At 64.5% G+C, this 110877-nt stretch carries 112 protein-coding genes, 2 pseudogenes and 1 riboswitch; of the genes and pseudogenes, 49 read left to right on the top strand and 65 right to left on the bottom strand.

Features of this window, described 5'->3' with window-relative positions; translation table 11 throughout:
• Positions 1 to 100: 100 nt before the first annotated feature.
• Positions 101 to 1435, bottom strand: coding sequence for a sigma-54 interaction domain-containing protein (locus C7411_RS30920; protein WP_220025060.1), 1335 nt, complete (start codon positions 1433 to 1435; stop codon positions 101 to 103).
• Positions 1436 to 1741: 306 nt separating this feature from the next.
• Between C7411_RS30920 and C7411_RS30915 the strand changes: the two genes are divergently transcribed.
• Genes C7411_RS30915 through C7411_RS30905 form a run of 3 tightly spaced genes read left to right on the top strand, consistent with a single transcriptional unit; the run spans position 1742 to position 5153 of the window.
• Positions 1742 to 2623, top strand: coding sequence for an MBL fold metallo-hydrolase (locus C7411_RS30915; protein ID WP_110387766.1), 882 nt, complete (start codon positions 1742 to 1744; stop codon positions 2621 to 2623).
• Between the two features lie 37 nt (positions 2624 to 2660).
• On the top strand, positions 2661 to 4316 hold the full coding sequence (locus C7411_RS30910; RefSeq protein WP_110387765.1) for a bifunctional protein tyrosine phosphatase family protein/NAD(P)/FAD-dependent oxidoreductase: 1656 nt from the start codon (positions 2661 to 2663) through the stop codon (positions 4314 to 4316).
• Positions 4317 to 4349: 33 nt separating this feature from the next.
• A complete protein-coding gene (locus tag C7411_RS30905) occupies positions 4350 to 5153 on the top strand; it encodes a sulfite exporter TauE/SafE family protein (protein ID WP_110387764.1) in 804 nt (267 codons plus the stop codon).
• 71 nt (positions 5154 to 5224) lie between these two features.
• On the opposite strand, the gene C7411_RS30900 is transcribed toward C7411_RS30905, so the two are convergent.
• From C7411_RS30900 to C7411_RS30860, 9 genes are all read right to left on the bottom strand, one after another.
• Positions 5225 to 5656 carry a YeeE/YedE family protein gene (locus C7411_RS30900; RefSeq protein WP_110387763.1) on the bottom strand — a complete coding sequence of 144 codons (432 nt, stop codon included), beginning with the start codon at positions 5654 to 5656 and terminating at the stop codon, positions 5225 to 5227.
• A 1-nt stretch (position 5657) separates the two neighbouring features.
• Positions 5658 to 6092 carry a YeeE/YedE family protein gene (locus C7411_RS30895; protein ID WP_110387762.1) on the bottom strand — a complete coding sequence of 145 codons (435 nt, stop codon included), beginning with the start codon at positions 6090 to 6092 and terminating at the stop codon, positions 5658 to 5660.
• On the bottom strand, positions 6086 to 6424 hold the full coding sequence (locus C7411_RS30890; RefSeq protein ID WP_110387761.1) for an ArsR/SmtB family transcription factor: 339 nt from the start codon (positions 6422 to 6424) through the stop codon (positions 6086 to 6088). Before C7411_RS30890 ends, C7411_RS30895 begins: the two co-directional genes overlap by 7 nt.
• Before the next feature lie 314 nt (positions 6425 to 6738).
• Positions 6739 to 7689, bottom strand: a complete 951-nt coding sequence (locus tag C7411_RS30885; RefSeq protein ID WP_110387760.1) for a universal stress protein — start codon at positions 7687 to 7689, stop codon at positions 6739 to 6741.
• 150 nt (positions 7690 to 7839) lie between these two features.
• Complete coding sequence (locus C7411_RS30880) at positions 7840 to 8718, bottom strand: hypothetical protein (protein WP_110387784.1); 879 nt, start codon at positions 8716 to 8718, stop codon at positions 7840 to 7842.
• A gap of 98 nt (positions 8719 to 8816) precedes the next feature.
• The gene (locus C7411_RS30875; RefSeq protein ID WP_110387783.1) at positions 8817 to 9554 is read right to left on the bottom strand and encodes a BON domain-containing protein; all 738 of its coding nucleotides are present in this window, start codon (positions 9552 to 9554) and stop codon (positions 8817 to 8819) included.
• A 147-nt stretch (positions 9555 to 9701) separates the two neighbouring features.
• A complete protein-coding gene (gene glnA, locus C7411_RS30870) occupies positions 9702 to 11201 on the bottom strand; it encodes a type I glutamate--ammonia ligase (protein WP_110387759.1) in 1500 nt (499 codons plus the stop codon).
• Positions 11202 to 11220: 19 nt separating this feature from the next.
• Positions 11221 to 11424, bottom strand: a complete 204-nt coding sequence (locus C7411_RS30865) for a hypothetical protein (RefSeq protein ID WP_110387758.1) — start codon at positions 11422 to 11424, stop codon at positions 11221 to 11223.
• A gap of 62 nt (positions 11425 to 11486) precedes the next feature.
• Entirely contained in the window at positions 11487 to 12461 is a 975-nt protein-coding gene (locus C7411_RS30860; RefSeq protein ID WP_110387757.1) for a cysteine synthase A, read from the bottom strand.
• A gap of 296 nt (positions 12462 to 12757) precedes the next feature.
• On the opposite strand from C7411_RS30860, the gene C7411_RS30855 reads away from it, so the two are divergent.
• The gene (locus tag C7411_RS30855; protein ID WP_110387756.1) at positions 12758 to 13705 is read left to right on the top strand and encodes a pseudouridine-5'-phosphate glycosidase; all 948 of its coding nucleotides are present in this window, start codon (positions 12758 to 12760) and stop codon (positions 13703 to 13705) included.
• A 121-nt stretch (positions 13706 to 13826) separates the two neighbouring features.
• Here C7411_RS30855 and C7411_RS37680 read toward each other — a convergent pair whose 3' ends face one another.
• The 13 genes from C7411_RS37680 to C7411_RS30790 all read right to left on the bottom strand — a co-directional run bounded on the left by C7411_RS37680 (position 13827) and on the right by C7411_RS30790 (position 29220).
• Positions 13827 to 14258 (bottom strand): helix-turn-helix transcriptional regulator, encoded by a 432-nt coding sequence (locus C7411_RS37680; protein WP_258365449.1) that lies wholly within the window; start codon positions 14256 to 14258, stop codon positions 13827 to 13829.
• Positions 14259 to 14273: 15 nt separating this feature from the next.
• Positions 14274 to 16070 (bottom strand): allophanate hydrolase, encoded by a 1797-nt coding sequence (atzF, locus tag C7411_RS30845; RefSeq protein WP_110387755.1) that lies wholly within the window; start codon positions 16068 to 16070, stop codon positions 14274 to 14276.
• 18 nt (positions 16071 to 16088) lie between these two features.
• Positions 16089 to 19688, bottom strand: a complete 3600-nt coding sequence (gene uca / locus C7411_RS30840) for an urea carboxylase (RefSeq protein ID WP_110387754.1) — start codon at positions 19686 to 19688, stop codon at positions 16089 to 16091.
• A 171-nt stretch (positions 19689 to 19859) separates the two neighbouring features.
• Positions 19860 to 20501, bottom strand: a complete 642-nt coding sequence (locus C7411_RS30835) for an urea amidolyase associated protein UAAP2 (RefSeq protein ID WP_110387753.1) — start codon at positions 20499 to 20501, stop codon at positions 19860 to 19862.
• A 14-nt stretch (positions 20502 to 20515) separates the two neighbouring features.
• Positions 20516 to 21220 carry an urea amidolyase associated protein UAAP1 gene (locus C7411_RS30830; RefSeq protein WP_110387752.1) on the bottom strand — a complete coding sequence of 235 codons (705 nt, stop codon included), beginning with the start codon at positions 21218 to 21220 and terminating at the stop codon, positions 20516 to 20518.
• A 13-nt stretch (positions 21221 to 21233) separates the two neighbouring features.
• Positions 21234 to 22022, bottom strand: a complete 789-nt coding sequence (locus tag C7411_RS30825; protein WP_110387751.1) for an ABC transporter ATP-binding protein — start codon at positions 22020 to 22022, stop codon at positions 21234 to 21236.
• Positions 22019 to 22834: an ABC transporter permease gene (locus C7411_RS30820; RefSeq protein WP_110387750.1), complete on the bottom strand. Its 816-nt coding sequence runs from the start codon at positions 22832 to 22834 to the stop codon at positions 22019 to 22021. Before C7411_RS30820 ends, C7411_RS30825 begins: the two co-directional genes overlap by 4 nt.
• A 33-nt stretch (positions 22835 to 22867) precedes the next feature.
• On the bottom strand, positions 22868 to 23938 hold the full coding sequence (locus C7411_RS30815) for a putative urea ABC transporter substrate-binding protein (protein ID WP_110387749.1): 1071 nt from the start codon (positions 23936 to 23938) through the stop codon (positions 22868 to 22870).
• 58 nt (positions 23939 to 23996) lie between these two features.
• Positions 23997 to 24096: riboswitch (guanidine-I (ykkC/yxkD leader) on the bottom strand.
• 406 nt (positions 24097 to 24502) lie between these two features.
• A complete protein-coding gene (locus C7411_RS30810; protein WP_165822924.1) occupies positions 24503 to 25615 on the bottom strand; it encodes a lactonase family protein in 1113 nt (370 codons plus the stop codon).
• 143 nt (positions 25616 to 25758) lie between these two features.
• Positions 25759 to 26451 carry a DUF1223 domain-containing protein gene (locus tag C7411_RS30805; protein ID WP_110387747.1) on the bottom strand — a complete coding sequence of 231 codons (693 nt, stop codon included), beginning with the start codon at positions 26449 to 26451 and terminating at the stop codon, positions 25759 to 25761.
• A 245-nt stretch (positions 26452 to 26696) separates the two neighbouring features.
• A complete protein-coding gene (locus C7411_RS30800; RefSeq protein WP_110387746.1) occupies positions 26697 to 27557 on the bottom strand; it encodes a substrate-binding periplasmic protein in 861 nt (286 codons plus the stop codon).
• Positions 27558 to 27640: 83 nt separating this feature from the next.
• Positions 27641 to 28342 carry an amino acid ABC transporter permease gene (locus C7411_RS30795; RefSeq protein ID WP_110387745.1) on the bottom strand — a complete coding sequence of 234 codons (702 nt, stop codon included), beginning with the start codon at positions 28340 to 28342 and terminating at the stop codon, positions 27641 to 27643.
• Positions 28343 to 28413: 71 nt separating this feature from the next.
• The gene (locus tag C7411_RS30790) at positions 28414 to 29220 is read right to left on the bottom strand and encodes an IclR family transcriptional regulator (protein WP_110387744.1); all 807 of its coding nucleotides are present in this window, start codon (positions 29218 to 29220) and stop codon (positions 28414 to 28416) included.
• Positions 29221 to 29492: 272 nt separating this feature from the next.
• Here C7411_RS30790 and C7411_RS30785 point away from each other — a divergent pair, with 272 nt between their 5' ends.
• Positions 29493 to 29741, top strand: a complete 249-nt coding sequence (locus tag C7411_RS30785; protein WP_133253727.1) for a hypothetical protein — start codon at positions 29493 to 29495, stop codon at positions 29739 to 29741.
• A gap of 38 nt (positions 29742 to 29779) precedes the next feature.
• Here C7411_RS30785 and C7411_RS30780 read toward each other — a convergent pair whose 3' ends face one another.
• On the bottom strand, positions 29780 to 30139 hold the full coding sequence (locus tag C7411_RS30780) for a DUF3564 family protein (RefSeq protein WP_110387742.1): 360 nt from the start codon (positions 30137 to 30139) through the stop codon (positions 29780 to 29782).
• Between the two features lie 271 nt (positions 30140 to 30410).
• Here C7411_RS30780 and C7411_RS30775 point away from each other — a divergent pair, with 271 nt between their 5' ends.
• The gene (locus C7411_RS30775; RefSeq protein ID WP_110387741.1) at positions 30411 to 32333 is read left to right on the top strand and encodes a putative bifunctional diguanylate cyclase/phosphodiesterase; all 1923 of its coding nucleotides are present in this window, start codon (positions 30411 to 30413) and stop codon (positions 32331 to 32333) included.
• Positions 32330 to 32619: pseudogene (locus C7411_RS30770) on the top strand (response regulator); the annotation flags it as partial. The gene C7411_RS30775 and the pseudogene C7411_RS30770, both read left to right, overlap by 4 nt.
• Positions 32620 to 32751: 132 nt before the next feature.
• Here the strand turns inward: C7411_RS30770 and C7411_RS30765 are convergent.
• A complete protein-coding gene (locus C7411_RS30765; RefSeq protein WP_110387740.1) occupies positions 32752 to 33996 on the bottom strand; it encodes an NAD(P)/FAD-dependent oxidoreductase in 1245 nt (414 codons plus the stop codon).
• 31 nt (positions 33997 to 34027) lie between these two features.
• A complete protein-coding gene (locus C7411_RS30760; RefSeq protein ID WP_110387739.1) occupies positions 34028 to 34825 on the bottom strand; it encodes an ABC transporter substrate-binding protein in 798 nt (265 codons plus the stop codon).
• A gap of 159 nt (positions 34826 to 34984) precedes the next feature.
• Between C7411_RS30760 and C7411_RS30755 the strand changes: the two genes are divergently transcribed.
• From C7411_RS30755 to C7411_RS30740, 4 genes are all read left to right on the top strand, one after another.
• Positions 34985 to 35962, top strand: a complete 978-nt coding sequence (locus C7411_RS30755; protein WP_373682700.1) for an ornithine cyclodeaminase family protein — start codon at positions 34985 to 34987, stop codon at positions 35960 to 35962.
• A gap of 129 nt (positions 35963 to 36091) precedes the next feature.
• The gene (locus C7411_RS30750; protein WP_243413409.1) at positions 36092 to 36703 is read left to right on the top strand and encodes a helix-turn-helix transcriptional regulator; all 612 of its coding nucleotides are present in this window, start codon (positions 36092 to 36094) and stop codon (positions 36701 to 36703) included.
• 373 nt (positions 36704 to 37076) lie between these two features.
• Positions 37077 to 37292, top strand: a complete 216-nt coding sequence (locus tag C7411_RS38480; RefSeq protein WP_110387737.1) for a hypothetical protein — start codon at positions 37077 to 37079, stop codon at positions 37290 to 37292.
• A 184-nt stretch (positions 37293 to 37476) separates the two neighbouring features.
• On the top strand, positions 37477 to 38784 hold the full coding sequence (locus C7411_RS30740; RefSeq protein ID WP_110387736.1) for a chloride channel protein: 1308 nt from the start codon (positions 37477 to 37479) through the stop codon (positions 38782 to 38784).
• 33 nt (positions 38785 to 38817) lie between these two features.
• On the opposite strand, the gene C7411_RS30735 is transcribed toward C7411_RS30740, so the two are convergent.
• Together C7411_RS30735 and C7411_RS30730 are read right to left on the bottom strand one after the other, a co-directional pair.
• Entirely contained in the window at positions 38818 to 39459 is a 642-nt protein-coding gene (locus C7411_RS30735; protein ID WP_110387735.1) for a DUF1109 domain-containing protein, read from the bottom strand.
• Entirely contained in the window at positions 39456 to 40001 is a 546-nt protein-coding gene (locus tag C7411_RS30730; RefSeq protein WP_042263265.1) for a sigma-70 family RNA polymerase sigma factor, read from the bottom strand. Before C7411_RS30730 ends, C7411_RS30735 begins: the two co-directional genes overlap by 4 nt.
• A 415-nt stretch (positions 40002 to 40416) precedes the next feature.
• On the opposite strand from C7411_RS30730, the gene C7411_RS30725 reads away from it, so the two are divergent.
• The 8 genes from C7411_RS30725 to C7411_RS30690 all read left to right on the top strand — a co-directional run bounded on the left by C7411_RS30725 (position 40417) and on the right by C7411_RS30690 (position 47074).
• Complete coding sequence (locus C7411_RS30725) at positions 40417 to 41055, top strand: cytochrome b/b6 domain-containing protein (protein ID WP_110387734.1); 639 nt, start codon at positions 40417 to 40419, stop codon at positions 41053 to 41055.
• 56 nt (positions 41056 to 41111) lie between these two features.
• Positions 41112 to 41888 (top strand): molybdopterin-dependent oxidoreductase, encoded by a 777-nt coding sequence (locus C7411_RS30720; protein WP_110387733.1) that lies wholly within the window; start codon positions 41112 to 41114, stop codon positions 41886 to 41888.
• A 103-nt stretch (positions 41889 to 41991) separates the two neighbouring features.
• Positions 41992 to 42258, top strand: coding sequence for a pentapeptide MXKDX repeat protein (locus tag C7411_RS30715; RefSeq protein ID WP_110387732.1), 267 nt, complete (start codon positions 41992 to 41994; stop codon positions 42256 to 42258).
• A 116-nt stretch (positions 42259 to 42374) separates the two neighbouring features.
• Positions 42375 to 42812: a hypothetical protein gene (locus tag C7411_RS30710; RefSeq protein ID WP_110387781.1), complete on the top strand. Its 438-nt coding sequence runs from the start codon at positions 42375 to 42377 to the stop codon at positions 42810 to 42812.
• A 73-nt stretch (positions 42813 to 42885) separates the two neighbouring features.
• Positions 42886 to 43266: a hypothetical protein gene (locus C7411_RS30705; protein WP_165822922.1), complete on the top strand. Its 381-nt coding sequence runs from the start codon at positions 42886 to 42888 to the stop codon at positions 43264 to 43266.
• A gap of 94 nt (positions 43267 to 43360) precedes the next feature.
• Positions 43361 to 44899 (top strand): MltF family protein, encoded by a 1539-nt coding sequence (locus C7411_RS30700; protein ID WP_110387731.1) that lies wholly within the window; start codon positions 43361 to 43363, stop codon positions 44897 to 44899.
• 110 nt (positions 44900 to 45009) lie between these two features.
• Complete coding sequence (locus C7411_RS30695) at positions 45010 to 45537, top strand: DUF6496 domain-containing protein (RefSeq protein WP_110387730.1); 528 nt, start codon at positions 45010 to 45012, stop codon at positions 45535 to 45537.
• Positions 45538 to 45601: 64 nt separating this feature from the next.
• Positions 45602 to 47074 (top strand): 3-deoxy-D-arabino-heptulosonate 7-phosphate synthase, encoded by a 1473-nt coding sequence (locus C7411_RS30690; RefSeq protein ID WP_110387779.1) that lies wholly within the window; start codon positions 45602 to 45604, stop codon positions 47072 to 47074.
• 36 nt (positions 47075 to 47110) lie between these two features.
• Here the strand turns inward: C7411_RS30690 and C7411_RS30685 are convergent, their stop codons facing one another.
• Together C7411_RS30685 and C7411_RS30680 are read right to left on the bottom strand one after the other, a co-directional pair.
• Positions 47111 to 48019 (bottom strand): lysozyme inhibitor LprI family protein, encoded by a 909-nt coding sequence (locus C7411_RS30685; RefSeq protein WP_110387729.1) that lies wholly within the window; start codon positions 48017 to 48019, stop codon positions 47111 to 47113.
• A 41-nt stretch (positions 48020 to 48060) separates the two neighbouring features.
• On the bottom strand, positions 48061 to 48573 hold the full coding sequence (locus C7411_RS30680; protein WP_110387728.1) for a hypothetical protein: 513 nt from the start codon (positions 48571 to 48573) through the stop codon (positions 48061 to 48063).
• A gap of 267 nt (positions 48574 to 48840) precedes the next feature.
• On the opposite strand from C7411_RS30680, the gene C7411_RS30675 reads away from it, so the two are divergent.
• The 3 genes and pseudogenes from C7411_RS30675 (at position 48841) to C7411_RS38475 (ending at position 51228) form a co-directional block, all read left to right on the top strand.
• Positions 48841 to 50439, top strand: a complete 1599-nt coding sequence (locus tag C7411_RS30675; protein WP_110387727.1) for an EAL domain-containing protein — start codon at positions 48841 to 48843, stop codon at positions 50437 to 50439.
• Positions 50440 to 50612: 173 nt separating this feature from the next.
• Positions 50613 to 50987 (top strand): annotated as a pseudogene (locus C7411_RS30670) (DUF2778 domain-containing protein); the annotation flags it as partial.
• Positions 50968 to 51228, top strand: coding sequence for a hypothetical protein (locus tag C7411_RS38475; protein ID WP_110387725.1), 261 nt, complete (start codon positions 50968 to 50970; stop codon positions 51226 to 51228). The pseudogene C7411_RS30670 and the gene C7411_RS38475, both read left to right, overlap by 20 nt.
• Here C7411_RS38475 and C7411_RS30660 read toward each other — a convergent pair.
• A complete protein-coding gene (locus tag C7411_RS30660; RefSeq protein WP_110387724.1) occupies positions 51210 to 53717 on the bottom strand; it encodes a penicillin acylase family protein in 2508 nt (835 codons plus the stop codon). The genes C7411_RS38475 and C7411_RS30660 overlap by 19 nt on opposite strands.
• Positions 53718 to 53948: 231 nt before the next feature.
• On the opposite strand from C7411_RS30660, the gene C7411_RS30655 reads away from it, so the two are divergent.
• Complete coding sequence (locus C7411_RS30655; RefSeq protein WP_110387778.1) at positions 53949 to 54152, top strand: DUF3079 domain-containing protein; 204 nt, start codon at positions 53949 to 53951, stop codon at positions 54150 to 54152.
• A gap of 9 nt (positions 54153 to 54161) precedes the next feature.
• Here the strand turns inward: C7411_RS30655 and C7411_RS30650 are convergent, their stop codons facing one another.
• Positions 54162 to 54941 (bottom strand): SDR family NAD(P)-dependent oxidoreductase, encoded by a 780-nt coding sequence (locus C7411_RS30650; protein ID WP_110387723.1) that lies wholly within the window; start codon positions 54939 to 54941, stop codon positions 54162 to 54164.
• A gap of 154 nt (positions 54942 to 55095) precedes the next feature.
• Between C7411_RS30650 and C7411_RS30645 the strand changes: the two genes are divergently transcribed.
• The gene (locus tag C7411_RS30645) at positions 55096 to 55992 is read left to right on the top strand and encodes an AraC family transcriptional regulator (RefSeq protein WP_110387722.1); all 897 of its coding nucleotides are present in this window, start codon (positions 55096 to 55098) and stop codon (positions 55990 to 55992) included.
• Between the two features lie 76 nt (positions 55993 to 56068).
• Here the strand turns inward: C7411_RS30645 and C7411_RS30640 are convergent, their stop codons facing one another.
• The 3 genes from C7411_RS30640 to C7411_RS30635 all read right to left on the bottom strand — a co-directional run bounded on the left by C7411_RS30640 (position 56069) and on the right by C7411_RS30635 (position 58732).
• Positions 56069 to 56848: an ABC transporter substrate-binding protein gene (locus C7411_RS30640; protein ID WP_110387721.1), complete on the bottom strand. Its 780-nt coding sequence runs from the start codon at positions 56846 to 56848 to the stop codon at positions 56069 to 56071.
• 347 nt (positions 56849 to 57195) lie between these two features.
• Positions 57196 to 57444: a hypothetical protein gene (locus C7411_RS37170; RefSeq protein WP_133253726.1), complete on the bottom strand. Its 249-nt coding sequence runs from the start codon at positions 57442 to 57444 to the stop codon at positions 57196 to 57198.
• A gap of 157 nt (positions 57445 to 57601) precedes the next feature.
• A complete protein-coding gene (locus C7411_RS30635; RefSeq protein ID WP_243413406.1) occupies positions 57602 to 58732 on the bottom strand; it encodes a GGDEF domain-containing protein in 1131 nt (376 codons plus the stop codon).
• Positions 58733 to 59124: 392 nt separating this feature from the next.
• On the opposite strand from C7411_RS30635, the gene C7411_RS30630 reads away from it, so the two are divergent.
• On the top strand, positions 59125 to 59589 hold the full coding sequence (locus C7411_RS30630; protein ID WP_243413405.1) for an LEA/WHy family protein: 465 nt from the start codon (positions 59125 to 59127) through the stop codon (positions 59587 to 59589).
• 52 nt (positions 59590 to 59641) lie between these two features.
• Here the strand turns inward: C7411_RS30630 and C7411_RS37675 are convergent, their stop codons facing one another.
• Positions 59642 to 59815, bottom strand: coding sequence for a hypothetical protein (locus C7411_RS37675; RefSeq protein WP_165822921.1), 174 nt, complete (start codon positions 59813 to 59815; stop codon positions 59642 to 59644).
• A gap of 295 nt (positions 59816 to 60110) precedes the next feature.
• Between C7411_RS37675 and C7411_RS30620 the strand changes: the two genes are divergently transcribed.
• Positions 60111 to 60380 carry a CsbD family protein gene (locus tag C7411_RS30620; RefSeq protein WP_110387717.1) on the top strand — a complete coding sequence of 90 codons (270 nt, stop codon included), beginning with the start codon at positions 60111 to 60113 and terminating at the stop codon, positions 60378 to 60380.
• A 258-nt stretch (positions 60381 to 60638) separates the two neighbouring features.
• On the opposite strand, the gene C7411_RS30615 is transcribed toward C7411_RS30620, so the two are convergent.
• Positions 60639 to 61484, bottom strand: a complete 846-nt coding sequence (locus tag C7411_RS30615) for a helix-turn-helix transcriptional regulator (RefSeq protein ID WP_110387716.1) — start codon at positions 61482 to 61484, stop codon at positions 60639 to 60641.
• 80 nt (positions 61485 to 61564) lie between these two features.
• On the opposite strand from C7411_RS30615, the gene C7411_RS30610 reads away from it, so the two are divergent.
• On the top strand, positions 61565 to 62458 hold the full coding sequence (locus C7411_RS30610; RefSeq protein WP_110387715.1) for an SDR family oxidoreductase: 894 nt from the start codon (positions 61565 to 61567) through the stop codon (positions 62456 to 62458).
• Positions 62459 to 62561: 103 nt separating this feature from the next.
• Here the strand turns inward: C7411_RS30610 and C7411_RS30605 are convergent, their stop codons facing one another.
• Positions 62562 to 63770 carry a phytanoyl-CoA dioxygenase family protein gene (locus C7411_RS30605; protein WP_110387714.1) on the bottom strand — a complete coding sequence of 403 codons (1209 nt, stop codon included), beginning with the start codon at positions 63768 to 63770 and terminating at the stop codon, positions 62562 to 62564.
• Positions 63771 to 63879: 109 nt separating this feature from the next.
• The gene (locus C7411_RS30600; protein ID WP_110387713.1) at positions 63880 to 64821 is read right to left on the bottom strand and encodes a LysR family transcriptional regulator; all 942 of its coding nucleotides are present in this window, start codon (positions 64819 to 64821) and stop codon (positions 63880 to 63882) included.
• 185 nt (positions 64822 to 65006) lie between these two features.
• Between C7411_RS30600 and C7411_RS30595 the strand changes: the two genes are divergently transcribed.
• A complete protein-coding gene (locus C7411_RS30595) occupies positions 65007 to 66518 on the top strand; it encodes a CoA-acylating methylmalonate-semialdehyde dehydrogenase (protein WP_110387712.1) in 1512 nt (503 codons plus the stop codon).
• Between the two features lie 22 nt (positions 66519 to 66540).
• Here the strand turns inward: C7411_RS30595 and C7411_RS30590 are convergent, their stop codons facing one another.
• Positions 66541 to 67521, bottom strand: coding sequence for a LysR family transcriptional regulator (locus tag C7411_RS30590; protein ID WP_110387711.1), 981 nt, complete (start codon positions 67519 to 67521; stop codon positions 66541 to 66543).
• Between the two features lie 110 nt (positions 67522 to 67631).
• Between C7411_RS30590 and C7411_RS30585 the strand changes: the two genes are divergently transcribed.
• Together C7411_RS30585 and C7411_RS37165 are read left to right on the top strand one after the other, a co-directional pair.
• On the top strand, positions 67632 to 68648 hold the full coding sequence (locus C7411_RS30585; RefSeq protein WP_110387710.1) for a zinc-dependent alcohol dehydrogenase family protein: 1017 nt from the start codon (positions 67632 to 67634) through the stop codon (positions 68646 to 68648).
• Positions 68649 to 68872: 224 nt separating this feature from the next.
• A complete protein-coding gene (locus tag C7411_RS37165) occupies positions 68873 to 69253 on the top strand; it encodes a hypothetical protein (protein WP_133253725.1) in 381 nt (126 codons plus the stop codon).
• A gap of 6 nt (positions 69254 to 69259) precedes the next feature.
• Here the strand turns inward: C7411_RS37165 and C7411_RS30575 are convergent, their stop codons facing one another.
• Positions 69260 to 70168, bottom strand: a complete 909-nt coding sequence (locus C7411_RS30575) for a LysR family transcriptional regulator (RefSeq protein ID WP_110387777.1) — start codon at positions 70166 to 70168, stop codon at positions 69260 to 69262.
• Positions 70169 to 70322: 154 nt separating this feature from the next.
• Between C7411_RS30575 and C7411_RS30570 the strand changes: the two genes are divergently transcribed.
• From C7411_RS30570 to C7411_RS30560, 3 genes are read left to right on the top strand one after another with little or no spacing between them, the layout of a single operon-like run.
• Positions 70323 to 71741: a M20 family metallopeptidase gene (locus C7411_RS30570; RefSeq protein ID WP_110387708.1), complete on the top strand. Its 1419-nt coding sequence runs from the start codon at positions 70323 to 70325 to the stop codon at positions 71739 to 71741.
• A gap of 10 nt (positions 71742 to 71751) precedes the next feature.
• Positions 71752 to 73059, top strand: a complete 1308-nt coding sequence (locus C7411_RS30565) for an MFS transporter (protein WP_110387707.1) — start codon at positions 71752 to 71754, stop codon at positions 73057 to 73059.
• Positions 73060 to 73099: 40 nt separating this feature from the next.
• Positions 73100 to 74191: a serine hydrolase domain-containing protein gene (locus C7411_RS30560; protein ID WP_110387706.1), complete on the top strand. Its 1092-nt coding sequence runs from the start codon at positions 73100 to 73102 to the stop codon at positions 74189 to 74191.
• Here C7411_RS30560 and C7411_RS30555 read toward each other — a convergent pair.
• The 3 genes from C7411_RS30555 to C7411_RS30545 all read right to left on the bottom strand — a co-directional run bounded on the left by C7411_RS30555 (position 74188) and on the right by C7411_RS30545 (position 79857).
• On the bottom strand, positions 74188 to 77211 hold the full coding sequence (locus C7411_RS30555; RefSeq protein ID WP_110387705.1) for an FAD-binding and (Fe-S)-binding domain-containing protein: 3024 nt from the start codon (positions 77209 to 77211) through the stop codon (positions 74188 to 74190). The genes C7411_RS30560 and C7411_RS30555 overlap by 4 nt on opposite strands.
• A gap of 6 nt (positions 77212 to 77217) precedes the next feature.
• Positions 77218 to 78504, bottom strand: coding sequence for an MFS transporter (locus tag C7411_RS30550; protein ID WP_110387704.1), 1287 nt, complete (start codon positions 78502 to 78504; stop codon positions 77218 to 77220).
• A gap of 135 nt (positions 78505 to 78639) precedes the next feature.
• A complete protein-coding gene (locus C7411_RS30545) occupies positions 78640 to 79857 on the bottom strand; it encodes a pyridoxal-phosphate-dependent aminotransferase family protein (RefSeq protein WP_110387703.1) in 1218 nt (405 codons plus the stop codon).
• A 162-nt stretch (positions 79858 to 80019) separates the two neighbouring features.
• Here C7411_RS30545 and C7411_RS30540 point away from each other — a divergent pair, with 162 nt between their 5' ends.
• On the top strand, positions 80020 to 80736 hold the full coding sequence (locus C7411_RS30540) for a GntR family transcriptional regulator (protein WP_110387702.1): 717 nt from the start codon (positions 80020 to 80022) through the stop codon (positions 80734 to 80736).
• Positions 80737 to 80762: 26 nt separating this feature from the next.
• Here C7411_RS30540 and C7411_RS30535 read toward each other — a convergent pair whose 3' ends face one another.
• A complete protein-coding gene (locus C7411_RS30535; RefSeq protein WP_243413404.1) occupies positions 80763 to 81716 on the bottom strand; it encodes a LysR family transcriptional regulator in 954 nt (317 codons plus the stop codon).
• A 164-nt stretch (positions 81717 to 81880) separates the two neighbouring features.
• Between C7411_RS30535 and C7411_RS30530 the strand changes: the two genes are divergently transcribed.
• The gene (locus tag C7411_RS30530; RefSeq protein ID WP_110387701.1) at positions 81881 to 83071 is read left to right on the top strand and encodes a M20 aminoacylase family protein; all 1191 of its coding nucleotides are present in this window, start codon (positions 81881 to 81883) and stop codon (positions 83069 to 83071) included.
• Positions 83068 to 84372, top strand: a complete 1305-nt coding sequence (locus tag C7411_RS30525; protein WP_110387700.1) for an MFS transporter — start codon at positions 83068 to 83070, stop codon at positions 84370 to 84372. The genes C7411_RS30530 and C7411_RS30525 overlap by 4 nt, the downstream gene beginning before the upstream one ends.
• A 135-nt stretch (positions 84373 to 84507) precedes the next feature.
• On the opposite strand, the gene C7411_RS30520 is transcribed toward C7411_RS30525, so the two are convergent.
• Positions 84508 to 84882: a hypothetical protein gene (locus C7411_RS30520; protein ID WP_243413403.1), complete on the bottom strand. Its 375-nt coding sequence runs from the start codon at positions 84880 to 84882 to the stop codon at positions 84508 to 84510.
• Between the two features lie 220 nt (positions 84883 to 85102).
• Between C7411_RS30520 and C7411_RS30515 the strand changes: the two genes are divergently transcribed.
• Positions 85103 to 85657 carry a type 1 glutamine amidotransferase domain-containing protein gene (locus C7411_RS30515; RefSeq protein ID WP_110387699.1) on the top strand — a complete coding sequence of 185 codons (555 nt, stop codon included), beginning with the start codon at positions 85103 to 85105 and terminating at the stop codon, positions 85655 to 85657.
• 21 nt (positions 85658 to 85678) lie between these two features.
• Here the strand turns inward: C7411_RS30515 and C7411_RS38470 are convergent, their stop codons facing one another.
• Positions 85679 to 86101: a KUP/HAK/KT family potassium transporter gene (locus C7411_RS38470; RefSeq protein ID WP_341476967.1), complete on the bottom strand. Its 423-nt coding sequence runs from the start codon at positions 86099 to 86101 to the stop codon at positions 85679 to 85681.
• Positions 85995 to 86882, bottom strand: a complete 888-nt coding sequence (locus C7411_RS30510; RefSeq protein ID WP_243413401.1) for a KUP/HAK/KT family potassium transporter — start codon at positions 86880 to 86882, stop codon at positions 85995 to 85997. The genes C7411_RS38470 and C7411_RS30510 overlap by 107 nt, the downstream gene beginning before the upstream one ends.
• A gap of 191 nt (positions 86883 to 87073) precedes the next feature.
• Here C7411_RS30510 and C7411_RS30505 point away from each other — a divergent pair, with 191 nt between their 5' ends.
• On the top strand, positions 87074 to 88054 hold the full coding sequence (locus tag C7411_RS30505; protein ID WP_110387698.1) for a bifunctional helix-turn-helix transcriptional regulator/GNAT family N-acetyltransferase: 981 nt from the start codon (positions 87074 to 87076) through the stop codon (positions 88052 to 88054).
• Positions 88055 to 88103: 49 nt separating this feature from the next.
• Here C7411_RS30505 and C7411_RS30500 read toward each other — a convergent pair whose 3' ends face one another.
• A complete protein-coding gene (locus C7411_RS30500; RefSeq protein ID WP_110387697.1) occupies positions 88104 to 88988 on the bottom strand; it encodes an isocitrate lyase/PEP mutase family protein in 885 nt (294 codons plus the stop codon).
• Positions 88989 to 89213: 225 nt separating this feature from the next.
• Between C7411_RS30500 and C7411_RS30495 the strand changes: the two genes are divergently transcribed.
• Both C7411_RS30495 and C7411_RS30490 read left to right on the top strand, forming a co-directional pair.
• The gene (locus C7411_RS30495; RefSeq protein WP_373682698.1) at positions 89214 to 89825 is read left to right on the top strand and encodes a LysE family translocator; all 612 of its coding nucleotides are present in this window, start codon (positions 89214 to 89216) and stop codon (positions 89823 to 89825) included.
• 16 nt (positions 89826 to 89841) lie between these two features.
• Complete coding sequence (locus tag C7411_RS30490; RefSeq protein WP_110387695.1) at positions 89842 to 90687, top strand: alpha/beta hydrolase; 846 nt, start codon at positions 89842 to 89844, stop codon at positions 90685 to 90687.
• Between the two features lie 161 nt (positions 90688 to 90848).
• Here the strand turns inward: C7411_RS30490 and C7411_RS30485 are convergent, their stop codons facing one another.
• The 3 genes from C7411_RS30485 to C7411_RS39065 form a co-directional block, all read right to left on the bottom strand.
• Entirely contained in the window at positions 90849 to 91118 is a 270-nt protein-coding gene (locus C7411_RS30485) for a hypothetical protein (protein ID WP_110387694.1), read from the bottom strand.
• A gap of 38 nt (positions 91119 to 91156) precedes the next feature.
• On the bottom strand, positions 91157 to 91375 hold the full coding sequence (locus tag C7411_RS30480) for a hypothetical protein (protein WP_110387693.1): 219 nt from the start codon (positions 91373 to 91375) through the stop codon (positions 91157 to 91159).
• Between the two features lie 139 nt (positions 91376 to 91514).
• Positions 91515 to 92018 (bottom strand): hypothetical protein, encoded by a 504-nt coding sequence (locus C7411_RS39065; RefSeq protein ID WP_373682703.1) that lies wholly within the window; start codon positions 92016 to 92018, stop codon positions 91515 to 91517.
• On the opposite strand from C7411_RS39065, the gene C7411_RS30470 reads away from it, so the two are divergent.
• Together C7411_RS30470 and acnB are read left to right on the top strand one after the other, a co-directional pair.
• A complete protein-coding gene (locus C7411_RS30470) occupies positions 91938 to 92336 on the top strand; it encodes a DUF3175 domain-containing protein (protein WP_110387692.1) in 399 nt (132 codons plus the stop codon). The two genes, C7411_RS39065 and C7411_RS30470, sit on opposite strands and share 81 nt — an antisense overlap.
• 179 nt (positions 92337 to 92515) lie before the next feature.
• Positions 92516 to 95101, top strand: coding sequence for a bifunctional aconitate hydratase 2/2-methylisocitrate dehydratase (gene acnB, locus C7411_RS30465; protein ID WP_110387691.1), 2586 nt, complete (start codon positions 92516 to 92518; stop codon positions 95099 to 95101).
• A 202-nt stretch (positions 95102 to 95303) separates the two neighbouring features.
• Here acnB and C7411_RS30460 read toward each other — a convergent pair whose 3' ends face one another.
• Entirely contained in the window at positions 95304 to 95456 is a 153-nt protein-coding gene (locus C7411_RS30460) for a BON domain-containing protein (protein WP_110387690.1), read from the bottom strand.
• Positions 95457 to 95547: 91 nt separating this feature from the next.
• Here C7411_RS30460 and C7411_RS30455 point away from each other — a divergent pair, with 91 nt between their 5' ends.
• A complete protein-coding gene (locus C7411_RS30455) occupies positions 95548 to 96198 on the top strand; it encodes an ureidoglycolate lyase (RefSeq protein ID WP_110387689.1) in 651 nt (216 codons plus the stop codon).
• A gap of 309 nt (positions 96199 to 96507) precedes the next feature.
• Here the strand turns inward: C7411_RS30455 and C7411_RS30445 are convergent, their stop codons facing one another.
• The 3 genes from C7411_RS30445 to C7411_RS30435 form a co-directional block, all read right to left on the bottom strand.
• Positions 96508 to 96819 carry a high-potential iron-sulfur protein gene (locus tag C7411_RS30445; protein WP_110387688.1) on the bottom strand — a complete coding sequence of 104 codons (312 nt, stop codon included), beginning with the start codon at positions 96817 to 96819 and terminating at the stop codon, positions 96508 to 96510.
• Positions 96820 to 97050: 231 nt separating this feature from the next.
• Complete coding sequence (locus C7411_RS30440) at positions 97051 to 98064, bottom strand: zinc-dependent alcohol dehydrogenase family protein (protein WP_110387687.1); 1014 nt, start codon at positions 98062 to 98064, stop codon at positions 97051 to 97053.
• Positions 98061 to 98321 carry a hypothetical protein gene (locus C7411_RS30435; RefSeq protein ID WP_110387686.1) on the bottom strand — a complete coding sequence of 87 codons (261 nt, stop codon included), beginning with the start codon at positions 98319 to 98321 and terminating at the stop codon, positions 98061 to 98063. Before C7411_RS30435 ends, C7411_RS30440 begins: the two co-directional genes overlap by 4 nt.
• 117 nt (positions 98322 to 98438) lie before the next feature.
• Between C7411_RS30435 and C7411_RS30430 the strand changes: the two genes are divergently transcribed.
• The gene (locus C7411_RS30430) at positions 98439 to 98678 is read left to right on the top strand and encodes a hypothetical protein (RefSeq protein ID WP_110387685.1); all 240 of its coding nucleotides are present in this window, start codon (positions 98439 to 98441) and stop codon (positions 98676 to 98678) included.
• Positions 98679 to 98686: 8 nt separating this feature from the next.
• On the opposite strand, the gene C7411_RS30425 is transcribed toward C7411_RS30430, so the two are convergent.
• Entirely contained in the window at positions 98687 to 99097 is a 411-nt protein-coding gene (locus C7411_RS30425) for a hypothetical protein (RefSeq protein WP_110387684.1), read from the bottom strand.
• Positions 99098 to 99592: 495 nt separating this feature from the next.
• On the opposite strand from C7411_RS30425, the gene C7411_RS30420 reads away from it, so the two are divergent.
• The 3 genes from C7411_RS30420 (at position 99593) to C7411_RS30410 (ending at position 102618) form a co-directional block, all read left to right on the top strand.
• Entirely contained in the window at positions 99593 to 100471 is an 879-nt protein-coding gene (locus C7411_RS30420; RefSeq protein WP_110387683.1) for a LysR substrate-binding domain-containing protein, read from the top strand.
• Positions 100472 to 100627: 156 nt separating this feature from the next.
• The gene (locus tag C7411_RS30415; protein WP_110387682.1) at positions 100628 to 101782 is read left to right on the top strand and encodes a methionine aminotransferase; all 1155 of its coding nucleotides are present in this window, start codon (positions 100628 to 100630) and stop codon (positions 101780 to 101782) included.
• Between the two features lie 47 nt (positions 101783 to 101829).
• Positions 101830 to 102618 carry an ABC transporter substrate-binding protein gene (locus C7411_RS30410; protein WP_110387681.1) on the top strand — a complete coding sequence of 263 codons (789 nt, stop codon included), beginning with the start codon at positions 101830 to 101832 and terminating at the stop codon, positions 102616 to 102618.
• Between the two features lie 61 nt (positions 102619 to 102679).
• Here C7411_RS30410 and C7411_RS30405 read toward each other — a convergent pair whose 3' ends face one another.
• Positions 102680 to 102916 (bottom strand): hypothetical protein, encoded by a 237-nt coding sequence (locus C7411_RS30405; protein WP_110387680.1) that lies wholly within the window; start codon positions 102914 to 102916, stop codon positions 102680 to 102682.
• Positions 102917 to 102949: 33 nt separating this feature from the next.
• Positions 102950 to 103528, bottom strand: a complete 579-nt coding sequence (locus C7411_RS30400) for a hypothetical protein (protein WP_110387775.1) — start codon at positions 103526 to 103528, stop codon at positions 102950 to 102952.
• Positions 103529 to 103726: 198 nt separating this feature from the next.
• Here C7411_RS30400 and C7411_RS30395 point away from each other — a divergent pair, with 198 nt between their 5' ends.
• Positions 103727 to 104107 (top strand): DUF3022 domain-containing protein, encoded by a 381-nt coding sequence (locus C7411_RS30395; RefSeq protein WP_110387679.1) that lies wholly within the window; start codon positions 103727 to 103729, stop codon positions 104105 to 104107.
• Positions 104108 to 104120: 13 nt separating this feature from the next.
• Here C7411_RS30395 and C7411_RS30390 read toward each other — a convergent pair whose 3' ends face one another.
• From C7411_RS30390 to C7411_RS30380, 3 genes are all read right to left on the bottom strand, one after another.
• Entirely contained in the window at positions 104121 to 105443 is a 1323-nt protein-coding gene (locus C7411_RS30390) for an MFS transporter (RefSeq protein WP_243413400.1), read from the bottom strand.
• 127 nt (positions 105444 to 105570) lie between these two features.
• On the bottom strand, positions 105571 to 107112 hold the full coding sequence (gene mhpA, locus C7411_RS30385) for a bifunctional 3-(3-hydroxy-phenyl)propionate/3-hydroxycinnamic acid hydroxylase MhpA (protein WP_110387773.1): 1542 nt from the start codon (positions 107110 to 107112) through the stop codon (positions 105571 to 105573).
• Positions 107113 to 107183: 71 nt separating this feature from the next.
• Entirely contained in the window at positions 107184 to 108035 is an 852-nt protein-coding gene (locus C7411_RS30380) for a fumarylacetoacetate hydrolase family protein (protein WP_110387678.1), read from the bottom strand.
• Between the two features lie 148 nt (positions 108036 to 108183).
• On the opposite strand from C7411_RS30380, the gene C7411_RS30375 reads away from it, so the two are divergent.
• On the top strand, positions 108184 to 108762 hold the full coding sequence (locus tag C7411_RS30375; protein ID WP_110387677.1) for a VOC family protein: 579 nt from the start codon (positions 108184 to 108186) through the stop codon (positions 108760 to 108762).
• A 15-nt stretch (positions 108763 to 108777) separates the two neighbouring features.
• Here C7411_RS30375 and C7411_RS30370 read toward each other — a convergent pair whose 3' ends face one another.
• From C7411_RS30370 to C7411_RS30360, 3 genes are all read right to left on the bottom strand, one after another.
• Positions 108778 to 109533 carry an IclR family transcriptional regulator gene (locus tag C7411_RS30370; RefSeq protein ID WP_110387676.1) on the bottom strand — a complete coding sequence of 252 codons (756 nt, stop codon included), beginning with the start codon at positions 109531 to 109533 and terminating at the stop codon, positions 108778 to 108780.
• 229 nt (positions 109534 to 109762) lie between these two features.
• Positions 109763 to 110506 carry an acetoacetyl-CoA reductase gene (gene phbB, locus C7411_RS30365; protein WP_110387675.1) on the bottom strand — a complete coding sequence of 248 codons (744 nt, stop codon included), beginning with the start codon at positions 110504 to 110506 and terminating at the stop codon, positions 109763 to 109765.
• A 277-nt stretch (positions 110507 to 110783) separates the two neighbouring features.
• On the bottom strand, positions 110784 to 110877 hold a 94-nt coding region (locus C7411_RS30360), incomplete at its 5' end, for a hypothetical protein (RefSeq protein WP_133253724.1).

Genomic DNA, 110877 nt, shown 5'->3' with positions numbered 1-110877 from the left:
TGCGGGCGGCGCGCCTGGAATTGACGTCTGGACTCGAGTTCGACCGGGCTGGGGTCTGCAGACGCGTGCCGCGTACGCGGCCTTTGTGGCCAACCAGGCGTCAGACTTTGCCAGCGTCCGTGAGCGCCTTGAGCCGGCGGTACAGCGTGCGCTCGCTCATCCCCAGCCGGGCCGCGAGTTCACTGCGCTTGCCGCCCGATTCCACGGCAGCGCGCGCCAATTCCGCGTCCGACACCTTGCGAGGCAGAACGAAAGCCGTCGCGGGCAACGCTTCGGGCGACGCCATGGTTTCGCGCCTCAGCGACTCCGGCAAATGGCCGGGCCGAATGACACCGTCGTCGGCGAGGAGGCTTGCCCGCTCGAGCACGTTGCGCAGTTCGCGGATGTTGCCCGGCCATGAATACGCACGCAGCAGTGCAAGTGCGTCCGGCGATATCAGGGCTTTGCGAGGCGAACCGTGTCCCGCCGAGGCAATGCGCGCCAGAATGGAGTCGGCCAGAAGCGCAATATCTTCCACGCGCTCACGCACCGCGGGCAAATGAATGGGGAAAGCACTGATCCGGAAGTAGAGGTCGGCGCGAAACTGGCCCGCCGGGATCATCTGCTCGAGCGGCTTGTGTGTGGCGGCGACGAGCCGGAAATCGGCACGCTGGATCTCGGTGCCGCCGACGCGCCTGAAGGTGCCGGTTTCGATGAGACGCAACAGCTTCACCTGGATCGATAGAGGAACATCGCCAATCTCATCGAGAAACAGCGTACCGCCCTGGGCGGTTTCAACCAGCCCAGGCTTTCGACTGGTGGCGCCCGTGAACGCCCCCTTCTCGAACCCGAACAATTCGCTTTCGAAGAGCGTTTCGGTAATGCCCGAGCAGTCGACGACAACGAACGGCCGTTGCGCCCGGTCGCTCGCTTCGTGAAGCGCATGGGCGAACAGTTCCTTGCCCGTACCGGACTCGCCGAGCAGCAGTACCGGCAACGTCGACGGCGCGACGCGCTGCAGGGCGGAGATCGCCTCGTTGAACGCCGGCGCGCGACCGACCAGGCCTTCCGCGCTGGGTCGTGCCGATGCGCCCCGAACTGTCGCCAGTCGCTCGACGTACGCGATGATCTCGCCGCGGGTATCGATAATCGGCCGCAACTCGACGTCCACGTGTTCCGGGCCGCGCGGTGTGTGATGAATATGCAGCACGCGGTCCGCGCCGCGACTCTCGGTCGCACGCTTCATTGGGCAGTGCTCGCCTGCCTGATCGCAGGGCACGTCGTAATGGTGAGAAACCTGATAGCACCGGCGGCCGACGTGCGCCTGCCCCTCCCCCCCAAATTGCCGCTGATATGCCCGGTTAGCGGCCAGGATCTGGTATTGCGGATCGAGCACGATAGCGGGCAGCGGGTCGTACTCCAGGTACGACACCAGCGCACCGACATCCGGCGCCATGTCCGGCAACGGCGAACCCGTCGGTGTCAGGTCAGGCAAAGTCATGATCGTCGGTCCCGGCTCTTGCAGCCGATATTTCCAGACTGCCAATTATGCCACTGACTGCCATTTGGCAGTCCCGCTGTCATTCGCATCGCACACATGTGCACGAGACGCCCGCCCCCCGCCGCTCGCCAGGCACCGAAAAACGAATGTAGATCATGGATTTAACAATCGACAGCGCCGCGGCTAGCAAGGCTGGCACGATTATTGGGTTGTCTTTCCTCGCCAGGACCGAGCGTCCGTCATTTGCGAGGAATCACCACAATGCCTGCCTGCAGATTTTCCGTCGAAGGGTTCTTCGATCCCGCCACATGGACCGTGAGCTACCTGCTGCTGGATATCGGAACACGACGCTGCGCGCTGATCGACTCCGTGCTTGACTACGACCCGAAATCGGGTCGCACGGGCACTGTCACGCCAGACCGGCTCGCGAGCCGCGTCGAATCGCTGGGCGCACGAGTGGACTGGCTGCTTGAAACCCATGTCCACGCCGATCACCTTTCCGCTGCGCCGTATCTGAAGGAAAGGCTCGGAGGCAAGGTCGCCATCGGAGGCGAGGTCACGCGGGTACAGGGCGTGTTCGGCAAGCTGTTCAATGCGGGTCCGGACTTGCGCACCGACGGCTCGCAGTTCGATCGCCTTTTTGCCGATGGCGACGCGTTTCACGTGGGCGATCTGGAGGTCCGCGTGATGCATACGCCAGGCCATACGCCGGCATGCGTGACCTATGTGGTCAGCGACGGCACCCAGCAGGCGGCCTTCGTCGGCGACACGCTATTCATGCCCGACTACGGAACCGCCCGCTGCGACTTTCCCGGTGGCGACGCGGCGACGCTCTACCGGTCGATCCGCCGGGTCCTCAGCCTGCCGCCCGAGACGCGCCTGTACATGTGCCACGACTATCAGCCAGGCGGTCGCGCCGTGAAATTCGAAAGCACCGTGGCGCAAGAACGCGAAGCCAACGTCCACGTGCACGACGGCATCGACGAGGCGTCGTTCGTCGCCATGCGCACGGCCCGCGACGCCACGCTCGACATGCCCGCTCTCATCCTGCCGTCGGTGCAGGTCAACATGCGTGCCGGCCGCCTGCCAGAGCCGGAGAGCAATGGCGTTTCATACATCAAGATCCCGATCAACGTTCTTTGAGTGATCGCAGTAGTAAATGAAAATGCAAGAGGCAAGCATGGAACTCAAAAAGCTCACGAATACGTTCTCCGTTTCCCCTCAGATCCGCGTGCCCGATCTCGCCGCACTGCGCGAGATGGGCTTTCGGGCAATCATCTGCAACCGTCCCGACGGCGAAGGTGCAGATCAACCCACGTTCACCGAAATCGAGCGGGCCGCGCGGGAACTCGATATCGAAGCGCATTACCTTCCGGTGGAATCGGGCAAGGTAAGCGATCAGGATGCCGAACGGTTTCGCGGCTATCTGGACACCCTGCCGCGTCCCCTGCTCGCCTACTGCCGCAGCGGAATGCGCTCAGCGACTCTCTGGGCGCTCGCCAGCACGCCGGCCATGTCGCTCGTCGAGATCCTTGCGGCAGGCAAACGCGCCGGGGTCGACCTGAGCGGGCTCACGCGCCGCATCGGCTCGCCGCACCAATCCGCGGAGGAACAACACGACGTCGTGATCGTCGGCGCCGGAGCGGCTGGCGTCGCCACCGCTTCGAGCCTGCTTGCCCGCGCTCCCGGTCTTGACATTGCCATCATCGATCCCGCCGACGTGCACTACTACCAGCCCGGCTGGACGATGGTCGGCGCCGGCGTATTCCGTCCCGAAACGACAGCGCGCCCGATGGGCAGCGTCCTGCCGCGCAACGTGCGCTGGATCAAGGCGGCGGTGGCAGCGTTCGAGCCCACCGATAACGCCGTGATCCTGGAAGGCTGCCGCGTCGTGAAATACCGGCAGCTCGTTGTCTGCCCCGGCCTGAAGCTGGACTGGAACGCCATCGAAGGACTGCCGCAGACACTGGGCCGCAATGGCGTGACCTCCAACTATCGCTACGACCTTGCGCCCTACACCTGGCAACTGGTGCAGCAGCTCAAGGGAGGGCGCGCGCTGTTCACGCAACCGCCCATGCCGATCAAATGCGCGGGCGCACCACAGAAGGCCATGTATCTCTCGTCCGATCACTGGCGCCGCGCCGGCAGGCTCAACCAGATCAACGTCGAGTTTTACAACGCCGGCGCGGCGCTCTTCGGTGTCGCCGACTATGTGCCCGCACTCATGAAGTACGTGGAGTCCTACGGCATCGATCTCAACTTCGGCTTCAACCTGACGGCCGTGAACGGCGAAGCGCGGCGAGCGACCTTCGCGCGAGCACTCCCGGGCGGCGGCAGCGAAACATTCGAGACCGGTTTCGACCTGCTCCACGTCGTGCCGCCGCAGAAGGCGCCCGATTTCATCCGTGTCAGCCCGCTGGCCGATGCCGGCGGCTGGGTCGACGTCGATCAGGCTAGCTTGCGCCACAAGGCCTACGAAAACGTCTTCGGGCTGGGCGACGCGACCAGTACGCCGAACGCGAAAACCGCCGCCGCGGCGCGCAAGCAGGCGCCGGTCGTCGCGCACAACGTGCTGGCTGCCCTGGGTGTAACGCGCGGAGCGGCGACCTATGACGGTTACGGTTCCTGCCCGCTCACGGTCGAGCGCGGGAAGATCGTGCTCGCCGAGTTTCTTTACGGCGGCAAGGTCGCACCGACCTTCCCCTCATGGATCATCGACGGGAAGAAGCCGTCCGGTCTTGCCTGGCTGCTCAAGGAGCGCATCCTGCCGCCGCTTTACTGGCGAGGCATGCTCAAGGGACGGGAGTGGTTCGTGCAACCCCAGGTGACTGACTGATATTCGTGCACTTGCCGTTCCACGAGGTGATCGATGCTGGTCTCGCTTTTTCTCGGCGCCGTAGTCGGCGCCATTCTTGGACTCACGGGCGCCGGTGGCGGCATCCTCGCCGTACCCGCGCTCGTGTTTGGAATGGGATGGCCCATGCAGCAGGCGACGCCAGTCGCGCTTGTCGCCGTCGCGGGCAGCGCGGCAGTGGGCGCGCTCGAGGCGTTCCGCAAACGCCTGGTCCGCTATCGTGCCGCCCTGCTGATGGCCGCGCTCGGGGTTCCCGCCACGGCAGCGGGGGCGCATCTCGCACGCGCCCTGCCTCAGAGGCTGCTGCTGGGCTTGTTCGCCTGTGTCATGCTTTTCGTTGCCTTCCGGCTCCTTCATCAAACGCTCAGGCGCAAGGCACCGGCACAACAGGCGTCGCCGCTTTGCGTCGCTCATATCAATCCGGCGACGGGCCGGTTCGACTGGTCGTGGCCCACTGCAATGGCACTGGCGGCGACCGGGTCGCTTACCGGCCTGATGACGGGGCTGCTCGGCGTGGGCGGTGGATTCATCATCGTGCCGTTGATGCGCAAGCTGACCGATGTATCGATGCACGGCATCGTGGCAACGTCGTTGATGGTGATTGCACTGGTTGGCAGTGGCGGTGTGCTGGCGACGGCGATGCACGGTACGGCATTTCCGTTCGACGTCGTCTTGTGGTTCAGCACCGCTACCGCCGCGGGGATGCTAGGTGGACGCCTCGTATCGCATCGCCTGGCCGCTCATCATGTCCAGGCCGGGTTTGCGGCCATCCTCGTATGTGTGGCCCTCGGCATGCTCGCCAAGGCCGTCATCGCGTGAGCCGGGGGCACCTTTTTGCATGCATGCGGCACCCGCCGTGACCCGCCGCGGCCCGTTGCCGTGGACGTTGCTTACGCCCGCTGCATGCCCGATTTCGTCCGTTCGACGAGTTCGAAGACGACCATGCCCGCCACCATGGCTGCCACAAATCCAATGGCCTTCGGATAGCCCGCACCCAGCGCGACCAGCGCGGGCCCCGGGCAAAACCCCGCCAGGCCCCAGCCGATACCAAAGGCGGCGCTGCCGAGGACAAGCCTTGGCGTAATCGTCGCGCTTGCCGGAAGCTGCATGGGCAAGCCCAGTAGCGAGCGCGGGCGGCGTCTCGCGACGAAGAATGCGAGCGAGGCCACGACGATGGCGCCCACCATCACGAACGCGAGGGACGGGTCCCAACTGCCGGCGATATCGAGGAAACCGAGCACCTTGGCCGGGTTGCTCATGCCGGAAACCATCAGTCCAACGCCGAAAACCAGCCCCGAAAGCAGTGCGGTGAGGATCGCCATGTCAGCCTCCAATCAGGTGGCGTTGAACAAAAACAGTCATGAATCCCGCCGCCATGAAGGTCAGCGTGGCAACGAGCGAACGCAGCGACCCGCGTGAGAGGCCACACACGCCGTGGCCACTCGTACAGCCGCTGGCGTAGCGAGTGCCGATCCCCACCAGAAAGCCTGCAACCAGGACGACACCCCAGTTCGCCTCAATATCCGCAATTGCGGGCCTGCCGAGCAGGCCTGCAATGACAGGGGCGATGACGAGGCCTGCGACGAAGGCAATGCGCCAGCCGCTGTCATTGCGCGGCAGGCTCAACAGGCCACCGAAGATGCCGCTGATACCGGCGATGCGACCGTTGAACAGCACGAGTCCTGCGGCCGCGAGGCCGATGATGAGTCCGCCGGTCAATGAGAGACCTGGCGTGAAATGCGTGAAGTCAATCAACATGATTCGTCCCCGGAAGGATTCGCGCAGAACTGCTGATAAAGGACCGCCATGACGGCGAGCGCTTGCGGACTCGCCACCGAATAAAAGATGTTCTTGCCCTCGCGACGCGTTGCCACCAGGCCGTTTTCACGGAGCAGCCCCAACTGCTGGGACAGGGTCGGCTGCCGGATGGCAAGCTCGTCCTCGAGTTCTCCCACAGACAGCCCCCCCTGGGAGAGGCGGCACATCAGCAGCAGGCGGTCGGGATTGGCGAGCACCTTGAGCAGTGCGCACGCGTTTGCCGCGGCGGCCTGCATGGTCGCCAGGTCGATGATGGGGTGGCTTGGGTCCATTGCGCACTCACTCAATTCACACATAGATAATATATCTATAAATAGATTATCAGTAAATAGAGTGATTGCTCCGGCGAGCTGCCTCCTGCTATCTGCTCGATGTCACCAGGTCAGGAACCGACTGGGCCTGCGTCGTTGCGGTCGGAATGTCCTACGGGCCGCCGCCACTTCAGTTTTCGCTTTTCGAGGAGCCGTTTCCAGTCGAGCTTCATGAGCACGTACGCGAGTCCGAGCAACATGAGATTGATCAGCAACACGATGACGACATGGGCGCAGGAATTGGGCTCGGGTATGCACGTCTGCCCCCTGACGGGCTAACTACCGGCCGGTGGCACGAGCAAAAGCGGAACCGACGTCAATCGCAGCGTCCGTTCAGCGACGCTGCCAAGCAGCCAACGCGTAAGACCGCGCCGCCCGTGTGTTCCGAGGACGACAAGCTGCGCCTTCCAGTGCCGCGCTTCGCGGTCAATCGCATGCGGCACGTCGTCATACGTGCCACCAGTCCTGATCAGCGCCGTCTCCACTGCCCGTTCATTTTGCTGTTCGTACGCGGCAAGTTCGTCGCCTGCCGCCTTGAGGGCGACCTGGCCGATCTTCATCAGCGAGTCTTCGTACTGTTGCTCGAAAGGCCCAGTCCCAGGTGCAAGCAGCCGATCAACGACGTAAATGACGCGCCAGTCCGAGCACGACGCCGCGAGCCTGGCACCCGCACGCAAAGCGTTCAGGGACGCGTTGCTACCGTCGGTCGCGAACAGAATCCGCGAAGGAGGGCCGTCCAGCCCACCTTCATATTCGAACGGGACGATCAGGATCGGCGCGTGAAGCAGCCGCGTGAGCGGCGCGGATATCTCTCCCTCCACCCAGCGCAACAGGGCTCGATGATGACGCGCCCCGAGGACAACCAGATCGGGCGACCAATGCGATATCGCTTCGGCGAGCGCGTGGACAAGGTCACCCCCTACCCTGCAAAGGTCGATGATCTGTTCCTCGAGTTTCGCGCCGCAGCCATCCAGTCTGGATCGCGCAGTTTTTATCGCTGCCTCTGCATCAAGCCGCAGTTCGTCCCTTGCCGCCTGGAGCTGCGCCCCGGCCCAGGCCCCCAACGGCACCAGCGTGCGCGGGTTCTCGGCCACGGCCACCATGCGCACTGTGGCGCCCGGACACAGGAGACTGCGCAGGTAACTTAGCGCTGCCGACGCCGCGGGCGTGGAATCCACAGCGACGAGGATCCTCGCGAAGGGAAAGGGCGTGTCTCCAGCAGTCATGGCGGACCTCACGATCGATGTGGGAGATTCGTTTTCATGCTGCCGTGGAGCGGTCACGGGCATTTGATGCAAATCAACGCACTTCGCAGCGACGCCTGGCGCGGGAGTGATGGGGAACGTCAACGCCTCCTTTGATATCTGGTTTCCTGGTTATGGCTCCGTCTGCTGGCGCCGGTATTCCTGCTGTTTCATCTCCATATACTGCTGCCGATCGATTTCGTGAAGCTGCCGCGGATATTGCTCACTGGCGCTAAACCAGTTGCTCAGGCGTTGCTCTAGGCGCGTGTCGGGCTTGCCCGGCGGCTCGCCCAGCCAGGCATCGATGGCCAGGTAGTAGCGCATGGTGTTGCGCTCCACGAGACCGCGCATACCATCGACGTATTCCGGCTGCTCCGCGGACGCATCCGCGACGTTAGTGAAACCGACCTTTCCGCTGCCGAAAGTCGACAGATAGCCTTTGATTGCAAGACGCCCTATCGTGCCGTAACTGTATGCGTAGGTCAGATGCAGGAATGTATGCCCGCTATCGAGCGATGCCGCTTCGAGGGCGATCCGATAATTGCGGGTGTCAAGCGGGCCACTGTCCGCGTGGAGCGTTACGTGAAAATATCCTGGACCGGTGATCGGCGCGTCATACGCGAAACGCAAGCGATAAGTAGACCCAAGTTCTTCTGGGGCTTCCTTCTGGCTGATGTTCACGGTCAGGACGTTGCCGTTGTTACTGCCGGAAACATTGCAGTACTTGACGTTGGGATGCAAAAACAATACGTCGCACCAGTTAGTCGCGCCTTTTGACGGATCACCGAGAGCGGCGCTCACGGTTGCGAACGGGTGGTCCATTACAGCGTAGATTTCGCCCGTAACGGTGGATGGAGATTCCTGGGAATCGAGATACAACCGCCGATGAAACGAGTTATGGTCGAGCAGCAGTTTCATGCTCTGGTATGTGACCCGCAGGCGGGCGGCGTCGTCGGATTCCTGGGCTGACAGCCTCGCACACAGCAGGCAGGATGCCGCCAGACAGGTCAGCGTGCACAGCGTCCTGCGGACCCGGATGCTTGCTGCGCGAGAGCGATGATTTTCGCGATGTCGGTCACAAGATGCCGGGCATCGCAGACTGGATACGCTCACGCTCGCACCTCGATCCGGTTGACCACACCTCCTGTCGTGTCCAGACACCACGCGTCCATCTCTGCCTGGCGCCTCTCGGCTTCAGTCGCCACACAGCCGGCGAGCGTAATCCGGTTCCTCTCCACGTTGATCGTGATTTGTCCAGCGTGAACGCGCGGATCGGATTCGAGCACGAGAGCCATGGCCTCGTGAATCTCTTCGTCTCCATCCGCTTCGGCCGACACCAACTCCAGCAGATTCCCAACGTCCCGGCACCCGCCGACCCACCACGCGATCACACTGGCGAGCCGTCGATGCGACAGGCTCATCACCTGGCCCGTCAGCGTCACGACGCCACCTTCCACGGTTACCTCCACAACGCCCCCACCCTCCTCGCCGGCTTCGTCCATGGTGCCGCGCAGCATTTCGAGCTGGTCTTTCACGCGCGCACATACCACGCAGTTGCGGAACTCCATCGTCTGTAAAATCCTTTCGCAGACCCGCGTGCGCAACTCGCCGTCGCCAATCGGCGGCTCAGCGCTGACGCGCAACTCGTCAATGAGGGGTTCGCCGTCGCTGTAAGTCCGGGTCAACTGAATCAGCCGCTTCTTGGACGTAACGTCCGGCACTTCGCCTGCAACAGTCAAGGCAGCGCTATTGCGGCTGATATGGACGGGGGAATTGTGGAGCTTCAGGTGCGATTCGTGTTCGAACGCCGCCATTACCTGCTTGAGGATCGCATCAGTGCGTTGCATGATCTGCCTCGCGCAAAAGGGGATGAAGCAGCACCCCCACTGCCCCGCAGTCCAAAACGCGTCACGCGAGGCGGGCGCTGACCGGTTCATTATAGTTATTGCGTCCATCCTTCTTCGCATGCGGATCACACCTGTGTGCACGGATGATCAGACGTCGAAGTACAAATAGAACTCCCACGGATGCGGGCGCAGCCTGATCGCGTCGATCTCACGCTTGCGCTTGTACTCAAGCCACGTGTCGATGACATCTTCCGTGAAGACATCGCCTCGGCGCAGGAACTCGTTGTCTGCCTCGAGCGCATTCAGCGATTCATCGAGCGAACCCGGCACCTGACGGACGTCCTTCGCTTTCTCGGGCGGCAGGTCGTAAATATTGACATCGAGCGGATCGCCTGGGTCTGTCCTGTTTTCGATGCCGTCGAGCCCGGCCATCAGCATTGCCGAGAAGGCGAGGTACGCATTGGCCGACGGATCGGGACACCGAAACTCGACGCGCCGCGCGTTCGGCGAATCGGAGTACATCGGAATGCGCGCGGCCGCCGAGCGGTTGCGTTGTGACATTGCCAGATTCACCGGTGCTTCATATCCGGGCACGAGACGCTTGTAGGAGTTCGTGGTCGGCGCGCAGAACGCCATCAGCGCCGGCGCATGCTTGAGCAGGCCGCCAATATACCATCGACACATGGCGGACGTGAGCGCCCAGCCGTGCGCATCGTAGAACAGGTTATCGTCGTCCTTCCACAGGCTCTGGTGGCAGTGCATGCCGCTCGCATTGTCGGCGAAAAGCGGCTTCGGCATAAAGGTCGCCACCTTGCCGTGCCGGCGCGCGACGTTCTTGCAGATGTACTTGTAGATCATGACATTGTCGGCCATGCGCGTAAGGGTGGAAAACCGCATGTCGATTTCGTTCTGTCCCGCTGTCGCCACCTCGTGGTGATGCACTTCCACCTGCACACCGGCCTGCTGAAGCAACAACACGATCGTCGAGCGGATGTCCTGCAATGTGTCATGTGGCGGCGCCGGAAAATACCCTTCCTTGAAGCGAGGCTTGTAACCGAGGTTGCCCCCGCCATACGCTCCTTCGTCGCGACCCGAATTCCAGTCCCCTTCGGCGGATTCAACATAAAAGTAGCCGCAATGGGCATCCTGGCCAAAACGGATCGAGTCGAATATGAAGAACTCGAGCTCGGGCCCGAAGTAGCACGTTGTCGCAATTCCGGTCTGCTTCAAGTATGCTTCGGCCTTCTTCGCGATGTAGCGCGGATCGCGCGAGTACGGCTGATGCAGCACGGGATCGATCACGTCGCAGATCATCGAGAGGGTGGGCGTTTCGCTCGCGGGATCGATGAATGCAGTCGTGGGATCCGGCTTGAGAAGCATGTCGGATTCCTGAATTTCCTGAAATCCGCGAATCGATGAACCGTCGAAGCCGATACCGTTGGCAAAGAGGCCTTCGTGCACCTCGGGCAGGGTGATGGAAAAGTGCTGCCAAAGACCGGGCAGATCAGTGAATTTCAGGTCGACGATCTGAATCTTGTGTTCGCGCAGTAGTTCGATAACCTGCTGCGGGTTATCAGGACGCGCGACACGATAACTGCCAGCGTCGACGGATACGTCGAACGCCGATGCACCTCGTGGACCGGACATGAGAACTCTCCCTGTGCAGCTACTGGTCGTGTGCGAGCGCTTCGAGACGGGCGTAGCCCGCATCTTTCGCCGCGCGCTCCGTGGAGAAGGGTTCTTCGGCTACGAGCGAGCGCCGGACTTCGCGCGCATCGAAGTCGACAAGCGAGATAACCCACACCCAGCCGCCGATCTGTTCGGCCGTCTGCACGAATGCGCGCACGTTGCCTTTGTCCTTGGTGTTCATTTGACCTCCTTACAAGATAAACACAAGGGGGAACCCGGGTGACGTCAGACTTGACGGGCAGTCTACGCCGGGAACAGCCCCCTTTGTTTCAACCAGTCCAGATTGAATAGGCGGGATCGGTACAACTCGCCGCCGTCGCACAGCAGTGTGACGATCGTATGCCCCGGCCCCATCTCCCGGGCAAGCCTGACAGCAGCCGCGACGTTGATGCCTGTCGAACCGCCGACATAGAGCCCTTCTTCTCGCAGTAACCGGTAGACCATTGTGACGCATGACTGGTCATCGACCTGGTAAGCGTCATCGATCGGCGTGCCCTCGAGGTTCGCAGTAAGGCGGCTGGAGCCGATCCCTTCGGTAATCGAGTTGCCTTCTGCGTGAATCTCGCCCGTCTTCACGTAGCTGTACAAACCGCTGCCGTGCGGGTCGGCGAGAACGATCCACACATCGCGGTTCTTCTCCTTCAGGAAGCGGGCCACGCCGGCCAGGGTGCCGCCCGTGCCGGTGGCGCTGACGAACGCATCGACCGTGCCAGCGGTATCGCGCCAGATTTCAGGGCCGGTAGTCTCGTAGTGAGCCCTGCGATTGGCAAGGTTGTCGAACTGATTCGCCCAGATCGCGTCGTCCAGTTCCTGCGCAAGCCTTCCAGCGATCTTCTGGTAGTTGTTCGGGTCCTTGTATGGGGCGGCCGGTACTGGGTGGACTTCAGCACCCAGGACGCGCAACAGTTCCATTTTCGCGGGAGACTGCGTCTGCGGAATAACGATAACGCAGCGATAGCCGCGAGCCGCGCAAATATGGGCAAGGCCAATGCCGGTATTGCCCGCGGTTCCCTCCACCACCGTGCCGCCGGGCTTGAGTTCGCCACGCCGCTCGGCGTCCTGAATGATGGACAGCGCGGCCCGGTCCTTCACCGAACCACCCGGGTTCATGAATTCGGCCTTGCCGAGAATCTCGCAGCCGGTTTCGTCGCTGAGACGCGCGAGCCTGATAAGCGGCGTGCCGCCTACGCACCCGACAAAACCCGTCCGAACATGCATACCTCCCCCCGTAATCGCAAGGCTGGCAACAGCCCACTCTCACACTGAAAGGATAGGCAAAGATCCGACGCACTTCCCGAGGTTTGATCTGTAATCGGTGAAGGTGGCCACGAAATTGAAACGCAAACTCACCTGCAAGAAGCTTGCCAATAATTTACCCTCCGTGCTGCCCGGTCTCTGTCGATTCGAGGATCGGCACGAGCCGGCAAGCCTCGGCTCGATTCCCGTGAACAATGCGCCGAGAAACGCTCCCGTGCTGCATACTCAAAGTCCACGATATCCGAAGGCCCAAGGACATGGTTGCAGACCTCGCACACTCCTGGTTGACATTCAGCGCGTCTGTGGCCGCTGCAAAGGCCGCCGGCCGGCCGCTTGTCGCGCTGGAGTCGAGCATCATCGCTCACGGCATGCCCTATCCGGAAAACATTCGCACTGCGCGCGAAGTGGAGGCCCTGATCCGTATGGCGGGAGCCGAACCCGCGACGATCGCCCTGATCGGAGGGCGAATCCACATCGGGCTCGCTGACGAGGAGCTGGAGCTGCTTGGCCGCTCGGACCATGTCAGCAAGGTTAGCCGCCGCGATCTGCCGGCCGTGCTGGCCGGCGGCGGCCTCGGCGCCACAACGGTGGCTGGCACGATGATATGTGCCGCGCTGGCCGGCATTGAGGTCTTCGTCACTGGAGGCATTGGCGGCGTGCACCGGGGCGCGCAGGAAACCTTTGACATCTCGGCCGATCTGCAGGAATTGGCAAAGACCTCGGTGGCGGTGGTTTGTGCCGGTGCGAAATCCATCCTGGACATCGGGCTCACACTGGAATATCTGGAAACGCACGGCGTGCCGGTGCTCAGTTGCGAGCAGGACAATTTCGCTGCGTTCTACACGCGCGACAGCGGCTTTTGCGCGGACTTCCGGCTGGACGACGCAGCGGACCAGGCGCGCTTCATCCGCACCAAGTGGGGCCTGGGCCTCAAGGGCGGTGTCGTGTTGAGCGTACCGGTGCCGCAAGCGTCGGCGATGCCGTCCGCGGAGATCAACGCGCTGACTCAGCAGGCGCTTACCGAGGCCGCGGCACAAGGCATTACAGGCAAGGCCGTGACGCCCTTCCTCCTCGCCCGCATCAAGGCATTGACGGGTGGACGCAGTCTGGCGACGAACATCGCGCTCGTGAAACACAACGCCGAGGTCGGGGCACGACTCGCGTTGGCGTTGGCACACGCAGCACGCGAGACAGGCGCGACGTAGCGCCCGGAACACCCAGTCGGACAGCATCCGCATAACCAATGAGCAGCGGCCATATGGTGCGTTCGCTCGCGCGTCCGCGTTCGTCGCGGTAACGGATTCGAAGCTTGCGGCCCACGCGAATTCACTCGCGAACCTGCGCGATGTTCAACCTGTCGGCCAGCGACGATTGCGGCGGCGGCGCGCTGACTGTCGGCTCCGCGATGTAGGGTCTCAACGGGTCCGGCACCGCTGCCGTTATCTTGGCGAGCAGATCTTGAGCGGCTCTTGCCAGCGCCGGATCGCTTCGCTGGGCGATCCACTGTGCGCCGAGCACGGCGGCTTCCAACTCATCTGGCGTCAGCATGAGGGCAGGCATGTCGTAGTAACGGTCGAGCACGTAACCAATGCCTGCCTCACCGGAAATGGGCACGCGCTGGGCCATCAGATCGGCGATGTCGCGATAAACAGTCCGCACGGAGATCTCCAGCTCATCGGACAGAACGCGCGCGGTCACCGGACGCTTTGCGCGTCGCAGAATCTGCATGATCTGGAAGAGTCGATCTGCTCGCCGCATGACGGAGGGACGGCGCTAGCTGGCGAGCCACGCTCGCCATCCACCAGATTCGGATATATCGGTGCCCGACAGCACGCCATAGGGCTCGCACAAGAAGCCGGTCACCCAGGAGCCGTCCGACAATTCGACCTTCCCCAGCACCAGCGGAGACGGCACGGTGGCAATGAACGAGCCCAGCTCAGCGCTCGGCATTTCCCAGACTTCGACCGCAATCGTCGAGCCGTTCTCAGCAACTCGCCACAATCCCGGGCGTCGGGTGCCATCCGCAGAAGCGGGCAGCGCGGCCAGCCGATAATGGGCTGCCGTATGCGTTACCTGCATCCGCTGCGCGCCTCGCGAAACCAGGTCCTTGTTCAGCGGCAGCCCCTGCATGTGAGCACCGCACACCGCGACGCGAATCCGGTCGTTGGCCGCTACGCGCCGCGCGGCAGGCTCCGGGTGGCTGCCGCCGACACATGCGATGCCGCTCGCCGTCTGCAACACATCGGCAACACCCAGCAGATATTGGTCGGTGAACGCGCGGCCAAAGACAGTTACGCCCCATGGGAGTCCGTTCTTCATGAACGCTGCTGGCGCGGCGACAGCCGCATAATCCAGCAGATTCATGAAGTTCGTGTAGTAACCGAGCAATGAGTTCGGTCCAATGGGGTCCGCTTCCAGTTCGGCCAGCGTCACCGGGCGCGGATAAGTCGGCGTCAGCACGAAGTCCAATGAATCGACCACCGCGTCACAGGCTGCCTTCAACGCCTGCAGGCGATATTGCGCGCGAAACAGGTCGACCGCCGTCGCACCCGGCGCCTTGGCCAGCACGTCCCGAATGACGGGCAGCACAGCGTCTGGCGTCGCTGACATCAACGCGCCGGCCACGCTGTAACGCTCGGCAACCCACGGGCCCTGATAAAGGAGATTCGCGGCCTCGACAAAGGGTTCGAAATCAATCTCCACGGCCTCGCCGCCTGCTGCTTCCAGGCGCGCACGCACCCTTGCGAACAGTTCCGGACTTTCAGCGCATCCCGCGAATTCAAGGCGCGCCGGAACCCCGAAGCGGAACGACGCGGGCTTGCCGAACGCGCTTGCCGAGTTCCACTGAGGGTTTTTGCGGCTATATGCATCGCGAGCATCGGTTTGCGCGGTCAATGAGAGAAGCTCACTCGCCTCGCCAGCCGTGGCCGTGAAAAACGTCACGCAATCCAGCGTGCGGCAGGCCGGGACGACTCCCGCCGTCGACAGGATGCCCCGGGTCGGCTTGAGTCCGATGAGATTGTTCAGGCCGGCAGGCACGCGGCCCGACCCCGCCGTGTCGGTTCCGAGCGCGAAACTCGCCACGCCTAATGCAACGGCAAGCGACGAACCCGCGCTGGAACCACCCGACGGATAGTCAGGATGCACACTGTTGCGGCATTTGCCATATGGCGAACGCGTGCCGTTCAGACCCGTAGCAAACTGGTCCAGATTGGCCTTCCCAAGCGGGATCGCGCCAAGCGAAATCAGTTGACTGACGAGAGTCGCGGATTCCTTCGGCGTGTACGCAAAGTCGGGGCATGCAGCAGTCGTTTGGACTCCTGCAAGGTCGATGTTGTCCTTGATTGCGAACGGCACGCCATACAACGGCAGCCGCTCGAAGTCTTGCTTCTCGAGCCAGTCAAGGTACGGCGCGACTTCGCTTTCGGTCAGAAGATGAATGAAGAGGTTGAACTCCGGATTCAGCGCGCGCGCTTTTCCGAGCAGCTCAGCCACGAGCTGGCGCGGCGTGAGGCGTCCATCGCGATACGCGCTGCGGAGCGTGGAAAGTCGCAGATCGAATGTCGGCATGATTTTCTGTCCTTGTAGCTATTGGCGTTCAATGACGGCGACTCGCTGCCCTGCGCGCACCGGCGAGCCAGGGACCACGTAAATTTCACCGACGGTACCTGCACACGAGGCAAACACCGGGATTTCCATCTTCATCGACTCGATAATGAGCAGTACGTCGCCAGCGGCAACGATGTCTCCCGTCTTCACCTTCACCTGCCAGAGGCTGCCGGCGATTTCACAGTCCACGGCGACCTGCCCGTCGCTTAGGGGAGCCAGTTGGGCGTCCTCTGCGCCCGGCGCCTCGATTGCCTCTTCCGGGCTGCCCGCTTCGCGCCAACGCTCGCGCTCGGCCTCGAAGGCAGCTTTCTGGCGCGAACGGAACGTGCCGATGCTGGCAGCTTCGCTCTCAAGAAACGCTTGATAATCCGCCAGCGAGAGTTCGGACTCTTCAATCGTCAACGGATAACGCCCAAGCGGAAAATCGGCGCGGATGCGTAGCAGTTCGTCCGCCGATACTTCGTAGAAGCGAATCTGGTCGAAAAAGCGCAGCAAATAGTGCTGCCCGGCGAAATCCGCGACCTTGCGATAGCGATTCCACATCTGCAGCGTGCGGCCGACGAATTGATAGCCGCCGGGCCCTTCCATGCCGTACACGCAGAGATACGCGCCGCCGATGCCGACCGAGTTCTCCGCGGTCCACGTACGGGCCGGGTTGTATTTGGTCGTCACGAGGCGGTGACGCGGGTCGAGCGGCGTCGCAACGGGCGCCCCGAGGTAGACGTCACCGAGGCCCATCACGAGATAGCTCGCGTCGAAAACGATCTGTTTTACGGCCTCGATGGACTCGAGGTCGTTGATCCGGCGAATGAACTCCAGGTTGCTCGGGCACCAGGGCGCGTCTTTGCGCACCGTGGTCATGTATTTTTCAATCGCGAGCTGACACGCCGGATCATCCCAGGAGAGCGGAATGTGAACGACTCGCGACGGCACGCGCAGATCCTTTTTCAGCAAGACCTGCTCCCAAGCCTGGCTTACAACAGCCAGCAGTTGCGCGAGCGCCAGTTTCTCCGGTCGATAGTGAATCTGGAGAGAACGGATGCCAGGTGTCAGATCGATGACGCCGGGAACTGCCATGGCCTCGAGAGACTGCATGAGCGCGTGCCCGCGAAAGCGCGAGACGAGGTCCAGCTCGGCGGGTCCAATCTCGAGCAGCAGATGCGTGTCGCCGGACACGCGCGCAACAAGCCGCTCGCCGCCCGAACCCATGTCGAGCACGATCGGCGATGTCAGGGACGACCGTCTCCGAATCGGCGCGTTCGACTCGACCTCGAGACTTTCCAGTTCGCGGGCGCGCCGGCGTGCGGCCTCGCGCGCTTCTTCCACCTCCACCGGAACAAAGCGAACTTTGTCGCCGGCCTTCAGTTGCCCGATGTGCCAGAGATCGGCCTCGATGATGGTCACCGGGCAGACGAAACCGCCGAGGCTCGGCCCATCGGGTCCGAGAATCACCGGCATATCGCCGGTGAAGTCGATGGCGCCGACCGCATAGGGATTGTCGTGAATATTCGAGGGGTGCAGGCCGGCCTCGCCGCCGTCCTCGCGTGCCCATTCCGGCTTCGGCCCGATCAGTCGCACACCGGTACGGCTCGAGTTGAAGTGAACTTCCCAATCGGTGGCGAGGAAGCGTTCGATGTAGCGAGAGCTGAAGTATTCGGGCGCGCCATGCGGACCATAAATCACGCGGATGTTCCGGATGTCTTCGAGCTTCGGCACGGCATTCAGCGTCTTGCCAGCCTGTGAATTCTCGAGCGCATAGAGGTGAAGCACGTCGCCCGCGCGTATTGCGCGGCCGCCATGGCCGCCGAACTGACCGAGCGTGAAGGTGCTACGACTGCCGAGATACACGCCGACGTCCAGACCTCCGCGTACGCACAGATAAGCGCGCGCGCCGGCACCGCGAATGGCGCCGAGCGACAACGTCGCGCCTGCCGGGACAAAGAGGCTCGTATTCAACGGTTGCTCGACGTCGTCGAGCAATATCGGAATCTCTGCCCCCGTGATGGCGACGACCGCGTCCGTATTGAAACGCAGTGTCGGGCCGCTCATCGTGATTTCGAGCGCAGCGGCATCGGGGCCGTTGCCGAGCAGGCGGTTGCCCAGCCGCATGGCGCGGTCATCCGTCGGCCCCGAAGGCGGAATGCCGACCGCCCAGTATCCCAGACGGCCGGGGAAGTCCTGTACCGTCGTCTGCGTACCGCCGCTGACGACTTCGACCACGCTGGCATGGTACTTGAGGCCCGCAAGACACCGGGTCCATGGCTCGCCGGATGCAAACGGCTCGTCGTCCAGGATCTGGCGCAGATAGTCGCGGTTCGTTTCCACGCCGTAGATACGCGTGTTTTCGAGCGCGTCCTTGAGCGCGGTGCGCGCCTCGTCGCGAGTCGGGGACCAGGCGATCACCTTGGCGAGCATGGGGTCGAAGTACGGCGGCACTTCGCAGCCGGCTTCAATCCACGTGTCGATGCGTAGCGCGCGACCGTCGGCTTGCGGGAATGCAACGTCGGTCAACAGACCGGGGCTCGGCTTGAAGTCCCGGCCGGGGTCTTCTGCATAGAGCCGCGCCTGAATCGCATGGCCGCGCGGCGTCAGGTTCGCTGCGAGTTGCTGCAACGGCTCGAGCGTGCCCACTGCCAGTTCGATCATCCAGCGCACGAGGTCGACGCCCCACACCTGTTCGGTTACGCCGTGCTCCACCTGCAGGCGCGTGTTGACTTCGAGGAAGTAGAACTGTTGCGCTGCGCTGTCGTACACAAACTCGACAGTGCCGGCGGAACGATAGTCCACTGCCTTCGCAAGCTTCACGGCAGCCGCACAAAGTGCCTCGGAAACTCCATCCGGCAAGCACGGCGCGGGCGTTTCCTCGAGCACCTTCTGGTTGCGCCGCTGCACAGAGCAGTCGCGCACGCCGAGTGCGATGGCATCGCCCTTGCCGTCGCCGAAGACCTGCACTTCGAGATGTCGTGCCCGCTCGATGTACTTTTCGAGGAAAACGCCGGGGTCGCTGAAATTGTTTTCACCGAGTCGCTTCACGGCATCGAAATGCGCACTGAGTTCGGCTGCGTTCCAGCACACCCGCATGCCGATCCCGCCGCCGCCGGCCGTGCTCTTCAACATCACCGGATAGCCGATGCCTTCTGCCGCTTCCAGGCCCGCCATCAGGTCGCCGAGCAATCCGGTGCCCCTGAGCATCGGCACGCCTTCCTTCTGCGCGATTTCACGCGCCGTATGCTTCAGGCCAAAGGCACGCAGCTGCGCGGGCGTGGGCCCGATGAAGGCAATCCCCGCCGCTTCGCAAGCTTCGCCAAAGGCCGCGTTCTCGGAGAGGAATCCATACCCGGGGTGAATCGCCTGCACGGCCTCGCGGCGAGCGATCTCAAGGATTTTGCCCGTATCGAGATAGGTCGCCGCGGCGGGGCCATCGCCCAGGCAGTGCGCGATGGGCGCCTCGCTCACATGACGGCTCGCCCTATCCGCCTCCGCAAAAACGGAGACTCCGGTGACATCGAGTTCGCGCAGCGTTCTCAGAATCCGGCACGCAATGGCGCCACGATTGGCGATAAGAATCTTCTCGAACATGGGAGGAATCGTGAGTCAGGGCGGGCCGTCCCGCCGTGGGAGAAGCGGGCCGCGGTCGTCCACGGCCGTATTCGCGTCAGCAATCTGCCTGAGCCAGCGCTTCGCGCGTGAGCGTGAAATGACGTCCCGCGCGCACGAGCATGAGCAACGAGATCCAGCTGCGCAGACGCTTCAGTCCCATATCAGCAGCTCCGCTGGCGTCGGGTTGTAGGCGTTGCACGGATTGTTCAACTGGGGGCAGTTGGATATCAGCACGATGACGTCCATCTCGGCACGCAGTTCGACGTACTTTCCCGGTGCGGAAATGCCGTCTTCGAAAGTGAGCCCTCCTTCCGCCGTCACGGGCACGTTCATGAAGAAGTTGACGTTCGCGCCGATGTCCTGCTTCGAGAGGCGGCCGTCGTGTGCGCAAGCGCGCAGGAAGTTATCGCGGCAGCTGTGCATATAGCGCTTTTCCAGCGCATAGCGCACGGTATTGCTTTCCTGTGCGCAGGCGCCGCCGAGCGTATCGTGGCGTCCACAGGTATCGGCAACGACGGTCAGCATGGGATTGCCGAGATTCGAGTACAGCACCGAGCCGGCCGTCAGGTAGAGCCTCTTCTGTCGACGCAGCGTGCGTTGCGGGTCGAAGCGCTCGCGCGGGTCGGCGAGGCTGTAGAACAGCGTATCGACCGCCTGGTTGCCCTCCAGATCGACGATGCGCAGCGTCTGGCCCGCCTTCACTTCGTGAAGCCAGGGCTCACCCGCGGCAACTGTCTCGCGGTAGACCGCGCTCTCGGGCTGTTTGTCGCTGACGACAAGCGTGCTCATCATGAAGTAGCCTCCGCTCAAAGAAAGAATCGCTCTGTGTTGATAAAGCCGCGCACGTTTTCCTCGCATGCGGTACGGCACACTTCGGCCACGCCGGGCTGCGCCTCGCTCAATTCGAGTTTCACCGCTTTGGGCGCATACTCAGGGTTCGGGTCGAGCGGGTGCTGAATCGCGGTGAGCACGACGAGCGTGTTCATTGGCGCATAGAGTTCAACGTAATCGCCAGCCTTCGAGTTGTTGCTCACAAAATTGAGTTCTCCTTCGCTGGTGACATCGACGCGGCTGAAAAGGTTGAGCGTCATCAGCAGGTCCGAGATCCCGAGCCCCCACTTGCCCATCTCGACGAGCAAATTGTCCGTGCCATTCCGGTAGAACGCGTTGCGCAGTTCCTGATAGCGGCCGGCACCATACCGCACCGCAACCTCCTCGGCATTCGAGACGCCGCCGATGCTGTCGTGCCACCCGCACGTGTCGTCGACGATGGCAGCGAGAACACGCCCCATATCGGAGTACAGGCAGTGACCTTTCGTGAGCTTTGCGGTGTGCTGGCACTTCAGCGAATCCGGGAGGTTCAGTCGCTCGCTCTTCTCCGATGCATTGACCATCATGACGCCGACGTTGGCGCCACCGTGCAGGTCGGTCACGCGCAACGATTGCCCGCGCTTCACGATGAGCGAGGTATGGCCGCCGCCCGGTACGGTTTCTTCAAGCAATAACTTCATGTTCGAATTCCCTTCATGAAACCACTTCGATGCTGGACGCGCCTTGAACCGCCGCGCGCGCCAGATGAACCGCGGACACCGATTCGCGGCTGCGGTCGAGTGGAATGTTGTAGGTGATACGGGCTCCGTAAGCGCCCGGCGCCTGGGGGTCCACGCGTACCTTGTCGAAAACCAGCACACGGCTTCCCAGCGTGAAGCCCTCTTTCAGGTCATGCGTAACCATGAAAATGGTTAGCTTCGCTTCGCGCCACAGGTCCGAGAGCAGCGCATGCATGTCCTTGCGGATACCGGGGTCGAGTGCGCCGAACGGCTCATCGAGCAGCAGGACGCGCGGCTTCATAATCAAGGCCTGCGCGATGGCGAGGCGTTGCTGCATGCCACCGGAGAGCTGCTGCGGGTACTTGTTCAAGGCCGCGCCGAGCCCCACGCGCTCCAGCATTGCCGCTGCCTCGTCTCGCGCGGCGCGCCGCCGCGCCCCGAAGAGTCTGCCCGTGAGCTTCGCCTTCGGAAGCTCCAGTCCCAGCATCACGTTGCGCAATACGCTAAGGTGCTCGAACACCGAGTAGCGTTGAAACACCACGCCACGATGGGCATCCGGTTCTCCGGGCAACAGTTGACCGTCCAGCAGGATCTCGCCGCGCGTCACTTGCTCCTGACCCAGCAGTAGTCGCAGAAATGTCGACTTTCCGCAGCCGGAAGCGCCGACCATGGAACAGAACTCGCCCTCCTGGATCGTCAGATTCAAGCGCTCCAGCACCACCTGGCCGCCGTACTCTTTCCATACATTGCGGACTTCGATCATCGCCCACCTCCGCCATACCATGGGAACGACCACTGCGTGATCCGGCGAAGCAGTTCGTCGGTGAGCCACGCGAGCAGCGTTATCCAGGCGACATACGGCAGAATCAGATCCATGGAGAGGTAGCGTCGCACGAGGAAGATGCGATAGCCCAGACCGTCCGTCGATGCGATCGCTTCAGCGGCAATGAGAAACAGCCATGCAGCGCCGAGCGAGAGACGCATCGCCACCAGCAGGCGCGGCAGAAGCTGGGGTAGAACGAGGCGCAGAATCACCGTCCAGCTCGTAGCCCCCAAGGTTTGCGCCTTGACCCACAGCTCGACGGGAATATCGCGGGCGCGGGCATGCAGGTCCCGAATGATCATGGGCGTAATGCCGAAAACAATGAGCACGACCTTGGATAGCTCATCGAGCCCGAAGACAATGAAAAGAATCGGCAGCACCGCCAGCGGAGGCACCATCGAGACGACGGTGATGAATGGCGAGAGCGTTGCGCTGGCGAGCGGAAACGAGCCGGTCGCGATAGCGGCCACCAGCGCAATCACCGCGCTCACGACGAGACCGATACCCAGTCGTCGCAAACTCGACAGGGTGTCGTCCCACAACAGATATTCACCCGTGCGCTTGTCTTCGGTGAATGCGACCGACTTCACGGCATCGCGCATTTGCGCCGCGCCCGGAAGCAGCTTGTCATCGGGATTGAGCTTGAGCCGCGCCGCGGAGCCCGTGAAATACACGGCAAAGATCACGACGAACGGCAGCAGGAGAAGCATCATGCTGCCGATTCGGCTCGGATGTCGATTGATGAGTCGCATGGTGACCGCCCGGTTATTACCTCGAACTCAGTCTCAGAGCTTGCCAGCAGCGGCCATCTCGACGTAGGTCGGGTCGAAACGCAGCTTGACGTTGTTCTTGTCGCCGACGATCACGTTCTTGTCGAACGCCATGCCGACAGAATCGGCACTCTTCGCATCCTGGCCGAGCAGCCCGTGGTCAAAGGAGAACTTCGCTACGCGCGCCATGATCTTCGGCATATCCGGGCTCGTGACGAAAGCGACCGCTGCCTGAGGCGTGTAGAAGAGCGCGGTGGTCGACAGTTGCCCCCTGAAGTTCGCAAGGTCGGTACCGGAGGCCTTCGCCATCGACGTCAGTGCGCTGGTGCTCGCCGCCGAATTGCTGTGCATCAGCGCAACCATCTCGAACCATGCGCCCGTCAGTGCCTTGCCGAGCGCCGGGTTCTCCTGCAGCGTCTTCGTGTTGACGACCATCATGTCCATGATTTCGCCCGGAATCTTGCTCGAATCGAAGACTTCGGTCACGTTCGGCTGCGCTTTCAGATCGGCGAGCATCGGGTTCCACGTCACCGCGTTGCGAACAGTCGGCGTCGCGAATGCGCCTGAGATATCGGCATCGGATGTGTTCACAACCTTGAGATCGCGCTCGCTCATATGCGCGCTTTCCAGAGCGCGTGCGAGCAGGTAGTGGGAGACCGAGAACTGCACGAGGTTGATTTGCTGGCCCTTCAGGTCGGCGATCTGTTTGCCGTTGCCCTTCATGAGCACGCCGTCGTTGCCGTTCGAGTAATCGCTCACGATCAGGGCAGTCGAATCGACGCCGCCCGAGGCCGGAATGGTGAGCGCATCCATGTTGGTCATCGCGCAGCCGTCGAACTTGCCGGCCGTGTACTGATTGATCGATTCAACGTAGTCGTTCAGCTGGACGACATCGATCTTGATGCCATACTTCGTGGCCCACTTCGAGATGATGCCCTGGGTTTTTGCTTGCCCCCACGGCATCCAGCCGGCGTAGATGGTCCAACAAACCTTGAAGTCGCTGCGGCCAGCGGCGAACGCGGCACTCGAAGCGAAGGTGGCGAGGGAGACGGCGGCGATGCCAAGACAGCGAACGAGCTTGCGCATGAGGTTGACCTCGAAAGGGACGGTTAGCAACGGCAGGGAGCAGCGCGAACATCGCGTTCTCTCCCGGGCTTTTATCCCGCCGTGTAACCTCGCCTGAGGTCGCCAGCTCTCGGACCAGCGCCTGCGAGAAGCAGGCCGGAACCCTAGCTGTCCATTTCCAGATTGTCTGACGAACCGGATACTGCGCCGGCTCCTTGCGCACTCCTTAAAGCGAGAAGCGTGCCAATGAAAAAAGCACGATTTCGTGGCGTGGGTGGCGTTTGCCTGCCCTGTGCCGGTAACAACGCGCACTGATTTGCGTCACGGCGCACCCGTTTCGGGCACTGTCCGCGCCAATCTTTTCAAGCGCGTCCAGCGAGATGAGGCCACTAGTGAAGCCTGTGCCTTCAAAGTCGTGAAGCCCAGATCGAGTGGGCGCAAAAGATGGGGATAGCGATTAGTCACGTTCATGCAACTGGCTGTATGACGGCGAGGTCGCTAATGCAGCCAGTTGCACGGACAATCAAGCGAATGCGAGGATTTCGAAAATCGCCTCTACAACCGGCCTGACCATCTTCTCTTTGTCTAGCGCGCTGCGATCCCCTGGGCTCCAGGCGGTACGCCGGTCACTGACCCAATCGGTTCGAGCGTGCCGTCGGGCATTACGTGAAACCCGGTTACCGCGCCGTTGCCCTCCCGCACATAGAGGAATTTGCTGCGGCTGGTGAGCGCCATGTCGAGCGGAGCGCTGAGCGTACCGGCAGCTGGATTGAGCAGGGTTAGCTTACCGTCCGCGGCAATGCGCAAACTGCTGATCGTGCCGCTACCGGCATTGGCGGTATAGGCGAAACGTCCGTCGCCGGTTGTGACAAGCCAGCAAGGAGCGGACTGCCCCAGCGGGATTGCCGCGCTGATCGAATCGAGATGTTTGCCGTCTTCTACTTCGTACGAGGAAACCGAACCGGACCCGGCTTCGGAGACGATTGCATAACCGCGTGTCGTGACGGAAAAGCCGAACGGCGTAACGCCGTTTGAGGCGTGGGAGGTCGATGTCGAGGCGTAGCCGGTAAAGCCGACGGAATATGTGTCAATGAGTTGCGTGCCCTTCTCGGTCACCAGCAATTCGTTGCCTTCCGGTGCGAACCGGACTTGCGCAGGCTGGGCGGAGACTCCACCGGCAAGCGGCCGCTGCGAGCCGGGTAACACAACGAGGCGCTTGCCGAACGCGTCGACAAGATAGCCACTGATGTTCGGCGTGCCGCCGGCATTGAGCACATACGCAATGGCCCCCTTGACCGTCACGCTAACGGGCATTTGACCGCCCGATGGCTTTCTGTCGAGCAGCGTCAGTTTGCTGCCGTCGATTGCGAAAAGCGAAACATCATTGCTTCCGGCATTCACCGCGAGCAAAAAGCCCGAGTCCAACGTCAGCGCGCCCTGCGAGCCTAGCGGATCGGCTCCCGTGCCCGCTCCTTTTCCGCCGGTTTGATAGGTGGCCGCGTAGGTCAGTGTCCCGTTTGTGGCTCGAGTGTAAACAAGTACCGAGTTTCCTGATGGCTGGTTCGACATGACGTAGACTGCCCCGGGCGGATCGACCTCCGAAGCGGCTTGCGCAAAGCTGCTTGAGGCAAATCCCAGTGCGGCGGCCAACGCGATGGTTCGCAACGGAACTGATGAAAGGTACGTGACAAATGACATGACGAACTCCTTGCCTGATAGACACGATTTCGTTAAGGGAACTGCCACTGCACTGCGCACTCGTTCGTAGCGTCGCTTTCGAATATAAAAAGCAGACCTTATTAACGACATCGGAAAGACATGACAACGTCATTCCTGGCGGCTCAAGGCGCGCCATTGGCAACTCGCGCCGCGCCGATGATTGCCCCATCCGTCGACTGGATCAGTATTGCCGCCTGCTCACCTGCCGGCGGCGTAGAGTCGAGCTTCAACGGAGCGCCTGTCCATTCGCCGACGGCCTGTATCGAGCGAACGATATTTGACTCCCTGAGCGTACGCCCTGTGTTTTCGCCTCGCCCTACCTCGGTCACGTGCGCGTTGTCGTAGCCGACCAGCAACACCCGACCGTGACCGCTGCCGCGCCCGACCATGACTGATAACGTCCCGCCGTGGCGCACACCGCTCACCTCCACCCCAGCCTCGTCCGCTTTCCGCGCGAGCGCGATTGCCGCCTCGGCTGCACGTCGATTCGAACCCACCAGTCCCTTCTGGCCGTCGATCACCATTTCGGGGGTGTAGGCGCTCTCACCAAAACGAGCGCTGTACTCGGCCTGGCGCTGCGTGGCGGCTTCCAGCGAGTAAGGGTCACGCCAGCCCAGGCTGTCCCAGTACGTCACGTGAAACGCGAGAGGAAGCACCTCCCGACGCTCGCGTGACAGTTCAGACAGGTAGGCATCCGCTGGAGGACACGAGGAGCATCCTTCCGAGGTGAACAGCTCGACCACTACAGGCCTGGCTGACACCGCAACGGGTGCGACCAGAAAAAAGAACGCAAAGGCAACGAGCCGTGCGGACATGATCTGTCTCCAGAACGACGGGACTGCCTCTTAATTCGTTCGGATACACATCCCGGTTACAGCCGGAAGGAATTTATTTCGTCGGGCCCGGCCGCCCTTACGGATTGACGTCGTACGCAGCGCCTGGATCGGGAAAACGGGGAGGCAATGCAATGGAAGGCTTTGGCGGCGGCACGCTGTAGAGGAAGCCCCGCGCAATCTTGCAACCAGGAGCATCGCCGAGTGCTGAATAGCCGGTGCCGAAATCAGTTCTTCACCGGGAAATACCAGAGATTGCGGTCGGTATAACCGAACTGCCTGATGATCGATCCCAGCGTTCCGTCGGCGCGCAGTTCGTCGAGCGTTCGCGACACCGCGTTGTTCAGATCGACATCGCCCTTGCGCAACGCGTAGCGCGCGTATCCGTACTCCTGCGGCAGCGGCCTGTAGTCAGCCACCATTTGCATTGCGGCAGTTGGATGCTGCTTCAGGAATTGGCCGATCTTGACGTCGTCTTCCATCGCAACGTCGATTCGACCCGCGATCAGATCGGAGAACTCCGCCTCGTTGCTCGTGTAGAGCTTGAGCTCCTTTAGGTCCTTGCGCCCTTCGAGCAACTGGTGATTGATGCTCCCGCGCACCGTGCCGACGATATGCCCGGCAAAGTCGTCCCACCCGTGAATCTTCGACGGATTGCCACGCTGCACCGCGATGCCCGATCCATACCAGTATGCCGGACTCGTGAATGCCACGACGCGTAGCCGCTGCTCGTTCTCGTGCAGGTTGTCGACGATGACGTCGGCGCGGCCGGCGAGCAGTGCCGGAATCATCGCGTCGAACGGCACGATGTCCCACGTGACCTTCGTGATCTTGAGCCGCTTCGTGATTTCGCGGAAGATGCGCACATCCGCGCCGTCGAACGTGTGTGTTTTTTCGTCCCGGAAGCTCGATGGCGGATCGGCGGCGATCACGAGCGTGATGCCGTTCCTGATTGCGCGCGCGTACGAGCCGTCTCCGCCGTCGAAACGCATGTCGCCGATTGCGCTGCTATCGGCCGCACGGGCATTGGACAACAACGTTGCAACACCCATCAAGATCGATGCAAACGCCAGCGTAGCTTTGCGCATGAAACACCCCGAATTAGTTAGTTATCCAGACATGGCGAATCAGTCGTATTATTCGTCTCACTCCCCTCGTGCGGGCATACCGGTCATCGCGGACGCGCTCCCCCTTTCGCCGTGCGTGTGGCGCCCATCTTCCGCTCGAGCCAGTGCACGACCAGGGCGCTCGGCCAGGAAAATGCCAGATAGAGCGCGCCGACCAGCGTGAATATCGTGACGTACTGGAAGTTCGTCGACGAGATGATCTGGCCAGTGAACATCAATTCCTTGACCGTCACGATCGACACGAGCGAGGTGTCCTTGAAGAGCGAAATCGCATAGTTGCCGAGTGGCGGCACGACGATACGGATGGCCTGGGGAAGCACGATCAGGCGCAGCGTCTGGCAGCCGGACATACCGAGCGCCTTCGCGGCTTGCGTCTGGCTCTTCGGCACGGCTTCGATGCCCGCGCGATACACCTCGGCGAGATACGCCGAGTAGTTGATCGACAGCCCGATTACACCCGCCGTGAACGGCGCAAAGCGAATTCCGAATGAGGGCAGCACGAAATAGATGTAGAACAATTGCAGCAGCGCGGGCGTGCCGCGAATGACCTCGATATAAACCGATGCGATTGCTCTCGGCAGCCGTGCCCGGCCGATTCTGGCAATGGCGAGCAGCAAGCCGAACGGCAGGCTCAGCGCAAGGATGCTGAAGGTCAGCTCGATGCTCGTGAGCGCCCCTTTGAGCAGATCGGGCACATAGCTGTTTGCGTCGTGCAGATCGAACAGATCGAAGAAGGTGGTCAGCATGAGGTCCTCGCCCCGTCGCGGGGGGCACCGGTGATCCGCCTGGAAGATGCACGCTGGCTCGCCGCGCCGCGTTACGGGTCAACCTGTGCGCCGAGCATCCGGCTGATGCGCGCCGCATGCGTACGCAGCGTGCGTCCCAACGCGTGCAGGTCGTCGTCTTCCAGTCCGTTCTTGAGCGTCGTCACGCTGATTGCAGCCACGCCTTCGCCGTCGCGGTTCGTAATTGCGGCGCCGACGCAAACCACGCCTGGATTGTCCTCTTCGTCGTCGAATGCGTAGCCGCGCTCGGCAACGAGGATCAGATCCTTCATCAGCTCCGCGGGTGTCAGGCGGGTGTACTCCGTGCGGCGCGGCATGCCGGTATGGGCCAGCAGCTTGACGACCCGCGCCGGCGGCAATAGCGCGAGCAGGGATTTGCCGAGCGCCGAGCAATGCGGGAGTTCGCGTTGTCCGAGGGCGGATGCGATGCGCACGATGCCCGGCGCCTCGACGCGGCTGATTGCGACTGCATAGCCGTTGTCGTCGAGCACCGCAAGCCGGGATGTGAGGCCGGTCGTGTCGGTCAGCTCGCGCAGAACCGGCATCGCAAGCTGGGATATGTCGACGTCTGCCGCCGCCCGGTCGCCGAGGTGCACGAGCGCAAAGCCGAGCCGATAGCGCCGTGAGCCGCCGAGGCGTACATCGGTGACGTAGTGACGGGCGAGCAAGGTCTGCAACAAGTCGAACGCCGTGCTCTTCGACACGCCGATTGCCGTCGCAATCTCGGCAACGGTAAGCCCCTCGTTATCGCTGCCCCCCAGCGTCTCCAGGACATCGAGCGCCCGGCTGACGCTACGAAGCGCGTTGCGCTCCCCAATGGTTTGGTCCGTTTGTGTCATTTGTATTTCGTCTCTTGTCCGCTAGCGGGCGGTCGAGCGTTTCAGCCAGCTTAGCGCTGCCAATATTGACAGTCATCAAGGTGGAAACTACCATAAATGAGCCGCCGAACCGCGTTCGGCCTAGCCGAACAAAATATGGATTCGGCATACAGTACGCCTGATTCGTGGCGTGCCTTACCCAGGTAAATGACAACAGGAGGCCGCACGGCCGGCGGTGCGCTCGGGGCATGCATGCGCGGCGCCATATTCGACGGCAAATAAAGATGGGAACAGTGTCAGAAAAAGGTTTGGGCGGTTGCGGGCAACCGAGAAAGTCGGGTGCCTGGTCGTCGCAAGTCGCTCACGGCGATATCCTGCACATCAAATCCGTGATTCAGCGATTGTCTGCGGAGGACCTGAACGAGTCGCGTTTGCCGCCGGCTTATTGGCGAAAGCGCTTGCAGGAAATCATGCAAATTCACCAATTATCGAAAAGCCAGTTCGAAGAAATCGACCGGCTACTCGCGACATTGAAGGAGTAATGGCGCAGCGATGACTCACGCAGCCGTCTTGCGAACGGCTAGCAGGCAAACAGCGAATCCGCGGCGCGCACCGATTTACGGTCAACAGCCTGCAACCGCCACTGCCACGCTGCTTCGTTGCACGCGCTGCCGTCCGGCCAGCTCGCATCGCCATGGCTCGCGTGGACTTCCTGCCGCTCGTTCAGACTGAGACCGCGCATGATGCAAAGCGGTGCATCGGTTTGCGGAGCGCATAGGACCGTTTCATCGCCTCCGGCGCGAACACCGCCCCACGAAGGCAGGTTGATTCCTTCATGTGACTCGCGCGACCAGCGTTTCTGGTCGAGATCGATCCACACGAGGGCGAATTCGTGATTGACTGCCGGGTCAGAACCATTGATCAGGATGGTCAGTCGCATGAGCACTCCGTGCAGTGCGGCTAGTTAATGGGATCGCGGCTCGAATCGCAAGTTGTCAGTCTAGAAGTTCCGCGACGGAACGCAAGCGGATTTTCCAGATACTGGGAAAACTCCGTGGTGCGGATGCGCACATAGCGCGAAGGTCGGGCTGAAACCGGATGAGGTCGGCGCCGCTTCGGGTCGCCCCGGCGTCGGAATGCGTTCTCCGCATCCTGGAGTCCGATCTGGTCTATGCTCATGAAATCATATGATCTGAATCGGGGGAGACGTCGTGCTCACGTCCGCCAAGGGCGACAAGTTCTGGACCGCCGGCCTTTTGCGCCGCATTTATGTTCTCAGGGTCCTCGGCTACGCGATCGGCTCCATACCCGTCCTCTCCTTGCTGCACGTGCAACATGCGCCGTCGCTGCTCTTCGCCGGCGTCCTTGCCATCTGTCTCATCTGGCCGCATGTCGCCTATTCGCGGGTACGCACTGTCACTGACGACGTACTCCGCAAAGAGCAATGGAACCTGCTCTTCGACTCGGCGTTCGGCGCCTGGCTGACCGCCGCGGTTCATTTCGAGCCTGTCGCAACCGTCGTCATCCTGTTGATGTTTGCGCTCGACACGATGGCGGTTGGTGGTTGGCCGGTCTTCGTCGCCGGGATGGGCGCGAGTGCTGCGGGCCTGATCGCCGGGGCGGCAATCTTCGGCATCGCCACAACGCCGCTGGATGTACGGATCGCGCCGGTTTGGCTGCCCATCGTCTTCATCTATCCACTCCTTTTCGCCAAAACGACTCATGACGTGTCGGTCAGGCTTCTCGACCGTTCGCGCCGATTGCGCGAACTCAGCGAGTGCGACCGCCTGACCGGGCTCGCGAATCGTGCCGCGCTTGGCGCACGATTGCAGGCACTCCTTACTGACACCGCCCGCCACGGCGAATCCGTCTATGTCGTTTTCCTCGACCTGGACACGTTCAAGACCGTCAACGACGCGCTCGGGCACAGCGTCGGCGATCAGCTGCTCGTCGAAGTTGCCGGACGTCTGCGGGCCTGTGCCCGCGCGGGCGACGTTCTCGGTCGCTACGGCGGCGACGAGTTCATGATCGTTGCGCCGCGCGGGCGGGACGACACGCACTTCGATCTTCCCGATGCCGTGCTTGCGGCGATCGCGAAGCCAGTGCTGGTCGGCGGGAATGAACTCGTGGTGAGCGCGAGCGTCGGCATCAGTGTGTTTCCAGCGGATGGAGACAATGTGGAAACGCTGATTTCGTGCGCAGACATGGCGATGTACGCGGCCAAGAGCCGTGGTCGCAATTGCTGGGATCGCTACCGACCTGAAATGCGCGAAGACGCCGACGCAAAGCTCGTCCTTTCGGCACGTCTCAGAAAGGCGATCGAAACAGGCTCGCTGCGCGTGCACTACCAGCCACAGGTCGACATGCGCAACGGCCACGTGCTTGGCGTCGAAGCACTTGTCCGTTGGCACGATGAGATTTACGGCGAGATCGACCCCGCCGGATTCGTCCCGATGGCGGAAGCATCGGGATTTGTCGCAATACTCGGCGAGTGGGTGCTGCATGAGGCTTGCCGTCAGTCGGCGCTTTGGATGCACATGGGTATTGCGCCGGTGCGCATATCGGTCAATCTGTCACCGCTCCAGTTGCAACGCACGGATATTGTCGAGGCATTTCAAACCATCCTGCAGGAAACGGGCGTCGATCCGACGATGCTCGAACTCGAAGTCACCGAGACTGCGTTGATGAAGCAACCGGAGATCGCCGCGCGCCGCCTTCACGAATTTCGCCGGGCGGGTATCCGTATTGCAATCGACGATTTCGGCATGGGCTACTCGAGCCTCAGTCAATTGCGCACGCTGCCGGTCGATCGCATCAAGATCGACCGTGCCTTCGTGCATGGCATCGGGGAAACGGACACTGGTGCGATCGTGAAGGCGATCGTTACGCTTGCGCAGGCGCTCGGTTTAGCCGTCATCGCCGAAGGTGTGGAGACGCTCGCCCAGCAGGAATTCCTGCTCGCTCTCGGTTGCGTGGAAGCACAGGGATTCCGTTTCAGCCGGCCGCTCGATGCCGGGTGCATCACACGTGTGCTCTCCGACGGCGGACCGCTGCCGCGGCCTTCGCTTGCTGTAAATATGCCGCCTGCCCCGGATCGTGGTCCACACACCGTTGATACGCTGAAAATGCAATGACAAGCGCCATGCATAAGCCGTTCTCCATTCTTTTCGTTGACGACGACGAGATGTCTCGCACTTACTTCGCGCGCGCCGTACAGGGGCTCTACCCGGTTCATCTCGCGCGCAACGCGGACGAAGCGATCGACATATTCGAGGAGCATGGACCGGACATCGCAGTCCTGGTGACCGACTTCCGCATGCCGGTCAGCTGCGGATAGAAACGGTACGCGAGACGCTGCGTGAGGCGATTGCGCAGTGGACCGAGCGCGAAACGCGTCAGCATCAGTTGCTGGCGATGGAAGTCTGATCCGGCGCGCAGTCAGGAGATTGAGCAAGCGCGGCCGGGCCGATCTATCGTGTAACTGGAGGCGGTCGATCGCGGCGACCATGTAGTCGCCGCGATCCGGGAGGCTACCGGTCCGACGCGCGTGTCTCAGCCAAATCGCGCGGGCAAATACGGCGTGGGATCGACGAACGGCGTTTCGCCGACGATTTGTTCGGCAACGAGGCGCGCCGTGACCGGCCCGAGCGTGAGTCCATGATGGTTGTGACCGAACGCGAACCACAGCCCCGCATGGCGCGGCGCAGGCCCAAGCAGCGGGCGCATGTCGGGCGTGCAGGGGCGCAGGCCCATCCACGGTGTTTCGTCTAGCCGCGCGCCGAGGCCGAACACGGGACGCGCCTCGCGCTCGGCCGCATCGAGCTGCGTGTAGTTGGGTGGCCGCTCGCGCGTGGCGAGTTCTACGCCCGTGGTGAGACGCAAGCCGCGACGCATCGGCGCGACGACGTAACCGCCTTCGATATCCACCACCGGACGCCCGAGCGGCGCACGCGCCTCGCCCGCGTAGTGCATGTGATAGCCGCGCTTGACCATGAGCGGCACGCGGTAGCCGAGCGGCCGTGTCACGAGATCCGACCATGGTCCGAGCGCCACGACCACAAGCTCGGCGCTCAACGGTCCTTCGTCGGTCTGCACTCGCCAGCCCTTGCCGTCGGGCATCAGCGTGCGCGCGTCGCCCCGTGCCAATGCACCGCCTTCACGCAGGAACAGTCGCGCATAGCCCTTCGTCAACGCGCCGGGATCCGCCACGCTCGCGGGATCGATCCAGTGAATCGCGCCCGCATAGCCCTCGTTGAGCGAAGGCTCCAGTGCGAGCAGGCCCGGCGCGTCGAACATCCGCACATGGAGGCCGTGTGCGTCGGCCACGTCCTGCGCCGTGCGCATTTCGCTCTCGAAGCCGGCGGGCGAACGCCACGCTTCGAGCCAGCCGACGGGCCGCACGATTTCTCGCAAGCCCGCACGCGCGATCATTGCGTCGTGCTCTGCCACGCTGCGCTCGATGAGCGGCAGCATGTCTCGCGCGGCGTGCGCGAGGCGCGCAGGCGACGACTCGCGCCAGAACGTCGCGAGCCAGCGTGCGTAGGCGGGCAACGAACGCACGTCGTAGCGCAACACGGTCGAGTCGTTGCGTACGAGGCGCAGCAATGTGCGCCAGTCGCGCGGAAAGCCATAAGGCACCACCGACGACGACTCGATCAGCCCCGCGTTGCCATGGCTCGTTTCCTCGCCCGGCCCGCGCCGGTCGACGAGCGTGACCTGCACGCCGCGCGCCTGCAGATGCAGCGCGACGCTCACGCCCACGATTCCTGCCCCGAGAACGATCGCACTCTTGTTCATGAATGTGCTCTGGATGCCGAAGTGATCGATCTCACTTCGCGACGATATCGCGGCCGAAATACTTCATCGACAGCTTCGAGAGCGTTCCGTCCTGACGCAGCGAATCGATCGCGGCCACCACCTTCGCCTTGAGCGCCGCGTCGTCCTTGCGCATGCCGAAGCCCGTGCCTTCGCCGAGCGTGACCGGATCCCTGAGCGGCGCGCCCGCGAATTCGAAGCCCTTGCCCTGCGGTTTCGAGAGGAAGCCGTCGGTGGCGGTCTGCACTTCCTGCACCGCGCCGTCCAGGCGCCCGGCCGCGAGGTCCGCGAAAATCTGGTCCTGGTTCTCGTAGGTGACGACGTTCACGCCCTGCGTGCCCCAGTGCTTGCGCACGTAATCTTCCTGCGTCGAGCCTTGCAGCACGCCAATCGACTTGCCCTTCAGGCTCGCGGGCGTGGGCTGCAGGCCCGAGCCGCGCCTGGCGACCATCTGGATCGGCATCACGTAGATAGCGGGGGTGAAGGCGATTTGCTGACGCCGCTTCTCGGTGATGTTCATGGCCGAGTTGATGACGTCGAACTTGCGCGCCTCGAGCGCGGCGATCAGGCCGTCAAAACTGTTCTCCACCCATACGCACTTCATCTGCAGCTTCTGGCACACCGCGTTGCCGATATCGATGTCGAAGCCTTGCAGATCGCCCGCAGGCGTCTTGCTCTCGAACGGCGGATAAGACGCCTCCACGCCGAAGCGCAGCGTTTTCGGGTCCTGCGCGTGCGCGGCGCCCGCGCTCACGCCTGCGAGGCATGCAAGGCTGGCCGCAGCCGCAAAGCGAATCATCTTCCTGTTCATCGTCGTCACCCAATTCGTAATAAGTGTCTGTTCAAGTGTGCTGCGCTTCGTGCGGCGCCCGCTTACGCGGGCCGCGGCCGCAGGAGGAATATAGACGAAAAATAAAAATAAAGTCTAGAATGGACAAAAATGTCTACATCGCGACTCCGGAGCCCCAACATGAACCCGATGTCCCACGCCATCGCCGCGCCGCTCGTCGTCGACGCCGCCCAGGTGCGCGCCGCCCTGCCCAGCCTCGACGTGCGGGGCGAACTGGCTCGCCTGTTCGCCTCGCTCGGCCGCGGCGACGCCGTGCAGCCGCCGCAAACCCTGACGCTGTTTCCGCAGCAGGCCGGCGACTTCATCACCTATCTCGGCGTGCTCGCCGAAGCGGGCGTGTTCGGTGCGAAGCTCTCTCCCTACATCGTGGGCGCCGAAGGCGAGCCGCCCATCATCACCGCCTGGACCGCGCTGATGTCGATGAAAACGGGCCAGCCGCTCATGTGGTGCGACTCGGCGCTGCTCACGACCGAGCGCACCGCGGGCACCACGGCGCTCGCCGTCGACGAGCTCGCGCCGCGCGAGGCGAAACGTCTTGCCGTGATCGGCTCGGGCGCGGTCGCGCTGGCGCATATTCGTCACGTCGCGCCGCTTCGCCCCTGGGACAGCATTCGCGTGTTTTCGCCAAAGCTCGCCGGCGACGCACAGCGTCAGGCCGAACTGCGTGCGCTGGATTCACGGGCGAGCGTGGCGCACACGGCCGAAGCCTGCGTGCATGAAGCCGACGTGGTGATGCTGTGCACCTCGTCGGGCAAGCCCGTGCTCGCGCTGGACACGCTCACGAAACCCGCGCTCATCACCTCGATCAGCACCAACGTCGCACACGCGCATGAACTCGATCCGGCCGCGCTGCCCTCGCTCGACGTGTACTGCGACTATCGCCACACCACGCCGCAAAGCGCGGGCGAAATGGTGCTGGCCGCGCGCGAGCACGGCTGGTCGCCCGATGCGATCGCGGGCGATCTCGCGGAACTCGTCAACGGCGTATGCCCGCGCCCGGCGTACGCGCGCCATGCATTCTTCCGCTCAATCGGCCTTGGCCTCGAGGACATGGCCGTCGCGAACGCGCTGTATGAATATCTGCGTAACGCCCGTTGATGCGCGGCGTCGATTGATGGCAGTATCATCGATGTCTTTCTGCCGTAACCCCATCCCAGTCCGATGCCAAAACGAGAAGACGAGAAAACCCGCGTGAAGAAAATCGCCAGCCCGAAGACCGCGCGCAACATGCTGCTCGCGCGCTATGCGCACGTGGCGGACAGCATCACCACCCTCTTCTTCCCGTTCGCGGAGGTCGTGATTCACGACCTCTCTGACCAGACCGTGGCGTACCTCTCGAACAATCTCTCGAAGCGCGAGATCGGCGACGACTCCGCGCTCGAAGCCGTCGAAGAGACCACACGCAACAAGCTGCTCGGTCCCTACGAGAAGGTGAACTGGGACGGCCGGCGCATGCGTTGCGTGAGCACGGCGCTGTTCGACGACGAAGGACGCGCAGCGGGTGTCATGTGTATCAACTTCAACATCGCCGCTTTCGACGACATGCAGGCCACGCTCAACCTCTTCCTGCGCGGCGCTGGCGTGATCGCACAGCCGGAGGAGCTATTCAGGGACGACTGGCAGGAGCGCATCAACACCTTTCTGCACGGCTGGCTGCGCGAGAGGCAGATCGCGCTCAACTCGCTCACGCGCGAACACCGGCGCGAACTGGTCGAGGCGCTGCACGCCGAAGGCGCGTTCAAGGGCAAGAGTTCCGCCAATTATGTGGCGAAAGTGCTGGGCATGGGGCGCGCGACGGTCTACAAGCATTTGCGTGAAATGAAGGCGGACGCCGAATAGCACGCAAGTGATGCCCGACTGGAAACGCCAGTACAACGGCGCAATGAACACGACCACTGCACGATCAGCACGCCGATCTCATGTAACCACATGCGTTTCGGTGAGCTATACGTCGTCGACGAGCAACGCAAGGGCCTACCCAGGACGCGCACACCGTTCCGGAATGCACAGGAACGCCGGTCGAAACTTTCTCTGTACAAGTGAAGGCGTCGGCGTAGTATGAAAACATCCGTCGACTGCGACCGATCCCGCCGCTCCTCCTGCTGCCAGTTCTCAGGGATCGCGCCGCTCCCCTCCATCGCAGACCACGAATGCGGCTCGCCGCAGTTTCGGGCGGCCTTTGGATTCCGCACCGCGATTCAGGGAGAGCAGTATGCGTTCAGATCCAGACCGTTTTTATATCGACCCAACGCCGCGCCGGGCGGACGGGGAATATATGGCGCATGCGCGCATCAGCACCAGCCGTAGCGATGGGAGCGAGTGTGAAGTCCACTCCAGCGGCGATCTCGCGGGTTTCGACGCACGCGAAGATGCGATTGCCTACGCGGAAAACTGGGCGAGGCGATGGCTGGATGCCCGCTTCGGCTAGGCTGTCCTGCCGCCGGCTATCGCGCCCCATTGCGCGGCCGGGCACAAGGCGATCTATGGCGCGTTTGGCCGAGTGCTCGATGAGGCCGGCAGTTAGCCGTTCCCAGAGCGGGCTGGCGGATGTGGCGAGGGAAAACGCCATTTATGTCACAATGTGCCTTAAATGCCATTTTCTCCTGCCATTCATGCAATTTGCGAATATTATTGATCGGCGCACGATTGTGCGAAGCCATCGGCGCTGGCGCTATTTCGGCGTGTTCTGGGTCGGCGCCATCGCGACAGGGCTCGTCGCGGTGATGTACGCACGGCTCATCGACTTCGGCTTCGACGTCTTTGTGCAGATGACCGGCCACAACCGGTGGCTACCCCTTGTCATCACGCCGGCCATCGCCGCGTTCAGTGTCTGGGCCACGCGCCGCTGGTTTCCGGGTTCCGAGGGCAGCGGCATCCCACAGGTCATCGCGACACTGCACGACGTGCGCGGATTCGGCCCGCGTCTGCTCACGCTGCGCATCCTGTTCGGCAAGATCGCCCTGTCGTTCCTCGCGATCCTCGGCGGATTCACGATTGGCCGCGAAGGGCCGACCATCCACGTGGGCGCCGCGCTGATGTACAGCCTGCGGCGCTTTTATCCGGCGCGGCTGCGCAGCATGTACGGCGTCGGCCTCGAATACAAGCTCGCGCTCGCGGGTGCGGCCGCCGGCCTTTCCGCCGCGTTCAATGCGCCGCTCGCGGGCGTCGTCTTCGCCATCGAGGAACTCACGCGCAGCTTCGAAGCGAAAACCAGCGGCGTCATCATCACGGCCATCATCTTTGCGGGCGTCGTCTCACTCGCGCTGCAAGGCAATTATGTCTATTTCGGCACCATCGCCATCGGCGGCCATTTTCCCGATCTGCTCGCCGTCGCTGTCATTCTCGTTGGCGCGATCACCGGCGCCGCGGGCGGCGTGTTCTGCTGGCTGCTGCTCAACACCGAACGATGGATGCCCGCCCGCTTGTTCACTCTCCGAAAGGACAGCCCCGTAGCGTTCGGCGCAGTGTGCGGCTTGTTCATCGCCGTGATCGGCGTGGCGAGCGGCGGCAATCTGTTCGGCAGCGGCTATGCGCAAGCGCGCGGCATGCTCGAAGGCCATTCGCAGCTCGGCGCCGCTTATCCCGTGCTGAAAATGGCCTCGATGGTGGGCTCGTATCTGCCGGGCACGCCGGGCGGCCTCTTTGCGCCGTCGCTGGCGATCGGCGCCGGCATCGGTAATGCACTGCACATGGTGTTCGGGCAGATGCAGTTGCCGATGCTGATCGCGCTCGGCATGGTCGGCTATCTGGCCGCCGTCACGCAGAGTCCGATCACCGCGTTTGTCATCGTCATCGAAATGATCGACGGGCATGCGCTCGTGATCTCGTTGATGGCGACGGCACTCGTGTCCAGCCAGGTCTCGAAGCTGTTCGCACCGCCGCTGTACGAAGCCCTGGCGCAACGCTTCCTGAAGCCGTGACGCGCGCTCGCGCGCGTTGACCGGCACGCGTCGTTACCAGCGCAGGAGCCGCGGCCCCAGCCACGCGCCAATGCCAGCGGGCAGCAACATGCCGATCACATACCAGACGCTCCAGAACGCCGGGCTCATCTCGGGGCAATGGAGGCAGTAGGCAATGGTCGCGAGCGCGCTCGCAAAGAGCCCGGCTGCCGCGCCCGCTGCGCGCAGGCGGGTGGGCGCGAGACCGCGCACCGCCCAGAACACGGCCGCAAACGTGGGCACCGAAAGCAGCACGATATTGAACGGGCAAGTGCGCCATGTGAGCCCCATCACGAGCGGTATGCGTTGCGCGGGCGCCGCGTCGGCCAGCACGAGCCACGCGCCCGCCAGCACCGCGACGAACGGCAGCGCCACCAGCGCCCACGCATAGCCGCCGCGCCGGCCCGGCCGCCCGAGGCGGCTGACCGCGAGCGCCGCAGCGGCCGCGACGCACAACGGGAACGCGACCTTCGCCCAGAAGATCGGCGTGTGCATGACACTCGTGAGATCGGGCCGTACGCCGAACACCACGCTCATCAGCACGACCGAGCCCGCAAAACCGGGCACCAGCGCCCGAGCGAAGCGGCGCAGCACCGCTTTGCGGTCCACGCGCGCATCGCCGGCGGCGAGCAGGTTGATCAGATCGTCGGTTTTCATCGCGCTCCCCTGATGCGCGCGGCAAGCGCCTTCAAACCGCGATGAATACCCACCTTGACCGCCGATTCGGAGAGTCCCGTGAGCTTCGCCGCTTCCACGACCGAAAGCCCTTCGAGCTTCACGTGGAGGATAGGCAGGCGCTGCTTGTCGGGCAACTGCTCGAGCAGCTTGCCGATATCGCGGCGCGCCTGCGCCGGTTCGTCGTCGGGCGCGGCGAAGAGATCGGTGTGATCGTCGAGCGGATCGTTGAGCATGTCGCGGCGTGCGCGCGAGCGGAAAAAGTCCATCAGCTTGTAGCGGGCGATCGCGTGTACCCAGGCCGTGAGCGGTTCGTCGGGGCGCCATGTGTGACGCGCGTTGTGAACTGCCAGCAGGATCTCCTGCACGAGGTCCTCGACGTCGTCGCGCAACTGCGGAATGCGCCGGCGCAGGTAGCCGCGCAGATGGCGCGTGAGTTCCTCGAGGAAGTCGCGATACGCTTGCGCGTCGCCTTCCAGGCCACTGACGAAAAGCGCTTTGAGACGGGTTTCCGCGGATTGCAAAGGTGGTCCTGAATGGTCGCGACGATAGGTGAGCGGGCTTGCGGGCATGGCGCTCGCCTCGTCTTGCAAAGGCGATCTTTCAAAAACATTACGGACGCCGCCGCATTCGCGCCCGTTCGCGTGAGCGTAGCCGAACGCTTCGTACCCCGCAACGGCATGCGCGGCGCCGGCGCGCGCGCCGGGCGTCGCCCCTTCCGTCATCGTCGCCAATGTGCTGGTCAAACCCACCTTGTGCCTCTTTTGCGTGGCGCGTACGCCCGTTGCGGGTAGTTCGTTCGCGACGCCAGTTGGGTTACAGCCAAAGCCGTTTATTTTTAGGCTCCCCCCCGTCTCGCGGATTTATTCCCGGTGCGCTGTAACCGGCGCGCGCGCCACAGCGAATTCACTGTCAACCCTGCGCTAACGAGGAGTCGCCATGCACACGCCGATCGGAGAATCGCCCGCACTTGCCGCCGGCGTGCGCCGCCCGCGCGCAATCCAGCCGCTCTGGCTGCGCATCACGCATTGGCTCAACGCGCTCGCGGCGCTCGTCATGATGTTCTCAGGCTGGCGCATTTACGATGCGTCTCCCGTGTTCGCGGGTTTTGTCATTCCCACCTCGATCACGCTCGGCGGCTGGCTCGGCGGCGCACTGCAATGGCATTTCGCGGCAATGTGGCTACTGTTTTTCAACGGTCTCGTCTATCTCGCCATGAATCTCGCCACAGGGCGCTGGCGCACCAAGTTCTTCCCGCTGAGCCCGCGGGCCGTGCTGCACGATCTGCGCGCCGCGCTAACGGGCCGGCTTTCTCACGCCGACCTGAGCCAGTACAACGCCGTGCAGAAACTCGCCTATCTCGTTGCGATCGCCGATCTCGTCGTCCTCGTGCTTTCGGGCCTTGCGATCTGGAAGTCGGTGCAGTTTCCGCTGCTGCGCGAGTGGATGGGCGGATACGACCGCGCGCGCGTCGTGCACTTTTGCGCGATGTCCGTGCTCGCCGCGTTCGCGCTCGTTCACGTGACGATGGTTGCGCTCGTGCCGCGCTCGCTGCTCACCATGCTGCGCGGACGCTGAACACGCCGGCCGACGCCATTCGTGTGGCCGCCCTTCGATACCGATAAGGATTCCAGATGAACACGCCCGACCGCAAGATCATCGCACTCGACCGCGCGGCAATTCTCGCCGACGCACGGCGCGAACTCGACATGCCGTCACGGCGCCTGTTCGGCAAGCGCATGCTCACACTCGGCGGTCTTTCGCTGCTGACCGGCTGCACGATCACCGACGACGCCTCGGTCAACACGTTCCTCACCGCCGTTTCCCGGCTCAACGATCGCGTGCAGGCCTGGCTGTTCGATCCAACCCGGCTCGCACCCACGTACACCGAAGCCCAGATGACGCGCCCCTTCCCCTTCAACGCGTTCTATAGCGAAAGCGAGGCGCCCGTGGTCGATGGCAGCGACTATCGGCTCAGGCTCAGCGGGCTCGTCAAGGGCCAGCGCGTCTGGACGCTGCCCGAGTTGTACGCGCTGCCGCACGCCGAGCAGATCACGCGGCACATCTGCGTTGAAGGCTGGAGCGCGATCGGCCGCTGGGGCGGCACGCCATTCGCGCATTTCCTGCGCCGGGTCGATGCGGATCTCACCGCGAAATACGTGGGCTTTCGCTGCGCCGACAACTACTACGAAAGCATCGACATGGCCACGGCGCTGCATCCGCAAACCTTGCTCGCCTTCGATTACGACGGCGAGCGCCTGCCCGCGAAATACGGCTATCCGATGAAGCTGCGCATGCCGACGAAGCTGGGCTACAAGAACCCCAAGCACATCGTCGAAATTTTCGTCACGAATACGTATCCAGGCGGCTACTGGGTCGACCAGGGCTACAACTGGTTCGGCGGTTCGTGACGTCTTCCTGCCGCCGCCTGATACGCCACTTCATGCGACGGCTCCGTTTCACATCCGCCCGAAAAGCGGCAACTTTTTTTCCACCCAGCAAGGAGCAGTGCAAATGAACACGATCCGATTCGCAGCAGTCGCCATCTCGGCCGCCCTGTTGAGCATGAGCGCGGGCGCGGCATTCGCGCAGGCAAGCGGCGCGATGTCGAATGACGCCATGTCGAAGGACTCGATGCACAAGGACACCATGGGCAAAGGCGCCATGTCGCAAGATACAATGAGCCACGGCGGCGCAATGAGCCATGATCGGATGAAAAAGCCGATGAAGCACGACGCCATGGGCATGGATCATCCGGCGTCGGGTGCCATGGCGCATTGAACATCGTAACGCGCTCCCGGCGTGGCTTGCGCCAGGAGCGCATCGCGCGCCTCGCCACCGTGCGCTCGCGATGTATGATTTCCGCGGGGCCGCACACCCTGCACCGGGAGTACGTGATGGGAAGCGAATGGCAACGCCGCATGAAATTGTTCGTTCAGCGCTTCTGGCAGCCGACCAGTGCGTGCATGACCTGCATGCCGGGGAGCTGGGGTAACGTCATGAGCCTGGCCCATTGGACCATCGCACTCAAGACGGGACTGTTCACCGGCGCGCTGGCCGTGCTGCTCACCTTCACGCCAGCGGCGAGGTGGTACGCCAATCGCTATGGCAACGCGCTGCTGGTGGGCTGCCTGACCATCATCGGCGATGCCTACGCTCACACGAGTCACTATCGCATTCATGTTCTCGAACACATTGCGACGGGGGTCGTGTCCGGCCTGATTGCGCTCGCAGCGTCGTATCTGGTCGACGACCCCGCGCGCCGCATACGAACGCTATGGGCGCGCCTGACCGGGAAATTCACGAGGCGAAGCGGGCCTGAGCATAGGACATAGGTCCGATTGACTGGGCATGCGCACATGGCACCCTTCGACAAAGCCGTCCGTCGGCTCATCAAAGGGGAACCCGATGCGCGCCTGCCGATATGTGGTCCTTTGCGCTTTGCCGTTCATGATTGCCGGCTGCAACACGCCGCCGATCCCGCCGGGCAAGCCAGTCGATATCCCGACCGCCCTCCAGCAAGTTCTCGAGGGGGTGTGCAATTTCAGGAAGGAACAGGCCAACCGGAAGCAGGATATGGGCGTCGCAATCGACTCGGTCACCGTGGAGCTCGACCTGACCGTCGATGGCGCAAGGAATCCTCCTGTGGCGGTTGCGCCGGATATCCAGTTCATTCCCACGGTGAGCTACGGGCAGATCATCACGGCGAACCGGGGCAGCCGGCTTACGCTCACCCTGAAAAACACCGGCTCCCACGGCGGCTGCGACGTCATGACATCGGCTAAGTAACGGCTGTTCACTTTCGCTATAGGACCATGGGCCCATAGCCAGCCTGAGCGGTTGTGACATGATGGAAAGGCGCGGAACACTCGGCCCTGCCACCATGCGCATTGTTCATACGTTGCTGATCGTCCTGGCTTTCGGGATGACAATTGCCGGCCGGCCGACAGGGTGCCTCGCGGCCCAGGGAACGCCTGCGCAGGCCGTGGCGTCACAGGCTGCGCCGGCCAGCGCGCCATCGCCCCCCGCGGCCCCCACGCCCACCGCCACGCGCCGGCTCGACCTCGCCCTCCAGCCGAAGTTCGGCGATTTCGATGCCATGCTCGACCGCAGGCTGATCCGTGTCCTGGTGCCATACAGCAGGACCCTCTATTTCAACGAGCTCGGGCATGAGCGCGGGCTGACCGCCGGACTCATGCGCGACTTCGAGCGCTACCTGAACAAAACGTACCGGAGCAGCCTCGGCAAGCGTCCGTTGACGCTCGTGATCATCCCGACGACGCGCGACCAGCTCATTCCCGCTCTGCTTGCCGGGAAGGGGGACATCGCCGCCGGCAATCTGACCGCCACCGAATCGCGGCTCAAGCAGGTGGACTTCGTCGCGCCGCGCGACCGCAAGCCGGTCCGGGAGCTGGTCGTCACCGGTCCGAAGTCGCCCGCGCTCGCGAAGCTCGACGACTTGAGCGGCAAGACCGTGCACGTGCGCGCGAGCAGCAGCTACTTCGAGAGTCTGACCGCCCTGAACGCGCGCTTCAAAAAAGACGGCAAGCCGCCGATGAAGCTGGTATTGCTGCCCGATGCGCTCGAGGACGAGGACGCCATGGAGATGCTCAATGTCGGGCTGGTCCAGATTCTCGTCGTAGACGACTGGAAGGCGAAATTCTGGGCACAGGTGCTGCCGGGCATCGTGGTGCACGACGACATGGCCGTGCGCGACGCTGGCTATATCGGCTGGGCGATTCGCAAGCAGAGTCCCAGGCTTCAGCAGGCCATCACTGACTTCTACGTCGGCTACGTGAAAAAGCAGAGCGTGGCGGAAGTGCGCCTGCAGCAGGAATTGCAGCGCGTCAAGCAGATCACCAGCAATACCGAGGACGCAGAACTGAAGCGCTTCACCCAAACCGTCGGTCTCTTCGAAAAGTACGGCGCGCAATATCACTTCGATCCATTGATGCTCGCCGCACAAGGGTTCCAGGAATCACAGCTCGATCAAAGCGCCCGCAGCCGCGTTGGCGCGATCGGCATCATGCAGCTCATGCCGGCAACGGGCAAGGAGCTGGCCGTCGGTGACATCCGCGTGACGGAATCGAACATCCATGCCGGCGCAAAATACCTGGATCTCCTGATGACCCGCTACTTTCCGGATGCGCAGTTTTCCGACTCCGACCGCGCCCTGTTCGCGTTCGCGAGCTACAACGCGGGTCCGGCCAGGATCGCGAAGATGCGCAAGGAAGCGGCCGCCCGGGGGCTCTCGCCCAACAAGTGGTTCAACAACGTCGAAATCGTGGCTGGCGAGAAGATCGGGATCGAGACGACCACTTACGTGCGCAATATCTACAAGTACTACGTCGCCTACCGGCTCGTGCAACAGGCGCAGGCGGCGCGCGAACGCGCCATCGGGCAGGTTCGCAAGCGGGGCTAGGGCATGCTCGTGCGTCAGGCGTCCAGGCGTTCGTTCCGGTCTGATGTCTTTGCGCCTGTGGGGAACGGCGCTTGCTGGAATGAGCGAGTCACCCCTCAAGGAGAACCGAAATGCCCGAGAAGAAAACGATCGAGCGTGCGCGCGCCGACAAGCGCGCAGGCAAATCCGCAAGCACCCAGGCCGGCGAATTCGTGAAGGAGGAATTCGATCGCGTGCGCGAGGGCAAGCATGGCGTACGTTCCGCGAAGCAGGCTGTCGCGATCGGCCTGTCGAAGGCGCGGCGCGCCGGTGTGGACCTGAAACCGCCGGCGCCAGGCAAAACCAGCGAAGCGACGCGCAAGAGAGCCGCAAAGGACAACGCGGCGGGCCATGGCGCGAAAACTGCCCGCGCGAGCACGGAATCGAAGGCCAAACGCTCGCGCACGACGACGCAAGTGCTCAAGAGCGAAAGCCGGGCGGGTGCATCGCCAGAAGCCGCGTCAAAGCAGGCGAAGACCGCGGCGGCGCGGCGGCCCGCTGCAAGCCGTTCGGCGGCGGCGAAAAAGGCTGCGCAGACCAAGGGCGCCGCGGGCCGTTCCGCCGCGGCCAAAAAGGCGGCGAAGACACGCGCTGCACGTGCGCAGCACAGCCGCCACTAGCGGGGCGCGGGGTTATGAGACTATGTTCCTCATCGCCCCGCACGCGCATGCCGCAAATCCGCCGATGCCATCACCCGCTCTGCTGCTCGAACAGATCCTTCGCGACGTGCCACGCCGCGTGCCACGCCGCTATCGCTTGCGGCAAGCGCCCTCAGCTTCGGCGCTTCCACTTCGACACGTCAATCCGGCTACGGCGCTGGCACGCGTCATCGAACAGGCGCGAGAAGCCATCGCGCATGGCGCCGCACCGGACGCGGCGCTGAAGCCGCGTTTCATCGACGCGCTCGCGGCCGTGATCACCGAGGCCATGCACGCCGATTCCGGAGACCGGGCATTTCAGGCGATGGTGCTGCGGCACCGCACCCCCCGGGTGCGCGAATTTGCTTCGCTTTCGGCACAGGCCGACCAGGACCGCCGGCAGATCCATGCCGCGGTCAATGCGATTGCGCATCCGGCCAAACAGCAGCGCGCCCTGGAAGCCTGGCAACGCGAAGCACTTGCGCGGCTGCATGCATCCGCGTCTTTGGCGCACAACGAGGCACACTACGCGGGACTTCACGCAACCGTGCGAAACCTTCTCGCTTTGCCGGAGCTTGCGAAGGGCTCGGATTTCGAGCCCGCGCTGGCGGATCTGCGGGACAGTCCGGCACTTGCGCGCTTGTGCCGGCTCGAAGCCCTGGCGCCCGATCCACTCGTGCAGCAGTATGTATCATTGCTGGACGCGTATGGTCCGCGTCCGGGTACGCCGGCGGCCGTGGCGCAAGGCCGGGCGTCCCAGCGGCGCGGCGCGGCTGTCGAAGCGCTGGCCGTACGGGCGCTCGAAGCCCTGGCTCAAAGGCTCAACGCAGCGCAGGAGAACCCGCACGGGTATCGTGTCGTAAGTTCGATGCGCGTTCCGGCCTCGATACCGGGCACGCACGAGCGAGCCAAAACGGAATGGGACGTGGTCCTGCTGGAGCGGCTGCACGCGAAGACCTGCGATATCGCGCCCGTCTGGAACGTGCGCCTGCTCGTCGAAGCGAAGGCATCCGTCGAGTCCGCGACGACCGACCTCCCGCGGCTCATGCGCGGCTTGCGCTTGCTCGCACACGCCGAAGAAAACGTCGTGTATACGTTCGAGACCCAGCAAGGGCCGGTACGACTGCACGGCGCATCGCTACACGCACAAGGCATTGACGAAACCGGCTTGCTGAAAACCGTACTCTATTGCTGCGACGCGCCCGCCGGCGGCGCTTCGCGAATGCTCAACGCCGCGAGCCGTATGCAGCTTTTGTCCGCGCCGGCGAGCCTCGAATACGCCAGCGCCCGGTGGGACGGGCAACATGCGGATCCGGAAAGACTGGATGCTGTCTGGCAGCACCTCACGCAATCGCCACGCTGGCAAGCCGTGCTCGACCAGTATTCGATGCTGCGCCTCGTGCGCGAATTGATGGTGCACCCCGAAGACCTGATGTCCACCATTCGCGATGCAACGGGGAGTCCACCAGGGTGTTCGCCGGGGTGTTCGCAATACACGGCGAACGAACGGCCCTGTTGACGTGCGCGTGCGCTCGAGGCGAGGCGCGCTGACGCCTCAATGCTTCGTGCTCGCGCGCTGCTTCAGTTCAGCCACGCGAAGCTGATAACTTTTCAACAAGCACGCCTTGTCGCCGCACGCATTGCGCGAGTTTCGAAGCCATGCTCGCTGCTCCGCCCTTAGCCGGTCTTTGTTGGTCGATGCCTTCAGCTTCTGGTTATAGGCTTCGGCCATGGTCTTGTCGATGCTGGCAAGCTCCGAATCTCCGCAAACCAGTTGCGCCTGGGCGGACATGAGCTCGCTGCAATTGAAGCTTTGCGTCAGCGCCGCTTTCGTTGCGGGTTGCGCTTCCAGCAGCCCCGGCCTGCAAAGCCCGCGAAGCAGGGTGCACGCGATATTGCGCCCGACCCACGCCATGTCTGACGCGCCATATTGCTCGACGAAGCGATTGATGCCGGCGTGGCTCACACCTCGTTGCATGGCGTTCGCCGCGATAATCTCGTTGCAAAGCGAGTCTTCGGCGTAGGTGCTCCCGGCGCGACGATAACAACTATGAAAGCCAAGCTGCCCCGTGCCCATGACGCTTCTGCGCTCCCCGGAGGCGAACAGAATCGAGGCGCATGCGGACGCGCACCTCGCATTGTCCGCAACGATCGTATAGACCCTGACCTGATCCATGGCGTCCACCAGGCGAAAAGCCGCTTCGACATTTCCGCCGGGGCTGTCCAGGACCAGGGGAACGAGTCCTTCGCGATCACGGTTGGCCAGTTTGGCGGCTGCCAGAAACTTTTCGGCGTCGCCGCTCTGAATCCTTCCCTTCCCGATCACCATTTTGAGTTTTAGATCGGGCTGATAGTAGATCTTGAACTCCATTGCCGGCAAGACGCCGGGCAGCATGAACAGCGCAGCCAATAGCCACGCATGGGCGAAGCGCTGCGGGGTCATAGAATGCCGGGCGCTACGCATACACGCCTCCGTGTGGCGCAGGCCTCTGAACGGAACCTGGTCTAGAAGCCGCGCCTCAGGTTCCGGTCGCGCAATGGATCAGTCGTCTTCTGCGTAAGCCGCAAGACGCCCTGATCGTCGAAGTAGAAGTGGAACATCATGTAGTCGATATTGTTCTCGATGTAGCGGTAGGACCAGACTTCCCGCTGCATGCGCGAAAAGTAGGCCGTCTCCGCGGGCCGGCCGAAATTGATCAGGACATCATTACGTGTCCACTCGTTGACTTTCGCGCGATAGAACTCGCTCTCCTGCAAGACCTGACGCACGCTCACGACCTTGCCGTTCGCGTCGACGTCGGCAACGGTGTTCGTCGACCCCATTGGCTGGGTCGGCCACATGAGCCGTTTGCCGCCGTCCGGCAGGTTGTAGGTTTCGCGCGGCGGCCCGAGACGCGCGATCAATGCGGACTGGTCGGCGCCGGGCTCGACGCTTTGCCACGGCTGGGCGCAGCCGGCCACGAGCGCCACCACGGCCGCAAGCCACGCGCGCTTCGCGAAGTTGGACAGCGTCCCCATTCATACTCCCCTAAGCAGCAAACCTGGCGAGCAACACGTGCAGATCATGGCGGCCGCGCGGGACGCGGACAATCAGACCATGGTCCTACCGGCAAGACAGCCGCGGCTGCGCCGGGGGAAGCGCTGCCAACGCGTTTACCCGTTGAAAACGAAGCGCCAAAGTGTATGCTTTGGTCTGGTGTTCGGGCTCCCGGGCATCGGAAGCGCCACCGCACGTGAGCGTTCGGTCTCTGGTTCGTTGCCTAACGTTCCATCCCCGGGTGCGAAATGATCAAGCGCATCACGCTGATTTCGGCTTCGGTCGCACTCGGGTGCCTCGCCACCCTCGTCCCCGTTTTCACGAGTCTCTACGTCGCGGACAAAGACGTCCAGCGACGCGATCGCGCCGAGCTAAGGGAGTTCGCCGAAAAGGCGGTCATGCGCACGGACCTCGTCACCTACCAGGCCTTTGCCGCGCTTTCCGACCTGGACCGGGAACCGGGCGCGCCCTGTTCGCCGTCCAACCTGGAACTGGCCGCGCGTGTCGTCTACAACTATCGCTATGTTCAGGACGCCGGCGCATACACCGAGGGGCACTATCTCTGCTCTCCGCTGCTTGGCGATGTGCGCAACAACAATTTCGCCCTGCCGCCGCCCGACTATCGCAGCAACGACGGCTACCTGGTGTGGTTCCAGCAGAAGAGCCCGCTAAGCGACGTGCGCAAGGATATTCAGATTGGCCGCAATGGCCGCTACGTCTCCATCGACCCGGGCTCCTATGTCGATCTCGTCGATCCGGCGAGGCGCCCGATCGCCGTGATCCAGATTACGACGGGAAGACTCCTCGCCGTCTCGGCCGGCGCGGATCCGGACGACATGCTCGATGCATGGAAGCGCAGCGGCAACGTGAACAGCGATGACTGGAATTACGCTGTCGCGCGATCGTCGACACGCCCGCTCGGCGTCGTGGTGAAGTCGCCGCGCAGCAGCGTGGCGGGCGACTGGCCCAAACTGCTCGCCGCGTGGCTGACCATCGGCGTGTTCGCGGGCGCCGCGCTCGGCTGGCTCGCATACAAGCGCGTTTCGCGGCAGCTCTCGTTCCCTTCAACGCTGCAGTGGGCCATTTCCCGGCGCAAGATCGACGTGGTTTTCCAGCCCATCGTGAGGCTCGAGGACAACCAGTGTACGGGCGCCGAAGCGCTGGTGCGGTGGACGCTCAACGAGCGGGCCATCTCGCCCGAGGTCTTCGTGCGCGTGGCCGAAGACAATCATCTCATTCAGCCTCTGACCGATCTCGTGCTCGAAAAGACCATCGCGCAGCTAGGGAAGCTGCTCACGGCGAACCCCGCGTTTTATGTCTCGATCAACGTGGGCGCCGAGGATCTGCAGAGCTTGCGCTTCCTGAACCGGCTTGGCGCGTCGCTCGAAGGAACCGGCATCGCACCCGCGCAAATCCGCATCGAGGCAACGGAACGCAGTTTCATGAACGCAGAGGCCACGCGCAGCGTCATCGCGGCGTTCCGGGCCGCGGGCCATCCCATCTATATCGACGACTTCGGAACCGGCTATTCGAGCCTGTCGTATCTGCAAACCTTCGAGATCGATGTGCTGAAGATCGACAAGTCGTTCGTCGATACGATTGTCCAGGATACCGCCTCGAGCGTGGTCGCGCCGCACATCATTTCGATGGCCCATGAATTGGGTCTGGAGATCGTCGCCGAGGGTGTGGAGACGGACGCTCAGGTGGCGTGGCTGCGCAGCAAGGGGGTCCAGTATGGCCAAGGCTGGTACTACTCGAAAGCGATGTCCGCCGCCGATCTCGCCAAATGGCTGGGCAAGCAGCGCGCACCGCGCGAGGCGAACAGCATGCCGGCGAATCAAAGTTGATAATTCAACCATATTCCCGATTGCCATCTTCGCACATGGGCGCAGCCGCCCGCATTCTCGCCAGACTGCAAGCCGGCAAGTTCGACGCATCGTCAACCAGGTCACCATCGCCCTGCAGCGCTAGCAGGCGCTCGATTTCAGCCAGCCCTACACCTTCTCGGCAGCACAGTTGATTACCTGCCGGTAAATATTGGATCGTAGACCGTCCCACGGGCGGCATCGGGTCTCAGGCGCTTGCATGGGCAAAAGATGAGTGGAATGCCGCTTTTGGTCATCCGTCGAATCACGGTGAATGGTTCGGCTTGTATCGGGATGATGGGGCGATCGATGATGCAGCGTGGGTTAATGGTGTCAAGCGAGGGCAGTTCCGGTTGCATCCGGCAAGTGGCCACGGCATCTCACTCGGCTGCATCACGCTGGCGAGCCGTGTCGATTTCCTGAGAATCCGCACGGCACTTCTGCACACCGGGAAAATCCCCGCCAGAAATTCGGGGCTTCATGCATATGGAACAATTGAGGTCATCACGTATGGCAACACTTGCCCGTAGGGCTTTCAAGGTTGCGCTGTTTTTCGGTCTGTTCGCTCTTTCGACTCGCTATGTCCACCCGTATCCCTATGAGTGGACAGAAAGCGAGATGCGCGCGTGGTTGTACACTTCGCGGGCGCTAGGTATCCGTGACCCCGAAGATTTGTATTTCGTGGTATGGCTAACTATCGAACTGATCGCGGCAGTGCTTGCCTATATGACGATCATGAAGCTATGGCGGCACTACCGAACGAGGCCATAGGCGGCCGGCACGAGCCTCAGCGTATGCACCGCCGGACCCGGCAGGAACGGCGCCGCGCCGCCATGCACCCACGTTTCATGCCCCGCGAGGAAATACGGCGACATCGGATTGCCCGACTGACCACCCGGCATCTCGAAGATGCCGTCCTGCTCGCGCCCCGGCGACACCGCGAAACGCTCGGACGCGCCGAACGCCGGCGCCTGCACGCGCGGCATGTTGACGTCGCCCGGTAGCGGGTCGCGCGGCGCGCTGAGCCAGGCGCGAACCCACGGCAGCCACGCCGGCACCATCCGCGCGAACGGATGCGCGATCGCCGAGCGGTTGCGTTCGCCCCAGCTCGCCTCCTCGAGCTTCGTGCCCCTGGACAACTGGGCGATCGAATGATCGATGCGGTCCAGCATGAACGCGCGCCAGTCTGCGAAGCGGCCCGGTATCCACGCGCGATGGTCGGCCAGCGTCTCCATCGTCGCTTCGTAACGTGAGTTTGCCGCTCGATAGCTGAGGTTTGGCGCAATCGCAGCCATCTGCTCGTCCAGTACACCGAACCATGCTTCGTAGAGCGAATCGTAGAACGCGCGCACCAGCCGGTACCCGACGGCATTCACATCGGCGCGGCCATCCCATGCTTGAACGAGGCGCTGGCATTCGGCGCGTCGAGGATGGCCGTCGAGCGCGTGCGCATCGAGCGCGTCGAGCGCCACGCGTCGCCAGTACTCGATCCAGAACGCGCGGTCGTCGGTTTGCACCGCGAGCAGGTCGCGCTCGCTCGCATGCGGCAGCGCGAGCAGGTCGTTGCGAATCTGCGTGGCGCGCGCGCCGAGATCCGTGCCGGCGTCGCCGATCTGCGCCACCTCCTCCAGCGGCAAGGTACGGTTGTTCGCGGTCCAGATGCGGCCGGACGGCGGATCGACGCGCACCGGGTAGGCATCGGATGTCCGATACCCTTGCCAGCCGGTGTACGTCCCGGAGCGGTACGGCAAGCCCGCGAGCGCGGCCGCCCCGCCGTCTGGATCGGCATTGGCGAAGCGCGGCAGCGGCCCGGCAAGCGTCCAGCCAATATGGCCTTGCGCATCGGCCACCATGAAGTTCTGAGTCGGCATGCCGAAGGTCTGCGCGGCGCGCAACGCGTCGGCGACGTTCGTGATGCCTTCGAGCCGCATGAAGTTCATGTTGATCGCCTGCGGATCCTGCGCGACCCAATGCAACGCATACGCCTGCTCGCCGACCGCGAGCTGCGGTCCCCAGCGCGTTTGCACGACCGGCAAATCGACGCTCGCGCCGCCGTTCACGTCGAGCCGCTCGTGGATTACCTGCGCACGCTCCCATCCGCCGTTCGGGACGCGGTAGCGCGGCGGATCGGCCGGATCGCGTTGAAGTTCGACCAGATCGACGAAGCGCCCATAACTGTTCGTGAAGCCCCACGCGATATGGCCGTTGCTGCCGGCCACGACAAACGGCGTACCCGGCAGGCTGACGCCCGTGATACGTCGCTCGCCGCCTTCGGGCGCGGGATAGACGAGCGAGATCCGGTACCAGATGTTCGGCAGCGAGAGGCCGAGGTGCATGTCGCTCGCGAGCAGCGCGCTGCCGTGTGCGCTGTGCGCGCCGTCGACCGCGAAACCGTTGCTGCCGACACTCGAATCGACCGCGCTCGCGGCGCCCGCGAAGCCGCTCACGAAGCCAGGCAGGCCGGCGAGCAGCACGGTGGCGTCCGGTTCGGCATCGGCGGCGGACTGCATTGACGGAAGCCATGATGGCGGCGCTGCGGGCAGCGCCGCCGGCGGCTGCGCCAATGCGCGCTGCCCGTCGAGTGGGGCGTCCCAATGGCTCGTCTCAGGGAGCAGGAAGGCAAGCAGATCGGCCGGCACGCGCTCGCGCAGCGCCGCGCGCGAGAGCACGCGCCTCACCTGGTCATACTGCAGATCGAAGTACATCGCGTAGACGGCGAGCACCGTGTCTTCAGGACGCCACGGCGCCGGTTGCGCGCGCAACAGCCAGTATTCGAACGGCCGCGCGCGAAGCGAGCGCAGACCATCGTTGACGCCCGCCGTGTAGCGCTCGATCAGCTCCCGCTCGTCGGCGGGGAGCGCGGCGAGCGCCGCCTGCGCGTGTTCGCGAAAACGTAAGGGCCGGTCGCGGCGATCCAGCGGCAGCGCCGCCGGGCCGATGAGCGCCGCCATCTCGCCGGCCGCGACCCGGCGCAGCAAATCCATCTGGAAGAAGCGGTCCTGCGCGTGAAGAAAGCCGCTCGCGTACGCAACGTCGCCACGCGTGCCGCCCTGCACCGTCGGCACGCCAAGCGCGTCACGCCCGATCGTCACCGGTGCCAGGAGCGGCGCGGCACGCGCGCCGTCCAGCTGCGGCAAGCTGCCGCGCAATGTCAGCCAGCCTGCCAGCACCATGGCGGCCAGCACGACGACGACGGCACACAACAGAATCAGCGGCCATGCGCGGCGCCGCTTCGGCCGGAAAGCACTCGAATGGGTCATGGAGAAGCACGCGGGTCGTTGTGTTCAGCGCTTCCAGGCGCGGCGACCGGACCGGCCGGACGCCGTACGACCATAGCATGACCCTGTGGCAACAACACGCCGGGAGAGCGGCGCGACCTTTTATCCTGCACAGCGCTTCCTGGGCGCGACACTCAGCCATCTGCCACCATGCCGCGGAAGGACGACAATCTCAATATTGCGTTCTGTCCTGCATCGCATAGGGACGACATCTTGGCAAAGAAGTTTCCGATTCACCCGCTGCACCCCGAGCGCCTGTGCTGGGGCTGCGACCACTACTGCAGCGCCAGCGATATGCGATGCGGCAACGGCCAGAGCCGCACGCAGCATCCGGCCGAACTGCTCGGCGACGACTGGCTCGAACAGGGCGACTGGGGTATCGAAGTCGACGCCTCCGGCAAAAGCGTCACGCCCTGACCCGCGAAATCAAATATAAATGCCGCCGGCCACCTCGATGCGCTGCGCGTTCACCCAGCCAAAATCATCCGACAGTAGACCCGCAATCACGGGCCCCACGTCGGTCGGCAATCCCGCGCGGCCCAGCGCGGTATGTTCCGCCACCGCCTTGTTGACCTCCGGATTGTCCCGCACGATACCGCCGCTGAAGTCGGTCGCAATGGCGCCCGGCGCCACGACGTTGACCGCGATCCGGCGCGGCGCGAGTTCGAGCGCCATATAGCGCGTGAGCGCTTCGACCGCCGCCTTCATCGGGCCGTAAATCGCGCGGCCCGGAAACGCGAACCGCGCAAGGCCCGAGGAGAGGTTCACAATCCGGCCGCCGTCATGGATGAGCGGCAGCAGCTTTTGCGTCAGCAGAAACGGCCCCTTGAAATGCACCGCGAACTGCGCGTCGAGCTCCGCTTCCGTGCCGGCTGCGAGCGTGGCCGTCGAAGAGATGCCGGCGTTGTTCACCAGATAGTCGAAGCCCTTTGCATTCAGCGTCCCAAGCGCTTCTCGCAGGCGCGCGACGAAGTCGTCGAACGCGCCTGAATTTGCGATGTTCAGTTGCAGTGCGATCGCGCGGCCGCCCGCTTGCGCGACCTCCGCACAAACCTTTTCTGCCTCGGCGCGATGGGTGTTGTAAGTGAAAACCGGGTGGACGCCGCGGCTTGCGAGCCGCAGAACCGTGTCGCGGCCAATCCCGCGGCTGCCTCCGGTGATGACCGCGATTTTCGGGCTCGACTCACTGCCGTTGTTCGTTGCCATTTGGCACCTCTCGCTGCGTTGGAATGCGTCGATTCTGCGCCCGACGCCATCGGTGAGTGAATACCCGAACCTGCCCGATTCTTGCCTGATCCTGCTTCGCTGACTAAGATGGGTCGGCGCGCACTTTCCATCGCGCGTTCCTTATCGAGCCGACATGACGAACGAACTGGCCGCCGCCCTGCTGCGCTACACGCAAACGCAGCCCGGCACGAGCCCATACAGCACCGCTGTCGAAGGGATGCTCATCCTGCGCTCCGACCACCCCGCGCCGCCCACGTTTCGCGCGGCGCGGCCGGCTTTATGCATCGTCGCCCAGGGGGCCAAATGGGCCAGTTTCGGCGGGGCGCAACTGGAGTACCGGGCCGGTCAAGCACTCGTGGTCGGCGTGCAAACGCCGTCGCGGGGCCGCGTGTTCGAGGCGAGCCCGGACAAACCTTGCCTGGTGCTGATTCTCGAACTGGACCTGGCCATGTTGCGCGCCGTGGCGAAGGAGATGTCGCCTGCGCCCGTGCCGGCGGAAGACGCAAGCCGCGGCGTATTCGTCGCGAACTTCGACGGCCCCCTCGCCGATTGCGCGCTGCGCGCCGTGCGCCTGCTCGACTCGCCCGGCGCCATCGGCATGTTGTACCCCATGCTGATGCGCGAGATTGGCTACTGGTTGCTAAGCGGTCCGAACGGATCTGAAATCGCGCGGCTGGCGTCGGCGGAAAGCCCTTCTCACAGCCTGCTGCGCGCGGTGGATATTTTGCGGGCGCGGTTTGCCGAACCCGTGCGGGTGGAAGACCTGGCGGCAGCCGCCCAGCTCAGCGCTTCGGCATTCCACCGGCAGTTCAAGGCGCTGACAGGGCTGCCGCCCCTTCAGTACCAGAAGCAGTTGCGGCTGCTGGAAGCGCGCAGACTGCTGCTCTCGCTGTCGATGAGCGTACAGGCCGCCGCATTCGAAGTGGGATACGAGAGCGCCTCGCAGTTCAGCCGCGAATACACGCGGATGTTTGGAGCGCCGCCGAAAAAAGATTCATCTCGAGCGAAGGCGATGCGCGAGGCCGCGTAGCCTGCTCCGGGACACGCGGCGCGAGAGCGGGGCGTCCGCTCTCGCGCCGTGCGCACGTCACGCTGGACGCATTACATCACTTGCCGTACACGTCGAAGTCGAAGTACTTCTTCTCGATCTTCTTGTACGTGCCGTCCTTGATGATGCCGGCGATCGCGCCGTCGATCTTCGTCTTGAGCGCAGTGTCTTCCTTGCGCAGGCCGATGCCAGCGCCGTTGCCGAGCGTGGCCGGGTCGTCGAGGTCGCCGCCAGCGAAGCTGTAGCCCTTGCCACGCGGCGTCTTCAGGAAACCCACGTCGGCCTGCACGGCGTCCTGCAGCGCGGCGTCCACGCGGCCGGCCAGCAGGTCCTGATAGACCTGGTCCTGGTTCTGGTAAGGCACGACCTCTACGCCGGCCGTCGCCCAATGCGCCTTTGCGTAGGCTTCCTGAATCGTGCCCTGTTCCACGCCTACGCGCTTGCCCTTGAGCGATTCGGCGGTCGGCATGATGCCCGAGCCCGTCTTGGCGACAAGGCGTGTCGGCGTATTGAACAGTTTGTCAGAGAACGCGATCTGCTCCTCGCGCGCCGGGGTCATCGACATCGACGAAAGCACGCCGTCGAACTTGCGCGCCTTCAGCGCCGGGATCATGCCGTCGAAGTCGTTCTCGATCCAGACGCATTTGGCATTCAGACGGTGGCAGATCTCGTTGCCAAGATCGATGTCGAAGCCGACCAGTTTGCCGTCCGGTGCTTTCGATTCAAACGGCGGATAGCTCGCATCGACACCGAAGCGAATGGTGTCCGCCGCGAAGGCTGCGGCGCTGGCCGTGGAGGCGATCAAGGCAATAGACACGGCTGCAAACAACTTTTTCATGGGATCCCCCTCGGTTCTGGATATCAGGGTGGTCAAAACATGGACACCGCCCGCATGGTTGCGGCGCGGACATTCCCCCGCGGCGCACGCCGCAAGCGTGATCGACGCCGCGGGTGCACCTGCGCCCGGCAAGGTAGCAGTCCAGAATACCCGCGTCGAGTCCTCAAAAACCGGCGAAAACACCTATGGCAGGGAAGACCCTAAAGGAAGTTGAAGGCCGAAGTTGCAAGCGGCAGTTAAAGACTTACCTGAATACTCAGTTGCTCTTGCCAGCGCGAGCCGCATGCGAACCCGTCGCCGCCAATGCGCGCGAGCCAAGCTCGACCGGAAGCAAGCCTATTGCCGCATTAGAGGCGGAGGCCCGGACGAACTTCGTGGCGGAAATCGCGGCGAACTTCGCGAAGCCTCCAGACGCGGCGGCGCGAGCGGGCCGCACGCATGCCCGCACTGTCACGCAATCGGGACAGTGCGCTTTCCCTCTCGATGGCGGCGTCGTCCAACGCACAACATGGGAAGTCGACCCGAGCGGACAAGTCGGGATTTCGCCCAGCAGAAACGAAGACTCGGGCGAGTTCGGAGAAGAGGTGCTTGAACATGGGCAGTTATCCGGCATGACCACCGTTGCGGACGCCATTGCCCGGGAAATGATTGACCTGCCCGGTACGATGCGCCGGGTCGCACAAAGCCAGCGTCGATGCCGGCTTTCGTCAGCGCGAATTTTCCCTGGAATAAATTCGCCGGGCAAGCATTTCTTTAGCGCGATTCGGCAGGGTAACGGGCTTCGCCTTCTTCGGCATCCGATGTCAAGACGACGCGATTGCGCCCCGCCGCCTTCGCGACGTAGAGCGCAGCGTCGGCGCGCACCATCGCGCTCTCCAGCGTATCGGCCGCCGCGAACCTGCCGACGCCCGCGCTGAGCGTGCAGCGCACGCCTGCGGCGGACGAACGTTCGACAGCGAGCCGCAGTGTATTCGTCAGCGTCGCTGCGTCGTGCTTTTGCGCGTATGCAAAGAGGATCGCGAACTCTTCGCCGCCCAGCCGTCCGAACAGATCGCATGACCTCAATTGCGCGGTGACGATCGAGGCAACGTGCGCCAGGATGCAATCGCCGACCGCATGGCCGAAGCCGTCGTTGACGGCCTTGAAGTTATCGATGTCGAGTATCGCGATCGCCAGGGGATCGCCCTTCTCCCGCGCTTGCGCAAGCAGGACCTGCGCCCTGGCAATGAAGGCGCGCCGCGTGAGCGCGCCCGTCAGTTCGTCGATCGTCGCGAGCTTTTCCATGCGCACAAGGATCCGGTCGTGAGCGAGCATCACCATGCCGATCGTCATGCAGGGCAGCGTGAGGATGGCGAGCCCGAGCAGCGCCACGTTCCAGGGCGACGGCTGCACGAACGTAAGCGACGGCACGGCGCCGAAGACGATCGCGCCGATCCGCGCGACATAAACGAGCGCACCGAGCCCGGCGGCCACGGCGATCAGCCGGCATGCGTAGCGCGTACCCTCGCGCGAGGCGTGCCGCAGCACCAGCGTACCCACCGCGAGCCGCCCATAGATGAGGCCCAGCGAAACGAGCACGCCTCTCGCGCCGACACGGGGCGACACCCACGTGTAATAGAGCAGCGCGGCACACATCATGACAAGCGCCACGGATTCCGTGCGCCACACGGCACGCATGCCGAAGAACTGGCGCGTGCCCTGGACGAGCAGCGCGACCGCGCCCAAGGTCGCGACCGACGTCCCGACGATCGTGATCCGGCCAGGCTGTGGGCCGGCGAGCACGATCCACGTGGCAACCGCGGCCACCAGCGCATAGCCAAGACACCAGCGGCCCACGCCCGGTACGGCGGTTCGCATCAGCGAGCCGAGGATGGCGACGCTCATCAGGCAAGATACGATCAAGATCCCGAATAGAGCGAAGGCGCTGAGCATGAGAACGGGCCGGGCAACAAAAGGAAAAGAGTCGGGACGCGCGAGGCGGTGCGCGGTCAGCGAAAGCTAATTGAAAATATCTTCGACCACGGGTAGACGATGCCGCATAAGCGTTGGGGACCTATCGTATCGCAGGTTGGGTCTGGATCCATGCAATCCAGATCGATTCGGTCGACTTGTCCCGCTCGAGCACGCGAATCGAAACCGGGAGACCGGCAATAGTCGGCCACACCGACCGGGCACACAACGCGAAACCCGCGACGGATCAACGCTACACTAAGCGGCACCTGCGGACTCTACGGGACGAGGGGCTTGCTATGCCAGCACATGACGCCAGGCGCTCAATGCGACTTTTCTGCATCCTGCTTTGTGTGCTGTTCTGGCTTGCCGGCTGCGCGGGGTTAATGGGAGAGCCGCTGCGGGTCAGCGTGGCGGGTCTCGAGCCGCTACAGGGTGCAGGCATGGAGATGCGCTTCAACGTAAAGTTGCGCATCCAGAATCCCAACGACACGCCTGTCGAATTTAGCGGCGTGTCGCTGCAACTGGACCTGAACGGCCAATCGTTCGCCAGCGGCGTGAGCGATCAAAGCGGCGTCGTGCCGCGCTACGGTGAAGCGGTGATCGTCGTGCCGCTGACAGTGCCGGCATTCGCCGCCGTGCGCCAGGCTTTCGCCTTTGCAGGCAGCGCAGAGGCGGGCAACATTCCCTACGAAATACGCGGACGCCTGGCGGGCGGCATTGGCGGCGGCACGCGCTTCGTCGATCACGGCAAGCTGTCGCTGCCAACGCAGGGCCTGCTCGGCCCGTGAGCGGCGTCAGTGCGCCAGTGCGCCTCGGGCATGTCGCGGCTTGCCTCGGCGCTCAAACGTCATGGCCGTCGACGCCGAGCGCTGGACGTGCTTCGTCCGGCGGAAAGATGTACCAGCTGCCGTCGTCGTGGCGGAAGAAGAACATGCCCGATTCGCCCACGGCGCCGACCGCGCTCACGTAGACGCACGACCGGTGCTTCCTCGCGCCCTGCGCGACACGCGTCACGCGCACTCGTGTGTCCGGCCGCAAAAAGAGCCATTTATCGGCCATGGCTCGCAATGATCGAGATTTCCTGCGCATTGTCGTTTCCCTCCCAGACTTTTCCGATGTTCCAACCCCGGGCCCTCATTTATCCAGTGCATTGGGCACGCGGCCATGATCCGGCAATCGTCCCTGTCGGATACCTGGAAAAACCGCATCGCGTGTTCCTGCGCGGCGGGCATTAGTGTTGCTCCACCGTGATTGCGCGAGTGGAGCGCGCATATTCAATGACCCACCCTGAGCACACAGGAGCACGATCATGGACACGAGACACGCACACGCCGTCGCAAACGAGGTCGCGGGAGGAGCGCAGCACCTGGCCGGCCGCATGCTGGGCGACCCCGCCATGGGACTGGCCGGCAAGGCAAAGATGCTATACGGCAAGTCCCAGCAGGCTTTGAACGATGCCGCCGACGCCACGCGCGACAACGTCGCCGACAAGCCGATGACGGCGCTCGGGCTCGCCGCCGCCGTTGGTTTCGCGCTCGGCGCGGCATGGGCCCTGAACCGCAGTAAATCCGAAGCGTGAGCAAGTGCCCTGGGCAATCGTGAACGCAGCAGCATCGGTGCGCGGCGCATCGGTGAAATCGAGTGCATAGGCAAGGTTGAACGTTGCCGGATCGCTGCCGCGCACGCCGAGCGGCTGCAAGCCGAACCGCCATTGCAGCAGCGAGCAACGGACGGCCCTTGCCCGCAAGCCTTGCGCCCGCTGTGGTGCAGCGAGGAAAAGCCTCGCGTGTTCCGATGGGAGAGAAAGACGAGGGAGGTCAGGATGGGCGCGGCAGTGTCACGACTGCTCGATCAGCGCCTTGATGCGCTCGGCCTGCCCGGCATCGACCGGGTTGTAGACGATCATGTTCAGGTCCGGCCGCCCATCGACGGAAAACGCCGACTGCTCCAACGCAATCAGGCCGAGCACGGGATGGTGCAGGCGCTTCACATGGTCCGCTTCCGCATGCGCGAGCACTTCGTTCTCGCGCCACAGGGCGTCGAACTCGGGGCTGACGCTGCACAGCTCGTCGACGAGTTCGCGCACGGCTGAAACGAGGCCCGCGCGCGCCACGTCGGCCCGGAACGCGCCCACCACGAAGCGGGCCACGCCGTCCCAGTCGTGCTGCTTGGCGCGCACGTCCCGGTTGCAGAACAGGAAGCGCAGAATGTTGCGCTGACCGGGCGGCAGCTTGCCGTAGTCGGTCAGCACGATGGCTGCGGCGCGATTCCAGGCCACGACCTCCCAGGTCGCCGTCTTGACGATGGCGGGGCTGAAGCGCATCGAGTCGAGCAGGCGTTGCAGCCGTGGATTGACCCCGTCCACGGGTCTGTAGCGCAGTTCCGGCGGCCGCCCGAGCCCCAGTATGAAGAGGTGCTCGCGCTCCGGATCGGTGAGCATCAGCGCGCTGCAGATGCGCTCGAGCACCTCTGGCGAAGGCGCGCCGCCGCGCCCCTGTTCGAGCCACGTGTACCAGGTCGGACTGATATTGGCCCGCTGCGCCACTTCTTCGCGACGCAACCCCGGCGTGCGCCTGCGGCCGCCGAAACCAAAGCTCGCGGGGTCGAGCCGCGTGCGGCAGCGCCTCAGGAAGTCGCCGAGCGAGCCCGCCGAATGGATCGGAATGGAAAGCCTGTTAGTCATCTTAATAGGATGAACTCACTACTTTAACGGTATAGAGAATTTGGAGATAGTACGCCAGTCATAACCCAGGAGAGATGACCATGCGTATTTTTCTGACCGGCGCGACCGGCTTCATCGGCTCGGCGCTCGTTACGGAACTCATCGAAGCCGGTCACGAGGTGATCGGCATGACCCGTTCCGAAGCTGGCGCCCAGGCGCTCGCCAGGGCCGGCGCGCGCGTGCATCGCGGCACGCTGGAGGAGCCGGCAAGCCTGCGAAGCGGCGCGGAGCAAGCGGACGCCGTGATCCATGCGGCCTTCGATCACGACTTCTCGCGCTTCGTCGAAAACTGCGAAAAGGACAAGCGCGCCATTGCAGCGCTCGGCGCCGCGCTCGCCGGCTCCGATCGTCCGTTGCTGATCACGTCCGGCACGGGCATCGGCAGTGGCCAGCACGGCGAGCCGGCAAGCGAGGACGTCTTCAATACGAACCATCCCAACCCGCGCATTGCCTCCGAGCTGGCCGGGCAGGCACTGCTGGAAGAAGGGCTCAACGTGGGCGCGGTGCGGCTGCCGCAGGTCCACAACCCGTTCCGGCAGGGCCTCATTACGCCGCTCGTTGCGATCGCGCGCGAGAAAGGCGTTTGCGCCTACGTGGGCGACGGCCAGAACCGCTGGCCGGCCGGCCATCTCTCCGACGTCGTGCGCCTTTATCGGCTTGCCGTGGAAAAAGCTCAGCCGGGCGCGCGCTACAACGCGGTCGGCGAGGAAGGCGTGACGACCCGCGAGATCGCCGAGGCGCTGGGCCGCGGGCTCGGCCTGCCGGCCGTTTCGATCTCTCCGGAAGAGGCGGCCGCGCATTTCGGATGGATGGGGATGTTCGTCGGCATGGACATGCCCGCCTCGAGCGCGCTCACTCAGGCGCGGCTCGGCTGGCGCCCGACGGGTCCCTCGCTGATTGCCGATCTGAACGAAGCGCGCTTTGCGCAGCCGTGAGCTTCAGGATGAGCCGATAGTAGCCGATAGTCATCCTGAATATCCTCGCCTCACCGTCTCGTGGTCGATAGCGGCCACGAGACAGGCCCCGTGCACGCCGAAGTCATCGCCGCGCTGACGCGGGGTCGCGTCGCGCGCCCTGCACGCGCAACGCCTCGGCGAATCTGCCCGGCTCCCAGTCCTCGCGCAGCGCGCGCTGCATGAGGGCCTGCTGGCTTTCCGGCGCGAGCCCCCCCATGGGCGGGTCGCGGTCGAGATTCGTGGGAAACGGATAGCCCTCGGCACACGACGCGATGACCGCCGCTGTCGCGAGGTCGACGGCATCGCCGAGGCCGTTCCGACGCCGCTCGCGCAGCACGGGATAAACCGCTTCGCACATGCTCGTGCGGTCGAGCGCTTCCATCGCGCGTCCCATAGCCGATGAAACCTGCAACAGGTTCGCCATGCGCTGCACGCCGGCTGTGCGGTTCGCGCCCGCCGCGTGAAATAGCGCGGGATTGAAAAACAGGGCGTCGCCCCTGGCAAGCGGCAACTGCACGCAATGCGCCTCGAAATACGCGCGGAAATCGGCTCGCCGCCACGCAAGATAGCCCTCGGCGTAGCGTTGCGAGTACGGCAGGAGTTTCGTCGGCCCGCTCTCGACCGGCATGTCGCTGTGCGCCACCGCCCCCTGGAGCGTAAGAAAAGCGCTGACGCGATGCACGTGCGCCGGGAAACGCTGCGCCTCCTCGATCGTCTGGAATCCCAGGTGATAGTCGCGGTGCGCTTCCTGCGCCGCGCCGCCCGGACGCACCACGTTGACCTGCGAGGTCATCTGATAACACGGTCCGAGCCACGCCTCGCACACAGCCATGAGCGGCAGGTTCGCGAAGTAGTCGACGAACACGGCGGGCGCTTCGAGGCAGAGCTTCTGTTGCGCATTCCAGATGCGATCGTTTGCGCCCGCCTTCGCAAAATGGTCCGCGCCGCTCGTGCCCTGCTCCCGCTCGGCCCGGATGATGGATTCGAACACGGCGGTCGCATCGTCCACTGGCCGCGTGTTCGCGTAAGCGCGCTCGAGCACGAGCACGCCGGCGCCGTCGCGCAGCACATGCGCCCATTCCGCCTGCAACTGTGCGCGCTGCGGCGTGTCGTGAAGCACGCCTTCGAGCGCCGCGCAGTCGTACACGGGAATGCGCTGCCTCACATCGCAGGCGTAATGCAACGGGCTGCCGTCGTCGCGCAACAGGTTCACGAATGCCTCCAGCGAGCATTCGCTTTCGAGGTACCATTGCCGCCCCCAATCCGCCACAGGTGTTTCGCGCCGATCCATGTGTCTGCCTCCATTTTGGGTCAAGGATAACGTCGGCACCGGGCGCCGTGGATACCAAAAATCTATCGAAAGCGCATCGGGAAGGCGGCGCCGTGGCTGTGTGCCCAATTCACGCCAGCGGAAAGCCATCCTTGAACGTCTGCCGCAGGAACTCCGCAAAGTGCTTGACCGCACGCGGCACCTGAGCCCCATAGGGCCGCACGACGTGCAATTGCGAAGCGAACGCGCCGACGGGGCGCCAGTTGGCCAGCAGCACGACGAGCTTGCCGGCCTGCAGCGCGGCCTGCGCGCTGAAATCGGGCAACAGCGCGACGCCGAGATGCTCCAGCGCCGCGTCGCGCAACGCTTCGCTGTTGTTCGCCGAGAACGGCCCGTTCACCGTCACCGTCTCGCGCGCGCCTTCCGCGCGGCGGCCGGCTTTCTCGAACGACCACACGCCCGCACCCAGCGCGCGCGGATAGAACAGACAGTCGTGCTGCGCCAGATCGGCGGGCGTTTGCGGCGTGCCGCGCTGCTTGAGGTAAGCCCGCGTGGCGACGATAACCGAGCGCGTGTCGCAGAGTTTCCACGCCACGTGGGTTTCCGGCACCTGCGCGCTATGGCGGATCGCAAGATCGAACCCTTCGGTCGCAATCGAGCTGAGCCGGTCGGAAAGCTCCAGCTGCACGCGCACTTCGGGATGCGCGCGCGAAAACTGCGCGAGACGCGGCACCAGCTGCTGGCGCGCGAAGGCCACGGGCGCGGTGACGCGCACGGTACCGCGCGCGACATCGGCCATCTCGCGCACGCTCGCAAAACTCGCGGCAATACTGTCGAACTGCGCGCGCGTGTCCTCGACGAGCCGCAGCCCCGCCTCCGTGAAGCGGACACTGCGCGTGGTGCGCTGCACAAGCGGAACACCCGCCACGCGCTCCAGTTCGGCGATGCGCTGGCTGACAGCCGCCTTGCTCACGCCGAGGCGCGCCGCCGCCGCCGTATAGCTGCCCTGGGTGGCCAGCACATTGAGCCAGTGCAAATGCGTCCAGAGTGCTTCGACTCGCTGTGTATCCATCGATGAAAAGTCCGCGCCAAAACTCCTGATCCTGGCGCCGATACTAGCATGCCGATCACGCACTTTTCACAGACTGCGCGATCGATTGTTCACGATTAAAAACAATCAATTCAGCGCCGGCGTCTTTCCTCGCCCCCGCACCCTCCGTAGACTGGCGGCACGCACTCACCGAACGAGGAGATGACATGCAGCCCTATACCGATTCCGCAGACGTGGTCCACTTCATCGGCGGCAGGACCGTGCGCGGCGCGGGCGACCGCACGCAAGCGGTCTTCAACCCCGCGACCGGTGCCGCCGCGCGTCGCCTCGTGCTGGGCGAAGCTGCCGACGTGGACGCCGCCGTGGCGAGCGCGAAAGCCGCGTTCCCGACGTGGCGCGACACGCCGCCCATTCGCCGTGCGCGCGTCATGCTGCGGTTTCTCGAGCTGATGAATCGTCACGCGGACGAACTCGCGGCCATCATCACGGCCGAGCACGGCAAGGTCTTTTCCGACGCGCAGGGCGAAGTGGCGCGCGGCATCGACGTGATCGAATTCGCCTGCGGCATTCCGCAACTGCTCAAGGGCGATTACACCGAGCAGGTTTCCACGGGCATGGACAACTGGACCGTGCGCCAGCCGCTGGGCGTAGTGGCCGGTATCACGCCGTTCAACTTCCCCTGCATGGTGCCGTGCTGGATGTTCCCGGTGGCGCTCGCGGCCGGCTGCACGTTCGTCCTCAAGCCTAGCGAGCGCGACCCTTCGGCTTCGCTTTTCATGGCGCGCCTGCTCAAGGAAGCCGGCCTGCCCGACGGCGTGTTCAACGTCGTGCAAGGCGACAAGATCGTGGTCGACGCACTCCTCGCCCATCGCGACGTAAAGGCCGTGAGCTTCGTGGGCTCCACGCCGATCGCGAACTATATCTACGAGACCGGTGCGAAGCACGGCAAGCGCGTGCAGGCGCTCGGCGGCGCGAAGAACCACATGGTCGTGATGCCCGACGCGGACCTCGACAAGACCGTGGACGCACTGATCGGCGCGGGCTACGGGTCGGCCGGCGAGCGCTGCATGGCGATCTCGGTGGCCGTGCTGGTGGGCGATGTGGCCGACAAGATCGTGCCGCGCCTCGCCGAGCGCGCGCGTAATCTCATCGTGAAGAATGGCATGGAAGCCGATGCCGAAATGGGCCCGATCGTCACGAAGCAGGCGCTCGAACGTATCGAAGGCTATATCGCGAGCGGTGTCGAAGAAGGCGCGACGCTCGTGGTGGACGGGCGCGGCCTCGAGGTGCCGGGCCACGAAGAAGGCTTCTTCACCGGCGGCACGCTGTTCGACAACGTCACGCCCGAGATGCGCATCTACAAGGAAGAAATCTTCGGACCGGTGCTCGCCTGCGTGCGTGTAAAGGACTTCGCGCAGGCCGTGCAACTGATCAACGATCACGAGTTCGGTAACGGCGTCGCCTGCTTCACGAGCGACGGCAACGTGGCGCGCGAGTTCGGCCGCCAGATCGAAGTGGGCATGGTCGGCATCAACGTGCCGATTCCCGTGCCGATGGCATGGCACGGCTTCGGCGGCTGGAAGCGCAGCCTCTTTGGCGACATGCACGCGTATGGCGAAGAAGGCGTGCGCTTCTATACGAAGCAGAAGTCGATCATGCAGCGCTGGCCGGAAAGCACTGAAAAGGGTGCGGAATTCTCGATGCCGGTGGCAAAGTAACGGAAACCTCGAGGAAATTTCGTCAATTTCCGTTCAGGTCGATGGGGTCTGTCGGCTCCATCGGCTCCATCGGCTCCATCGGGTCCGTGTGGTCCAGTTGCGCGCCGAGCATGCGCGAAATATCGGCGACGAGCGCATCCACCGCCACGCGCACCTTCGACGGCATGTGCCGCGTCTTCTGCCGCACGACGTGGACTTCGTCGCCCATCACGCTCTTGCTGTCCATGACGAGTTCGAGCCGCCCGTCGCTCAAATACGGGCCCATGAGCCAGCACGGCAGCCACGCGAGACCGGCGCCGGCCGCGGCCGCATCGGCGATCGCCAGCAGATCGTCGAAGCACAGCCGCGACGCGAGCCGGCACTCCTCGACTTCGCCGCCGGGGCCGCGCACGCGCCACGCCGGGCTCTGCCCCGCGCGGCCATACGCGATGCCAGTGTGCGTGGCGAGGGCGGCGACGTCCGCGGGCTTGCCGTGCTGCGCGAGATACGCAGGCGACGCGCAAATACCCATGCGCTGCACGCCAAGCCGGCGTGCGACGAGCGTGCCGTGGTCGGGCAGCGTGCCGATGCGCACGGCCAGATCGAAGCCGTCCTCGACGAGATCGGCCACGCGGTCGCTGAACGAGAGTTCGACGTTCAGACGCGGATGCGCCTCCACGAGCCGCCGCACCACCGGCGCCACGCACTGGCGCCCGAACAGCACCGGCGCGCTGATCCGCAAGCGCCCCGAAGGCTCGCGCCGCCCGTGATCGAAGGCGGCTTCCACGGCGCTCAGCTCGCCCAGCACGCGGCGGCACTGCTCGTAGTAGGCATGGCCTTCGTCGGTGAGGCTCAAGCTGCGCGTCGTCCGCTGCAGCAGGCGCACGCCCAGGCGCTGTTCGAGCCGCGCGACGGTCTTCGCGACCGCTGAGCGCGTCACGCCAAGGCGCGCGCCCGCGGCGGAGAAGCTGCCTGCGTCGACCACGTCCACAAATTCGGCCACGCCGCTCAGGCGTTCGTTCATATCACCACCCCTCTTGTATCCTTTACGGCAACAACGAAGCTCCGGAATCTCGCCAATGTCGCCTGTCAAGCAACACTATCATAGGTACTCCCACTCGTACTGGAGCAGCCATGAACGCATGGAAACTGAAGGCCGGCAGCGGCTATGGCGCACTCGCGCGCACCGATTTCACGCCGCGCGCGCCCGGCCCGCATGACGTAGTCGTGAAGGTTCACGCGGCCTCGCTCAACTATCGCGACCTGATGTTCGCGCGCGGCGATTACCTCGGTCTTGGCGACGCTGCGCTCGTGCCGGTCGCCGACGGCGCGGGCGAGGTTGTCGAAGTCGGCGCAGCCGTCACGCGCTTCAAGCCCGGCGACCGCGTGATCAACACCTACTTCCCGCATTGGGTGGACGGTCCTCCCGCGCCGTGGAAAGTGCGCGAGTCGCCCGGTGCGCAATTCGACGGGGTGCTCGCGGAACGCTTCGTCGCTGCGGAAACCTCGCTCGTTTCGATTCCCGCACGCCTGAGCTACGAGGAAGCCGCGACGATCTCGTGCGCCGGCATCACCGCCTGGAATGCGATCTTCGCCGATGGCGGCGCACAGCCCGGCGCTACCGTGGTGCTGCTCGGCACTGGCGGCGTGTCGATCTGGGCACTGCAGCTCGCCCGCGCGGCGGGCTTGCGGACCATCATCACGTCTTCAAGCGACGAGAAGCTCGAACGCGCGCGCGCGCTCGGCGCGAACGAGACGATCAACTATCGTTCGCATCCCGAATGGCAGGACGAGGTGCTGCGGCTCACGGGCGGCGAAGGCGCGGATATCGTCGTGGAAGTGGGCGGACGCGATACGCTGCCGCGCTCGGTGGCCGCAGCGAAAATGGGCGGGCTCGTTTCGATCATCGGCGGCGTGACGAGTTTCGCAGGCCCCGAACTCGGGCTGCTTCCGGTGATCGGCGGCTTCAAGCGCCTGCATGGCTTCATGGTCGGCAGCCGCACGATGCTCGACGACGTCACGCGCTTCGTCGCCGCGCAGCAGATTCGCCCGGTGGTGGATCGCGTGTTCGCTTTCGAGGAAGCACCGCAAGCCTACGCATGGCTGGAAGCCGGCAAGCATTTCGGCAAGGTGGTGATACGCGTGGCGTGAGAGCACGTGCGCAGAAAAGCGAAGCGGACACGCCAGGTGCCCGCGTCGTTCTACATGTCCCGGTCGCTTCAGAAAATGGGGGGCCCGTTGATCACGCCAGGCAGCCACGTCGGGAAGAATCAGGGCGGACCGTTCGTGCTTGACTAGCCAATACAAGGCTCCGACGTTTGATCGGATTCCTGATAAAAGAGGAAACTGGCTCGGTGATCTGAAGGCAGCGCGCCTTGGCCGCGAAGCGGCTGGGCTGGGTTGCACGGCGATTGACAGTTAGTTGCACATTTGCCGCGCCCACGGCTGCCTTCGCCCAGCAGCGTATACACCCTGCAGGCTGTATTTTCAAATTACAGCCTGCGATTTGGATTTTTACCGGCAACTTGCGGTGCGGCTATCGCGCCGAAGAGATCTATCCGCGGCAATGGATCGCGCAAGGCCAGCGCGTGGGATTCGCCGCGGCAGAGGTCGAAGCGATGCTCGCGCAGGTGGCCGCGCAACCGCCCCGCGCGATCGAAGCCGTCGCGGCGCAGATCCCCGCCGGTTTCCCCGCAGACGTCGCCGACACCGTTTTCGCCGGCATGCGCAGGCTCACCGCGCGGCTCACCGCGTAGGCGAAATCAGCCGCACGCAAGCTCATCGCCGCCGATCGCGCGCGTGAGCAGGTCGAGAAAGGCCTGCATGGTCTGCGGCAGCGTGCGGCCCGCCATCGTCTGGATCTGCAGCGTGCGCTGATGCAGTTCCGGGTTCGTGAGCGGCACGGCGGCCAGTCCCTCCACCTCGAGACGGCCGCGCACGGTCAGAAAGCCGGTGAACGTGACGGCATCGGTCAGGCGTACGAATCGTTGCAACGCCACGTGATAGTTGCTGACGAACACCGGCTCGAAGATCAACCCTTCGAGGCTGCACGCGATGTCGAGCAGCTGGCGGATCGTCACCCCCTGGCTGTTCATCGCGACCGGCCACGGGATCAGATCGCGCAGCGACAGCGACTTGCGCGCCGCCAGCGGATGATCGCGCCGCATCAGCGCGAAGATCGGCGCGCGCTGCGAACAGTGCACGGCAATCTCCTTCTCGGGCGCGACGCTGAAGCACAGCGCGATATCGGCCGTGCCCTCGCGCACGCGCTGCGTTGCAACAGCAGGTGCCGATACGTCCAGCTGAAAATGCGTTTGCGGATAGGTCCGGAGAAAGTGGGCGAACATCTGCGGCAGAAAATCCGGCGCGAGGCCTTCGGAACTCGCAACACGGATGGTCGCGCGCCCGCCCTCGCTGAGCCCGCGAATCTCGCCGACCACGCGCTCCGTTTCGAGCAGGCTGCGCCGCGCGTGCTCGGCCAGCATGCGCCCCGCCTCGCTCAGCACCATGCCGCGCGGGCGCCGTTCGAATAACGGCGTGCCGAGTTCTTCTTCGAGCCGGGCGATCTGGCGGCTGAGCGCGGACACGGCGACGTAGAGCCGCTCGGACGCCTTGCTCAGCGAGCCGCTGCGGGCCACTTCCAGAAAATAGCGCAGTGCGGTGTTGTCCATGTCGATGAGCGCGGTCTCGTCCGCTTTGCCGTTTCGGCAAAGATAGATCACAAATATTGTAATTGTGCAGAAATATCGGCGGCTGCAGGATCGTTCGACGGCTTCAAACGGCTACAGAGGGCTACAGACGGCCTCAAACAGAGGGAGACGCGCGTTGACCCGTGACATCGCCATTCAAACCGCAGCCGCCCAATACGATTCGGGCAGCTTCCTGAACGATTTGCGCCGCCGCGTGGCGTTTCGCACCGAGAGCCAGGAGCCGGAGAGCGGCGGCCGCTTGCGCGGCTATCTGGACGAGGAGCTCACGCCGCTGCTCGCTCAATGGGGTTTCACCTGCCGGGTCGTCGAGAATCCCGTCAACGGCGCCGGCCCGTTCCTGATTGCCCACCGCCACGAAGACGATGCGCTGCCCACCGTGCTCAGCTACGGCCACGGCGACGTGGTGCGCGGCTACGACGCGCAATGGCGCGCGGGCCTCACGCCATGGGACGTGACCATAGAAGGCGAGCGCTGGTACGGCCGCGGCACCGCCGACAACAAAGGCCAGCACAGCATCAACCTCGCGGCACTCAAGGCCGTGCTCGACGCGCGCGGCGGCAGGCTCGGCTTCAACCTCAAGCTGCTGTTCGAAACGGGCGAGGAAGTCGGCTCGCCGGGCCTGCACGAACTGTGCAGCCGGTTGCGCGACGAACTCGCCGCCGACGTGCTGATCGCCTCCGACGGGCCGCGCCTCTGCGCGGACCGCCCGACGATCTTTCTAGGCTCGCGCGGCCTCGTCAATTTCAAGCTCGAACTCACGCTGCGCGAAGGCGGCCATCATTCGGGCAACTGGGGCGGCCTGCTGCGCAACCCGGGCATCGTGCTCGCGAACGCGATCGCCTCGATGGTCGACGCGCACGGCAAGATCCTCGTCGATGGCCTGCGCCCGCCGCCGATTCCGCAATCCGTGCGCCGCGCACTCGCCGATATTCGCGTGGGCGGCAATCCGGGCGAGCCCGAGGTCGATCGCGACTACGGCGAGCCGGGCCTCACGCCGACCGAGCGCGTGTTCGGCTGGAACAACCTGGAGGTGCTCGCGTTCCGTACGGGCAACCCCGAGAAACCGGTGAACGCGATTCCGCCGCACGCTATCGCCTACATGCAGATCCGCTTCGTCGTCGGCACGCACTGGCAGGACCTCGAACGCATCGTGCGCGCGCACCTCGACACGCACGGCTTCGACATGATCGAACTCGAAGTGGAGCGCGGCGCACCGGCCACGCGTGTCAATCCCGACAACGACTGGGTGCAGTGGGCGCTGCGCTCGCTGCGCGAGACCACGGGAGCCGAACCCGTACTGTTGCCGAACCTGGGCGGCACGCTGCCCAACGACGTATTCGCCGAGGTGCTCGGCATGCCCACGCTCTGGGTGCCGCATTCGTATCCAGGCTGCTCGCAGCACGCGCCGAACGAGCACCTGCTCGGCCCGGTCGTGCGCGATGGGCTGCGCATCATGGCTGGCCTCTTCTGGGACCTCGGCGCAAGAGAAGCCGGCGCGTCCAACCCTGCACCGCATCCAGCAACGTTTGCATGAGGACGTCCCAATGAGCATCGAATCCCTACCCGCGCACGGCGGCGAGCACTGGTCAGAGCCCGCTCAAGGCACTTCGGGCAAGAACGTCTCACGGCTCATCGTCGCGACTTCGATCGGTAACGCGCTCGAGTTCTACGACCTGCTGGCGTACGGCTACTTCGCCGCGACGCTCTCCAGGCTCTTCTTCCCCGTTCACAATGCAACGGTGTCGCTGCTGCTCACGCTAGGCACGTTCGCGCTCTCGTACCTCGCGCGGCCCGTCGGCGCGCTCGTGCTCGGCTCCTACAGCGACCGCAAGGGTCGCAAGGCGTCGCTCACGCTCTCCATTGCGATGATGACGATCGGCACCGGCATGGTCGCGCTGATGCCCACCTACGCGACGATCGGCATCCTCGCACCCCTCGGCATTTTTGCCTCGCGTCTTCTGCAGGGTTTTTCGGCGGGCGGCGAGTTCGGCAGCTCCACCGCCTTCCTGATCGAGCATGCGCCGCAGCGCAGCGGTTTCATGTCGAGCTGGCAGTTCTCGAGCCAGGGCGCGAGCACGCTGCTCGTCTCCCTGTTCGGCGCGGTGCTTACGGGCACGCTCACACAGCCGCAGCTCGAAGGCTGGGGCTGGCGCATTCCCTTCCTGTTCGGTGTGCTGATTGGTCCTGTGGGTCTTTATATCCGCCGACGCATCGACGAAACGCCGGAATTCGAGCGCATCGAAAAAGCCGAGTCGCCCGTGCGTGAACTGTTCGCCACGCAGAAGTCGCGCGTCATCGCATCGATCGGCGTGCTGATCCTGACCACCTCGGCCCAATACGTGCTGCTTTACATGCCGACCTATGCCGCGCGGCAGCTCGGCCTCGCGCCTTCGTCGGGCTTTATCGCCACGCTCGTGGCCGGCCTGATCGCCATCGTGCTCACGCCGATCGTGGGCCACTGGTCGGACAAGGTGGGCCGCACGCGTATCATGTTCGTCGCGGGCGTGCTGTTCCTGCTCACCGTCTATCCCGCGTTCATGTTCGTGAACGCCCATCCTTCGCTGCCCTCGCTGCTGGCCGCCGTGGTCTGGATCGCGGTGCTGAAGGTCACCTATTTCGCCTCGATTCCGGCGCTCATGGCCGGCTTCTTCCCCGCGCGCACGCGCACCACCGGCATGGCGCTCGCCTATAACGTCGGCACCACCGCGTTCGGCGGCTTCACGCCGCTCGCCGTGGCCTCGCTCATTGCGGCGACGGGCAACAATCTCGCGCCGGGGCTCTGGCTGATGTTCGCGGCCGTGTTGAGCCTCGCTACGCTGACCTGGGCGCGCCTGCGTCTCGACGCCCGCTGAACCGGCGCCGTACAGGAACACAACAAGGAAACACGCACGTATGCAACACGACTTACCGCAGGAAGTTCAGGACGCCATTCAGTTTTCCGTCGATCACGAATCGGCATGGGACCGTAACGCCGACGGCAACTTCGGCGTGCACGTGAACGACCCGCCGCCGTGGAACCGCTTGCTCGGCCCCATTCACGATCGCGGACCGGTATCCGGCGCCGTCGCCGTGAATGGGCGAGCGCTCGCGCAATGGGGCGCGCCCGATCGGCCCGATCTGACCTTCAGCATCGCGAAGACGTATCTGGCGCTGCTCGCGGGTGTGGCGCACGACCGCGGCCTGCTGCCCGATCCCGACGAGCCCGTCCACGTGCGCGTGCCCGGCATCGGCTTCGACGACGACCACAATGCGCAGGTCACGTGGACGCATCTGCTGCAACAGACGAGCGAATGGCAAGGCACGTGCTTCGGCCTTTCCGATCAGGCCGATCACTATCGCGCCGTCACGTTCGGCGAGCCGCCCGACGGGAAAAAAGGCGACTTGCGCCCGTTGCGCGCGCCCGGTACGTATTGGGAATACAACGACGTGCGCATCAACCAGCTTTCGCTCGCACTCCTGCGTTTGTTCGGTCGTTCGTTGCCCGAAGTATTTCGCGAGACGATCATGAGACCCGTCGGCGCGAGCGAGAACTGGCAATGGGTCGGTTACGACGACGCATGGATCGATCAGGGCGGCAGGCGCGTGCAGTCGGTGCCAGGCGGCTCGCATTGGGGCGGCGGCATGTCGGTGAGCGCAAACGACCAGTTGAAGGTTGCGCAAATGCTGCTCGACGATGGCGTCGTCGCGGGCCGCCGCGTGCTCTCGGGCGAATGGATCGCGCGCATGCGCACGCCCTGCCCGCTCGCGCCGTTCTACGGCTCGCTCGTCTGGCTCAACACGGGGCAGCGGATGTTTCCAGGCGTGCCCGAGTCGAGCTGGTTTGGGGTTGGCGCGGGCAGCTCGTTCATGTGGATCGAGCCCGGACGCAAGATCGCGTTGATCGTGCGCTGGATCGATTCGCAATTCGCCGATGCGTTCTTCGGCAAGATGCTGCATGCCGTGGACGCCTTGCATGCGCGCCAGGGCACGAGCACGCTAGCCTAGCGCATCGCCATTTCCAGCACCCTCGCCACGTGCAGCGCCGTGGCGTTTGCGCCCTCGTGGATCTGGTGGCGGCAGCTCGTGCCATCCGCCACGACGAGATCGGCGCGATCCGCCTTGCGCACGGCGGGCAACAGTGCAAGCTCGGCCATCGCCAGCGATGCTTCGTAGTGCTCCGCTTCGTAGCCGAAGCTGCCCGCCATCCCGCAGCATGACGATTCGATCGGCTTCACCTCCAGGCCCGGAATCCAGCCCAGCACCGTGAGCACGGGCCGGAAGGCGTCGAACGCTTTCTGGTGGCAGTGGCCGTGCACCCACGCGCGCGGCGCGTCGAGCGGGTGCAACTCCAGATCGAACCGTCCCGCGCCTTGCTCGCGCACGAGGAATTCTTCGAACAGGAACGCCGCGGCAGACAGCTTGCGCGCTTCGTCGCCGTAGCCGTATTGCAGGAATTCGTCGCGCATCGAGAGCAGGCACGAAGGTTCGAGCCCGACGATCGACACGCCGCGCGCCACGAACGGCATGAGCGTATCGAGCAGGCGCCGCGCCTCGTGCTTCGCCTCGTCCACCAGTCCCGCGGCGAGGAACGTTCTGCCGCAGCATAGCGGGCGTTCTTCGCCGCGCACGTTGAAGTGCACGCAATAGCCGGCCGCTTCGAGCACCCGTTTCGCGGCGCGGGCGTTTTCGGGCTCGAAGTTGTCGTTGAAGGTGTCGACGAACAGTACCACTTCCTTCGTCGCCGCTGCCGGGTCGGGCTTTGCGGCCGCCACCTGCGCAAGGAACGAAGGCCGGAACTGCGGCAGCGAACGTTGCGGCGCGAAGCCGAGTACGCGCTTCGCCCACCCGGACACCACAGGGATGCGCTCGCCCGCCGCCGCAAGTCCGCCGGCTTGCGCCGCACGACGCGCATAGCGCGGTAAAAACGCAATCATCTTCTCGCGCAGCTTCAGGCCGTGCTTCGTGTTCCACGCCGCGCGCGCCTCGATCTTCAGCTTCGCCATGTCCACGCCGGTCGGACAATCGCGCTTGCAGCCCTTGCACGACACGCACAGGTCGAGCGTGTCCTTGACGTCGTCGCTTGCGAGTCCGTCCTCGCCCAGCTGCCCGGAAATCGCGAGCCGCAGCGTGTTCGCGCGGCCACGCGTCACGTGCTTCTCGTCTTTCGTCACGCGGTAGCTCGGGCACATCGTGCCCGCGTCGAACTTGCGGCAGTGGCCGTTGTTGTTGCACATCTCCACGGCTTTCGCGAGGCCGCCCGTCAGGTCGTCGCCGCTGCCGGGCGGTGTTTGCTCACCCGTGAGCGGATCGCGGCTCACGTCCCACGCCGACCAGTCGAGCGCCGCTCGCATCTGGCGCTCGCGATATCCCGGCGCGAAGCGGAACAGCTTCGCGTCGTCCATCTTCGGCGGGCGCACGATCTTGTCGGGATTGAAGCGGTTCCCGGGATCGAACAGCTGCTTGATTTCCATGAACGCCTGGTTGATCTTCGGTCCGTACTGCCAGGCAATCCATTCGCCGCGGCACAGACCATCGCCATGCTCGCCCGAAAACGCGCCCTTGTACTCGCGCACCAGTTCCGCAGCCGCCTCCCCTATCGCGCGCATTTTCGCCGCGCCATCGCGGCGCATGTCGAGTATCGGCCGCACGTGCAGCGTGCCGACGCTCGCGTGCGCGTACCACGTGCCTTCGGTGCCGTGCCGATGGAAGATTTCGGTCAGGCGGCTCGTGTACTGCGCGAGATGTTCGAGCGGCACGGCGCAGTCCTCGATGAACGAGACGGGCTTGCCGTCGCCCTTCATGCTCATCATGATGTTCAGGCCCGCCTTGCGCACTTCCCAAAGCGCCTTTTGCTCGTTCGCATCGGTCATCTTCACGACCGCATCGGCCAGACCGAGGTCGCCCATCAGTTCGGCCAGCCCATCGAGCCGGCGCACCTGGGCGTCGCGCTCGTCGCCCGCGAACTCGACCAGCAGGATCGCATCGGGCCTGCCCGCCAGCGCCTTTTCGATCACCGGCCTGAAGCCCGGATTGCCGAGCGCAAGCTCGATCATCGTGCGATCGACCAGTTCGACCGCGGTCGGCTTGAGCCTGACGATATGCTGCGCCGAGTTCATCGCCTGCCAGAAGGTGGGAAAGCTCACCACGCCCAGCGTTTTATGCGCGGGCAGCGGCGCGAGTTTCAGCGTGATCTGCCGGCTGAACGCGAGCGTGCCTTCGGAGCCCACGAGCAGATGCGCGAGATTCGCCACGCCGTCGTCGGTATAGGCGAGCGGGTTCTGGCAATCGAACAGGTCGATGTTGTAGCCGGCCACGCGGCGCAGCACCTTCGGCATGCGTTCGGCGATCTCGCCGCGCTCGCGCGCGGCGATGCGCTGCACGCCTTCGAGCAGGGCCGCGAGCCGCGCGCCTTCGTGCGGCATTTTCAACGACTGGAAGCGCGCTTCGCTGCCGTCCGCGAGAATCGCGTCGATGCCGAGCACGTTGTGCACCATGTTGCCGTATTCGATCGAGCGCGAGCCGCACGAGTTGTTGCCCGCCATGCCACCGATCGTGCACTGCGCGCCCGTCGAAACATCCACGGGAAACCACAGCCCGTGCGGCTTGAGCCACGCGTTCAGATGATCGAGCACGACGCCCGGCTCGACCGTCACCGTGCGCGCGGCAGCGTCGAAATCGACGATATTGTTGAGCCACTTCGACGTGTCGATCACGAGCGCTTCGCCCACCGTCTGTCCGCACTGGCTCGTACCCGCGCCGCGCGCCAGCACGGGAGCGTGCTCGATGCGCGCCACTTCCAGCGCGGCGCGCAGGTCGTCCTGATCGCGCGGCACGGCCACGCCAATGGGCATGATCTGATAGATCGAGGCGTCGGTTGCGTAACGGCCGCGGCTCGCAGCGTCGAACAACACGTCGCCGCGCAGGGCTTCACGCAGGCGCCGCGCGAGCGGCGAGCCGTGGCCCGCGCTCGAAGGGACGAGATGAACCGGCTTGACCAGCATGCCCGGGCTGCGTGCGCCTTCCATCGCCGTTCACACGCCTTGATGCGAACCCGCGGGTTCGTCGGCCTTCTTGCCCAGCTCGAAGCGGCTGTCCGGCTGCATGCGGAACGCGAGAATCACGCCGCACCCCATCAGCACCATGCTGCCTACGAACGGCAGGTCCCAGTTGCCGAAGCGGTCGATCAGAAAACCGCCCACCACGGGCGAGATGATCGCGGCCAGCGCCGAGCCCGTGTTCATCATGCCGCTCGCCGTGCCCGAGAACTCCGGTGCGATATCCATGGGAATCGCCCACATCGGCCCGATCGTCATTTCGGCGAAGAAGAAGCCCGCCGCGAGGCACGCCATGGAAATGACGGGATCGTGCACGAACATCAGCGGCACGAGCACGATCAGCGTGACGAGCATGCACACCGAGACCATCCAGCTGCGCGCGCGCTTGAGGTTGCCCGTGCGCTGCAAGAGCCAGTCGGTCACGAGGCCGCCCAGCGTGTCGCCCACCACGCCCGCGAGGAACACCACCGAGGCGAAGATCGCCGACTTGCCCAGCTGCAGGTGATAGTTGTGCAGGAAGTATTGCGGAATCCAGCTAAGGAAAAGCCACAGCGTCCAGCCGTAACAGAAGTAGACGATCGTCACCGGAATCATGCGCTTAAAGAGCGCCATCCACGGCAGGCCCGTCGCGCGCGGCCTGGGTTGCGGCAGGATCGCGAGTTCGGCCTCGGTAATGCGCGGGTGATCCTTCGGGTGTTCGGTGAAGGTGAACGCCCACACCACTACCCACAGCAGGCTGAGCGCGCCGCAAACATAGAACGATTCGCGCCAGCCGTAGCGCGCCATCACCAGCACGACCACCGCGGGCGCCACCGCATTGCCGATGCGCGACGCGGAGTGCGTGATGCCCTGCGCGAAGCCGCGCCGTTCTTTCGCGACCCAGCGCGACATGGCCGAGGTCGAGGCGGGAAACGTCGCGCCCTCACCAAAGCCGAGCAGAAGGCGCGCGGCGAGCAGCGTGGCGAGGCCGCCCGCCATGCCCGTGAGCACGGTGGCCACGCCCCACAGCGCGCCGCAGAACAGCAGCGTGCGGCGCGCGCCGAAGCGGTCGCTCACCCAGCCGCCGATGATCTGAAACAGCAGATACGGATACGCAAACGCCGAGAAGACCAGCCCGACCTCGGTGTGCGAAAGCTGGAACTCCTTGCCGAAGCCTGCCGCCGCCGTGCTCACGTTCACACGATCGAGGTAGGTGATGAAGTACATGATGCAGAGCATGATCAGCACGATGCTGCTCGCGCTCGTCAATCGATACCGTTTCATCGTCTGTCTCCGTTGCTGGTTCTATCGGCCGCATCGCCCTTCTCGAAGTGGCGTCCGGCATGGGAACGACCTCACATCCCCCGGAATCGGCCTGACCTGCCGCGCCCCGTGCGCGGCGTAGGCAAGCGCGCCGCTTCAGGCGGCTTTCAGCGACACCACGTTGGGTTGCGCCGCGAGATATTCCATCGCGGCGGGCAAGCCGCTGTCCTTCAAGGGCACGCCCGCGATACGCAGGCCCATCTCGCAGCCGGCCAATGCCGCCAGCAGCGTGAGGTCGTTGCAGTCGCCCAGATGCCCGATGCGGAACATGCGCCCCTTGACCTTGCCGAGGCCCGTGCCGAGCGAAAGATCGAAGCGCTCGTAAATGATCTTGCGCACCGCATCCGCATCCACGCCTTCGGGCATCATCACGCCCGTGAGCACGGGGCTGTAGACGGCGGGATCGGCGCACTGGATCTCGAGCCCCCACGTGCGCACCGCGCGCCGGCACGCCTCGCCTAGCCGCCGATGCCGCGCGAACACGTTGTCGAGCCCTTCGTCCTGCAGCATGTCGAGCGCTTCGCAAAGGCCGTAGAGCAGGTTCGTATTGGGCGTGTACGGCCAGTACCCGCTCTTGTTCATCTCGATGATCTCAGCCCAGCCCCAGAAGCTGCGCGGCAGCCTTGCGTGCCCGCTCGCGGCCAGCGCCTTCGCCGACACGGCGTTGAAGCTGATGCCCGGCGGCAGCATGAGACCCTTCTGCGAGCCGGAGATGGTCACGTCCACGCCCCATTCGTCGTGGCGATAATCAGCGCTGGCGAGACCGGAAATCGTGTCGACGAGCAGCAGCGCCGGGTGACCCGCGGCGTCGATCGCGCGGCGCACCGCAGCGATGTCCGAGGTCACGCCGGTCGAAGTCTCGTTATGCACCACGCAAACCGCCTTGATGGCGTGCTGCGCGTCTTCGCGCAGACGCTTTTCGATCATGTCGGCCTGCACGCCGCGCCGCCAGCCTTCGATGCCGGGCAGGCCGAGAAACTCCGGCTTCAGGCCAAGACGCTCGGCCATCTGCTTCCACAACGTCGCAAAATGGCCCGTCTCGAACATCAGCACCGTGTCGCCGGGGCTCAGCGTGTTGGTGAGCGCGGCTTCCCACGCGCCCGTGCCGGAGGCCGGGTAGATCACCACCGGCTGCTGCGTCTTGAAGATCTTCTTGATGCCTTCCAGCACCTTGAGTCCGAGTACGGCGAACTCCGGCCCGCGATGGTCGATGGTCGGATAGCTCATCGCGCGCAGGATGCGATCCGGCACCGGGCTCGGGCCGGGAATCTGCAGAAAGTGGCGACCAGCGGGATGGAAATCGAGCTTCAACATGCAATCGCTCCTGTTTTGAATTTTGCATTCAAAAAACTATAATTCAGCCCGCTCATGTGCAGACAGACAATTCCGACGTGGTTTACCCCAATCTCAGCTGGCTTCTTTGGGGTCCTGTCCTTGGGCTAAAATTCGCTGGAAATCGATGGAAATGCCTTTTGCATGCAAAACCCGAACCTGAACCCCTCTGCGATCAGCCCGGAGCTGCCGCCCATTGCCCGCCAGCAACTCCACGACACCGTCGTCGACCATCTGCGACGGTTCATCGTGGAAGGCGTGCTCGAGGCCGGGCGCAAGCTCAACGAACGCGAGCTGTGCGAAACCCTGGGCATTTCGCGCACGCCGCTGCGCGAGGCGCTGAAGGTGCTCGCGTCCGAAGGGCTGATCGAGATTTCGCCGAATCGCGGCGCCTCGGTCTCGAAGATGTCGGAGGCGGAACTGCGCGAGACCTTCGAACTCATGAGCGGGCTCGAAGCGTTTTCAGGCGAACTGGCGTGCGAGCGGATCACCGCGGCCGAAATCGCCGAGATCAAGGCGCTGCACTACGCCATGCTCGCCTGCCGCGCGCAGAACGATCTGGCCGGCTACTACAGCCGCAATCAGGCGATTCACGACAAGATCAACGAAGCAGCGCGCAATTCGGCGCTGCGGCAAACGTATATCGCGGTGAATCGACGTTTGCAGGCGCTGCGGTTTCGCTCGAACTTCGAAACCGCCAAGTGGGACCGTGCGATCCGTGAGCATGGCGAGATGCTGGAGGCGCTCGACGCGCGCGACGGCAAACGGCTCGCGGCCATACTGCGGCAGCATTTGCTCGCCAAACGCGATGCGGTGTTGAGGATCGGGGACACGCCGCCGGCATCGGACACCGGCAACTGATTCGTTGCGCGCGCCACGTCTTCCGACTACTTCGCCGCCGACTCCAGAAAACTCTGCGCAAGCTGCTTCCTCAGGTGATCGGCGGCTGGCGAGAGCCTGCGTCCCACGCGCGTGACCATCTGGCTCGAAAAGCCCGCGGCGATCGGATGATCGATCGGCACGGCCACCAGTTCGCCCAGATCGATGCCGCGGCGCGCCGTAATCGACGACATGAACGCCACGCCAAGACCCGCGGCCGCGAGCGTCTGTGCCGTGTTGAACAGATCCACGCGATAAGCCGGCATCACGTTCAGACGCGCGTCGTCGAACAACGACTGCACGAAATGCTGCACACCGAACGACTCGGTCATGAAGATCAGGCGCTCGCCGGCGAGTTCGGCGGGGGCCACCTTCGGCATCTTCGCAAAGCGGTGCGAGGGCGCGACGAGCGCACAGAGCGGGCGCGACGCGAAGGGATGAATGCGCATGGCAGGGTCGTCGGCGGTGCGTGTGCACAGCCCGATATCGACGACGTCGTCGCGCACGAGCGACAGCACGACCGGCGTCGGCCCTGAGCGGATCTCCACGAGAATGTCCGGGTACGTCATCGAAAAGCGCTGCAGCGCACGCGCGATCAGGTTGCCGATGAAGCCCTCGCCCACGCCGAGCGCCACGCGACCGCGCCTCAGGTGCCGGTACTCCTCCAGACGCGCGGCCAGATCGCGCTGGCGGCGCTGCCCGTCGCGGTAGTGGTCCACGAGCACCTGACCGATCTCCGTCAAAGCCACGTTGCGCCCGCGCCGCTCGATCAGCGGAAAGCGCAGCCGCCGCTCGAGCGCCGCCACCTGCCGGCTGATGACCGAGGCGTTGATGCCCAGCGCCTCGGCGGCCATGCGCACGCCGCCTGCCGCCGCGATTTCGGCCAGATAGCGCAGCGGCCGCTCGCCGATATCCTCGATCGCGCCGCGCGCCGCACCTTCCCGATCTGCCTTTCCCCGCACTGCATGGCTCCTTCCGCGCGCGTTGCCTTGCTGCGCCGCGACAATCGATCGTTGACTTCAAGTCAACATTTTCGATGCTTTTCCGTCATGGGTCGAGTTTTTCGTCGATGCAATACTCGGCCTTTGGCTTGTGCCCAAACCTATTCCAATAAAAGGAGTTCCTCGTGAGCGAGCACCGCTACTGCGAAGTCGCCGATCTGGCCGAAGCCCGATCGGAACTCGACGAAATTCGTCATCACCTCCACAAGCACCCCGAGCTGTCGTACGAGGAAGCCGACACGTCGCGCTTCGTCGCTGGGAAGCTCGAGTCCTGGGGCTACGAAGTCACGCGCCACGTGGGCGGGCACGGCGTCGTGGCGTCGCTCAAGGCGGGCACGAGCACGCGCACCGTAGGCGTGCGCGCCGACATGGACGCCCTGCCGATCCAGGAGCTGACCGGCCTCGACTACGCAAGCGTCCACCAGGGCAAGATGCACGCGTGCGGCCACGACGGCCACACCGCCGTGCTGCTCGGCGCTGCGCGCCAGCTCGCCAGAACGCGCAATTTCGACGGCACCGTCCACCTGATCTTTCAGCCCGCCGAAGAAGCCGGTTCGGACAGCGGCGCCGAGCGCATGATCGCCGACGGCCTGTTCGAGCGTTTCCCCTGCGAAGCCATCTTCGGGCTGCACAACCATCCGGGCATGCCCACCGGCACGTTCGGCTTTCGCGCCGGCCCGCTCATGGCCGCGTGCGACACCGTCAAGCTGCGCGTTCACGGCAAGGGCGGACACGCGGCGCGCCCGCATCTGGCCGTCGACCCGGTGTTCGTGGGCAGCAGCATCGTGATGGCCCTGCAGTCGGTGGTGTCGCGCAACGTCGATCCCAACGAAGCCGCGGTCGTGACCGTCGGCGCGTTCCGTTCAGGCCATGCGCCGAACGTCATTCCCGAAGACGCCGTGCTGGAAATGAGCGTGCGCTCGTTCTCGCCCGAGGTGCGCGCGACGCTCGAGGCGCGCATCCGCGCGCTCGTGCAGGCGCAAGCGCAGAGCTACGGCGCGACGGTGGACATCGAATTCATCCGCGGCTATCCGGTGCTGATCAACAGCGAAGCCGAAACCGGATTCGCGCGTCAGGTCGCCGAGGAACTGGTCGGGCCGGAACACGTCATCGCGCCATTCCCGCCGATCGCCGGCAGCGAGGACTTCGCGTACTACCTGCAGCAGCGCCCCGGTTGTTTCGTACGCCTTGGCAATGGCGAAGGCCGGCCGATGCTGCACAACGCGCGCTACGACTTCAACGACGAGAACCTGACCATCGGCGCCGCGTTCTGGACGCGCCTCGTCGAACGCTTCCTCAGCAAGGACCGCGCATGAACGCCGCCACCGAACCGCTTGTGAAAGCGGCCGAAGAAGTGCCGGTCTCGCCGGGCTATCAGCGCAAGATCGTGCTCGCGGCGGTGATCGGCAACCTGCTCGAATTCTTCGATTTCACTGTCTATAGCTATTTCGCGCTCACGATCGGCCATCAGTTCTTTCCAGCCGACAGCCAGGTCACGTCGCTGCTGCTCGCGTTCGCGGTGTTCGCCGTGGGCTTCGTGATGCGCCCGCTCGGCGGCATCGTGCTCGGCCGCTATGCGGATCGCGCGGGCCGCAAGCCGGCGCTCACGCTCACCATCCTGCTGATGGCGGCGGGTTCCGCGTCCATCGGTCTTGCGCCCACCTATGCACAGATCGGCTTGGCTGCCCCGCTGCTGATCGTCGTCGCCCGTCTCGTGCAGGGTTTCGCGCAAGGCGGCGAGTTCGGCGCGGCAACTGCCACGCTCCTCGAAATGGGCGGACAGGCGAGCCGCGGCTTTCGCGCGAGCTGGCAGCTCGCGAGCCAAGGCGCGGCGGCGCTGCTCGGCTCGGGCCTCGCGGCGAGCCTTGGCTTCCTGCTCTCCGCAGAAACGATGCATAGCTGGGGTTGGCGCATCCCGTTCCTGCTCGGCACGCTCATCGCGCCAGTCGGCATCTATCTGCGCCGGCACATTCGCGAAGAGCCGCCCGCCCAGCGCGTGGTGGCGGACCGCAGCGACCCGAAGCGCGGCCTGTACGTGCGCAACTGGTTTCTCACGATCTTCGCGGTCATGGGCATGTCGGTTTCGACGTATGTGATGATGTACTACATGCCGACCTACTGCATCCAGTACCTGGGACTGCCACCCAAAATGTCTATCCTCGCCGGCGTGGCATCCAGCACGATCTCGCTCGTGATGTGCCCGATCTACGGCGCGTGGTCGGACCGCATGGGCCGCCGCAAGCCGCTCACGGTGATCGGACGCGTCGCGCTGATCCTGCTGCTCTATCCGGCGTTCTGGCTGATGACGCACTACCCGTCGCTGCCGGTCGTGCTCGCCGCGCTCATCGTGCTCATGCTCTGCTATACGATGGGCTCCGCCCCCGCTTACGCGCTGATGCCGGAAAACTTTCCGAAGCATCTGCGCGCAGGCTATATGTCGAGCGCGTACGCCATCGCGGTTTCCGTGTTCGGCGGTACGGCTCAACTCGTGGCCGGCTGGCTCATCCACGTGACGGGCAACAAGATGGCGCCCGCCTGGTACATGATCGGCTGCGTGCTGATTTCGCTCATCGCCGTTTCGATGTTCGAAGAAACCGGCAACAAGGCGATCGACTGACCAGTCCAATCGACTGACCAGTCGATTGAAAAAATGCGGCCTAAAAAGGGCGGGCGAACGCAGTTTGCGTCGCCCGCCCTTCACGCTGCATCCCCGATTTTTGCTGGATAGTTAGTTTAGCTACGCACCCCGGCCTTACTCGCTCCCCTGCGAGCCGCCAGGCTGCGTGCTCATCCCGCCATTGCCGTAGCCATTGTTGTTATACGGCATGGTCTGGCGGGTTCCCGGTGCCGGCGCAGGCGCCGCGCCAGTTCCCGTTCCCTGGCCGCCACCCGTCGCGGTGGTGCCGGGCGCGCCGTAGCCGCTGTTCTCATAACGGGTACCCGCGGTGCTGCCCGGCGGACGCTCCGTGTTGATGCCCGCCGCGCCCGTCGTGCCGCCGCCTGCACCGACGCCATTGCTGCCGCCGCCGGCGCCACCGGCTCCCCCGCCCGCGCCCTGCGCGAGCGCGGCTGCGGAACACGTTGCGATTACGACCCCAGCCAGCAGTTGCTTGATCGATCCATTCATTTCGCTCTCCTTGAGTGTTGTGGACGGAACTGCTGCGTGGCGAACCGGTGGTGCGCCACGCTCATCCCTTGTTTCGCAAGCGCCATGCCACCGCCGAATCGAACCCGGCTGTGCGCCGATTGCGTCGATTTGCATTGCCCGCGCCGCGCGGCATCCGTCTTGCTGCGGTTGAGAACGGTTTCAATCGATCACAGCCGATCGCAACGAGGAGGAAATCGCAATGGCCAACATGCTCGACAACTGCAAGGTCGCAATCCTTGCCATGGACGGATTCGAGGAAGTCGAACTTACCGGGCCGCGCCGCGCCTTAAAGGAAGCGGGGGCGCAGGTGGACGTGATCTCGCAGAAAAGCGGTCAAATTCAGGGCTTTCGTCACGTCGACAAGGGCAGCAAGATCAAGGTGGACCGCACTTTCGGCAGCGCGAAGGCAGACGACTACGACGCGGTCGTATTGCCCGGCGGCGTGGTGAACTCGGACGCCATTCGCCTGATTCCGGAAGCCCAGGCGTTCGTGCGCGCCGCCAACGACGCGCACAAGACGATTGCCGTGATCTGCCATGGCGGTTGGCTGCCGGTCTCGGCCGGGATCGTCAAGGGGCACACCATGACGAGCTGGCCCACGCTGCAGGACGATATCCGCAATGCGGGCGGCAAGTGGGTGGACGAGACCATGGTCCACGACGGCAACTTCATCACGAGCCGCAAGCCCGACGATCTACCGGCCTTCAACGCGGAGATCATCTCCACGCTTTCGGCGGTGGCGGGCACGGCATGACGGCGCTGGCCGACGTCATGCTCATAGCGCCACCTGCACGCCTGGCTCGACCAGGTGCGCGGGAGCCAGACCGTAGTACTCCGCGCTCGAAGTACAGTGATACGACATGAACGCGAAGAGCCGCGCGCGCCAGCGGCTCACGTCCTGCTGGGCGTGCTCGCGCAGCACCTCGTCGCGCGGCACGTAGAACGTGGTTTGTTGCGGGTCGAAACGCCAGTCGCCCAGCCGGCCCTGCAGCGCGGCCAAAAGATGCGGCAGATTGGGCCGCTCCACAAAGCCGTGATGCGCGACGATCTCCCAGCAGCCCGCACCGAGATCGCGAGCTTCGATGCGCGTTTCATCGTCCGTCTGCGGTGCGGACTCCGAAACGTTGGCGAACACCATCACCGTACGATGCAGGACGTGATTGTGACGCACGTTGCTCACGAGCGCGGCCGGCGTCATGCCGGGTGCGTTGCCCGGATAGAAAGAACAGCACGAGAAATACCACGGCCACCAGCAATCCGGCGTTGACCGTCGGAACATAGATCTGCCCGCGCCGCGTGCTCGAGGTTTCGATCGTGCGCATGCGCGGCAGGAAGCCTGGCTCGATGGCCTGGCTCGTCATCGAAAACGCGCCCGAGATCACCGCCTGTGAGGCAATGATGGTGGCGAGCATGGCGATGCCGATCGCCGGAATGAGCGCCCAATGCGGCACTGAGCGAAAGAACGGCTGGCTGGCGCCGCCCGGCTCGAACAGCACGGTCGCGGCCTGGCCGAAGTAACCCGCGACGATCGCGGGCAGCACGACGCAAAAGAACGCGATGCGAATGGAGCGCGTGCCGAGGTGGCCGATGTCGGCGTAGAGCGCCTCGGCGCCCGTCAACGCAAGGATCACTGCGGCGAGCACGCCAAACGCGAGCGCCGGGTGCGCGAGCGCTGTGAGCGCGACGATGCCGCCCTCGCCTTCGTTGTCTGCGCGCATGACGAAGCAGGCGTACTTGAGCACCACGACGATCAGCACCGCCCACAGGATCATGGAGAGCACGCCCATCACCACGGGCGGCGCCGTGGAATGCGCCGTCTGGACGGCTTCGCGCAGCGCGTAGATCGGGCTCGTGCCGATGTCGCCGAAGACCACGCCGAGCGCGCCGAGCACCAGCGCGCGCTGACCGGGGTCGTCGGCCTGCTTGCGCGGCTTCTTTTTCGGTGCGTTTCTGAACGGATTGAGGCGTTCCTGAAGCATGGCCGCGCGGCGTTCGTGGAGGCTCTGCCTTCTCGCAATTGGCGTTCCTCTCGAACCCGAGCGAGTCGAGGGTCGAACGGCAATTTCCCGACTGCGCTGCGAGCTTGCGTTCCCTGCCGGGCGCGCCTATATTCCCTTCGAATGGTTGCGACCCGCAACCATTCGAAGGGAATACCATAACGGAGACCATCATGGATTTTGTCGACGTGCCCGCACAGCCCCGCGAGACGACCATCCTCGAGCTGCGCGAGTTCTCGCGACGACTCGTGCGCGAGCTGGGCTTCATGCGCGCGACGCTCGCCGACAGCGATCTCGCCCCATCCGCCGTGCACGCCATCATCGAGATCGGCGCGCAGCCGGGCATCAACGCGAGGGCGCTGGGCGACATCCTGCGGCTCGACAAGTCGAACACGAGCCGGCAGGTCGCGCGGCTCGAGGCGGCCGGTCTCGTCAAACGCAAGACCGACGACGACGACGCGCGCTCCGCCGAACTGACCCTGAGCGCGGCCGGCCAGAAGCTGCGCGCGAAGATCGACCGCTTCGCCACGGATCAGGTTTCGAACGCGCTGCGCAGGCTCGTTCCCGCCGACCAGCAGGCGCTCGTGCGCTCGCTCGCGCTCTACGCCGACGCACTCGCGCACGACAACCCCAACGAGACCGGCGCGACCGCGCCGGCGGCGGGGGTGCAGATCGTGGAGGGCTACCGGCCCGGCTGCATTGGCGACATTGCGAGCCTGCACGCCCGGTTCTATGCGGCGAACTGGGGCTTCGGCGCTTACTTCGAGAAGAAGGTGGCGACGGAACTCGCCGAATTCGCCGGTGCCTTGCCGGCCGCTGGCAAGGCGCTCTGGCTCGCGATGGAGCGCGACCGCGTACTGGCTTCGCTTGCCATCGACGGGAACGAGAGCGGCAACGCAGGCGTCGCCCATCTGCGCTGGTTCATCGTGGACGACTCGCTGCGCGGCACCGGCATCGGCAGGCAGTTGATGACGAACGCAATGCAGTTCGTCGATGCGTCCTACGCCGAGACTTACCTGTGGACCTTCAAGGGTCTCGACGCCGCGCGGCATCTGTACGAGTCGTTCGGCTTCCAGCTCGCGCAAGCGTTCGAAGGCGACCAGTGGGGCACGAAAGTCACGGAGCAGCGCTTCGTGAGACGCCGCCCCGATTGACTCGCATCAAACGGAACTTGCCGGGCGCCCGTGGCCGGGGGGGTGTCGTTCAGTCCTTCGGCGCGTACTCGCTATCGAGCCGGTCGAAGAGCGGCTTGTTCACGAGACGCTGGCGCTCGGCGAACGGCGCGACGATCGTCGCGTCTTCGTCCAGGCGGCCGTTTGCGCGCAACTGCCCAAGCGCGCGCTGCATGCCGACCACCGCACCCTGCAGCGCCGCGTTCGCGTACAGCACCAGCGCGTAGCCAAGGCCCGCCAGCGCTTCGCGCGACTGCACCGGCGTCTTGCCGCCAATCACGATGTTGATGAGCTGCGGCGCGTCGATGAGCCTGGGCAGGCGTTCGATGTCTTCGAGCTTTTCCGTGGCTTCGATAAAGAGAATGTCCGCGCCCGCCTCGATGAACGCGTGGCCGCGCGCGATCGCGTCTTCGATGCCGTGCACGGCGGCCGCGTCGGTGCGCGCCATGATGAGCAGGTTGCCGTCTTCGCGCGCGTCCACCGCCGCGCGGATCTTGCCCACCATCTCGCCCGCGCCAATCACTTCCTTGTTGGCGAAGTGGCCGCACTTCTTCGGCATCACCTGGTCTTCGAACTGGATCGCGTCGGCGCCGCTGCGCTCGAGCGTGCGCACGGTCTGGCGCACGTTGAGCGCATTGCCGAAGCCCGTGTCGGCGTCGACGATGAGCGGCAGGTTGACCGCGTCGCGCACGCGCGCCGTGTGCTCGGCAATGTCGCTCAAACCGATGAAACCGAGATCGGGCAGGCCGAAGGACATGTTGGTGACGCCCGCGCCCGTGAGGTAGAGCGCTTCGAAGCCGGCGTCCTCGATCACGCGGGCGCTCATGGCGTTGAAGGCGCCTGGCACGAGCAGGCCGCGGCGTTCGTTGACTTTGGCGCGGAAAGCGGCGCGGCGTGCGGCAGTGGAGGTGGTCATCGCGGTGACTCCGTTCAGTGGGTTTGAGATGGTGCTGACTTTCGCACGTTGTAAGCCAACCTGCGCAAGCCGGCCACAAGCCATATAAGACGATACTTTAAGCGCCCCAGCGTACGACTGGCCGCGGCGCAGGATGCGCTCGTCGCGCATCGCCCGGAGTATCATGCCAGGCATCCACGATGCGTCGATTGAGGGCGCATCGAACCTGCCGCGGAACCTGCCATCGTGAACTATTTCAACGTCCTGCTCGCGCTTTCGGGCGTCCTGCTGCTGAGCGTCGCCAGCCCCGGACCGAACTTCGTCATCGTCACCTCCACGGCCGTCGCCTCGCGGCGCGCGGGCCTGGCGACTGGCCTCGGCCTCGCGGCCGCCTCCGGCACGTGGGCATGGATAGCCATCGCGGGCGTGAGCCTGATCGTCTCCCACGTGGCCTGGATCGGCACTGGGCTGCGAATCGCGGGCGCAGGCTATCTGATCTGGCTCGGCGCGAAGATGCTCCTTGCCGCGCGACAGCCCCTGCAGGTTGCGGCGCAGGCGGGCGCATCGGGCTGGGCCGCCGCGAAAAAGGGCTACGTCGTCAGCATGACGAATCCCAAGGCCATTGCGTTCTACGGCAGCATCTTCGCGTTGATGGTGCCCGCCGCCGCGCCGCGCTGGCTCGAAGTGGCAGTCGTCGTGATTGCGATCCTCATCTCGTGCGTCTGGTATTGCTCGATGGCCCTGCTCGCCTCACATCCCACCGTGCGCCAGTTCCTCGTCCGGCGCAAAGCCGCGCTCGACTCGGTGGTGGGCGTCGTGCTGATCGGGCTCGGCGGGCGCATGCTCGCAGGGCGCTGAGCCTCGTCACGCGGCCATGAGCGCTCGCTTGGCTTCGCACCGGCGGCGCGCCGCGCCGCTGGCGGCGGCATTGACATTGGCGTTCGTGCTCGCAGCGTCGTCCTTGCTGGCCCACGCGCAAAGCGCGCCCAAGGTCGTCGACATTCCTGCCCGTCCCGGCGTCACCCAGCGTTTTCTCTTCATTGCGCCCGCAGCGCCAAAGGCGGCCGCGATTCTTTACGCCGGCGGCCACGGCGGCCTGCAACTGGACCCGCAGGGAAACTTCGGCTGGGGCGCCAATAATTTTCTCGTGCGAAGCCGCATGCTGTTCGTGGACGACGGCGTTGCCGTGGCGGTCGTCGACGCGCCGAGCGACCGGCAATCTCCGCCCTACCTCGACGGCTTTCGCCACACGCCCGAACACGCCGGGGACGCCCGCGCCGTGATCGCATGGTTGCGCGAACAACTACACGTGCCGGTATGGCTCGTGGGCACGAGCCGCGGCACGCAGTCGGTTGCGGCCATTGCCATTGCGCTCGCGAACCCCGGCGCGAACCCCGGCTCGGGCCCGGACGGCATCGTGCTCACCTCGACGATCCTGCGCGAAAACCGCGGCGGCGACCCGGTCACGGGCATGAACCTCTCCGCGCTCAGGATCCCCGTGCTCGTAGTGCACAACAAGGACGACGCCTGCAAGCTGTGTCCGGTATCGGAGACAGACACACTCATGCAAAAGCTCACGCAATCGCCGAGAACGAGGCTGATGCTCGTCTCCGGCGGCACCTCGCGGGGCGACCCGTGCGGGGCGCTCGCCTATCACGGCTTCAACGGCATCGAAAGCGAAGTCGTGCACGGCATCACGGCGTGGATGCTCGCGCCTTAACGGGGTTTTCGCGCCGGACGCCTCCCCTCTTCCCGCACCTCGCTTCTCAGCCAGTCGCGAAACGCCGTCAGGCGCGGCAAACTCGCGCCGCTGCTGGACGACGCCCCGGAAGTGCGCGTCTACGAAGACGCGTAAAGCGCGCGCCGGGGTATTTCGCACGACTAGCCGCCCTTCCTTTTCACGGGCGCACTGTTGTGCCCGAACGACCCCGGCGGCTCCGCCCGGCCGTGATGGCCGAGCGGCACCTCCGCGGTCTGCTCCGGATGCGGGCCGCCCTCGCGCGGCATGACCTCAGGCCGCGACGCCGGCTGATCGAAGCTGCCCGGCGCACCCCGTGCGGGTTTCTCCTGCGCCGGTTGCTTGCCGGAGGCGAGTTCGTGGCCGGTTTCGCCGGACTCGTCCGGCGTGGGGTTTTGTGTCGAAAGACCCATACTCGGCTCCTTGAAAGCACGGATGCCAGGCATCCTGTTCACGGTTTCGGACCACTCGCCGGCGCCATTTGCGCGCCGGCTGGCGCCGACATCTGGCTCGTCGAAGCGTCCGTGGTTTGCGGGCGAGCACCTTCGTCCGCACGCTTGCAGGCCGCACAGCCGAGCGCCAGCGCGGCCACGCCGGGCAGCCACCAACGCAGCCACGAGTGGGCGCGCCGCCTGCCCGGATTGGCAGCCGATTTTCCTGTGCTTTTCATCCGATCCCTCCCTTGTGCGCGGCAATTGCAATTCCGCTCGCCACGCTTGTAATTCTTCTACCCGTTCCCGTCGGTCCGATCTTCACGATTGCGCCAACTCGCTCTTGCGCCAGTTCTGCGCCCGCCATTCATTCCCCCTTCATTCCCGATAGGCCGCCATCACGATCCACATGTCGCGCTCGCCGTTGCTCACTTCAGCAGCCAGCGCATAGCGGTCGTGCGGGCTGCAGGCGTTTTGCAGCGCCTTGCGCGCCTGTTCCGTGTTGTCGTACTCGCGCTTTTCCAGCGGACGCACCTCGTTGCGTCCCTCAAACATCTTCTGGTCCTTGCGATAGATAAGCGTTTCATTCTTCCATTCGCGAAAGCATTCCCGGACATGCTGGAAATTGCCGCCGCAGACATTCACTTCATAGCGTGGCGTTGACTTCATGATCGTCTGCCTCCCTTGCCGGTTCGACGCGCCCTCTCCGCGTGCGTATACACCGCGTGGCCGCATAGGGCGTGCCGGACATCGCCGCATTGCGCAGCCGGTACTGCATTTGCGCAGCGAGTGAATCGTCTGATGGGAGAAGTCATGAACACGAGCCAGCATCCTTCTACGCGACGCAAGGGCGGCCGCCCCGCGCGGCAGCGTCATGCCCATGCGCGCGTCGCCAAAGCTCAAAGGAAAAGCGCGGCGAGCGGCGCCACGAACAAATGGTCGAAACACGTGAACGAAACGAGCGACGCCATGGACATCGAGGCCGGCGTATTCAGGTCCGGCAGCGCCGAAGCAATCGCCCGCGCGCTCAAGGAGTCGTCGCTGCACAGCCGGCGGCGCAAGGGCACGCCATTCCAGTCGGCCATGTCGATGCTGAACTTCTACATCAACCGCGCGGGCAGAAACCTGCCCAAATCGCGGCGCGACACGCTCGCGAAAGCAAAAGGAAAGCTGCGGGAAGCGTTTGGCCGCAAACCCTGAGGGAAAATCGCAGGCTTTTCCACGCCGGCATCGGCGTCGCAGTCAACTCTTATATAAGACATAAGACATTTGACGTTATATCGTATTGCGCTTAAAATCCCGCTCAAAGCAGTATCTGGAAAAGCCTCGGAGTGCCCGAAAAGCCTTCGCCTTCAAACGCAATACCAGTAGGTTCCCCAATGCTTGAAAACTATCGCGCTCACGTAGCCGCACGCGCCGCGCTCGGCATTCCCCCCCTGCCCCTCACGGCTCAGCAGACCGCCGAACTGGTGGAACTGCTGACCAACCCGCCCGCGGGCGTCGAGCAAATGCTGGTCGACCTGATCACGAACCGTGTGCCCGCAGGCGTCGACGAAGCCGCCCGCGTGAAGGCCGGCTTCCTCGCTGCCGTGGCCAAGGGCGAAACCGCCTGCGCGCTGATCTCGCGCGCTCGCGCGACCGAGCTGCTCGGCACGATGCTGGGCGGCTACAACATCGCCCCGCTGATCGAACTGCTGTCCGACGCCGAAGTGGGCACCGTGGCTGCCGACGCGCTGAAGAAAACCCTGCTGATGTTCGACCAGTTCCACGACGTCAAGGAACTGGCCGACAACGGCAACGCCAACGCCCGGGCCGTGCTGCAAAGCTGGGCCGACGCCGAATGGTTCACGAGCCGTCCGGAAGTGCCGCAAAGCCTGACCATCACCGTGTTCAAGGTGACGGGCGAAACCAATACCGACGACCTCTCGCCGGCCCCGGACGCGACCACGCGCCCCGACATCCCGATGCACGCGCTGGCGATGCTGAAGAACGCCCGTCCCGGCATCACGCCGGAAGAAGACGGCAAGCGCGGCCCGGTCAAGTTCATCGAATCGCTGAAGGAAAAGGGCCACCTGGTCGCCTACGTGGGCGACGTGGTCGGCACCGGCTCCTCGCGCAAGTCGGCCACCAACTCGGTGCTGTGGTTCACGGGCGAAGACATCCCCTACATCCCGAACAAGCGCTTCGGCGGCGTGTGCCTGGGCGGCAAGATCGCCCCGATCTTCTACAACACGATGGAAGACGCCGGCGCCCTGCCGATCGAACTCGACGTCTCGAAGATGGAAATGGGCGACGTGGTCGAACTGCGTCCGTACGAAGGCAAGGCGCTCAAGAACGGCGAAGTCATTGCCGAATTCCAGGTCAAGTCCGACGTGCTGTTCGACGAAGTGCGCGCCGGCGGCCGCATTCCGCTGATCATCGGCCGCGGTCTGACCGCCAAGGCGCGTGAAGCGCTGGGCCTCGCGCCGTCGACGCTGTTCCGCCTGCCGCAGCAGCCGGCCGACAGCGGCAAGGGTTTCTCGCTGGCGCAAAAGATGGTCGGCCGCGCTTGCGGTCTGCCGGAAGGCCAGGGCGTGCGCCCGGGCACGTACTGCGAACCGAAGATGACCTCGGTCGGCTCGCAGGACACCACGGGCCCGATGACCCGCGACGAACTGAAGGACCTCGCGTGCCTCGGCTTCTCGGCCGACCTCGTCATGCAGTCGTTCTGCCACACCGCCGCGTATCCGAAGCCGGTGGACGTGAAGACGCACCAGACGCTGCCGAACTTCATCAGCACGCGCGGCGGTATTGCGCTGCGTCCGGGCGACGGCGTGATCCACTCGTGGCTGAACCGCATGCTGCTGCCGGACACCGTCGGCACCGGCGGCGACTCGCACACGCGCTTCCCCGTAGGCATCAGCTTCCCGGCAGGCTCGGGCCTCGTCGCCTTCGCGGCCGCCACCGGCACGATGCCGCTGGACATGCCGGAATCGGTGCTCGTGCGCTTCAAGGGCAAGATGCAGCCGGGCGTCACGCTGCGCGACCTCGTCAACGCCATCCCGCTCTACGCCATCAAGCAAGGCACGCTGACGGTCGCCAAGCAAGGCAAGAAGAACATCTTCTCGGGCCGCATTCTCGAAATCGAAGGCCTGCCCGATCTGAAGGTCGAGCAAGCGTTCGAACTCTCGGATGCATCGGCAGAGCGTTCGGCCGCCGGTTGCACGGTGCATCTGAACAAGGAACCGATCATCGAATACCTCAACAGCAACATCACGCTGCTGAAGTGGATGATCGCCCAGGGCTACCAGGACCCGCGCACCCTGCAGCGCCGCATCAAGGCGATGGAAGCGTGGCTGGCCGACCCGCAACTGCTGCAGCCGGATGCGGATGCCGAGTACGCCGCCGTCATCGAAATCGACCTGGCCGACGTGCATGAGCCGATCGTGGCCTGCCCGAACGATCCGGACGACGTGAAGACGCTGTCGGACGTCGCCGGTGCGAAGATCGACGAAGTGTTCATCGGCTCGTGCATGACCAACATCGGTCACTTCCGTGCCGCGTCGAAGCTGCTCGAAGGCAAGCGCGACATTCCGGTCAAGCTGTGGGTCGCGCCGCCGACCAAAATGGACCAGAAGCAGTTGACCGAAGAAGGCCACTACGGCGTGTTCGGCACGGCTGGCGCGCGCACCGAAATGCCGGGCTGCTCGCTGTGCATGGGTAACCAGGCACAGGTGCGCGAAGGCGCAACGGTCATGTCGACCTCGACGCGCAACTTCCCGAACCGTCTGGGCAAGAACACGAACGTGTACCTCGGCTCGGCGGAACTGGCGGCGATCTGCTCGCGTCTGGGCAGGATCCCGACCAGGGAAGAGTACATGGCCGACATCGGCGTGATCAACGCCAACGGCGACAAGATCTACCAATACATGAACTTCGACCGGATCGCCGACTTCAAGGAAGTGGCCGACACGGTGACGATGTAAGTGTCATGCCGGAGCGTGGCGCGGGATTTGGGTTGTAGATCCGCACCGCAGCACCGGACAGTGGCGCCGCAGGCCGAAGGCCCGCGGCGCCATTTTTTTTGCTCACCGGGTTGCCGCGTGATAAGCCGGGGTCGAGGGAGCCGCTTCGGGAAACGCCGACTGCATCCCGGGCAATCAGCGCGCGAATGCCAACGCGGTGCTTTCAGCCGTTCCCGCCGTGAAAGAGCGTCAGCTTGTTCGTCACCGAAGTCACGCCCTGCACCGAACGCGTCACCTCTTCCGCCTGGCGAATCTGGTCGCCCGTGCGAACCGTACCGCTCAGCACGACGGCGCGCGAATCGCGCCGCCGCACCATGAATCATTTGACCGCCACCGGGTACGCGCTCTAAGCTCGGTGCCGTTGCGGTTCCGGCGACCCGCCCGTTCGACGCCTGGTGAGATTCGTAATGAGCAAAGAGATCGATTACCTCAATCCCGCCCTCCCGCGAAACCTGCGGCGCGTGGCGATGCCCGTGGTCGACGCGACTTCGGCGACGCTGAACGGCTATGGCATGCTGGTGGACGACCCGCACGCATGCCAGGTGGAAATCGTCCAGTGGCCCGCAGCGGGGTCAAGACCGATCGACCCGGGAACCGGCGACGAAGCGGGCACGACCGAAGGCACGTTTGTGAGCGAATGGCGCGGCGACATTCTTTACGGGCGAAACGAAGCGGTAGGCGGCAACTATGTTCTCGCGTACGCAAGGGAGCCGGACGACGCACGCGAAGACAGCGCTACCGTACCGGAACGCATGTTGATATGGCATGCGAACTATCACCCCGACGGCGGGCAGCTGTTCTTTCCGCTCGATCGTCGCCCGTTCCATGTTCCGCTGGCATTGCCGGGGGACGACATTACGCCGGAGAAGTTCGTGTGCTTCCGCTTCGACGGACGGCAGGGTCTCTATATCCACCCCAACATCTGGCATGAAGGCGTGTTCACGCTCGACGGAACCCAGCGATTCTTCGACAAACAAGGCGCCGTGCATGCACGCGTCTCGGTCGAATTCGCGTCGGAATTCGGCTGTCTGCTCGAGGCCGCCATTACGCGTGACTGACGCGTGGGCGAGCGATCCGCTCAATCGCCCGCTGGATGCGGCGATCGGTTCGTCAGCGTGGTTCCTTGTCTGCCGGAGGTTGCCGGGGTTTCGGCGCCGGCTCGTCTGCGGAGCGCACCGGCTCGCGCGTACAGGCGTCCGGAGGCATGACAAAGGGAATGTCGTCGCGGCAACACGCATACACCGGAAACCCGTACGCGTTCGTACCGACGATGGTCGTAGGCCCGTGCAGCGGGCACACCGCCTTCATTGCGCCTCCCGAAACTCATTGCCCGATGGCTTGTAGCATACCCCTCGCGGGGGCATGGCTCAGGCCTTCTTCACGTAGGCATTGCACCAGCCTTTGGCGTCGACGATCTTGCCGCCATAGGTTGCGCACGGGCCGTTCGGCGCGCCCGGCTTGCCCTGAAACAGCTGGCAGTTCGCGCAGGTCTGTCCTGTCTGGAAGCGCGGGAATTTGGTCTTGTCGACTTTGCCCGCGTCGGTTTTATAGCCGAGCGCCATGGCGGTCGGATCGCTCTCGGAGAGCACCGGCGCGTCGGCGCGCGATTCGCTGGAAAGCGCCGCCGTGGAAGCCACGGAGGCGGCAAGGATCATGAAGCGACGACGGGAAAGCGGCATGGTGGGGCTCCTGAGCATGGAACGTACCCGGCTCTCGTTGTTGCTGATCGGCAGGCCGATGCGTTCGCGTTTTTTCCGTGTGCTGTCTATTTATATCACTTCGTGATGCGTTGTAAAGAACGGAAACATTGTGCTTCGCATGGCGCTTTTCATTATTTCGCCATGCAAAGCAATTTTCACGACGACCGCCTACGCGCGCCACATCGGCGCCACATCGGCGCCGCGTTGGCCTCACCAGGCCGCGCAGACCTTGCCGAAATGCGCCCCGGCCTGCTGATGACGAAACGCGTCGGCCAGTTCGTCCAGTCCGAACGTCCGGTCGAGCACGGGACGAATGCCTGCCTGGTCGAGCGCCGCGACGTAGTCTTGCTGCTGGCGCCGACTGCCCACGATCAAGCCCTGCAGGCGCGCCTGCTTCGCCATGAGCGCGGAGGTCGGCACGGTGCCTTCGCGTCCGGTCAACACGCCGATCAGCGCGATGTGGCCGCCCACGCGCACCGCGTCGATCGACTGGGCGAGCGTGCCGGGGCCGCCGACTTCGATCACGTGATCCACGCCCTTACCGCCCGTCATGTCGCGCACGAGCGCACCCCACTTTTCGTGTTGCCGGTAGTTGACCACCTGATCCGCGCCCAGCGCTTTCGCCCGCGCCAGCTTCTCGTCCGACGATGACGTGACGATGACCGAAGCGCCCATCATCCGCGCGATCTGCAGCGCCGCGATCGACACGCCGCCGGTGCCGAGCGTCAGCACGGTGTCGCCGGCCTTGAGGCCGCCGTCGGCCACGAGTGCGCGCCATGCCGTGAGCCCCGCTGTCGTGATCGTGGCCGCCTCGGCGTAGGTCCAGCCGCGCGGCGCGAGCGTGAAGGCGCTCGCGGGCCGCACGGCGTGCAAGGTCGCGAAGCCGTCCACGCCGTCGCCGGGCGTCTGCGCGAAGTTGCCCACGGCCTGCCACGGCAGGCCGTCCGCCCATTGCGGGAAGAAGCACGACACGACGTGGTCGCCGCGCTTGAATTCCGTCACGCCCGTCCCGACCGCCGACACCACGCCCGCCCCATCGGCCATCAGCACGCGCCCATCCGCCGTGGGGATCGCGCCGTTGGCCACCAGCAGGTCGTGAAAATTGAGCGACGTGGCGTGAAGCTCCACGCGGATCTCGCCGACGCCGGGCGCGCCGGGCTCGGCGATATCGCGCAGTTCGATCCGGTCGAGCCCGCCCGGCGCACGCACCACGGCGGCCTTCATTGCCGTGCTCCCCGCGCCTTACGCGCGGAGTCAGCGAGGCCGTCGAGCCAATCCTGGCACCCGTCGATCATCGGATTCGGGCGTGTTTTCGGGCGCGTCACAACCGGTCTGCCCTTCTGCGATTCCTGCGTGAGCGCGCACACGCCAGGCAGCGGCCAGACGTCGGCCGTGGAGAGGCCCGCCACGATCCCTTCGTTGGAGTAAAAGTTAACGGTCGTGCCGGGCAAGTCGTCATCCAGCCAGAAAATCTCGTTCATGTTCGTTACCTTTCGATGCTGTCGGTTTAGGTGCGGTGGACACGAGAAGTCATGCGGACAGTGCCGGAATAAGTCCAATCGCGGAACATATTTCTCATACACCGTATTGATACCAGAATGCCGGATTTGAAGCTCTTGCGGCTGCCCGGCGTCCTGCTCGACGAACGCAACGTTACGCGCGCCGCGATCGCGCCGGCGCAGCACGCGCGCCTGCAGGCACAGTTCGAAAGCGGCAGTATGGATCTGGCCCTGATCGCTGCGCCGCGGCAGCGCGCACGATCTCGCTCGCAGCATGGGTCAACGGCACTTCGCAGTGCACGGCCCCTACCGGTGCCGGCACTGCCCGGCAACGCTTGAAAAGGACGTCAGCAGGACGGGCTGCCGTTGGCCGCGCAGAACGCCGCGGGCGCACCCGCGATGAGAGGAAGCGGCGCGACGGGTCCTGGCGGTGGCGGCACAATCCTCACGGCGCCGCACCACGAAGTATGGCTGTGCCCGGCGCCGGGCACGCAGGGCGCAACGGCCGCGCGCATCTCCTCGGCCGCTTCCTCGTTCAGTTCGTTGCGTTCGCGCGCTTCGAGCGCGGGCCGCAGCTGGTCGTCCAGCCACGACGCGAACGCGACGACACAGCCCGCCGCGACGGCCAGCAGCACGGCCCGCGCCTTGTGCTCGCGCAGCTTGATGAGCAGGCGCACCGCCGCCGGGCGGCCCGTGATGGGCGCCTCGCGCCCGGCGGCGGCCCGCACTGCCGCTCCTTCGATGATTCTCGTTGCCACTGTCTATTCGTTTTGCTCTTGTGATTGCGCCAGGCGCCCGTATCGAGGCATACGGGTTAACGGCAGGCCGGAGCGATCCGCAAGGGGCGCAACGAAAATATTTGAAAGCCTCAGCGGTCCTCGCGCGAACGCTCCACGAACGCGAATACGGTTTCGCGGAACCGGCCTCCTGCGCGACGCCGGCGCCTGCTCGCGCTCGACACTGCATGCCCGCGCCGCGTCCTCCGCGCATGACGACGACACGCTCGTCGTCGTGCCGCCGTTCCCCGCCAGCCTCCTGGGCGCATTTCGATTCGTTGCGTCCGCAACCGGATGGCGGTTTCGCGCCTGCGGATCGCGCCGCATGCCCCGACGTCGATGACTGGACGTACGGCATGCGCGGCAGGCACGGCGCGAAGCGCAGGCCGCGCGAGCGATTGAAGCGGGCGGCCGTCGTATCATAGCGGCTCGATTCCCGCCGGGTGGGCGCACTCGCCCGGCCGCCCAACGACCGCCATGAGACGCCTCCCGCCGCTCAACGCCCTGCAGATTTTCGAAACGGTCGCCCGCTACGCCAGCTTTACGCGGGCGGCCGAGCACCTTTGCCTCACACAAGGCGCGGTCAGCCGGCAAGTCCTCGCCCTCGAGCAGTACTACGGCCTGCCGCTCTTTCGCCGCTCGTCCAAAGGTCTCACGCTCACCGCCGAAGGCGAGCAGCTGCTGCCCGCCGTGCGCGACGGCTTCGGGCGCATCGAGGAAGCCTCGCAGCGCCTCACGCGCCAGCGCACCGAGCTTGCGCTCAAGGTCCCGACCTGCGTAATGCGCTGGATGCTGCCGCGCATCATGCGCTTCCAGAACGAGCACCCCGACCTGCAGATCCAGATCACGACCACGTGGGGACACGAAGTCGACTTCCAGGCGGAGCCTTTCGACGCGGCGATCATCTACGGCTCGTCGCCCGGCGCCGACGTGCATGCGGTACCGCTCTTCGACGAATACCTCACGCCCGCCTGCACGCCCGAGGTGCTCTCGCGCCGCCCGCTCGTCACGCCCGACGACCTCGCCCATCACACCCTGCTGCATCCCACGCGCGACCACGCCGACTGGCGCCTGTGGCTCGCGCGCGCGGGCGCGAAAAAGGTCGATGCCGATCTCGGCCCCACGTTCGAATCGCTCGATCTTGCGGCCACTGCCGCCATGCAGGGTTTCGGCGTGGCCATTACCGACCGTACGCTCGTACGCGAGGATGTCGAGACACGCCGTCTCGTCATGCCCTTCGACCTCGCCGTTCCCACGGGCTCCCGCTACTATTTCGTGTACCCCGAGTGCGTGGCCCAGCAGCAGAAGGTGCAGTTGTTCAGCGAGTGGATGGGCCATGACCGCTCGACGCCGTAGCGCCATGAGGACAGCGCATGGCGGGCATGAGAATTAATCGATTGCATGCGGGCCGCTCTTTCGGCGTAATGGGGCGCTCAGCGCAAGGCCCGATCTTCCGGCAACCTCGCATCTGTCACACCATGCGGCCGCGCGCCGTCCAAAGGGAGACCAACCATGCAGAGCGCCGCGCAGGCCCGCTCCAAGCTGCCCGATGTAGGCACGACGATTTTCACGGTAATCGGCCAGCTTGCCGCCGAACATCAGGCGCTGAATCTCTCGCAGGGCGCACCGAATTTCGACCCGAATGCGAAACTCGTGGATGACGTGGCCGCCGCCATGCGCGCAGGCCACAACCAGTACGCGCCGATGGCGGGTCTCGCCGACCTGCGCGAAGCACTCGCCGCGAAGTTCGAGACGCTTCATGGCGCGCACTACGACCCGTCGAGCGAAGTGACCGTGCTCGCGAGCGCGAGCGAAGGCCTGTACTCGACGATCAGCGCACTCGTGCATCCCGGCGACGAAGTGATCTATTTCGAGCCGTCGTTCGACAGCTATGCGCCCATCGTGCGCCTGCAAGGCGCGAAGCCCGTGGCGGTCAAGCTCGCGCAGCCGCATTTTCGCGTGGACTGGGACGCGGTGAGCGCAGCCGTCACGCCGCGCACACGCATGATCATCGTGAACTCGCCGCACAATCCCACGGCCACGATTTTTGGCGAGGACGACATCGCGCGGCTTGCGGCGCTCACGCGCGGCACCGACATCGTGATTCTCTCCGACGAGGTGTACGAGCACGTGGTGTTCGACGGCGCGCCGCACCGGAGCATGGCGCGCTATCGCGAGCTGGCCGAGCGCAGCGTGATCGTTTCGTCGTTCGGCAAGTCGTATCACGTCACGGGCTGGCGCGTGGGCTATTGCCTCGCCCCCGCCGCGCTGATGGACGAGATCCGCAAGGTCCACCAGTTCATGGTCTTTTCCGCCGATACGCCCATGCAGTATGCGTTCGCACAGGCGCTTGCCGAGCGGCAGAGCTATCTTGGCCTCGCGGCGTTCTACCAGCACAAGCGCGACCTGCTCGCACGCGCGCTGGAAGGCTCGCGATTCGAGCTGCTGCCAAGCGAAGGCAGCTTCTTCATGCTCGCGCGCTTCCGGTCCTTTTCCGACGAGCGCGACAGCGATTTCGTGCTGCGGCTCATTCGCGACGCCCGCGTGGCGACCATTCCGCTCTCGGCGTTCTATACCGACGGCACCGACGAAGGCATCATCCGCCTGAGCTTTGCCAAGGATGACGAAACATTGCTCGAAGGCGCACGCCGCCTTTGCGCGATCTAGCGCACCGCATTCGAAACACAACGAACCTGATAGGCAAGGAGATCACCATGAAGCGACTCAACGCGCTCCTCGCGCTGGCGTGCGTGTACTGCGTACTCGGCCCGGCATCGGCATTCGCCGATGCGAACCTGTTGCGCTTCGGCGTCGAGGCGCAGTATCCGCCGTTCGAAACCAAAGCCGCGGACGGCACGCTGCAAGGCTTCGATATCGACATCGGCAATGCCGTGTGCGCGAAGGCGGGCATGACCTGCAAATGGATCGAAACCTCGTTCGACGGCCTGATTTCCGCGCTCCAGGGCCGCAAGTTCGACGCCATCAACTCGGCCATGAACGCCACCGAAAAGCGCCGCGAGGCCATCGATTTCACCACGGTGATCTATCGCGTGCCGAGCCGGTTGATCGCGCGCAGTGACAGCGGGCTCGTCGCCACCGCTGCGTCGCTCAAGGGCAAACGTGTCGGCGTGCTGCAGTCGTCGATTCAGGAGACCTATGCAAAGGTGCACTGGGAGCCCGCCGGCGTGACCGTGGTGCCCTACCAGGACCAGAACCAGATTTACGCAGACCTCGGCGCGGGCCGTCTGGACGCGACGCTCGTGCTCGCGCCAGCGGGCCAGAAGGGCTTTCTTTCGCAGCCAGAAGGCAAAGGCTTCGCCTTCGTGGGCGAAGCCGTGCGCGACGACAAGATTCTGGGCAGCGGCGTGGCGTTCGGCATCCGCAAGGGCGATACGGCCTTGCGCGAGCGCCTGAACGCGGCCATCGCGAAGATCGAGTCCGACGGCACCGTCACATCGCTCGCGCACAAATACTTCGGCGACATCGACGTTTCGCCCAGGTAATGCCCAGGTAACGCCCAGGTAATACGCGGCGTTCGGCGGCAGCCACCTGGCCTGAGCGAACTCAGCGACGCCCCGCCCGCGAATTGCGGTTCACATGGGCGTCGTTCTTCGTGCGCTCCTGGTACGCGTCGCCGCCCCAGCGGTCCGTGTCCTCCTGCCCGCTTTCCACGTCGCTATGCCCCTGGCGGCCCACCGAGCGCGGCTCGTGCGGGTGACGCCGCGCGAGCGGCTCACTGCTTTCGTGCTGCGGACGCTTGACGTGCGTGCCGTCGTCGTCCGGGCTCTCGTGATGCTTCATGCTGTCCTCCTTGTCGGCGCAACGCGCCGCCCCTCATTCGCGCAGCGGCTCGACGCTGCGGGTCGGGTCGAAGTCGGCCCAATGACCTTGCTGCCAGCGTCCATCCGCGCGCTCGATCTCCATGCCGCCCGCCGCGCCCAGCACCTGTGCCGCCGCGTGCTGGGTGCCTGGGCTCACATGCACGGCCACCAGCACGCCGGACTCGCGGGCCCTTGGCGTGCCGTCGGGCTCGTGGCCGAGGTCGGGCTGGCGCGCCTTGCCGCCGCCCTTCGTCTGCCAGAGCGCGCCCCCGAGCGTGCCCACATAGGCTCCCACGCCGGCGGCCACCGCCAGCACCACCAGCGAGTGGAACACGACGTACGAGATCAGCACGCCGAGCACGAGGCCGATCACCGCGCCCGCCGCCGCGCCCGTGGCCGCGCCGAGCGACGAGCCGCGCGCGCCCGGGTCGACGAACTCGTCGCCGCCCACCGGATACCGCGCGTGCTGGCCGCTCGGGTTCACGAAGAACGAGGCAATATCCTCGCCGACGAAGCCGTTCGAACGCAGCTTGTCGACGGCCACTTCCGCTTCGTGCAGGGTCGTGAAGCGGCTTGCAACGATCATGGACATGGCTCTCTCCTTGCAGGCTTCGATGAATGAACGTGCCGGGGCGAGCGCGCACGCGTCGTGCCAGTTTCTGGCGGTCTGCGCGAGTTGCGCGTTCGCCTGCCGCTTGCCAGCTAGCGCATCGGGCGTGCCCAACCCGGCTGGAACGCCCGATGCGCGCTGCGAAGTCTCCGGGAATCAGCCATCGAGACGGGGGCCCCTATGAACACCTTCGATTTCGACCAGCGTCTGGAGGAAATCCAGATCGCTGTCGCGAATATTTTCGAATCGCCCAAGCGGCCGGCGGTCAGCCTCATCGACGAGGGTGAGACGATCGTCATCCAGCTTTCATGGGTCGTGGACTCGCACCGCGACACCACGCTCGACGCGCGCTGCGCCGCCACGCTGCGCTTCTCGCGCGCACAACTCGATCGCTACGCCGCGCTGGACACGGCGCGCCGGCGCATGATCCAGCAGCGCATTCGCGAGCGCGTGCGCGAGCGCTTCGCGGCGCAACAGACGCCACCCGCCGTCGAGGGCGCCTGCTCGGTCGACATCGAGGTCGACGATTCGGAGTTCGAAACGCCGGAAGGCTTTCTTTGAGCTCCGCGAAAGCCTAACCTGCCGCTGCCGCCGGACGCTCCATCCGCGAGCGCGACGAAGCGTGCAGCCCGAGGTTCGCCACCAGTGCAACCAACGCCGAGCCGATCACGTACCATGCAGGCGCGGCCGGCGACCCGCTCATGCGCACGAAGGCCGCGCAGAGCAACGGCGCAAATCCGCTGAATACGACGACCGAAACGTTGTACGCGAGCGCGATGCCGCTAAAGCGTACCTGCACCGGAAAGAGATCGGCGAGGACCGCGGCCCATGTGCCGCTCGCGAGTGAGAACACCAGCGCGGCGAACACGAACAGCACGACCACGTTCACGCTATGCGCCGCGAGCGCCGTATAGAACGGCCAGGCAAGCGCGGCGAGCAGAACGCACGACAGCCGCAGCAGGTATCGGCGCGGCACGAAGTCGCCAGCCCAGGCCGCCGCGAGCAGCCCCGCCGAACTGACGAGCAGATACGCATTCTGGGCGAGCGCCGCCTCGCGCGGCGCATATCGCAACGTCTCGATCAGATACGCAGGCATGTGGCCGTAGAGCACGCCGTTGAAGCCCGCCATCACCGCAATCGAAAGCGCGCCGCTCACCACCGCGCCGCGATGATGGCGCAGCGTTTCGCGAAACGGCTGCTTCGCCACGGCGCCCTGCATTTGCCGGAACTCAGGCGACTCGTCCAGATTGCGGCGCAGCAGATACGAAACGATCCCGCACAGGCCGCCCACGAAGAATGCGATGCGCCAGCCGTAGCTTGCGGCGTCGGCGGGAGTAAGCGCGGCCTGCACGACGAGATTGACGATCGTCGCGAGCATCACGCCGGTATTGATCGCGCAGACGATCACGCCGGCTGCGAGGCCCGCGCGCCGCGGCGCCGCTTCCACCGCGTAGGTGATCGCGCCTGGCATTTCGCCGCCCACGCAGAAGCCTTGCAGCACGCGCAGACCGATCAGCGCAATGGGCGCGGCAATGCCCCAGCGCGCGTAATTGGGCAACAGGCCGATGCAGATCGTCGCGATCGTCACGACGACGATCGAGCCCACGAACACGGGCCGCCGCCCGATGCGGTCGCCAAGGCTGCTGAGCACGATGCCGCCGAGCGGACGGATGACATAGCCAATGGCGAGCACCGAAAACGTGAGCAGCATGCTCACGAGCGGGTCGCTCGCCGGAAAGAATTGCGCGGCGATCGAATGCGCGAAGAAGCCGTAGATCACGAAGTCATAGAATTCCAGCGAGCCGCCCAGACTCGCAATGAGGATCATCTTCCATTGGGCGCGGGTCAGGCCAGGCGCTGCGGCGTGCGTCGCCGGCAGGGAGGGTGTCGTCTCCATTTGCTCTCCTTGTTGATGGACTTGGGGGCGCTCGAGTTGCTGCTTGCGGATCTATGTCCTGCGCCTCTTTTTCAAAAGCATCGGCCCGGGCAGCCGCGTTTCACTGAGGACCACCCCGGGCGTCGGGTCAAGCGGCTTCGCACCGCTGCGGCGCACACGCAACGCCTGCGCGTGCGAGCAGCGCGGCGAGCTCGCCCATATCGTGCGCGACGCCGCCGATGTAGCGGTCGGGCCGCAGCAGCACGGCCCGCGCACCGGCTTCCTCGAGCCAGGCGCGAAGCTGCTCGCGCGCAGCCGGCACGATCGCCACGCGCTCGCGGTGTGCCGCGTGAGTCAGCGCGTCCTGCGCGCATTGCGCAAGCGCTTCGTCGACGATCAGCGCGAAGCGATAGCCGACGGCGTCATCGAGGCGCGAGCCGTCGTCGAACACGGGTTGCGGCCCGATATCGCCGCCAGCGGCACCTGCGTGCCAGCCCGGGCCGAGACGCGGCTGGGGCGTGCGAAATTCGCGAATCGCCGCCGTCATCTCGCGGTCGCGCGCAGCAACCGCGTCGCTGTCGGTGGCCTGGATCACGCCGCCTAGCTGCACCGCGGTTTCGATGAACGTGCGCACGTGCGGCTCGCGCTCGCTCTCGTAGGTGTCGAGCAGCGTGTCGGGCAGCGCGCCGTCGATCACGTCGGCAAGCTTCCATGCGAGGTTCGAGGCATCGCGTATGCCCGCGGCCATGCCCTGCCCCATGAACGGCGGCGTCTGGTGCGCGGCGTCGCCCGCGATCAGCAGCCTGCCGCGCCGCCAGCCCTGCGCGATCACCGAATGGAACGTGTAGATCGCCGAACGTTCGAGTTGCGCATGCCCGGGCGTGATCCATCGTGCGAGCCGCCCCCAGATCCATTCCGGCGTGCCGATGCGGCGCTCGTCGTCGCCCGGCATCACCATGATTTCCCAGCGGCGGCGGTTGTGCGGCCCGCGCGTGTACGTGATCGGCCGCGCGGGATCGCAGTACTGGATCGAATAGTCGCCGAGATCGGCGCGCTCGCCCTGCAGCAGCGCGTCCACCACGACCCAGCGCTCGTGCGATTTGAGATCGGCCAGTTCGGTGCCGATAAAGCGGCGCACCGTCGAGCGCGCGCCGTCGCAACCCACCACGTAGCGCGCCGTGGTGTGGGCAAGCCGCCCTTGCGCCGTATCCTCGAAGCGGATGCGCACATGGCTGTCGCGTTCGTCGAGCGCGAACACCTCGTGGCGCAGGTGCACGTCGGCGCCACCGCGCTCGGACAGCTGCGCCCGCAACGCCCGTTCGAGATCCGGCTGATGAAACTTGTAGCTTGCGCACCAGCCTTGCGGGCCGATGCCGCCGGGCCGGGTCCAGTCGATCATCAGCTCGCCGCGTGCATTCACGAACTTCATGCCGGGTCCGACGAAGAGATTGGGCAGCAGGGTCTGCGCGATCCCGGCAGCCTGAAACACGCGCATGCATTCGCCGTCGAAGTGCACGGCGCGCGGCAGCTGGAACACGTCCTTGTCGCGCTCGAACACCACGACTTTCTGGCCGCGCAGCGTGAGCAGATTGGCGAGCGTCGCGCCCGTCGGCCCGAAACCGACGATCGCGACGTCATAGTCGGGCGTCTGAGTTGATCTGCATTCCGAATTATTTATAGCATCCTTCATCTTGTTCACCTGATACATCGCCAACGGCGTGGATGACTGCGCCGCGCGCAGCGCGGGCGGCGTCCTGCGGCTTACGCTTCGTCCGCGACGGGATTCCTGAGCGTGCCGATGCGATCCACCTCGACTTCCACCACGTCGCCGTGCTTCATGAAAAGCGGCGGATTGCGCTTCGCGCCCACGCCGCCGGGCGTGCCGGTCACGATCACGTCGCCGGGGAACAGCGGCGTGAAGGTGGAGAGATACGCGATCTGCTTCGCAATGCCGTGAATCAGCATCTGCGTGGTCGCGCGCTGTACTTCCTGCCCGTTCAGACGCGTGACGAGCGTCATCAGCGCGTTCGGCTCGATCTCGTCGCTCGTGACCATCCACGGGCCGAACGCGCCCGTATGGTAGAAGTTCTTGCCCGGTCCCCATTGGCCCGTGTGACGCTGCCAGTCGCGCACCGAGCCGTCGTTATAGCAGCTATAGCCCGCGATATGACGCCATGCGTCGGCCTCGGCGATACGCCGCCCGCCCTCGCCAACGATCACGGCAATCTCGCCTTCATAATCGAACTGCGTAGACTCTCGCGGACGCAGCATCGGCTCGCCCGCGCCCACCTGCGAAGCCGGCAGGCGCATGAAGATCACGGGCTGCCCGGTGATCTCGCGATTGGTTTCCTTCACGTGCTCGGCATAGTTCAGGCCCACGCAGAAGATCTGCTGCGGATTCGCAATGACGGGCTCGAGCGCGACTTCGGCGAGCGGATAGTCGCCCTTGCCTTCGCTCGCGGCGCGTTGCGCTTCGGCGAATGCGCCGGCCGCGATCAACGACTTGAGGTCGGCATGGCGGCCGCCCAGGCGCTTCTTGAGGTCGAACACCGCGCCGTCGCGCACGACGCCGAACGACGAACCTTCATGGGTGGAAAAGCTGGCGAGTTTCATGATGCTCCAGTGATGATAAAGAGTTTAGTTTCCCCGATACCTTTCCGGGTATTTATTTGTGCATTTATCGTATTTTGAGAATACACTACGAAAAACGTGTCGCACAACTTTATTCTCATCAGGGTTTATCACTACCACCGGAGACAACATGACTCTGCCGAATACCGAACCGGCCACGAAGCGAACCGGCCTCACGCTCAGCCACATGGGCTTTTTCGTGAGCGACATGGCGAAGCTCGAAGACTTCTACACGCGGGTGCTCGAATTCACGGTGACGGACCGCGGCACGTTGCCTTCGCAGCAGGGCACGGTCAGCCTTGTTTTTCTCAGCCGCGATCCTCGTGTGCATCACCAGATCGTGCTGGCGAGCGGCCGGCCCGAGCAGTTGCCATTCAATCCGATCAACCAGATTTCATTGGAGGCGGACAGCCTCGCCACGCTCAAGCACTTTCACCGGCGCTTCGTGGAGGAAGGGGTGGAGGAGATCGTTCCGGTCACGCACGGCAATGCGATCTCGTTCTACGCGCGCGATCCGGAGGGCAACCGGCTGGAGATATTCATCGACACGCCGTGGTACGTGGATCAGCCCATGCGCGTCGCCGTGGACTTCACGCTGCCCGACGACGCGTTGCTGGCCGAGGTCGAGCGCCATGCGAGCACGTTGCCGGGCTTCCGGCCACGCGCGGTGTGGGAGAGGGAGATGGCAGCGCGCATGGGCGTAGCGTGACGCGGCCCCGCCGTTTTATGACTCGATCAATGCACGCACACGCGTGGAAATGCGCGCAGCGGCTTCCTTCACGGCCTCGACCACGCGATCGAGGTTGAAGAATGCGAGGCGCTGCTCGGGCACGACGAGCGCGAGCGCGGCCACGGCTTCACCCGACGCGTCGGTGAAGAGCGGCGAGGCGACGGCGGACATGCCCGCTTCGAGTTCGCCCTTCGAGAAATAGAAGCCGGCGCGGCGGATCTTGAGCAGGCTCGCGCGAAATTCTTCGAGCGTGGTGCCGAGTCCGCTGGCCGCGATGTCCTCGGGGTACTGCTCGAACAGCGCGGCGAGCTTCGCCTTGGGAAACGTCGAGAGGATCGCCTTGGGCGCGGCGCCAAGAAAGAGCGGCCGCGGACGGCCGCGTCCATAGCGCAGGTCGAATGCGGCGTCGTGCGATTCACGATGCGTATCGACGAGTTCATTGCCGTACCAGCGCGACATGACGGCATCGAAGCCCGATTGTTCCGCGAGTTCGCGCATGACCGGCTGCCCCGCTTTCAACAGAGGATCGGAAATGCGCAGATGGTAGTCGAGCGTGATGATGCGCGGGCCGAGGCCGTATTCGCCGCCTGCGAAGCGCAGCAGCATGCCCGTATCGACGAGTTCGCGCAGATAGCGGTAGGCGGTCGGCACCGAGCACTGCAGTTCGGCCGCCACCTGTTCGGCGGAAAGAAAAGGCCGCGCCTCGGAAAAGAGTTCGAGGATGGACAGCAGTTTCGCAATGCTCGACAAAGGCCAGTCTCCGGTCACGCGTTGGGTGGCCAATTATAGCGGCACGCTTCACCGCGTTCGTGCCCCGCAAACCGGCGGCACCATGCAAAACCGCCGCATTGCAGGGCGCGCTTTACACGTCCCCCGCAATGCGGCGGTCGGTATGGATTACCGCTGCCACATGCGCCGCGCATCGCCCAGGCGAAAGTCGCCTGACATCATTCATGCGCGATACCTGTTTAGCATAGCCTTATTGCATATGCTGGCCGCCGTTGATAGGAATATTTGCGCCCGTCACGAAGCCCGCTTCATCCGAGCACAGGAACAGCACGAGTGCCGCGACCTCACCGGGGTTGCCGAGGCGGCCCATCGGAATCTGCGGGAGGATCTTCGTGTCGAGAATGTCCTGAGGAATGGCGGTCACCATTTTCGTGGCGAGGTAGCCCGGCGAAATGGTGTTCACGGTCACACCCTTGCGCGCCACTTCCAGCGCGAGCGACTTCGTGAAGCCGTGCATGCCGGCTTTTGCCGCGGCGTAGTTGGTCTGGCCGACCGAACCCTTCGAACCGTTCACCGACGAAATGTTGATAATGCGGCCCCACGCGCGCTCGACCATGCTGTCGCACAGCGGCTTCGAAATGTTGAAGATCGAGTCGAGATTCGTGCGCAGCACGGCGTCCCAATTGACCTTGTCGAGCTTGCGGAACGTCATGTCGCGCGTGATGCCCGCATTGTTCACGAGAATATCGACGGGCCCGATCTCGCTCTGGATCTTCTTCGCGCCGCGCTGGCACGAATCATAGTCGGCCACGTCCATGCCGTAGGCGTGGAATTCGCGGTCGGTCTCCTTCATGCGCGCCAGCCAGTCCCTGGCGCCCGCGTTATCCGGCGAGTGCGTCACGACAACGCGATAACCCGCGTCATGCAGTTTCACGCTGATGGCCTCGCCGAGGCCGCCCATACCACCTGTCACCAATGCAATACGATTAGTCATCCTATATATCCGCGAGAGTTGAGCGTCATTCAATCCGTGGCGTTGCGCGCTACGCGTGCCGGCGCCACATGCACTGTTGCCCGGCTTCATCCTTCCACCCAGGACGAAGACAAGGCGAATACCGCGCGGCTTCTGGTCAATTTCTAGTATTGCGCGTGGTTGCTGCTGCAGGCGGATCGCCGCTGCTTACGCGCGGCGATCCGCCTGATACCTCCTTGCTGCTCTGCTTGCTGCCTTGAAAGCGGGATCAAGCGGGATCAAGCGGGATCAAGCGGGATCAAGCGCGCTCGAGCGCGAGCGCCACGCCCATGCCGCCGCCGATGCACAGCGAGGCGAGACCCCGCTTCGCGTCGCGGCGCTGCATCTCGTGC

The sequence above is a fragment of the Paraburkholderia silvatlantica genome, assembly GCF_003096715.1.
Classification (GTDB): Bacteria; Pseudomonadota; Gammaproteobacteria; order Burkholderiales; family Burkholderiaceae; genus Paraburkholderia; species Paraburkholderia silvatlantica.
Note: the sequence above shows the minus strand (reverse complement) of the source record. Positions and strands in the feature narration are given on the sequence as shown.

What these genes read in the sequence shown, in the direction of transcription:
- C7411_RS30630 (WP_243413405.1), top strand. Translation starts at nt 59,125, where the DNA reads ATGCGACTTTTCTGCATCCTGCTTTGTGTGCTGTTCTGGCTTGCCGGC.
- C7411_RS30695 (WP_110387730.1), top strand. Translation starts at nt 45,010, where the DNA reads ATGCCCGAGAAGAAAACGATCGAGCGTGCGCGCGCCGACAAGCGCGCA.
- C7411_RS30740 (WP_110387736.1), top strand. Translation starts at nt 37,477, where the DNA reads ATGCAATTTGCGAATATTATTGATCGGCGCACGATTGTGCGAAGCCAT.
- C7411_RS30395 (WP_110387679.1), top strand. Translation starts at nt 103,727, where the DNA reads ATGAACACCTTCGATTTCGACCAGCGTCTGGAGGAAATCCAGATCGCT.
- C7411_RS30525 (WP_110387700.1), top strand. Translation starts at nt 83,068, where the DNA reads ATGAACGCCGCCACCGAACCGCTTGTGAAAGCGGCCGAAGAAGTGCCG.
- C7411_RS30805 (WP_110387747.1), bottom strand. Translation starts at nt 26,451, where the DNA reads ATGTCCGCACGGCTCGTTGCCTTTGCGTTCTTTTTTCTGGTCGCACCC.
- atzF (WP_110387755.1), bottom strand. Translation starts at nt 16,070, where the DNA reads ATGCCGACATTCGATCTGCGACTTTCCACGCTCCGCAGCGCGTATCGC.
- C7411_RS30735 (WP_110387735.1), bottom strand. Translation starts at nt 39,459, where the DNA reads ATGAAAACCGACGATCTGATCAACCTGCTCGCCGCCGGCGATGCGCGC.
- C7411_RS30605 (WP_110387714.1), bottom strand. Translation starts at nt 63,770, where the DNA reads ATGGATCGGCGCGAAACACCTGTGGCGGATTGGGGGCGGCAATGGTAC.
- C7411_RS30375 (WP_110387677.1), top strand. Translation starts at nt 108,184, where the DNA reads ATGACTCTGCCGAATACCGAACCGGCCACGAAGCGAACCGGCCTCACG.
- C7411_RS30815 (WP_110387749.1), bottom strand. Translation starts at nt 23,938, where the DNA reads ATGCGCAAGCTCGTTCGCTGTCTTGGCATCGCCGCCGTCTCCCTCGCC.
- C7411_RS30635 (WP_243413406.1), bottom strand. Translation starts at nt 58,732, where the DNA reads ATGAGCGTCGCCATCCTCGGCTCGCTGATGCGAACCGCCGTACCGGGC.
- uca (WP_110387754.1), bottom strand. Translation starts at nt 19,688, where the DNA reads ATGTTCGAGAAGATTCTTATCGCCAATCGTGGCGCCATTGCGTGCCGG.
- C7411_RS37170 (WP_133253726.1), bottom strand. Translation starts at nt 57,444, where the DNA reads ATGTTCAAGCACCTCTTCTCCGAACTCGCCCGAGTCTTCGTTTCTGCT.
- C7411_RS30905 (WP_110387764.1), top strand. Translation starts at nt 4,350, where the DNA reads ATGCTGGTCTCGCTTTTTCTCGGCGCCGTAGTCGGCGCCATTCTTGGA.
- C7411_RS30405 (WP_110387680.1), bottom strand. Translation starts at nt 102,916, where the DNA reads ATGAAGCATCACGAGAGCCCGGACGACGACGGCACGCACGTCAAGCGT.
- C7411_RS30800 (WP_110387746.1), bottom strand. Translation starts at nt 27,557, where the DNA reads ATGCGCAAAGCTACGCTGGCGTTTGCATCGATCTTGATGGGTGTTGCA.
- C7411_RS30440 (WP_110387687.1), bottom strand. Translation starts at nt 98,064, where the DNA reads ATGAAGGCCGCCGTGGTGCGTGCGCCGGGCGGGCTCGACCGGATCGAA.
- C7411_RS30825 (WP_110387751.1), bottom strand. Translation starts at nt 22,022, where the DNA reads ATGATCGAAGTCCGCAATGTATGGAAAGAGTACGGCGGCCAGGTGGTG.
- C7411_RS30725 (WP_110387734.1), top strand. Translation starts at nt 40,417, where the DNA reads ATGCACACGCCGATCGGAGAATCGCCCGCACTTGCCGCCGGCGTGCGC.
- C7411_RS30545 (WP_110387703.1), bottom strand. Translation starts at nt 79,857, where the DNA reads ATGTTGAAGCTCGATTTCCATCCCGCTGGTCGCCACTTTCTGCAGATT.
- C7411_RS30415 (WP_110387682.1), top strand. Translation starts at nt 100,628, where the DNA reads ATGCAGAGCGCCGCGCAGGCCCGCTCCAAGCTGCCCGATGTAGGCACG.
- phbB (WP_110387675.1), bottom strand. Translation starts at nt 110,506, where the DNA reads ATGACTAATCGTATTGCATTGGTGACAGGTGGTATGGGCGGCCTCGGC.
- C7411_RS30435 (WP_110387686.1), bottom strand. Translation starts at nt 98,321, where the DNA reads ATGAACGAGATTTTCTGGCTGGATGACGACTTGCCCGGCACGACCGTT.
- C7411_RS30640 (WP_110387721.1), bottom strand. Translation starts at nt 56,848, where the DNA reads ATGAAAAAGTTGTTTGCAGCCGTGTCTATTGCCTTGATCGCCTCCACG.
- C7411_RS30505 (WP_110387698.1), top strand. Translation starts at nt 87,074, where the DNA reads ATGGATTTTGTCGACGTGCCCGCACAGCCCCGCGAGACGACCATCCTC.
- C7411_RS30810 (WP_165822924.1), bottom strand. Translation starts at nt 25,615, where the DNA reads ATGTCATTTGTCACGTACCTTTCATCAGTTCCGTTGCGAACCATCGCG.
- C7411_RS30410 (WP_110387681.1), top strand. Translation starts at nt 101,830, where the DNA reads ATGAAGCGACTCAACGCGCTCCTCGCGCTGGCGTGCGTGTACTGCGTA.
- C7411_RS30420 (WP_110387683.1), top strand. Translation starts at nt 99,593, where the DNA reads ATGAGACGCCTCCCGCCGCTCAACGCCCTGCAGATTTTCGAAACGGTC.
- C7411_RS30900 (WP_110387763.1), bottom strand. Translation starts at nt 5,656, where the DNA reads ATGGCGATCCTCACCGCACTGCTTTCGGGGCTGGTTTTCGGCGTTGGA.
- C7411_RS30515 (WP_110387699.1), top strand. Translation starts at nt 85,103, where the DNA reads ATGGCCAACATGCTCGACAACTGCAAGGTCGCAATCCTTGCCATGGAC.
- C7411_RS30485 (WP_110387694.1), bottom strand. Translation starts at nt 91,118, where the DNA reads ATGGGTCTTTCGACACAAAACCCCACGCCGGACGAGTCCGGCGAAACC.
- C7411_RS30830 (WP_110387752.1), bottom strand. Translation starts at nt 21,220, where the DNA reads ATGAAGTTATTGCTTGAAGAAACCGTACCGGGCGGCGGCCATACCTCG.
- acnB (WP_110387691.1), top strand. Translation starts at nt 92,516, where the DNA reads ATGCTTGAAAACTATCGCGCTCACGTAGCCGCACGCGCCGCGCTCGGC.
- C7411_RS30675 (WP_110387727.1), top strand. Translation starts at nt 48,841, where the DNA reads ATGATCAAGCGCATCACGCTGATTTCGGCTTCGGTCGCACTCGGGTGC.
- C7411_RS38475 (WP_110387725.1), top strand. Translation starts at nt 50,968, where the DNA reads ATGGCAACACTTGCCCGTAGGGCTTTCAAGGTTGCGCTGTTTTTCGGT.
- C7411_RS30885 (WP_110387760.1), bottom strand. Translation starts at nt 7,689, where the DNA reads ATGACTGCTGGAGACACGCCCTTTCCCTTCGCGAGGATCCTCGTCGCT.
- C7411_RS30875 (WP_110387783.1), bottom strand. Translation starts at nt 9,554, where the DNA reads ATGCAACGCACTGATGCGATCCTCAAGCAGGTAATGGCGGCGTTCGAA.
- C7411_RS30445 (WP_110387688.1), bottom strand. Translation starts at nt 96,819, where the DNA reads ATGCCGCTTTCCCGTCGTCGCTTCATGATCCTTGCCGCCTCCGTGGCT.
- C7411_RS30720 (WP_110387733.1), top strand. Translation starts at nt 41,112, where the DNA reads ATGAACACGCCCGACCGCAAGATCATCGCACTCGACCGCGCGGCAATT.
- C7411_RS30585 (WP_110387710.1), top strand. Translation starts at nt 67,632, where the DNA reads ATGAACGCATGGAAACTGAAGGCCGGCAGCGGCTATGGCGCACTCGCG.
- C7411_RS30820 (WP_110387750.1), bottom strand. Translation starts at nt 22,834, where the DNA reads ATGCGACTCATCAATCGACATCCGAGCCGAATCGGCAGCATGATGCTT.
- C7411_RS30865 (WP_110387758.1), bottom strand. Translation starts at nt 11,424, where the DNA reads ATGAACACCAAGGACAAAGGCAACGTGCGCGCATTCGTGCAGACGGCC.
- C7411_RS30765 (WP_110387740.1), bottom strand. Translation starts at nt 33,996, where the DNA reads ATGAACAAGAGTGCGATCGTTCTCGGGGCAGGAATCGTGGGCGTGAGC.
- C7411_RS30660 (WP_110387724.1), bottom strand. Translation starts at nt 53,717, where the DNA reads ATGACCCATTCGAGTGCTTTCCGGCCGAAGCGGCGCCGCGCATGGCCG.
- C7411_RS30615 (WP_110387716.1), bottom strand. Translation starts at nt 61,484, where the DNA reads ATGACTAACAGGCTTTCCATTCCGATCCATTCGGCGGGCTCGCTCGGC.
- C7411_RS30490 (WP_110387695.1), top strand. Translation starts at nt 89,842, where the DNA reads ATGAGCGCTCGCTTGGCTTCGCACCGGCGGCGCGCCGCGCCGCTGGCG.
- C7411_RS30910 (WP_110387765.1), top strand. Translation starts at nt 2,661, where the DNA reads ATGGAACTCAAAAAGCTCACGAATACGTTCTCCGTTTCCCCTCAGATC.
- C7411_RS30685 (WP_110387729.1), bottom strand. Translation starts at nt 48,019, where the DNA reads ATGCGTAGCGCCCGGCATTCTATGACCCCGCAGCGCTTCGCCCATGCG.
- C7411_RS30520 (WP_243413403.1), bottom strand. Translation starts at nt 84,882, where the DNA reads ATGAATGGATCGATCAAGCAACTGCTGGCTGGGGTCGTAATCGCAACG.
- C7411_RS30715 (WP_110387732.1), top strand. Translation starts at nt 41,992, where the DNA reads ATGAACACGATCCGATTCGCAGCAGTCGCCATCTCGGCCGCCCTGTTG.
- C7411_RS30710 (WP_110387781.1), top strand. Translation starts at nt 42,375, where the DNA reads ATGGGAAGCGAATGGCAACGCCGCATGAAATTGTTCGTTCAGCGCTTC.
- C7411_RS30590 (WP_110387711.1), bottom strand. Translation starts at nt 67,521, where the DNA reads ATGAACGAACGCCTGAGCGGCGTGGCCGAATTTGTGGACGTGGTCGAC.
- C7411_RS30700 (WP_110387731.1), top strand. Translation starts at nt 43,361, where the DNA reads ATGCGCATTGTTCATACGTTGCTGATCGTCCTGGCTTTCGGGATGACA.
- C7411_RS30750 (WP_243413409.1), top strand. Translation starts at nt 36,092, where the DNA reads ATGCTGCTCGCGCGCTATGCGCACGTGGCGGACAGCATCACCACCCTC.
- C7411_RS37680 (WP_258365449.1), bottom strand. Translation starts at nt 14,258, where the DNA reads ATGCGGCGAGCAGATCGACTCTTCCAGATCATGCAGATTCTGCGACGC.
- C7411_RS30680 (WP_110387728.1), bottom strand. Translation starts at nt 48,573, where the DNA reads ATGGGGACGCTGTCCAACTTCGCGAAGCGCGCGTGGCTTGCGGCCGTG.
- C7411_RS30860 (WP_110387757.1), bottom strand. Translation starts at nt 12,461, where the DNA reads ATGCATGTTCGGACGGGTTTTGTCGGGTGCGTAGGCGGCACGCCGCTT.
- C7411_RS30645 (WP_110387722.1), top strand. Translation starts at nt 55,096, where the DNA reads ATGACGAACGAACTGGCCGCCGCCCTGCTGCGCTACACGCAAACGCAG.
- C7411_RS30430 (WP_110387685.1), top strand. Translation starts at nt 98,439, where the DNA reads ATGCCGGATTTGAAGCTCTTGCGGCTGCCCGGCGTCCTGCTCGACGAA.
- C7411_RS30650 (WP_110387723.1), bottom strand. Translation starts at nt 54,941, where the DNA reads ATGGCAACGAACAACGGCAGTGAGTCGAGCCCGAAAATCGCGGTCATC.
- C7411_RS30560 (WP_110387706.1), top strand. Translation starts at nt 73,100, where the DNA reads ATGCAACACGACTTACCGCAGGAAGTTCAGGACGCCATTCAGTTTTCC.
- C7411_RS30620 (WP_110387717.1), top strand. Translation starts at nt 60,111, where the DNA reads ATGGACACGAGACACGCACACGCCGTCGCAAACGAGGTCGCGGGAGGA.
- C7411_RS30595 (WP_110387712.1), top strand. Translation starts at nt 65,007, where the DNA reads ATGCAGCCCTATACCGATTCCGCAGACGTGGTCCACTTCATCGGCGGC.
- C7411_RS30920 (WP_220025060.1), bottom strand. Translation starts at nt 1,435, where the DNA reads ATGGCGCCGGATGTCGGTGCGCTGGTGTCGTACCTGGAGTACGACCCG.
- C7411_RS30565 (WP_110387707.1), top strand. Translation starts at nt 71,752, where the DNA reads ATGAGCATCGAATCCCTACCCGCGCACGGCGGCGAGCACTGGTCAGAG.
- C7411_RS30380 (WP_110387678.1), bottom strand. Translation starts at nt 108,035, where the DNA reads ATGAAACTCGCCAGCTTTTCCACCCATGAAGGTTCGTCGTTCGGCGTC.
- C7411_RS30915 (WP_110387766.1), top strand. Translation starts at nt 1,742, where the DNA reads ATGCCTGCCTGCAGATTTTCCGTCGAAGGGTTCTTCGATCCCGCCACA.
- C7411_RS30510 (WP_243413401.1), bottom strand. Translation starts at nt 86,882, where the DNA reads ATGCTTCAGGAACGCCTCAATCCGTTCAGAAACGCACCGAAAAAGAAG.
- C7411_RS38480 (WP_110387737.1), top strand. Translation starts at nt 37,077, where the DNA reads ATGCGTTCAGATCCAGACCGTTTTTATATCGACCCAACGCCGCGCCGG.
- C7411_RS30460 (WP_110387690.1), bottom strand. Translation starts at nt 95,456, where the DNA reads ATGGTGCGGCGGCGCGATTCGCGCGCCGTCGTGCTGAGCGGTACGGTT.
- C7411_RS30400 (WP_110387775.1), bottom strand. Translation starts at nt 103,528, where the DNA reads ATGTCCATGATCGTTGCAAGCCGCTTCACGACCCTGCACGAAGCGGAA.
- C7411_RS30455 (WP_110387689.1), top strand. Translation starts at nt 95,548, where the DNA reads ATGAGCAAAGAGATCGATTACCTCAATCCCGCCCTCCCGCGAAACCTG.
- C7411_RS30705 (WP_165822922.1), top strand. Translation starts at nt 42,886, where the DNA reads ATGCGCGCCTGCCGATATGTGGTCCTTTGCGCTTTGCCGTTCATGATT.
- C7411_RS30600 (WP_110387713.1), bottom strand. Translation starts at nt 64,821, where the DNA reads ATGGATACACAGCGAGTCGAAGCACTCTGGACGCATTTGCACTGGCTC.
- C7411_RS30760 (WP_110387739.1), bottom strand. Translation starts at nt 34,825, where the DNA reads ATGAACAGGAAGATGATTCGCTTTGCGGCTGCGGCCAGCCTTGCATGC.
- C7411_RS30890 (WP_110387761.1), bottom strand. Translation starts at nt 6,424, where the DNA reads ATGGACCCAAGCCACCCCATCATCGACCTGGCGACCATGCAGGCCGCC.
- C7411_RS30855 (WP_110387756.1), top strand. Translation starts at nt 12,758, where the DNA reads ATGGTTGCAGACCTCGCACACTCCTGGTTGACATTCAGCGCGTCTGTG.
- C7411_RS30690 (WP_110387779.1), top strand. Translation starts at nt 45,602, where the DNA reads ATGCCATCACCCGCTCTGCTGCTCGAACAGATCCTTCGCGACGTGCCA.
- C7411_RS30540 (WP_110387702.1), top strand. Translation starts at nt 80,020, where the DNA reads ATGCAAAACCCGAACCTGAACCCCTCTGCGATCAGCCCGGAGCTGCCG.
- C7411_RS30550 (WP_110387704.1), bottom strand. Translation starts at nt 78,504, where the DNA reads ATGAAACGGTATCGATTGACGAGCGCGAGCAGCATCGTGCTGATCATG.
- C7411_RS30610 (WP_110387715.1), top strand. Translation starts at nt 61,565, where the DNA reads ATGCGTATTTTTCTGACCGGCGCGACCGGCTTCATCGGCTCGGCGCTC.
- C7411_RS39065 (WP_373682703.1), bottom strand. Translation starts at nt 92,018, where the DNA reads ATGGGCATGACGCTGCCGCGCGGGGCGGCCGCCCTTGCGTCGCGTAGA.
- mhpA (WP_110387773.1), bottom strand. Translation starts at nt 107,112, where the DNA reads ATGAAGGATGCTATAAATAATTCGGAATGCAGATCAACTCAGACGCCC.
- C7411_RS30835 (WP_110387753.1), bottom strand. Translation starts at nt 20,501, where the DNA reads ATGATGAGCACGCTTGTCGTCAGCGACAAACAGCCCGAGAGCGCGGTC.
- C7411_RS30755 (WP_373682700.1), top strand. Translation starts at nt 34,985, where the DNA reads ATGAACCCGATGTCCCACGCCATCGCCGCGCCGCTCGTCGTCGACGCC.
- C7411_RS38470 (WP_341476967.1), bottom strand. Translation starts at nt 86,101, where the DNA reads ATGACGCCGGCCGCGCTCGTGAGCAACGTGCGTCACAATCACGTCCTG.
- C7411_RS30555 (WP_110387705.1), bottom strand. Translation starts at nt 77,211, where the DNA reads ATGGAAGGCGCACGCAGCCCGGGCATGCTGGTCAAGCCGGTTCATCTC.
- C7411_RS30795 (WP_110387745.1), bottom strand. Translation starts at nt 28,342, where the DNA reads ATGCTGACCACCTTCTTCGATCTGTTCGATCTGCACGACGCAAACAGC.
- C7411_RS30780 (WP_110387742.1), bottom strand. Translation starts at nt 30,139, where the DNA reads ATGCGACTGACCATCCTGATCAATGGTTCTGACCCGGCAGTCAATCAC.
- C7411_RS30390 (WP_243413400.1), bottom strand. Translation starts at nt 105,443, where the DNA reads ATGGAGACGACACCCTCCCTGCCGGCGACGCACGCCGCAGCGCCTGGC.
- C7411_RS30470 (WP_110387692.1), top strand. Translation starts at nt 91,938, where the DNA reads ATGGGAGAAGTCATGAACACGAGCCAGCATCCTTCTACGCGACGCAAG.
- C7411_RS30895 (WP_110387762.1), bottom strand. Translation starts at nt 6,092, where the DNA reads ATGTTGATTGACTTCACGCATTTCACGCCAGGTCTCTCATTGACCGGC.
- C7411_RS30500 (WP_110387697.1), bottom strand. Translation starts at nt 88,988, where the DNA reads ATGACCACCTCCACTGCCGCACGCCGCGCCGCTTTCCGCGCCAAAGTC.
- glnA (WP_110387759.1), bottom strand. Translation starts at nt 11,201, where the DNA reads ATGTCCGGTCCACGAGGTGCATCGGCGTTCGACGTATCCGTCGACGCT.
- C7411_RS30575 (WP_110387777.1), bottom strand. Translation starts at nt 70,168, where the DNA reads ATGGACAACACCGCACTGCGCTATTTTCTGGAAGTGGCCCGCAGCGGC.
- C7411_RS30480 (WP_110387693.1), bottom strand. Translation starts at nt 91,375, where the DNA reads ATGAAAAGCACAGGAAAATCGGCTGCCAATCCGGGCAGGCGGCGCGCC.
- C7411_RS30790 (WP_110387744.1), bottom strand. Translation starts at nt 29,220, where the DNA reads ATGACACAAACGGACCAAACCATTGGGGAGCGCAACGCGCTTCGTAGC.